A 115,343-nucleotide genomic window follows, 5' to 3' on the forward strand; every position below is an offset into this window, starting at 1 on the left:
AAGCGTCGCTTTTTCTCGCTTCGCTTCCGGCACTTATTCAATATAGCGAACCTCCTTCAACTTGTCAACTATTTATCCAAAAATATTTTGGGCCGTTTTTCAGTCCCCTGAAACTGCCCACAGTGCCGGGTTGTAGGCAACAATAGTTTATGCACTGTGCTGAGTAAGGAAGGGTGAAGCGTGAATTTTCAGTCGGTAATAGGTTTATTGCATGAGTTTTGGGGCGATCGCGGTTGCTTGATTGCCCAACCCTACGACATTGAGAAGGGGGCGGGTACTAAGAATCCCCAGACATTTTTAAGAGCATTGGGGCCGGAACCGTGGGCTGTTGCGTATGTTGAACCGTGTCGTCGCCCGACGGATGGGCGGTACGGCGAAAACCCCAATCGGTTCCAACAGTATTATCAGTACCAAGTTCTGATTAAGCCGTCGCCAGATAATATCCAGGAGATTTATCTTGATTCATTAAGGGTTTTAGGTATTCGTCCTGAAGACCACGATATTCGGTTTGTAGAGGATAATTGGGAAGATGCGACGGTGGGAGCTTGGGGCACTGGGTGGGAAGTATGGTTAGATGGGATGGAAATTACTCAATTTACCTACTTCCAACAGTGTGGGGGAATAGATTGCCGTCCTGTGTCGATTGAGATTACATACGGGTTAGAGCGATTGGTGATGTACCTCCAGGAAGTAGAGGCAATTACTAAGATTCATTGGACAGACAACATTACTTATGGTGATGTTTACCTCCAGGGAGAGATTGAACAGTGTGTTTACAACTTTGAAGCGTCAAATCCTGAGTTGCTACTGACACTATTTAATTTGTATGAGCAGGAAGCTACCCAATTGACGGAGCGAGGATTGGTCTTGCCTAGCTTAGATTATGTAATGAAGTGTTCGCACACGTTCAATCTGCTGGATGCTAGAGGTATGATTTCGGTGACGGAGAGAACTCGCTATATTGCCAGGATTCGCCATTTGGCTAGGAAGGTAGCTCATTTATATGTTGAGCAAAGGGAGAAGTTGGGTTTTCCGTTGCTCAAAGATACTGTGAGTTCAACAGGAAGCCCGACATCCTAAAGGGTGCGGCTACATAACTAAGTCCGCTAGGAGCAATTGCATATTCGGTCAGCGTAGCACTTTGTCTTCTGTTTCTCCACGCTGCGCTGGAGTTTAGGCTAGGTATATCTTTATGATGTCACTATTGCTAAAAGTCAGAAATACCGTTAAATCTTGAGTCTAGAACATTGAGGCTACAAGGATAAGGCCCGCCTATGCGGGCTTTGTTTGTATAAACTTGATGGACTATACTTCACCACAAGCATAAAAATTTTTCGCAGTTGCTGATTAAAGAGATGAAAAGCTCACGCAGAGAGAAGTTTGAGTGGCTTTCGCCGCTCAAAACTTCGGTAGGCGCTCCAGGCGCAGATAATAAGAGTTTGGAATATTTTATTTTTGAATTTCATAGCCAAATTCAGCAACACCGATTTTTCTCTATAGCTACCCTAGCTATTTTTAAGTTAGCTGCAAATTCGAGTTGTCAGATGCTTTTACAAAAAATCTTATGATTCAAACCAGTGGTGTAATTATTTGTCTTGGCTACATTTTTGGGTTGTTGTTTACAGCAATTCCTTGGGGTGGTGTGTGGATTTTGGTTTTGGGGATAGTGGGAGCAATTTTTTTTAGAAGACGCGCCATTTCACGGCAACTTGCTCAGAAATCAGAAAATGCTGGAAGCAAAAATAAGGCAGTGCCTAACAGTTGGCAAACTAGTCCCCATCCTCGAATATGGCTAGCTGCTGGCTTAGTGGGATTATTGGCAACTCTATATTTTCAATGGCGAGTGCCGCAACCAGGTGCAAAAGATATTAGTCAGTTCGTCCCGTCTGGAAACAGCAGTAATCAAGAACAACTTGTGATTGTTCGTGGCGAAGTAGCGAGTAATCCACGCTTGACTCGCAGTCAGCGAGGACAATTTTGGCTGGAAGCAACTCAGTTAGATGAAGTCAAAAATGAAAAAGGTTCAGCAGGTGTGCCAAAAGGGGTTACGGGTAAATTGTATGTGACGGTGCCTATACTTCAAGCTACTGGGTTATACCCTAGTCAACAAATTGCTGTGACTGGGATTTTGTACAAACCAAAGGCGGCTTCCAATCCTGGTGGTTTCGATTTTCAGAAGTTTCTCAAGCAAGAAGGAACCTTTGCTGGTTTGATTGGAAGACAAATAAATGTTTTGGATCAGGAACGTAAATGGGGATGGTGGCAAATTCGGGAGCGAATTGTGCGATCGCAAGTTCGTTGGTTAGGTATCCCGGAAGGGCCTCTTGTGAGTGCAATGGTTTTAGGTAGCAAAGCTGTAGATTTACCCTACGATATCCGCGACTTGTTTGTACAAGCAGGATTAGCTCATGCTTTAGCAGCCTCCGGGTTCCAAACTTCCTTGATTTTGAGTGTGATATTACAGTTAACTAAGCGGACAAAAAAAGCAACACAATTTACCCTTGGCTTTTTGGCTTTAATCATTTTTCTGAGTTTAACAGGTTTTCAACCTGCGGTACTCAGAGCCGTAATTATGGGTTTTGCGGCATTAATTGGTCTGCTATTAAAAAGAAAGGTAAAACAGTTGGGATCATTACTATTAGCAGCAACTCTGTTATTAGTGTTTAATCCTCTATGGATTTGGGATTTAGGCTTTCAATTGAGTTTTTTAGCAACACTAGGATTAGTCGTAACAGTACCTGCATTAGTCAACCGTCTAGCATGGCTACCACCTGCGAGCGCTGTTTTGATTGCCGTTCCCCTAGCTGCAACTCTTTGGACTTTACCTATACAACTTTTTGTATTTGGAGTTGTACCATCTTATAGTTTGTTACTGAATGTAGTTAGTACTCCATTAATTTCGATCATTAGTATAGGTGGAATCATCAGTGCCTTAGTAGCTTTAATTTGGATTGAGGCAGGAAGCTTCCTGGCTGGGGTGTTGCATTATCCTACTGATTGGCTAATTAAACTAGTGGAATTTTTTAGCAAGTTGCCAGGAAATTCTGTTGCTGTAGGCAGCATATCTACTTGGCAGCTTCTAACAATTTATGTACTGATTATACTGGTTTGGTTAGTCCCTTGGTGGCAGCGGCGGTGGTGGTTTGCTAATGTGATTGCGATTGCTTTAGTATTTATCCCCCTTTGGCATTTTACAAATACATTATTTCGGATAACGGTATTAGAATCTGGTACAGAACCAATTATAGTTGTTCAAGATAGAGGTACTGTAACTGTAATTAATAGTGGCGATGAAGGGACTGGACGTTTCACAATTATACCGTTTTTACAACAACAGGGTGTAAATCAAATCAATTGGGCGATCGCAACTGATTTTCAAGGCAATGAAAGTAATGCTTGGTTGGAATTACTACAACGTTTACCAATCAAAAATTTTTATGAATATTCCCCGAAGCCAGAAAATTTTCTTGCAACTCAGGCAATTCAACAAGGATTACAAAAATATCAGGGAGCTTACCAACCGCTGGCAGTTGGTCAAACTGTGGAAGCTGGTTCAATAGTGGCACAATTAATCAACGAGCAATTACCCATATTACGATTGCAAATTTTAGATCAGAATTGGTTATTAGTAGGTAATATCAAGTCTAAAGAAATACAAAAACTAGTTAAAAATGGAAGTTTCCCTCATCCACAAGTGCTGTGGTGTGCCCCTCAGTCATTAAAAGATTTAGTTATTGCTCTGAAACCAGAAGTAGCGATCGCTACTTCTGGTAACTTTGATATAAAAGCTTTATCTGAACTTAACCAAACCCAAACTAAACTATTTTTTACAGGACGAGATGGGGCTATTCAATGGACACCTAATGGTCAGTTTGAGGGATTTATTGAAGCGACAGAAAATAAGTCTTCTATCTTATAAAAAATTCACAGTTAAGTAAATTTAAAAGGACAATATTTATTTTTAAGTAAGACTAACTAAAAATAGATTTATGGTCATTTGCAAGGAAGTAAAATCTCGAAATGTCTCAGGAAGCGAGGAAATTTTTATTATACCTGGTGACACGACCATTTACAGGAAGATATATTTAAAAAAGGCAAATGGGAAGTTTAATTGAATTTACGTTGTTTGCTCCTCGTAACAAAGGAGCAGTTTTAATTGGGTCTTTTTGTGAGTGGAAATAAATCCCAGTTTTCTAATATTGCTGAACATATTCCCGATCTAAAAACTGTAGTCAAGCCAGATGGTTCATTAAATGGTTGTTGGCATGACAGTTTTCGATACTTTATATTTGTGGAGAAACATTTGAAATAGAACAACTAAAGCAAATTTTAGACCCCAAGCAGCAGGGTTATGCGATCGCTACCAATGTGATAAATTATTTGGCAACCCAAGATCGCGAACGTCTATTAGGAGAATTAGGCGATCGCTAATCGGCAGTATCCAAACATCGAAATTCTGTAGTTTGGCACTTCTGAGTGTAGAAAATGGAATATTCCATACAATAACTCCGTTAAAGAGTCTTTTATACTCGTTGGCTAGTCTTTGAACTGCGTTAACAAGTCTTTTAGACTCGTTGGCGAGTCTTATTAATTGCTGATTGGAAATATTCTCCGCATTATTGCGGTTTGGATAGAGAATAGGATCATTTTAATAGAATTAATTGCAAAGGGTGCGTTCGCTCTCCTGCTGACTCTGCTTGCAACACTCGTTGGTAAAAACTTAGTAATGTTCCGGCTCGGTGTTTGTTAAAAGGTAGGCGATCGCTTCTTATATCAACTCTTGTAATCACGCCCATAAATTCCTGTGAAAATCGCAATAGTAGGATTGCCCCAGGTATTGCATTGTGAAGCGATCGCATCTGCAAATACAATTAGTTACAGATTATACTCACCGCCTCGACTATCATCTGACTTACTTAGTATTTTACAGTGCAAGGCGTAGCAGCAAAGATGATTCTACATCCAGCTTGAGGGCTGTGATATTATGGGAGACTGCTACATACATTTAGAAAAATTAGAAATTGAATCGATCATGGCTCTGACGCAACTGCGGAAACAAGAAATAATTTCCAATTACCAAGTTCACGAAACCGACACTGGTTCGGCCGATGTCCAAGTTGCCATGCTAACTGAGCGCATCAACCGCCTCAGCGAACATCTCCAGGCAAATAAAAAAGACCATTCTTCCCGGCGGGGACTATTGAAGCTAATTGGTCAGCGCAAGCGTCTTCTAGCTTATATATCGCAGGAAAGCCGGGAAAAGTATCAAGCTTTGATTGCTCGCCTCGGTATTCGTGGATAGGGACTACCGCTTATGTCTGCTGAAGAATCTGAACGCAGCCGCTTGCCCTTTGAACCAAACAAAAAGCGCCAAAAACCCGCAAAAACTCAAAGTAAATCGGCAGTGCAGCCAGAGGAATCTGGCAAACAAGCTGATAAAAAACAGTCTTACACCAAACAAGAGATGGCTATTCCCCAAATAGTCAGCCAGCGGATGATCCGCCGGGTAGCTGCGTTCTGTGGTGTACCAACAGCTTTGGGCATTACCACCTTGGTTGTCAGCTATCTGCTTGCTATCTACTCCCACATCCAACTAGCTCCCATCGCCGTGTTATTGGTAAATATGGGATTATTTGGTTTGGGAGTCTTAGGGATAACTTATGGCGTTCTCTCTGCCTCTTGGGATGAAGAAAGAGTCGGAAGTCTGCTAGGTTTGGGTGAGTTCAACACCAATTGGGGACGAATGGTGGCAGCTTGGCGCGAAACTCGGCAAAAAAACTCATAATGAACGACGCTCAGGGATTAAATAACTACGGTATCGGGTAAATAAAAAAGTGAATGTTGAAGTTGAAATTTATAACTTCAACATTACTAATTAAAATTATATAATAATTTTTATACTCAATATTCAGTTGTTTAACAGTAAAATCACTGACTGAGCGTCAACCTACTGAATGAGCGGTATATTTTGTAAATAAATTTTCTTTTTAACTATTCGTAATTAGCCCAATAGGCAACAATAAAGTTAGTCCATTTACAGAAAAATTTACTCAATTAATTAGGAAGTTTTACATGATTATAGTAATGAAAAGTGGTTCCCCAGAGGCGGAAATAAACCGCATTGATCAGGAACTAACTAGCTGGGGGCTAACTCCAGAAAAAATTGTTGGTCAACACAAAGTAGTTATTGGTTTAGTAGGTGAAACCGCCAACTTAGATCCACTACAAATTCAAGAAGTTAGCCCTTGGATTGAGCAGGTGTTGCGAGTAGAGCAGCCTTACAAACGAGCAAGTCGCCAGTACCGTCACGACGAAGCTTCAGAAGTGGTAGTCAATACTCCTAATGGAGCAGTGGTATTTGGTGAACACCACCCCTTGGTAGTCGTTGCCGGCCCCTGCTCCGTAGAAAATGAAGAAATGATTGTGGAGACAGCGCGGCGCGTCAAAACGGCTGGAGCCAAGTTTTTGCGCGGCGGGGCATACAAACCCCGGACTTCACCCTATGCCTTCCAAGGACATGGTGAGAGTGCTTTGGATTTGTTGGCGAAAGCGCGGGAAGTCAGTGGACTAGGTATTATTACAGAAGTGATGGATGCGGTTGATCTGGATAAAATTGTCGAAGTTGCTGATGTGATTCAGGTGGGAGCAAGAAATATGCAGAATTTCTCCTTGCTCAAAAAAGTGGGAGCGCAGCCGAAACCAGTTTTATTAAAGCGGGGAATGGCGGCTACTATTGAAGATTGGTTGATGGCAGCCGAGTATGTTTTGGCATCTGGCAATCCGAATGTAATCTTGTGTGAAAGGGGAATACGCACCTTTGACCGCCAGTATACGCGAAATACGCTGGATTTATCGGTAGTGCCAGTGTTGCGAAAGCTGACTCACCTGCCCATTATGATTGACCCCAGTCACGGCGTAGGTTGGTCTGAGTTTGTGCCTTCAATGGCAATGGCTGCGATCGCAGCTGGCACCGATTCCCTGATGATAGAGGTTCACCCCAACCCTGCCAAAGCCTTATCTGATGGGCCCCAATCTCTGACACCAGACCGTTTCGATAACTTGATGCAAGAATTATCAGTGATTGGTAAGGCGGTGGGACGCTGGCAGCAACCAGCAGTGGTTCTGGCTTAAAATTTTGAAAATGCTAACTAGCTAGGTGTAAAGAAATTAAAGTTTATAGTTAGGATTTTAGTCTTGATAAACTTCAAGCGCTGCATTTTGCTAACTAAAGATTTGATCGCGGGCGATCGCTTAGGTTCGTTAAACACGCCGATCACGTTTTATGTCACCAACAACTTTTTCCAAAATCCAGTTCTCTAATTTATCTGGGTTTAATTGTTGCTGATGTCTAATCAACCGATTGGCAATTTCTTCATTGCCACTGATTAAATTAAGAAGTTCTTTGTACAATGGATTATTCTTGGATACTCCTTTTGGTTTACTAGGCTGCCTCTTCATTTTTTTGAGGTCTGGTAATGGTGTATCTGACGGTGGAGATAGAGTAACTTCTGTTTGTGTTTGTGGTGTTTTTGAACGTAGTTGTTCCTGTGGTTTTTTGAGCTTCAAGTCACTAATAACTTGTTTTAAAAGCCAGTTCTCAGATTTACCTGGGTACAATTGGCGCTGTTTTACCAGTAATTGATTAGCTGTATTTACGTTGTTGGTTAGAGCAATTAATTCACTATGCAGATATTTGTTGTTAATGTCTATTTCCTCCTGAGTTACTTTGAATTGCAAAGGTGGTGGCGATATTGATTGCTGAGGAACCTTAGCTTTTGGTTTTGATGTATCTATCCCATGTTCCTTAAGTAGGAATTCATACTCATTTATAGCTTGTCTGAAAAGCTCTACAGATTCTTGGTAGCCATTTACAGACTGTTTAAATAGTTCTGTGGATTTTCGGTACTGTTCCAAAGCTTTCCTCTGAAGCCAAATCTTGATAATGCATATAACCAGCAAGAGGAATGCAACAAATAAAGCAATTTGTAGTTGAAGGATGAGGGTAAGCTGCATAATGAATTTTGAGTTGGTGGTACAACTCTACAAATACGGGGAATCTCTAGGTGAAGACATCAGAAGAATCCCCGTATTTATTTCACGCTCATCTATGACAACAGTAATTTATCCTGAGCAAAAAGCACATGTGATTAATTGTGATGCTGAAGCGATCGCTAAAAAACTGGCAGCTGAATTTGTCAAAGAAGATTTAGAACGTGACCAGCAGCGGCGACCCGATGAAAAGGTGAAAAAATTCTCTGCTAATGCGTTATGGGGAATCACTGTACCCAAGGAATATGGAGGGGCGTTTGTTTGCAATGCCACCCTCACAAAAGTGATCAACCTGAGAGATTAAACTTCCAACTGCCGATAAAAAAGACCTAACCCCCGAAGCGGGAAGGGGGAAAATTCAATGCCTCTCTCCTTTTAGAAGAGAGGTTTGGAGAGAGGTCAAAATTGTACCTCACTGGGTCGAGAACCGCTATATTAATGGCAATGCGCTTTTTTAGTCAGGTTAGCCAGTAAATTAGATGTAGGGCGGAAAAAAATAATACTGAATCAAAGCGATGTCTAACGACAAGCCGCAAGGCGTCTACGCTTCTTATTTTGCATCTATCGTCGGCGAAGAAAATGCTGTTTGCCTTTGGGAAAACATCGAACTAGGTCAGCAAAAACGTATCCAACAGGCGATCGCTTCTGGAAATCCTCCCAGTTGTATCGTCTATCCCCGCAGCCAACAACAGCTAGCAGCAGTCATTGCCACAGCTCACAGTAACAATTGGCGCGTCCTCCCCTGCGGTAATAGTAGTAAACTCAACTGGGGTGGTTTAGCCAAGGGCATTGATGTTGTAGTCAGTACACAGCGGATCAACCAACTGATTGAACACGCTGTTGGTGATTTGACAATCACGGTAGAAGCTGGGATGAAATTCTCTGAACTCCAAGCACTTTTGGCAAAGTCGCGGCAATTTCTTGCCCTTGACCCCACAGCATCAGAGTTAGCAACCATTGGCGGTATTGTTGCTACAGGTGATACAGGTTCTCTGCGACAACGTTATGGTAGTGTGCGCGACCAGTTACTAGGTATTACCTTTGTCCGTGCTGATGGACAAGTCGCCAAAGCTGGGGGAAGAGTAGTTAAAAATGTTGCCGGATATGACTTGATGAAATTGCTTACTGGATCGTATGGCACATTAGGCTTTATTAGTCAACTAACTTTTCGCCTGTATCCGCTAGCTGAGGCATCGGGGACGGTGGTACTAACTGGTACGGCGGAGGCTGTATCCCAAGCAGCTGAAATCCTTCGAGGTTCAGCGTTAACACCAGTCCAAGCTGATTTGCTATCAACTAAATTGGTGTCCAGCTTAGATTTGGGTGAAGGACTGGGATTAATTGCTCGGTTTCAAAATATTAGTGAGAGTGTAAAGGAACAGTCAAACCGAGTTTTGGAAGTAGGGCAAAAGTTAGGGTTAGATGGGGCTATTTATGTAGATGGTGATGAGGCTAGTCTATGGCAGAGATTGCAAGAACGAATACATTATACTGCCACAGAATCTGTAATTACCTGCAAAATAGGAGTGTTACCTACTGCTGCTGTGGAGATTTTGACTCAGGTAGAGTTAGGTTTAATTCACATTGGTAGTGGTTTAGGTTTGTTACAATTAGAGGGTAAAAATCAGGTTTTGAAAGTGCGCGATGAGCTACTCTCCGCTGGAAGCGATCGCACTCAAGCTCATAGAGGTTTTTTAACAATTCTGGAAGCACCAGTGGCGGTTAAAGAACAAGTAGATGTTTGGGGCTATACGGGGAATGCTTTGTCGTTGATGCGCCAGATTAAAGAACAGTTTGATAGTAAGAATATTTTAAGTCCTGGTCGGTTTGTGGGTGGGATTTAAGAAACTAACCGCAGAGACGCTGAGGGCGCTGAGATAGAGAGGGGAGAAAAATAATTATGCAAGTTTCAGAAAATTCTGTTAATAATACGGCTAGTTTAAAGAATTTGAAGGGGTTTGATGAGAACCATCCGCCTGACCCAAAGTTGATTGATAGTTGTGTACATTGTGGGTTTTGTCTGTCAACTTGTCCCAGTTATCGGGTACTTGGGAAGGAGATGGATTCTCCTAGAGGACGCATCTATTTAATGGATGCAATTAATGAGGGTGAGATTGCTTTAAATACGGCAACTGTAGAACATTTTGATTCTTGTTTGGGATGTCTTGCTTGTGTGAGTACTTGTCCTTCTGGTGTGCAGTATGACAAGTTGATTTCTGCAACTCGTCACCAAGTTGAACGGAATTATCCCCGCAGTTTACCAGATCAATTTTTTCGTCAACTGATATTTTCTCTGTTTCCCTATCCCAACCTTTTACGGATTTTATTAGTTCCGTTGTTGGTTTATCAAAAGTTGGGTTTTGCTAAGTTCTTTCGCGCTACAGGTTTACTCAATAAAATATCGCCCCGTTTGGCAGCAATGGAATCTATTCTGCCAGAAATTACTCTCAAATCTTTTCAAGATAATTTGCCTACTGTCATCCGCGCCCAAGGTGAAAAGCGCTACCGAGTTGGGGTGATTTTAGGTTGCGTGCAACGGCTGTTTTTCTCCCCAGTGAACGAAGCAACGGTGCGCGTTTTAACAGCGAATGGTTGTGAAGTTGTGATTCCAAAATCTCAAGGTTGTTGTGCAGCGCTTCCCGAACACCAAGGACAAACAGAACAGGCGAAAGCTTTAGCAAGGCAGATGATTGATAGTTTTGCCAATACTGATGTAGATTTCGTAATTATTAATGCTGCTGGTTGCGGTCATACTTTAAAGGAATACGGTCACATTTTAGAAGATGACCCAGAATATCGGGAAAAGGCGAAGGATTTTGCGGCTAAGGTTAAAGATGCTCAAGAGTTTTTGGCAACTGTTGGGTTAACAGCGAAACTTTCGCCGTTGACTGATAAACCCTTGAATTTAGTCTATCAAGATGCTTGTCATTTATTGCATGGACAAAAAATTAGCGTGCAACCACGTCAGGTATTGCGGCAAATTCCAGGGGTGAAGTTGAAAGAACCAATAGACGCGGCTTTGTGTTGTGGCAGCGCTGGCGTTTATAATATGCTGCAACCGGAAGTTTCTGAAGAATTGGGTCGGCAAAAAGTGCAGAATTTATTGAATACTGGTGCTGAGTTAATTGCTTCTGCTAATCCGGGGTGTACTTTGCAGATTACAAAGCATTTGCAGTTGCAGGGTAAGAAGATTTCAGTTATTCACCCGATGGAGTTGTTGGATTATTCGATTCGGGGTGAAAAGTTGGAATTGTAAACTTAAGCTAAAACCTCGTTGAAACCTCGTTTCTAGCCTCTGGCTGGAAATGCTCATCATTGCGGCTCTGCCGCTAATAAACGAGGCGGAGCCTCTCATTAGGCATTCCCAGTCAGAGACTGTGAACGAGACAAACCTCTCCCTGCCTTAAACTAAAGTTCAAGTCTGTCCCTCTCCCTGGTTTTACGTAGTAAAACCAGGGAGAGGTCTTTAAAACCTCGTTTCTAGCCTCTGGCTGGAAATGCTCCTCATTGGGCTGTTGCAGCAAGTCAAGAGGCAGAGCCTCTTATGGTAAAAAAGGACTGGTCGTAATTATAGATAATCTCGACCGAGTGGATAATTCTTTGAAGCCTTCCGGTTATTACCAGCCAGAATATCTCTTTGTTGAACGCGGTGAACAGTTAAACCAGCTAAATTGTCATGTTGTTTATACAATTCCGTTAGTGTTGATTTTTTCCAACGCTTTAGGAAGGTTAACAAATCGCTTTGGCGTAGACCCCAAGGTTTTGCCAATGGTTCCTGTGCAACTACAGGATGGTTTGCAATTTTCACAGGGGATTACGCTGCTGCAACAGATGGTTATGGCGAGGGCTTTTCCTGATGTGAGTTGGGAACAAAGTCGGAATTTAATTACTGAGGTTTTTGATAGTCCTGATACTTTAGAGCGACTTTGCCGAGTTAGCGGCGGTCATTTGCGTAATTTGCTAAAGCGAAGGAATTTAGGTTATGAATCGGCTGTAGGGGCGTATTGTATCCAGTCCGTAGGGTGTGTTATGCCGTAGGCTAACGCACCTTAAATTATTGACGGTGCGTTGCGCCTGGCGACAACACACCCTACATTTAAATTTCTTAATATAGTTTGAAATATTTGCGCCAACTTAGTTATCAGGTATTTTGTGAAATAGTATAACGTTAACCATCTCAAGGATGACGGGAGCGATATCAAGGATGACGGGAGCGATATCAAGGATAACGGGAGCGATATCAAGGATGACGGGAGCGATATCAAGGATAACGGGAGCGATATCAAGGATAACGGGAGCGATATCAAGGATAACGGGAGCGACATCAGGGATGATGGGAGCGATATCAGGGATGACGGAAGCGATATCAGTCGTAATTTTCACAATTACAGCTTTTTAAAATTAGCAGAAATCATTCTTCTGCCCACTGCCCCTACTTGCATGATGTAATCATACAAACAGCTAGTATAAGGTAAATCATTTATGTTATGAGTAATCAGCAAGAGCCAGAAAATTTAGCCTTTGACAATGAGAGTTCATTGCAAACTCTGGTGCGAACAATTACCCTTTCTCAGGGAGAATTTTCGCTGATTTTGCTGCGCTGTAACTATGCTGCTTTACGTCAGCGCATGGTGCAACGCCTGCACCAATTATCTCCTCTATACATTCACAAAATTACTTTACGTGTATACACAAGTCTGAAATAGTTTACTCACCTGGTTTTTCGCGTCAGTTTTACCCCACCCTAACCCTCCCCGATGGATTGGGGAGGGAACTAGATTCCTGTTTCCCCCCAATCTTCGGGGGAATTAAGGGGGTAATTTGACTTGTGTATATACCGTAGGCCAAGGGGAGGGGAGCAAAAGCGCAGCTTTGGCGGGGTGGGGTAATACGGATATTATGATTACTCCAATGGACATGATATAAATGGTTAGCAAAAGGCCGGCGATTCTCCAGAGGAGACGCTACCCGATCGCACTTTCTCAAATCATCTCATGCGATCGCTGAAAAAGTTTCTCAATTTTGCCCAAGCGATCGCACTTTTGCAAATTCTCTCATGCGATGCCTACGGCGGTAAACTACGCTATATTTTTAACTTTTGCAAAAGTGGTGCGTTAGCCTTTGGCGTAACGCACCCTACAAAACTAGACAGTAAAAAAATTAGCCATTAAAAACGCGACTGCGCCACTTATTCAACCGGGCTTTTCCAATTGTGGCATACCGTCGAGCATCAGCAATTTGCTCTTGCAAACCTGCAATCTGTTTTGCTTGCGCGTCAGCTTGCTGTTGCAAAGATGTATATTCCTTAGTGCTGGTCACGGAACTGGAAGACTGCGAACTACTAGTAAATTGTGTTGCACCGATGCTAGCAAAGGGTTGTAAGTCTGCTAGTTGTTGTTGCAAAGTTGCAATCTGGCTTTCTTGCTCTTTAATCTTTTGCTGCAAGGCTTGTTCAGCTGCTGCCTGAGCTGCAATAAACGGATTAACTGGAGGAGCAGTTTCTGGCTTTCGCTTGAATACTTCAGCAAGTAAAGCACTAATATCCGTGGGTTTCTGCCTACCATAAGGAGTATTGGTAATTAGCGATCGCACCAGCTGAGGTTCATTATTCGTTACTAGGTTCTTGTCACTGCTAGAATTGCTCCGCACGAGTTGCAGCATATTGGTAAATTCCAATATCTTTTTGCCCGTTTGAGTTTTATAACCCCGGTAATATGGCACTATGTTATCCCCAAAGGCATCTAGATACTCGTCGCTATCAAGATAAGAATCAATATCCGCCTCAAAACCCTTCTCATCTAGAATGTTGCTGTGATGTTTCGTCTCGGAGTAGTCATCGGGAGCGCGACCCAGCAGGTGTTTAAAGTTCAGTTCAATCGCCCGGTAGCGGTAAACTTTATCAAAAAATCTGGAGCGATACAACTCTGATTTGGCAACCTGACGCACAAACTCACGGACATCGATTATACCTTGCTTGAGTTGGGATTCGGGAACGATGAGCCGCTCACTTTCCATAATGTAGGCATTACCCAACACTTGCCGATAAACTGCCCGAATTACAATTTCAATGTCTTCAACTGAAGCAGTAGTCCACAGTTCAAGGGGTTCTGTTTGGGGAAATGCTTGATATTGGCGGCGTCTGGTTTCTTCGTCTAAGAATATTTGCATACTTGGTTAGTGTGGGTAGGAGTGACTAATGGCTTTGAGGACGTTTGCTAAAAATCTATATTTTAAAGGTAATGGGAGCTAAGTATTTGTTAGTGGTTACGTGGTACAACTAATACCAATTCTTTATGGAACTGCACAAAACCAAGCTTGGTAAAACTTGGGGCTTGAGCAAATTGTTTTGGAGCAACCTCATAGGTAATCCATAGAAGCACTAACAAATTTTAATTCCCTTTACAGTCAGGATTAATTTATCAAGTTTTGGGGAGTGTTTTAGTTACATTTTCTAACAAACTTAGACGGCTAACTGTTAATAAGTAATAGCTAATCATAGTAACCAATTAGCAATTAAACATTAACAATTAGCCGTCAACCCCCTTAGGGAGTATTTAAAATTCAAAGCTTAATTTTGAATTGGAGTGTAGACACCTGTGAAAAAAATTTCCGCAGGATAGTAACTCTCAAACACGCTCATCAAATCTAGTGTAGAAACCACCGTATTTTATCCAGTATTGTTTCAAAGTATGATGAGGCGTATGTAAACTGGCTTTTGCCTGATATAAGATGACTTGGCGATGATCGCCCATCCAAATTTTATTAATCGGGTCAACGGATATTACTGTTCCTCCTAAAGAAGCTACACATTCAGAAAATCTCTCAATGGTCGTATATTCTAATGTCTCGAATATAAAAAAGTTACCCGAACAAATCAAGTGGCGACTGCGAATCCAGCAGCGCATTTTTTTTTCAGCTGGTGGAGGTAACATGTTGGTTTTAACAGACTCAAGCTGAATCAACATAATGCGCTCACCGCATGTAATTCATCAGCAAAACTTTCCCGTTTTTCAAATTGCAAAGGGCCAGCAGTTGATCCCCATATTTGCTCGTGGGTTTCAATATCCATACCTTTATCTAGACTTAACCAAGTACGCTCAGTTACTTCTACTTCGCTGACAAGATATGTCTGGCATCCATTGCGCTTAATTAGACATTGATTACCCGGTTCCACACTGCCTCGAAACATTTCACCTTTTCGCTGGAAAACCATTGAACAGTGATGACGCCGTTCGATGTTCTCTGGGGTGATGGTTTTGAGGATATCTAATTCACGAGCAGCACCTGCATAAAGCATAGGGTCTTTCAAGCTGTAATTTTCGATATAGATGCGATCGCCCCAATCCACTAATTTATGTACTCCCTGGCGATAGGGTGTCCATAAATCGTGGTCATATACTTGTTCTGAATAAAAACCGATTGCAGAAAAAAATTCAATCGGTAAAGGACGAAAAAAAATGCGAATGTGGGCGTAAAGTTGCGGATTTGCAAAAGATTGCTTGTAGTTGCTAAAATCTCCTGCCATCCAACAAGCTAAAGTGAGCAAATCGCTAGCGTTGCTGCTAGATTCACTGGGCGCTATCGTCACGTCGCTTTGCTCCGAATTCAAAATTCAAAATTCAAAATTAACAATGCCCATAAATAAATTTAGGAGCTTGTATCCTTTTATGTTTTAACCTGATTTTTGCTAATTGGTTGAACTTGACAAAGAGCGAATCTCTGAAGAAAAGGAAGCTGTTGTCACACCTTTACCATCACTGGTTTTAATCGTCGCTACCCGAAATCGGAGATTTGGGTTAGCAAACCAAATTCGCTCCTCAGCAGCAGCGAGGTCATACTCTGTCAGTAGGGTAAAAATACCATCTTCACTCAAGTGATATTTAGCCACTGCTGGGATTGTTTCGGCATATCCCTGATCCCGCAAAAGTTTGCCTCTAGAAGGATTTTCAACATTGGGAATTGGCACCAGCACAGTACTACCAGAGATTATTTTATCGTCCCAGTCTGACTCACCCTCCCAAGTCATCCGAAAGGGGTGGGTGATACTGGCGGGATCAATCTTATACAATTCACAGATTGCTACCACCGCCGGATCATTGAAGGATAGAGACTCAATGTCAATGGTAGACAGCACTTGTTCAAAGTGGGCGAATGCTAAATGATGACCGCTCCGCTGCGATCGCCATCGTCCAATTGAAAGTTCAAAGAATTCAGTAATTTCCATTAAAAAAGTGATTTTAAAAGTAGCTTACAATCCAAGAGATATCTTGGTTAAGTAGTTATTTTCTCAGTTTATATGCTAGCCTCCTTAACCACAACCGCCTGAAGGGGTTCTGAGTGCTGAGTTAGGAGTTATTCCCCCCAATCCTCAGCATCCAGCCCCTTTTTCATCTCTACTTAGACAAATCTAAGCAACTTCAGTGATACTGATGATTTTGCCGCCCGTTCTATGAATGTTTTGCACTTGCCCAGACAGTTGGTTGTAGTTAACTACATATTCGAGCTTGCCTAGACGGTTAGGAATCTTAGCTGCACCTTTGACTGCTTTAATCAAGAAGCGTTTGCTAGTGCTGCTTACACTATAACTAGCAACGGGAGCCTTGATGGATGTGGGTAGATTTGAACCGACATCGCTAATCAGTTTGGCTTTGCGATCGCTATCGCTGCTAGCTACTCCTCTTAATAAGGTAAATGTGCGAAAGGTAACATTTTTAATCCCTATTTGGGAGCTAGTGCTGCAAGGATAAGGAACAATATTCTCGCCAAAATTTTGCTGATACTCCTCGCTATCGATATAGGATTCGATTTCAGCATCGTAGCCCTGTTCGTTGTAGATGCGGACGTGTTCGGAAATTTCTGCCTGATCAGCTGGAGCACGTCCTAGCAAGTGTTTGAAGTTCAGTTCAATGAACCGATTTTGGGAAGAAGAATTGAAAAACAGCGATTGATAAAGTTCTGATTTTGCAACGCTGTTGACGAATTCGCGGACGCTGATATTGCGATCGCGCAATTGCGATTCTATAGTGGCTAGTCGCTCACTTTCCAACAAGTGAGCATTGCCCAAAACCTGTTTGTAAACGGCCCGAATCAGTATTTGTAATTCACTTTCGCTTGTGTTTGGACGCAGTTCAACCTTAGGTGAATCAATAGCCCAAAGTGACATTTAAGTATCTCCTTAAAAACGTGATTTAAATGAAATTTCCGAGCATCCTACCCCTTATAGAGGTGGAATTTCGCATCAGTTATCAGTTATTTTTGCTACTGACTAGCTTTTGTAAAACTTTAGTTTGTGAAAGTGTGTTAAATATCGTTCGTATATGACAACTGACGGCGCAATTGATCAAACTCCAGATCAGCGATCGCTTTAGCTAACTTTTGATGAATGATCAACACTGAGGATTAGTGACTGAAGACGTTCAATGAATCGATAGAAAGCAGTGGTTTCAAAAAACCGCACTCGGTAAATCTAAGATTTAGCAACGACTCGCACAAAGTTGCGAACGCTGATTTTCACCCCGTTTAAATTGTGATTCAGGAACGGCTTGCCGCTCACTGTCTATTAAAACGTTGCCTAGAACTTGCTTGTATACAGTTCTAATTACGGTTTTAACTTCCTCATTAGAGCGACTTCACTACAGATAAATAGGAGCGACATCTTCAAACAGAGCGACCCCTAATCGTGATGCTGGTTCAAAAGCGATTCAAACTATCTCCCAGTTAACAACTAAATTTTATTTATCAGAAGGATATTCAGCAGATGTTAAAAAAGTTTACATCGTTGTAATCAAGGAGAGTCGATAGAGACTTTAAATCCTTATTACTTTTGATGATTTAAGTTTTAACATCATTGTGCCCTTACACATTCTGATACGATGTTGAAGCCATATTTATTAAAATTTGTTAAGTTAAATAATAGGAACCTTTGAGAAATTTTAGCTTTTTTTTAGTATCTGATTGGCTGGCGTACAGGTGATGGTATTGTAGTAATCTTCTGACTGGGAGTATTAATAGTGCTGAGTCATTAGTTCATTCGTTGCATCCGCATAATTTGCAAAGGCTTGGTTTGAGGCAGCACCAAACTGCGAGCTGGCTCAGAACTTTTTACTTAGGACTACTAAATTTGGAAAGTAGCCAGTTGGGTAATTAAATGATCAAAATAGGGAGCAATTTCTTGCTGATTGGCTTGACACCGCTTTAAACTAGCAACTTTAATACTTTTTAAGCCTAATACCATTGCATCTTTTGGAACTTGTAATTCCTGATAGAGCAAATTCATATAGTGCAATCCTGTAGGACTGGTATACTCAGTGTGACCGCCTGCTATGCCATAGGTAATACAGCGAAGAAAATGCCAAAAATCTCGCCAGCAAGCTTGGGCGCGTTCCGGCGGATAAAGACCTCCTCCAGGCTGGATAACTTCGGGATAAGTCGTCAAAACCTGCTCTCTAGCTTCATCAACAATTTCGGCGGCGCGATCGCGTAACAACACAGCAACAGGAATCAAGGCCGAATTATCAGGTGACAAGGTTTTAATCTGCAAGAAATCTTCGTCGCTCAGATACCGAAAAGCATCGTCCGCAGCTTGGAATATAATAATCGCTGCTTTTGGATGGGATTCCCACTCAGCAAAGCTGATAATTCTAGCTTTGGCTATTAATTCTTTAACGGTTTCGCTTAATTGAGTCATTCGTGGGGAGTGGGGAGTGGGGAGTGGGGGACAAGGAGAATAACCTATCTCCCATACCCTTGATTTAATCTTGTGATCATGCGATCGCCATTTGGTGACATCTGTAAAATAAAGTAAAGAATAGCTCTACCAAATGCACCTATGGAAATCGATAAAATTCAAGCTGAACTGAAGAACCCAGATTTTCATTATCGTCTGAAGGCGATCGCTGCCCTGAATAATTATGAATCAGAAGTTGCTGTTCCTCTGTTAACCAGTAAACTTCATGACTCAGAATTTTTGGTGCGTACTTTTGTGGCAAGGGGTTTGGGTAATCAACAATCAGCGGAATCTTTTGCTGCTTTGATGCAAATTATGAAATTCGACGATACCCCCAATGTGCGAGCTGAGGCGGCAAATTCTTTATCACTATTTGGCAGAATCGCAGTTTCTCATCTAGTTATGGCATTTTATCAGGATGACCACTGGCTAGTTAAGCGGAGCATTTTGGCGGCGATCGCCGAAATGGATTGCCCTGAAGAACTATTTGATATCTGCGTTCAGGGTTTAAAAGATGAAGATTTCACAGTTCAGGAATCCTCTGTTGATGGACTCGGCTTACTAGCTGATTCTAGCCAACAGACTGCGGCATTATCCCAAATACTAACGTTGGTGAATGATCAATCTTGGCGGATGCGCGTGCGAGTTTGTTATGCCCTGAAACGATTTGACCAGCCACAAGCAAAAGCAACCCTGAACCAACTCAGACAGGATGAGGATCACCGAGTTGTCGGAGCTGCTTTAGAAGACTTGTTGCCACACTAGCAATATAGTTTTGTTCGCAATCTGGTCAGAAAACTTAATAGTAAATATCTTGATTATACCTTAAATTTGCCCAAAATATCCGGTTAATCTGCCAAAATCTGGAATAAAAAATTAACTTTTTCGAGATGAGGAGACATTTGTGACTGATATCCCAACTGGTCAAATGACTTGGCGATTACCAGGTTCCTCAGAATCTGCCTTACATTTGCGGCATAATGCTTCAGAACCTTGGCGATCGTATAAAGAATTTCCACAATATGTTCTACCTGATCCGCCCGGTTTTTCCGAAGGATATGCTACATTTTTAGCGCTCCTGAAAAAGAACTGGCAGCCGTTGTAAACTCCCTATAGAACAACTGGTCAAACAATTTTGGATTTATTTTGCTCACAAGGAGCGCGGCTTGCACCTAAAATCTAAAATTGGCACAGTCAAGCATTCAAACTCTCACGAGTTGTTGTGCGGGTGTAAGCGTTCCAAGCGTCGAGTTCTGAATGTGGACGGCTGCAAAGCATGGCTTTAGTTGCTTCTGTGAGTCCTTGGACAAGAGTAAAATCTGCTCCAGCGATACTTTGAAGATGCTCCATCTCTGCATCACTGAGGTCAGTTGCTCGCAGGTCTGTATCCTGCAAATTAGCTCCAGTCAATCGAGCATTCCGCAAGCAAGCCCCTGTTAAATAAGCTTTCGTCAGGTCAGCGCCACTTAAAGCTGCACCTTGCAAATTAGCTCCTGTCAAGTCAGCACCACTCAGGTAGGCTCCACGCAGATTAGCGCCTTGTAAATCTGCGTTTCGTAAAGAAGCTGTATTCAGAAAAGCACCATTAAGATTAGCACCTGGCCCCACCGCTCCAGAAGCTTTGTAGTTATATTCTTGGGGCCATTTCGTTTGTGTATCATAACGCGCTACTTGGAGTTTGGCTCCCTCCAAATTTGCGCCACTAAGATTCGCTTGCTGGAGATCAGCACGGTTTAAATAGGCTCCCTGCAAATTAGCTCTACTCAAATCGGCTCCTCGCAGATTAGCGCCTCGCAAATCTGCCCCACTCAGATTTGCATCACTCAAGATTACCTCACCCAGATCAGCTCCTAATAGCTTGGCTTTACTCAAGTTAGCTTGTTGTAAATCGACTTCCTTTAAATTGAATTGGTACAAATCTACCCCATCTAGAGCGATTCCAGCTTTCAGGGCTGTTAAGATTTCAGGAGTTGGACTGGGGCGTTCGCTAGTAATAAGTTGAATTTCACTATTTGTCATCAGCTGATTAAAATATGACTTTTGGAGTTATTCTACACTTTAGCTATATCGGGACTTCATCTTCTCACTCAGTATTCAGTAACGCCAAAATTTGATTCCTAGTTCCTCACTGGAGCAATGGAAACGTCTCCGGCTTTGCTCAAAACTCCTAACTTTTAAAAAACGAGGTTTCAAAACACATGCATTTAATACCACCCTTGACTATGATCGACTTCTTCCGTAAAAGTGAGGGAACATGGTTTACGGAACGCTCCGTTCATCATTTTGACTCGGCGGCGGATGAGTCGGGGGAATCAAATTTGATTATTAAAGTCATGAAAAAGGATGATCCTAAAGTCCAAGAAGTCTGTACAGCCCAAGGGATAGACCCTACTAAAGCTACAAGCGGTGCTAGCTTTGCATGGCAGGCTAACCTAGACACCAGGCTACCTAATATCGATAATGCCGCCATTTTAGTTGATGTACCCGACGAAACGAGGCGGTCTGGAAAACTGATCCGCAACCAAGGCTATGTCGAGAGTATTCCAGTTGTGAGTCGGTATCAGTTTGCTGATGATGGAGTCTTGACGATTGATACTGACTATGACAATAACCAAGGTCAAGAACGTTGTTGGTTTGTTACGGATGATTTTCGCGTCAGGGTGAGTACGGTGCGAATGATGAACGGAGTCAACTTGATGACTTATTGTTCTGAGCGTCGCTGTGTTTCCCAAGATGTCTTGGAAAAAATGATCAGTTGGAATCATGCTAGGTAGGGAGTAGGGAGTAGGGAATAGGGAATAGAAAAGAGTTTTTCAATGCCCAATGCCCAATCCCCAATGCCCATTAAGGAATGTTGCTTTGTTTCTCATAAATGAGACGTGCATGATTGCCATCACTTATTTTCATGCAAGGGTTAACAAATCATGCTCCATGTATAAGCCTTTCCTGGAATTTTTAGAAAAAGAGCTATTTCAGCGGTTTGATTTACAAAGTAGGGTTATTCCCCCTGGTTTGGAATTCAAAGTTAGCGATCGCGGCAGAAACCCAGCAACTATCCGCAGTAGGTGTCACCAATGTCAAGAGTTGCGGAAGATTCGCTATACCTACATTGATGCTGGGGAAAGCGCCCAAATTTTTAACAGCGTAATTTATCCTAGTCATCACTACGATCTACCTCTGTTAGGAATTGACTTTTTATCTTTTGGTAAAGTAAAAAACTTGATTGTGCTTGACTTTCAGCCTTTATTTCAGGATGAAGATTATCAAAAAAAATATATAGTTCCGTTAAAATCTCTCCATGATAAATATCCGGATTTGGCGCAAAATTTAGAAATGAAGTTTTACGATGCTAACCAGTATTTTTCTAAATATCTATTGTTTGCCAAAACAGATCCCCAAACTGTGGCAACACGAGTATTTGAAGCTTTTCAGGATTATTTAGACTTGTATTGGCAAATGCTAGCAGATGCCCAACCGCTCCAAGAAGAGGAAGATATCAAGCGGATTGTCAAAGCCCAAAAAGACTATGACCAATATAGTGCAGACCGCGATCCAGCATCTGGTTTGTTTAGCAGTTACTTTGGTCATGAATGGGCAGAGCGTTTTCTCCATGAATTCTTATTTGAAGATGCTGTTCCCCTAGCAGTTAGTGGCAGCAAAAGATGACCAAATGAAAATGGGCATTGGGGATTAAAAATGTTTGAATTTTGAATTTTGAATTTTGAATTCGGAGCGAAGCGACGTGACACTATATCAACCATTTCTCGATTATGCGATCGCCTACATGCGATCGCGCTTGGATTTACAACCTTATCCTATCCCCACTGGGTTTGAGTCTAAGAGCGCTGTTGTGGGCAAGGGAAAGAATCAGGAAGAGGTTGTCACCACCAGTTATGCTTTTCAAACGGTAAAATTGCGCCAAATTCGTGCAGCTCATGTACAAGGTGGTAATTCGCTGCAAGTGCTGAATTTTGTGATCTTCCCCCAACTCAACTACGATTTACCCTTTTTTGGAGCGGATCTGGTGACATTGCCAGGAGGACATTTAATTGCTTTGGATATGCAGCCCCTATTTCGCGATGATCCAGCATATCAGGCAAAATATACCGAACCAATTCTGCCGATTTTTCACGGCCATCAACAGCATCTATCTTGGGGAGGAGATTTTCCAGAAGAAGCACGGCCCTTTTTCTCTCCTGCTTTCCTGTGGACTCGTCCCCAAGAAACGGCTGTAGTAGAAACTCAGGTGTTTGCCGCTTTCAAAGACTATTTGAAAGCTTATCTGGATTTTGTAGAGCAGGCAGAAGCTGTAACAGATTCCCAAAATTTAGCAGCCATTGAGCAAGCCCAACTGCGATACCTGCGATATCGGGCTGAAAAAGACCCAGCACGAGGGATGTTCAAACGCTTCTATGGTGCCGAATGGACTGAGGAATATATCCACGGCTTCTTATTTGATTTAGAGAGAAAATTAACACCCATCAAATAGAGGCTCTTGTGCAGGAAGTCATTGCTATATCTTGATTCTTTATTTTGAATTTTGAATTGGTATTAGTTGTGTTCTAGCAGGTTTAGAATCTTCCTGACTAACTCCTCTGCTTCTAATGGCTTGGTAATGTGAGCTTGAAACCCAGCAGTCAGTGCTTTTTGTTGGTCAATATCTGCGGCATAAGCGGTAAGCGCGATCGCCGGAATCGTTCCTCCTTGATTGGGTGGGCGTGAACGAATCTGCCCAATCAGCATATAGCCATCCATATCAGCCATGCCGATATCACTCACAATTACATCAGGAATGAAACTATCAAGTACTTGCAATGCTTCTAGCCCAGATGCTACGGCTGTCACCTTTGCGCCATTTTGTTCTAGCAAAAATGCTTCAAACTTGCGCGTATCACTATCATCATCCACGAGCAAAATTTGCAGATTGCTTAAGGGAGTTTCTACGCTTGATGTTTCAGCGTCGGCTGAGTCAAGTACAATTAGTGCTGACTGAGCCAAGATAGGTATTTGAACTATAAAGGTTGCACCCTGATTCTCACCCAAGCTTTCTGCCTTGACTGTGCCACCGTGCAGTTCTACAATTTGGCGGACGATCGCCAATCCCAAACCCAAGCCACCAAATCTGCGTGTCGTCGAGCTATCCTCTTGCCGGAAATACTCAAACACATGTGGTATAAATTCCGGTTGAATGCCAATGCCTGTATCGATCACCCGGATCTGAGCCTGCCCTGCAATTTGCCTTAATTCAATGATTACTTGTCCATTATCTGGTGTAAATTTGACGGCATTGGTAAGCAAGTTCCACACCACTTGCTGCAAGCGGGCAGCGTCACCAGAGATAGGTGCAGTCGGATCAAGATCAATCCGTAAGTCAATATTCTTTGCTTCTGCTGCTAAACGCACCGTTTCCAGGGCAGCAGAAATCACAGAGATTAAATTAAGGGGAGCCACTGTTAAGGACAGCTTACCCCGCATAATCCGCGAAATGTCGAGTAAGTCTTCAATTAATTGTGATTGCAGTTTGGCGTTGCGCTCGATCGTTATTAGTGCTTCGCGTTGACGGGCGGCATTGAGCTTGCCTTTTTGCAACAGTTGTGTCCAGCCTAAGATGGGGTTGAGGGGCGATCGCAACTCATGAGACAGCACTGCTAAAAACTCGTCTTTAATCTGGTTCGCTCGTTGCAACTGTTCTGCGTGTTGCTGAATCGAGACAATTAGGTTGGCTCGGTCAAGGGCGATCGCTATCTGCTCAGACATCAATTGCAGCAAATCAATTTCTTCTGAGGTAAAGCGAGTGCGGGTACAGCTAGCAAAGCAGATGGTTCCCAATAACCGTTCTTGGACAATTAACGGTTGACCGACATAAACGGTGGCACCCAGGTCGCGGTGGGTTTGGGCATGAGGATGAGTGGCAATTTGGGCGCGATCGAAAACGAGTTGCTGTCGTTCTTGAGCTACCCATCCACAAAGGTCTTCACCGAACTCAAGCCACTTGATCGTCTCTATGATCTCTTGACTAATGCCCTCATAGTTTTGCAAATGCAGTCTGGGGCGGTTGTCTTTTGACTCGACGATGTAGTTGTAGTAATAGTCCAACCCTAGCTGGGGTGCGAGTTTGCCAAATAGGTTGTGCATCAATGTCATCGGTTGCTCGACCTCTAGGAGATCGCTGGTGATGTCATAGAGCAACCGCAAGCGTTCATCAGCTTGCCTCTGTAAGGTGACATCGCGCATGATTTTGATAAATCCTTGCACGTCGTCGGCTTCCTCACGTATGGGCATCACAAAGCCACTACCCCAAAAGCGGCTACCGTCCTTTCGCATATGCCAGCACTCATTTTCTGCCTGTCCTTGAGTTTGGGCGGTCTGCAATTCCCTTCCAGCGCGGTCTTGGGCGTTGTCTTCGGGGGTGTAAAGGCAACGACTGTCACAGCCAATTATTTCTGCTTCTGAATATCCTAACAAGCGTTCAGCACCGGCACTCCAGCTTGTAATCACAGCCTTGGGATCAACGGTGAAAATCGCATATTCTTTTGCACTTGCCACCATTAACCGAAGGCGAGTTTCACTTTGTTTGAGGGCGATTTCGGTTTGTTTGCGATTGGTAATGTCGTAAGATATTGCCAGCACACCATCAACTTCACCGCGATCATTGCGTAAGGGTGTGCCATGAGAGATATAGTAGCGATCGTGGCTGTAATGCTCTAAGCTAAACGATTCGCCATTGAAAGCTTGACGCAAGTAGGGTTCGTAGCTGGCTGCCAGCGTTGGGCCGAGGGCTTCCCAGAGTGTTTTGCCGACAAAGTTTTCAGGACTCATACCGACCCACTCCAGCGCTTCACCTTCTGCCAGCTGGTAGCGCAAATCTCGATCCACAATGAACACAGCGCCATGAGGCAGTTTGGCCGCGACTTGATGTAAGCGGGCTTCGCTTCGGCGCAGTGCTTTTTCGGCTCTTTGGCGATTGCGCTTTTCTTCGGCTTCCCGCAACGCTCGTTCGACACAAGGCACCAACCGCTGTAAGTTGCGCTTCAGCACATAGTCGGTGGCTCCCAGTTTCAGCGCTTCAATCACCAATTCTTCGCCCATACTGCCAGAGACGAAAATAAAGGGCGTGTCAGGACAAAGCTTCTGGGCAATTTTCAAAGCGGAAATCCCATCAAAACCGGGCAAGGTATAGTCTGCCAAAATTAAATTAAATGCATTGGTTTCTAATACCTTCACAAATTCAGCGCTAGTTTCTACCCGGAGCAGTTCACATTCAACGCCGCCATCGGTCAGGGTGAGATGTATTACCTCTGCGTCAAGGGGATTGTCTTCGAGCAAAAGAAACCGCAGTCCTCTCATAAATACACCTTACGTTTTGGCAGAGAAAAGTAGAACGTTGCGCCCTGGTCGATTGCGCCTTCTGCCCAGATGCGTCCGCCATGTCGATGAATGATCCGCCTTACAGTGGCAAGCCCGACTCCGGTGCCAGGAAACTGTTCCTGGGGATGCAACCGTTGAAATATGCTAAATAGTCGATCGCAGTATTTCATGTCGAACCCTGCACCATTATCTTTAACAAAGAAAATCACTTCTTGCTCCTGTTCAATACTACCAATCGTGATTGCGGCTTCGGTGTTATTGCGGCTGTACTTAACGGCATTTGATAGCAAATTTTGCAGTACTGATCGTAACAGCGCCGGATCGCCTTCTACCGTTACCAATGGCTCGATTTCCCAGTGGAGCGATCGCCCGATTAGTTCTGGCTGCAATTGTTCTCGCACCTGCTGCACCAATTTAGTGATATTAACAGTAGTCAAATGCATTTCTGTCTTCCCCAAGTGGGAAAATTCCAGCAGGTCGTCTACCATTTTTTCGGTCTCAAGAGCAGATTTGGTGATAATGTTGAGAGTCTGCAAACTGGATGCATCGACAAGAGTTGCATTGAGCTTGCCTTGCAATTGTTCGGCAAAGCTGCTGATGTAGCGTAGCGGCGTTCGCAAGTCATGGGATATTGAGGAAGAAAATGCCTCCAGTTCTTGGTTGATTGCTTCTAGTTGAGCCGTCCGCGCTTTCACCTGTTGCTCCAAGCGCTCATTGAGTGTTTGTACCGCCTGCATCACCTGTTCGCGGTAGACTGCTTCGCGTCGCAGTTGTGCTAATTGGAGGTTGGCATTGACTCGCGCTAACAATTCTCGTGCCGAGAAGGGTTTAATTAAGTAGTCATCTGCGCCAGTTTCTAAACCTTGCACCCGTGATTCTTCGCCAGCACGAGCAGAGAGCAAAATAATCGGGATTGTCTGGGTATTTGGTGAAGTCCGTAGCGATCGCAATAACTCAAATCCATCCATTCTCGGCATCATCACATCTGCTAACACCAAGTCATAGATGGCACTTCCACCACGCCGGATCGCAGTCAGTGCAGCTAACCCGTCATTTACAGTTTCTACCTCATAGTACTGGCTTAACAACCGCTTAAGATAGCCGCGCATATCGGCGTTGTCATCTACTAGGAGAATACGCGCCCTCTTGGAGCTTTGAACTTGAACCTCTGAACTTTGAGCCTTAATCTCTGGGCTTTGAGCCTTAACCTCTGAACTTTGAGCCTTAATCTCTGAGCTTTGAGCCTTAATCTCTGAACTTTGAGCCTTAACCTCTGAGCTTTGAGCCTTAATCTCTGAACTTTGAGCCTTAATCTCTGAGCTTTGAGCCTTAATCTCCAAGCTCTGAGCTTGAAATTCTGTGCTTTCTTCAGGTAGCCAACGCAAAGCTTCTTCAACAAAAGCATTCGCCGTTACAGCCGTCGATATCAGTGTAGAGGCAACCCAAATTTGGTCGGCGGGTAGATGGGCGATTCCGGTGGGGATGGTGACGGTGAAGGTTGTGCCTTGGTCTACTGCGCTCGTAACCGCGATCGCGCCGCCGTGCCGCTTGACGAGTTCCTGCACCAGAGACAAGCCAATGCCTGAGCCTTCAGAGCTGCGCCCCCTCGCGCCTTTGACTTGATAGAACCTCTCAAACAGGTGAGGCAGTTCGGAAGCGGAAATACCTACGCCCGTGTCGCTGACCATCAATTCAACTGTGTTTGCGTTGAATTTGAGCGAGACAGAAATCATACCCTCGAAGGTAAATTTTAAGGCATTGGAAAGCAGATTCAACACAATCTTTTCCCACATCTCGCGATCAACGTAAATGGGATCGGGTAAGGGGGGACAATCGACAACTAACTGCAAATTGGCATTCTCAATCGCCGAGCGGAAAACACTTGCCAGTTCTGCCGTGTAGGTGGATAAGTCGGTGGGTTCGTAGTTTGCCTTCAGGCGATCGGCTTCGATGCGGGAAAAGTCGAGCAGGGTATTGACCAGTTTCAGCAAACGCAAGCTGTTGTGATGTACTAGTTCTAGCCGTTCCCGTTGTGAAGAAGTTAGGGGATTTACCGAATCGCTCAAGGCATCTTGCACCGAAGCGAGTATCAACGTTAACGGCGTGCGGAATTCGTGGCTGACGTTGCTAAAGAAGAGGGTTTTGGCGCGATCGAGTTCTGCTAAATCTGCACTTCGTGCCGCTTCGCGAACGGCGCGTTGGCGTTCTTGTTCACGGGCAGATTGTTCTCGAACTCGCTGAATTTCCGATTCGCGCAGGGCTGCTTCGGCTTCTACTTGATCGGTGATGTCGCTCGCCGCACCAAACCATTTGACGATTTCACCTGCCTCATTGATCAGCGGAATGGCGCGGGAAAACGTCCAGCCCACAGTGCCGTCCAACCGAATAACGCGGTGTTCCAATTCAAAATTGCTGCGGGTTGCGATCGCGCGGTTGATCGCCGCCCTAACTCGCGGCTTGTCGGTTTCGGGAATGTAGGCCTCTGTCCAATCGCGGCGCGGATCTTCAGTCGTGGCGATAAACTCTTTGCCTTCAAGAGAACGCATTTCCCGCCAATCTGCGCTCATTTCATAAATGATGTCCGAAGCCGCACTGAGAAAAGCGCGGAATTTTTCTTCCGATTCGCGCAACGTAACTTCTGCGCGGGCGCGTTCGATGCGTAGCGAAACACGCATCGCCAATTCCTGCAAAAATTCGATTTCATCCTGACGCCACAAGCGCGGCTCGCGGTCTTGTGCGCTCAAGGCAAATTTCCAGCGTCCATCTCTGAGGTATGGCGCGGTGACGAGAGAGCGATTGCCCAACGCCTCGAAACGCGCGGCGTTTTCCTGTGAGTGCTGTTCGCTCAGAGCGTCGTTGATCACCAACGGTTGTCCGGCGGCGAGTTGCTCGACTTCCGCCTCGGTATGAAAATCCTGGATGAGGTAATTGCCGAGTTTAGTCGGCAAATCTGCCGCTTTGTGGTCGTGGAAAACTGTCGCCACAGTTGTCTGATCATCAATTTCGACCAGCAGACAATGCGAAAGATTGAAGTATTCGACGATGCGATCGCCCGCGACGTTCGCAATTTCTGACGACGACGTGAAACGTGCGAATTCAGTCTCAATGCTGGCTAAAAAAGCGAGATTCGCTTCGCGGCGTTTGCGATCGGTGATGTCGCGGAACAAAAGCGAGATGCGGTTGTCGCCCACCGCGCCGACGCGCAGAGCGTAAACGTCATACCACCTGTCCATCGCTTCCGTCCGGTCGATGAAGCGCAGCGGCTCGCCCGTTCGCGCAATCCGGGCGAACTGCTCGAACCACGAACGTTCCATGTCTGGCTGCAACTCGCTGATGCGCTTGCCGACCGCGTTCACGAAGCCTGTCTGCCCCTCGAACGCCCGATTCGTTTCCAGATAAATCCAATTAACCGCGTTGCCTTCGTCATCAAACAGCAATTCCAAAATGCAAAAGCCTTCGTCAATCGAATCGAACAGCGATCGATATTTTGCTTCCGATTGGCGCAACGCTGATAAAGCTTGTTTTCGTTCGGTGATGTCGCTCGCCGCACCGAACCATTTGACGATTTCGCCCGTTTCGTTGATCAGCGGAATGGCGCGTGATAATGTCCAGCCCACTGTGCCGTCCAGCCGAATAACGCGGTGTTCCAATTCAAAATTGCTGCGGGTTGCGATCGCTCGGTTTACCGCCGCCCAAACTTGCGGCTTGTCGGTTTCGGGAATGTATGCTTCTGTCCAATCGCGACGCGGATTTTCAGTTGTGGTGATAAACTCTTTGCCTTTAAGGAAATGCATCTGGCGCCAATCTGCGCTCATTTCATAAATGATGTCTGAAGCCGCACTGACAAAAGTGCGGAATTTTTCTTCAGATTCGCGCAAGGCTTCTTCTGCGCGTTTGCGATCAATGGTATCTTTGTCAAGTTCCGGCGCTGACTGCAATGCCCGTTGTACCGATGACACTAACCGCCCTAAGCGTTGCTTGAGTACATAATCTGTCGCGCCCTGTTTGATCGCTTCAATCGCCAATTCTTCGCCCAAACTGCCAGAGATGAAAATAAACGGTATCTCAGGACGTAGGCGACGGGCGATCGTTAGTGCCGCAATTTCATCCAAATTAGACAAGGCATAGTCTGCCAAAATCAAGTCTATGGCGTTGGTTTCCAGTATTCTAATAAAATCAGCACGAATCTCTACCCGCAGTAGTTCACAGTCAATCCCGCCCTCTCTCAGCGTGGCTTGCACGACTTCTGCATCCGTTAGATTGGCTTCGAGCAAGAGAAACTGAAATGCGGACATTATTTTCCTTTTGGTGTTTTGGTAATACCCAGTGACAAGTACGTGCGATCGGCGGTTTCTTCGACAGGTGGAGAGCGGATTTACGCCAGCGCCTTCATTCTTGATGCCAACCAACAACCTTTGTACCCAGTACGTATCAGCCGCGCTAGGCTGCTGTTGTCATAAGGTAATGCTAGTGTATTTCAGCGATATCCTTTCACCATAATATTAAAAGAAGACCTTTCCCACCCAAAGCTTGAGCAACTTGGCGTCATGCATTAGTCACATCTTTCTTATACAAAAGAGTGAGAGTCTATAATATTAATTTACATTGAAGCTGCATAGAAAAGAGCTTCGAGAATAAAGTCATAATAAGTTAAAGAAATAACGCCTTCCGATTATGATTTTTGTTGATTAATTTATTTCTTGGAAGTCCCTCGTAAGAAAATGTGACATCGCACCAACTTAATAGGATACAGCCACATTCTTGAGGATGGTCATCGGTCCTTGGGCTTTGAGAATCTCCATTTCTGCTGGATTCCGTACTAGCAAAGCACCAGCGAATCCTAATGAATTTACAGAGATAGATTGGAAATGCTCCTGCGATCGCGGTACGATTAACATCCATTCTCGTGTCGTTAGCAGATTATAAGCACCAGATTGCCTTGCATCAAAACCCACAGCATGTAGCAAAGTGCGATAAACTTCCAATGTTGCTTGGCCCCCTGCGAATGGGGATTGCACCCAATTGGAATTTAGGGGTGCGAAAGCGTGGACAAAAGGAAGTTTTGGTATTGTGTTCGAGTTCTGAAATTGTGCTGCTGTTAATAGAGGTTCAATAGGTATCTGTGGGCCTGAAGGTGCAAGTGGTAGCGGCACTAATTGCAAGTGCTTATGTCGCTGACTGGCACCTGCGATTTTACCACTATTGTAAAATGCTAAACCATCGAAATCAGCCAAACACGCCCACATGGCCGCAAAATCTTCCAGGGTGAGTAAGCTTTCCTGTTCCTCGAAAGCACGGGTGATAATTAGCAGGTGATAATCAACAACATTGAATTTATTTAAAATACATACATGGGTATCGGAGATATCCGCTACAAATAAATCCTTTTCGTAGGGCAAAAAAGGATTAAACTCTTGACCAGACGTAGCAGATTGTTTTTCCTGTTTCTCCTTAGCTGCTTTTTTGCGATTCAGGTTAGACAAAATCCGCACTAAAAAGCGCACGTTATCCTGTTCGATAAATTCAAATTCCGTCGGTATCGACAGCAACGCCCCACATTGTAAAGCATATTCAGTCTGTTCTTTCACACTTGTCCATAAAGTTCCAGGCTTAAGTAAGATTTTACCCTGTGCCATTTTATTCCTTCAGATATGGAGGTAACACGCAATCGGGACACACATCTGTGCGCCCTTACAAATGACTATATTTCAATAAAGTTGAGTTAAAATGCGATAAGTAAAATACCAAACCTTTCACAACAACGCAATATCCCTGCAACAAAACTGTCACAAATCATATCTACATTAGTAATACATTTAAATATCCTTCCAGACAGCAATGCAAAACGAATCTCGCGACAGAGAACACCCATTAAATAGCATTTCACATAACACTGCTGATGCCAAATACCATAATCGAGCGCCCTGGAAAAAGGCTGCTGCCTCTCTATCGTTGGTGCTGCTGGGATCAGGTATGACATTAGCAGGCGGCTATATGGCTGGACATCCTCAGCAGGTGTCTGAAAGTGCATCTAATTTGGCAGTGAGTCGAGTAAATGCTGCTCCTCCATTACCAGCCGCCACAGATCCTAACTTTGTTATAGAGGTGGTAAAAAAGGTCGGGCCAGCTGTAGTACGAATTGACTCTTCCCGAACCGTAAAAACCCAGATACCAGATGAATTTAACGATCCATTTTTCCAACGCTTCTTTGGTTCTCAACTACCACAACAACAGAATCGGGTAGAACGGGGTACTGGTTCAGGTTTTATTATTAGTGCCGATGGTCGTATTCTCACCAACGCCCACGTAGTCGATGGTGCTGATACAGTAACAGTAACACTCAAGGATGGACGTAGCTTTAAAGGTAAGGTGTTAGGAAAAGACGAGTTGACCGATGTTGCTGTTGTCAAGATTCAAGCAGACAATCTACCATTAGTAGCATTGGGTAACTCAGATCAACTGCAACCGGGAGAATGGGCGATCGCGATCGGCAACCCCCTTGGCCTAGATAATACAGTAACTACCGGAATCATCAGCGCTACCGGACGCAGTAGCAATCTAATCGGTGCTCCCGATAAGCGAGTAGAGTATATTCAAACCGACGCAGCGATTAATCCCGGTAACTCCGGCGGACCCCTGCTAAATTCCCGTGGCCAGGTGATTGCGATGAATACAGCCATTATCCAGGGGGCACAAGGATTAGGTTTTGCTATTCCCATCAACACAGCACAACACGTTTCCAGTCAACTAATAGCTACAGGCAAAGTAGAACATCCTTACCTGGGAATTCAGATGGTAGGGTTAACGCCTCAGCTAAAACAAAATATCAACTCAGATCCCAATAGCGGTTTGAGTGTGAATGAAGATAAAGGTGTATTAGTTGTAAAAGTTGTGCCAAATTCGCCAGCTGCTAAAGCAGGAATACGTGCTGGTGATGTGATCCAAAAACTTGGCGGACAACCAGTCACAGATGCCAGCAGTGTCCAAAAGGCAGTAGAAAATAGCCAAGTCGGGGGCGATTTACGGATGGAATTACGTCGGAATGGGCAGAATCTTAACGTAGCTGTACAACCTGGTGCTTTTCCCATACAACAAGTACAATAATCGCTTTCGTAAAGGGTTTTGAGCGATTTTTGAGTAGCAAATGAGTAGTCTTAAAAATCTGGGGCTTCTGACTTGGTAACATCTGGGTGACAGTAGTACATAAGCACTGTCTGAACAGTATCCCCAAGTCAGTAAGCCACTTTCTTTGGTGAAGCACCATAAGTGATCGCCGAAATAGTAAATGCGATCGCCGAAGTAGCAAATGCGATCGCCGAAGTAGCAAATGCGATCGCCGAAGTAACAAATGCGATCGCCGAAATAGCAAATGCGATCGCCGAAATAGCAAATGCTGTCGCCGAAATAGCAAATGCGATCGCCTTGTAGAAAACCTTAAAAACAAAGCGATCATTTGTTCTGGAAGAGCGATCGCCTTTCAGAAAACTTTAAAAACAAAGCATAGACGCATAGCGGCTTTTGTCTGTCCACTGGATTGCAGTGTTAGGTTCGCGTTTGCCACGATTTTGGATCTCTGCGACCATGAAAAATTGCTGTGACAATCACTCGACTTGAAACAATTCGATAGTACACAGCATAAGGAAATCGTCGTACTATTGCTCGTCGAATATCACGGTAGGCAACTGCATAAGATTCTGGCATCTGGCAAATTAGATTCACCGTCTCGTTTACACAGTCTAAAAACTCGTCGCCCAGACCAGGTTTCTGGCTCTCGTACCAACTGTACGCTTCATTGAGTTCTTCTTGAACTTCTGGGCGAAATACTAGGACATAATTCATTGCTGTCCTTTAATTGACGCTTTGATTTCCTCCCAAGTCAGCACATTGTCTGGATTTGAATCATAATCAGCTATTCGACGATCAAGTTCTTGCTTCTGTGCATCGGTTAAACCAGGGTAAACTTGCTCGGCTGCGATGCTATCCCAAATTACCTGCACAATACGGATTCTATCTTCAAGACTCAGAGTTGCAATCTCATTCAAAGTAGCTGTGATGTCCATACTGATTAATTTGGAGGAAAAGTAAGCGACTGATATATCTCAAATGATATATCTCAAATATAACGGAGAAGATTTTATCCATCAAATTGAACGCTGCCATTGACAATTTGACAGTCTCAAAGCTTCATAACAAATCTGTGAGCGAGATCGCGTGTTGTAAAAGATTAGAGTGATGTCTACGACGGGTTACGCCTAAGAACTTCGCACATTCTTAAAAGCGTAGGCGTACCTTTGCGGGGAAGCAAGCTACGCGTAGCGTTCCGCAGGAAAGCCCGCCGTTCGCGTAGCGTCTCGTAGAGAAGGCATCGCTTTACCAAAAAACCTCAAAAACAAAGCGTAGACGTGTAGCAGCTTGTCGTTAAACATCGCACTTTGTATTTTAATCAATTCACCAGATATCTTTAAGATTAAGCACAAATTCTGGTAGCACATCTTCTCCTAATAAACTAGCATGAGATTGCAGCACTTCAACATTTCTACCAGAGCGATAAATTTCTACTTGCCGAATCTCTAAATCAATTAACCAACCTAATCTAGTACCGTTGTCTTGGTACTCTTGCATTTTATTTTGTCGCCTTATTAAACAATCAGTATCAGAACGCAATTCCACGACAAAATCAGGACATATAGGCGGAAATCTCTCTTTTTGCTCCTGTGTGAGAGAATCCCATCTGTCACGTTTTAACCAAGATGCATTAGGAGAACGAACTGCCCCATTTGGTAAAATAAACCCAACCGAAGAACCAAAAGCTATGCCTAGTAACTCATCACGATTCCACACTCCAAGTTGAGCAGTTAAATTAGCATTGCGGTTGCTAGTTAAACCTCCGACTAGAGGCATTAGTAGCAATGTGCCATCAGCATTACGCTCAAATCTGATTAATTCATTTATCTGACATAAGTGGAAAAATTGCTCATCTGTTATTTGGAGAACAGGAGCAAAGCTGATAATTAAGGCATCCATAGAAAAATTTAAACTTGAATATTCATTTAGAGTAGCTTCGCATAGACATCATCCTCAGCATTATCCCAAACTGTATGCAGCGATCGCTTTGCAGAAAACCTCAAAAACAAAGCGTAGATGCTTCTTCGGCTTGTCGTTAGACATCGCTTGTTGTCCAAGAGTGAGCGATGCCTACGGTAAGCTACGCTAACGCACCTCACACTGTCAAAATCCCACTCCGCAAACTACCCAAAGCTATCGTACTTTCGCAAAAAAGATATTTAGAATCGTTGACTCTAGGTATTGATTACTTTATCCGCAGCAACAGTTAAGATTTCATCCATCCAAGCATTTATGCTTTTGCCAGCCTTTTTAGCAGCAATAAATATTTTGCGGTGGTGTTCTGGAGTTGTGCGGAATGGAAGTTTACCAGAGAATGGTTTATCAGGCTCCTCTCCTAGTTCTTTGCAAAAAGCAAGATAATCATCAACAGAATTTTGGAATTCTTGACGCGCTTCATCTACAGTTTTTGCCTTAAAGGTAATCACGTCATTAATATCTAGGACTTGACCAAAAAGTATTCCCGCCTCTACATCTACTTCTACACTAGCTGTGTATCCGTTATAAGTCATCATATTTCAATTCCTGCCTTAATCAAAAATTCTCTAACAGATTTGACTGCTCCTTTATCTGTCTCATTTTGAGGATGCGGTTCGTGAAAAACAGCTTTCACATCATTTAATTTCACTCGAACCCGCGAACCTTTACCTTGAGTAATATCAGCGCCTAGAGCTATGAATAAACTTTCAATATCTTTCCAAAGAATATTAGATGGTATAGGATTTGTAAAAATTAATTCTAAAATCTGACTTTGCTTGTTATTAAGAGCCATTTAATCAATACAATTACAGGCATCTTACAGTTAAGTTAAGTATAGTCATTAATTTAATGATATCATATTCTGATATCATTGGAAATATAGAAGCGATCGCTTATCCCTATATTTCCAATAAAGCTCACCGTAAGTATCGCCTTACAGAAAACCTCAAAAACAAAGCGTAGACGCGCAGCGGCTTGTCGAGTGACATCGCCTGTTGTGGAAAAGTGAGTGCGATCGCCTTGCAGAAACCTTCAAAAACAAGGCTTAGACGCTTCTTCGGCTTCTTGTTAGATATCGCCTGTTGTCCAAGAGTGAGCGTTAGCGTAGCTTACCGTAAGTATCGCTGTGTATATTTGACTTAAAGACAAAAAAGTATAATAGTGAGCATCAAACCCCTATTTGTTAGAATATATTTATCATTAAATAAAAATAACTTATCTTGTGGACTCTACATTTAACTGGAAACCGGAACAGACTTTACTAGAAAAAGTCACAAATCTGGCTAGTCAACGAGGACAATCTCCTGAATCAATTGTCAGTGAAGCTGTTAAGGTATATCTCGAAACCCAATTGCTAGAACCAGTTGATAATGCTGTGTCTGACCCATTAATTGGCTTATTTGCAGAAACACCTGATTTGGCTACAAATTCTGAAGATATTCTCCAACAGGAAATTACTGAAAAATCTGGTTGGACGTGGAAATAATCTCAGTGGTGGCTGATACGGGTTTTGTTGTAGCATTGTTGAACCGTTCGGATGCAATGCACAGTATTGTTGCAACAGTATATATACAACAAAAACAAATTCTGTTACCACAAACAGTATTGGCAGAATTAGCTTATTTAGTAGGACGTAATGCAGGTGTAGCGACAGTTATAGCTTTTTTGCAAGGACTATCTGCGAGTCGATTTAGATTGGTAGCTTTGACAGACCAAGATATAATTCGTGTGGCAGAAATCTTGGATGAGTATACAGATAGTCGGATTGATTTTGTAGATGCAAGTGTTATGGCTATAGCTGAACGCTATGGTATTAAAAAAATACTTACCTTAGATCAGCGAGATTTTAGATTATTTCGACCTAAGCATTGCAATAGCTTTTAGATTTTGCCATGAAGAAAATTATAGTTCACAAAAGAGTGATACCTACGGTGAGCTATGCTAATACCAATTCTTTATAAGCTTGCACTAAATAATTATCTTTCTCTTCCTTGGCGTTCTTGGCGTTCTTGGCGGTTCGTTTTTCAAGATTAAGTGCATCTTCATGGAGAATTGGTATAACGCACTTCGTAGACGCAAAGCAGCTTGTCGGGAGACATCGCCTGTTGTGGAAGAGTGAGCTATCACCTTATGTAGACATTTAATTTCTCAAACTAACTTTTTTACGTAGAATCTCTAGCTGCTGCAAGTTCCCTTGCATACTCATATTCTCTGTAAAAATCTAAGGAACTTGTAGTGATGCTACGAGTTCTCCAAAGCTCACGCTTTAAATCATCACTAGAATTTACATTATCGAGGAGTATAAGTAGTTGGGGTACACTTAAGAACCAACAGTTATAGAAAGGATTCTTTGCTCTTGTTGGATCTAGTTGAACAAGTTCATTAAACTGAAGTTTAAAATCATTGAGTTTCTTATTCAATTTTTCAACTTTGTTTACATCATCACTTGCCTCGACTTTTCCCAACAACATATTTTCTAGAAGCTGGAATACAACAGTTCTATCTTGGAAGCTTCCAAAATCGAGAAGTGTAATTGAAACTTGTGCGATATCTCTATCATTTAGCTCAAAAATAGAACCATTTTTCAGAGAGATAGAGCCATTTTTTCTAATATAAATCTCATGTTTATTTATTTGAATCTGTGATGTAAGTAAAGAGTCAGACAAATCAAACAAGAGATTCAAATCACTACCACATCTTGATCTTCTTGTAAGTGGTTTTGCCTTTACCTCAAAGAAAATTAATGTGTTGGATGCTTCTACTACGATATCGATTTCATCAACTTTACCTTTTTGAGTTCCACTGTACTTACCAAAATTAAACCTGATTCCTCGTCTTAAAAACTCGCCTTTAATAAAATCTTCTATTTTATCTCCTAGCTTATCGTTAATTTTTGATTCCACTTTTGCTCGAAGTTCGGATACAATAGCTTTATAAAAAGCAGGTGAACAAATTGAAGAGCTAGTTAATAAATACTCATCTTTACTCAGTCGAATTAAAGGTTTATGCTGAAAATAATTTTCGGGAGATATCTGGCTTAGATCCTGTGGTATATGGAAATTTGAATTAACAGAACTTAGTTCATGAGAATAAACGGTCAGTATTTTCTCTATTTTATCCTTCCCTATATTTAATTTTCGACTATATATTTGTCTAGCTTGAAAAGTTACTGGATATAGTTTACCCTCGGCTAGTTTAAGTATTCTCTCTGCTATTATTGTTGCTTGCTCAGGAGTCCATCCTAAATTCTGTTGGATAGTTTCAGAAAACCCAGAAAACAGTCCTTGGATCATTTTAGGAACATCGGAGGGACGCAGTTGAACGAAACAAAATAAGTTATCATATACTGCTAGTTCTTGTAAGAATGGAATTATTGTATCAGTACTGTGAAACAATAAAGCAAATTGATTGTCTGTTTGTACATCTATTCTAGATGTAAACGCAATAGAGATTTTTAGTATTCTTTTCCAAATTTTGTCAGGACTTTCAACAGCTACCAGTATCTGTCTTCTTGGATGTTTAACACACAGATTCAGCAGATATGCAACAGGAATTGATGGAAAATCATTTTGGATTAGACTATTAAACGGTTCTACCTAAATGATATCTCCCTTGCTTCTCGTTATAACAAGGCTTAATTACTTCAAATAATTTTCTTAAAGCCTCAATTCCGCCTAACAATCTAATGTCAGCTTCTATACGGTTAGCTATCCTCCTTGCTTGAGATTCATCTATTACAACCCTTCCATCTTCAATGTCAACTTCGTAACCTTCCCTCTGCAAAATCTTTGCAGAGTTGCTTACTACAAATTGTCTTCTATACCGTCTCTTTAAATCCTGTAAATTATACTCAAGCTTTTGTGGGCTAATAACTGTTAAATCCCAAGCTGATTGGAGTGCAATATGCCATTTATCCTCATCCTCAAGACTTACTACTTGGCGAATTGACTGATCTGGTGTATCATCCTTGCTCCTGATAGCATCAATAACAATTTCTATAATTCCGAGGTATGGTTGCAATTTTTTTGATTTGATAAAGTGAGTTAGAAGTAGTTGCTCTTTAAGAATAAAAAGCTGCGCTTTGTACAACTGATTACCTATAAGATTATCTTGAATATTTTCATATAGATGCTTCTCAACCTGAGAAAGCATCAGGCTATTTTCACACTGAATTCCGTAGTGTTCATACAAACTTGTCAAGTCTTTTACTAAACTTATGTCAAGGCTTGGCTTTGTAGAATCTACTAATTGTTTAAAGAGTATGTCCATATCAATTTTTATTATAGAAATAAATCTACTTACTACTAAAGTCTACAGAATATTTAGAGTCACTATCCTACAGATAACCTTAAAAACTTATATTTACTAGCTTCAGCGCTGTATCTTTTTTTATAATCAACAATACCCTAAAAAATAGGTAAACAGTTCGCCAATAGCTTCCGCTAACCTGTCTTCTTTTTATACATCCAGTGAAAATTCAGATAAATGAAAAAGGCACGGTGATACGATGCCTCCTATCTTATTGGTTATGCGTGAGATTTAAAAATTTGGTTCCCTTATCTAAAAATTACTGTAAACTTCAATTATTCAAAAAATAATTCTTCACAATTTCTTCTAAACTAATGTCATCACTTGCTCATATTCTTCTTTATGGCTTTGCAAAGCATCCCAAAGCTCAACTTTTTGCTGAAGATTAAGCCAAAGTCTTGGCCCATTTCCTAAAGCTTTACCAAGACGTATTGCTATATCTACTGTAATTGATCTGTTACCATTAATAATTTCCTGAATTCTTTGATTAGATACTCCTAAAATCTCTGCAAAATTTGCGGTATTAATATCTAGATCATCTAAAATATCTGCAATTACTTCGCCAGGATGTATTGGTCTTACTAATCTATCATCAGTAATATCTTGCCAATTATCCATAATTGTAAATCTTACCAAATCATGCCCAAATTTAAGACAAAACCCTTTAGAACATCTTCTCCTGCTAACGTAGCAGGAGAATCCAACACCTCAACCTTTTGGCCTTGTCTATAAATCTCAACTTGTCGAGATTTACGATTAATTAAAAAACCTAAACGCACACCATTATCTAAATATTCCCTCATCTTGTCCTGTGCAACCTTCAAACTATCACTTGGGGAAAGTAACTCAATGACAAAATCAGGACAAATAGGGGGAAACTTTTCTTTTTGCTCAGCAGTTAAAGCATCCCATCTTTCTAATTTTATCCAAGCAGCATCAGGGGAACGATCTGCACCATTAGGCAATTTAAAACAAGTAGAAGAATCAAAAGCGATGCCAGTACCATCAATATCAGTCCAATTAAATAATTGTTGATTTAGTCTCCCATTCCGATTTCCCGTTTCTCCCCCCGTAGGTGGCATGATAATTAATTCTCCCGTTGCAGTACGTTCAAATTTTAAGTCACGGTTTGCCTGACATATCTGAAAAAATTGCTCATCTGTCAGTTCCAATGCTGGTTTAAGATTGACGGTTAAAGCATTCATAGTGGTATCCCGGATTTGAAATATTAAGGCAGGCATCACGCCTGCCCCTTTAGTTCTATTCTATCCCTTCAATCCGGTCTTCAACTTCTTGGTACAACTCGCGCAGACGATCTAAATTCTCCTCGCTAGTCTCCCAATAACCGCGTCCATTCACTTCCAATAAAGTTGATACAACCTTGCGGAAAGAATGGGGATTAAGGTTCATCAACCGTTTCTGCATTTCTTCATCTTTGATGAATGTTTCGTTAGTATCCTCGTAAATCCAGTTATCCACAGCCCCAGCTGTCGCACTCCAACCCATTGTATTTACCAATCGCTTGGAGAGTTCGCGCACACCTTCGTAACCATGATTGAGCATCCCCTCGTACCATTTCGGATTTAACAATTTGGTACGCGCATCCAAGCGCACGGTTTCTGATAATGTCCGCACTTGGGCGTTAGCTGTAGTTGTATCTGCAATATAAGATGCTGGTTTTTTCCCATCACCCCGCAGACTTGCCACAAGCTTAGTGGGATCTGAATCAAAGTAATGGGAAACGTCCGTCAAGCTAATCTCGGAAGAATCCAGATTTTGGAAAGTTGCATCAGCAGTTTTCAATGTACTTTCAAAAATCTGTCGAGATTCGTCCATTATTCCGGGGTTATCGGAATTGAAGGAGAAGGATTTCCGGTTGAGATACATGTCCTGCAACTCGGCTTCACTATCCCAAGTACTGTTTTCTACCGCCAAGTTGATATTTGACGAGTAGGAACCAGAAGCGTTGGAGAAGACGCGAGTTGCTGCTTGACGCAGATTAATCCCCATATCCTCAGCTTGTTGCAAAGCGTGTTTGCGAACAAAGTTCATTTCTAAGGGTTCATCTGCCTCAGCCGCCATCTTCACGCCTTGATCTAGCAGGTTCATTTGGTTGATGAACAAATCGCGGAATACACCAGAACAGTTGATTACCACATCAATTCTGGGGCGTCCCAACTCTTCTAGAGATATCAATTCCAATTTGTTCACCCGTCCCAAGGCATCCGGAACCGGACGCACGCCCACCATCCACATAATTTGCGCTAGGGATTCGCCGTAAGTTTTGATGTTATCGGTTCCCCAGAGGACGCAGGCGATGGTTTCTGGCCATTTACCTTCGTTTTCTGCCTTGTTACGTGCCAAAAGCCGATCTACGACAATTTTGGCTGATTGGACTGCTGCTGTTGTTGGGATGGATTGCGGATCTAGTGCATGGATATTCTTACCCGTGGGTAATACATCCGGGTTGCGGATGGGATCACCACCAGGGCCAGGTAGGATGTACTGGCCTTCTAAGCCTCTGAGTAATGCTCCTAGTTCGTTGTCGGCACAAACTTGCTGGAGGCAGAATTCCAAATACTCAAACAGGGGTTTTAGGGCTGCGCTATCGACTTTGGAATAACCTGCTTTATGCAATGCTTCTACCCAAGGTTCTTTTTTGCCCATGTTGAAGAAATTCAACCGGGAAACTAAAGAAACTCGCCCTTCAGCGTCGGTTTGCTCTTGGACAAGTGCCCCAACTGCTGCACGGGTTGCTAAAGTGATATCTTGCAGTAATTGGACATCCTCTAAAATGCCTCTGTCGTTACTTTGGTAAATATCGTCAATATTACGCCCAATGCTGTTAGCGATAATTCCCGGTAAACCTTGAAGTCCTTCTTCCTGACGATCTAGACTAGCAATGTTGACAAGAGTTGCGATCGCTTCTTCTGCACTTGGCGGTTTCCCAATGACGTGCAAACCACAAGGCAACAACCTAGACTCGATTTCCATCAACCGGCGGTAGACGTTGCCAACAATATTATCCCGCTCATCGGCACTCATTTCTTTGGAATCGGTTTCTGGCAGGTTGATATCCTTATCCAGATTCACGATCCGGCATTTATCCATGATGCTGTTAACAATGGAAATGCCGCGTCCACTATCTTTCAAGGTTTGATAGGAAGCAATTAATTCGCTGAGTTCCTTTAAACCTTTATACAAACCAGCATTCTCTGCTGGAGGTGTCAAGTAGGAAATTGTTTCGGCATAACTCCGACGTTTGGCAATTGTCGCTTCACTCGGATTATTGGCTGCGTAGTAATACAAATTCGGAATTGAGCCAATCAAGTTATCTGGATAACAATCACCAGACATCCCCATCTGTTTACCTGGCATGAATTCCAAGGAACCGTGTGTACCAAAGTGGAGTACAGCATCAGCTTTCCAAACTTGCTCTAGGTAAGTGTAGTAGGCAGCAAAACCGTGGTGAGGACTAGCTGAACGGGAGAACAACAGCCGCATCGGATCGCCTTCGTAACCAAATGTAGGTTGGACACCAATGAAGACATTACCGAATTGCTTACCATAAATCAGCAGGTTTTGCCCATCACTGTTGAGATGTCCCGGAGGTGGCCCCCAGTTTTCCTCTAGGCGTTGAGAGTAGGGGGTGAGTGCCTCATACTCAGGAACCGACATTTTGTAAGCAATGTTAAGTTCAGGGCTGTTGTACTGCGCTTGAGCGTCATGGATGACTTCTTGCATCAACGCTTCGGCTGATTCTGGTAATTCGGGTAAGTCGTAGCCGTTATTTTTGAGGGCTTTCATCACCTCATAGATGGAACCGAATACATCCAAGTAAGCGGCGGTTCCGACGTTACCTTTATCTGGTGGGAAGCTGAAAACGGTGATCGCGACTTTTTTATCAAGCTTCGGCTTCCGGCGGAGGCTAGCCCATTTTAAGGCGCGTTCAGCTACCGCTTCAACCCGATCGCGCAGGGCGATCGCTTTTCCTGTAGTCCCATCCCTACCCGATAAGATAATCGGTTCAATTGCCCCATCTAATTCCGGAATCGCAATTTGTAAAGCTACTTGAATCGGATGCAAGCCTAAATCGCTATCCATCCACTCTTCTGTGGTTTGGAAGACTAAAGGTAACGCCACCATGTAAGGACGGTTTAAGCGTTTGAGTGACTCAATTGCTTTGGGATGGTCTTGTCTGGCTGGACCACCCACTAAAGCAAAACCAGTCAGCGATATCACTGCATCTACTAACTGTATGTTGGTATTTGGTTCGTAGAAGTAGGCATCCACAGGCTTGGAGAAATCCAAACCACCAGCAAAAACAGGTAGTACCCGTGCGCCTAGTGCTTCCAACTCCTGTACCATAGCTACATAATGGGCATCATCCCCTGTAACTAGGTGAGTGCGTTGCAATACCAAGCCGACACAAGGAGCTAAGGGATCTTTGAGATCACTAGAAATATCTTTACGAACTGTATACCAATTGAGGTACTCTCTGACATCTTCAAACATACTGGGAGCCAAAGGATGCCAAATCCCTAAATCGGGATAAACCACCGGTTGTTGATATGTAGAAGCTGCAATTTGTTTCTCTAAACCTTTAAATACGTATTTATCAGCTAGCATCAGCAAGAAGTTTTCCAGATTTTCTGGAGAACCACCTAGCCAATACTGAAAACTGAGCATGAAATTTCGGGCATCCTGTGCCTTGTCCATCGGTAAAAACTTCAGCACTTGCGGTAGGGTTCGCAAAAGCTTCAGCATCCCATCTTGGAATCCCGCACCGGATTTTTCTTTGCGTTTCCGCATGAATTGAGCGATCGCACTTTTTGACTGACCCAACTGTGCCAAGGAAAAAGTGCCCATTTTATTTAGGCGCATTACTTCTGGCATGGAGGGAAAGACAACGGCAACATCTAGGCGATCGCGGTGTGGTTCTACTGCTGCTACTACTTTCTGTGCTAAGTCTTCGATGAAAATGAGGGAAGCGATGAAGATATTCGCACTCTCAATTTCTCGTTTGAACTCCTGGTAGTTCTCTGGGTCGCGGAGTTCCTCAATCAAGTACCCGCTGATTTCAATCGCCAAGTTAGGATTGCTCGCGTTAATCGTGCGAACCGCTTGCGACAATGCACTCTGGTACTGGGACTCAAGCACGACATAGACCACCTTGATTAAATTACGTCCGCGTAAGTTATCAGGCGCAATGTGTCTAATGGTGGACTTGACGTGGGTGAACATGCTTCTTCGGCTCCTTTGATGCGTGTTCTCTACTGGAAGTTACTAGCGGCATCAGCAGCCACAGGTAACTATTTATCTTCGGCAATATGTGTTTTTTATCAGAAAACACTTACCCACTGGGCATTTTATCGTCTATCTGACACAAATCGATATAAAAAACGAAATATATTTTCACAAAAAGTGGTAAATCGGTAAGTATCTACTTTCCTTTTTGTAAATATTTTGTTACGTATTTTTAATCGTTAAATAGTTATTTAATAATATTGGGTTGGATAGTTAATAATAAACCCACAGTTTATGATCAGTAAGAGACTTACTTGTGAGCAGCTGCTGCGATTGCCTCCGGCACGCTACGTGATCGCAGTTCAACCTCAAACCTGACAAAAGTGCAATCTATCTATTAGCAGATTTACAGCAGATGAAATAGTCTCAGAAAACAGTTTGTATATTTTAATTGATTTAAACCTCATCTACGTTGAGAACCGTAGTTTTTGCCCTCACCCTAAATCCCTCTCCCAGTAAGGAGAGGGACTTTTTTCCGGCTCCGCTTCTGGCAATATTGGGAGAAGGGGCTGGGGGATGAGGGTTTTCCTTTTCATATGGAAAGAACTAGAGTTTTCAAGGTGGACGCGGTTTATTCTCTTTTTTCTAAAGTATTTTGTAAATGTTTTCCTCTAATCTAAAATATAGTTATTGTATGTAAAAATCAAAGTAAAATTCATTTGAAACCATCGGAATTAAGGATTGTATTGAGTGATATAGCCATAGAAGATAGTGACCAAGAAAAGCCAGGGGTAATTTTAGATCGTGATGAAGACAGAAATATTATTGAGTTAGAAATATTAGACGCTTCCAAAAGAATTCATAATCCACGTTCTCTAGAGGATTCAATTTTTACATAATAGAGGTTTGAGAGTGTTAGCGTACATTCCTTACCTTTGAAGCGTTCCTGTTTTAACCAGAGACACTAAGACACAAAGATAAAAATATTTAACATTACCGCACCATCAAAACTAACATTCACAATAGTATTACCACTGACAAAACGGTATAATCGTTTAAATCAATACTCAGTGTTTGCCTTTCTAATTTCAAAAGTCGCCAAGCTGTACCACTGCTGACGCTGCCATAAATTGTCTTAATTGCTATATTATTAATTTCATTGAATTTTTGTGCGGCAATCATTTCTGCTGCACATTGTGTAATTGGTTCACCAAGTAGCCATGTTGCAAAGTCGGCTGAAAATGACTCTGCCAGAAACTTGCAGACGTTATCGAACATAGCCTGCAATTATATCAGTAATGTTGTGCCTCTAGAAATTAGGAACGAATTAGGTAATATTTCCCTCTTGACTAATGGTCCCCAACTCCTGACCATTAACTAATGACTCAAGTAGATATTCTCATCCTATCAAATGGCCCAGGTGAGGTAACAACCTGGGTGCGTCCAGTAGTGAAGGCGTTGCGGCAAGAACTAGGTGATGACCGTTCTGTGGTGAGGATTTCTGTGGTATTATCGCCTTGCTCAAATGCTAGTGGAAAAGAAGCTGCGATCGCTCTTTCTTACCCAGAAGTAGACAGAGTTCAGGGACCAGAGCATTTTTGGCAATTTTTGCTTCGGGGCAAAACATTTGAAAATTGGGACTGGAGAAGTCGCGGTGTAGTTGTTTTCCTTGGTGGCGATCAAATTTTCCCCGTAGTCATAGGCAAAAAGCTCGGATATCGCACAGTGATTTACGCCGAATGGGAAGCCCGTTGGCATAACTGGATTGATCGCTTTGGCGTGATGAAACCTGAAGTTGCTAAGGGTATCCCCCAGAAATATGCTCACAAATTCACCGTTGTCGGTGATTTGATGCTAGAAGCAGCAGGTGAAGCCGGGGAAAGCCTAGATTCAAATTCCCTTCTGCCGATCACTTCATCATTTAAAACTGAATTGATTGGTTTACTGCCAGGGTCAAAAGCGGCAAAATTAGCCCAAGGAGTGCCATTAACTTTAGGCATTGCCGAATACGTTCACGCAAAAAGGCCCCAAACTAAGTTTGTGATTCCTGTAGCCCCGACTTTGGATTTACAAACGTTAGGTAGTTTTGCTGATCCCCAAAAGAACTCTATTGCTGAAACCTTTAGCTTTAGTGGTGCTGACTTAATTGTCCCAGAGGACGCTAAAGGCAAGGCATTGTTCAAAACAACAACGGGCTTAACTGTAGAACTGTGGCAAGAAAACCCTGCCTATGACTTATTATCCCAGTGCTGCATCTGCTTGACTACAGTGGGGGCAAACACTGCTGAACTCGGTGCTTTAGGAGTCCCAATGCTTGTTTTGCTACCAACGCAGCAACTTGACGCTATGCGTTCTTGGGATGGTTTACCTGGGTTGTTGGCAAATCTGCCGGGGGTAGGTACCACCTTTGCCAAGGTGATTAATTGGCTATTCCTAAGACTTGTGAGAAATAAGGGTTTATTAGCGTGGCCAAATATCTGGGCACAGGAAGAGATAGTGCCTGAACTTATGGGTAAACTCGAACCGCAAGAAGTTGGGGAAATGGTACTAGACTTATTAGCCCATCCAGAAAAATTGGATGAGATGCGAAGCAAGCTACATAGCGTTCGTGGCGAAAACGGCGCAGCACAGAGGATAGCACAGATTGTTTGTGAGGAAATTGGCAAGTAGGGGTTTGGACACAACCAAAGGGTGCAGAGGCACTAAGGGCTTCATAGGTGTGCTTTTTAATAGACCTATTGCATAAATCTGATTATCCCCTGAGATTCAAAGTCACTGGCTCACATATTTAGCCTACGTAGGTAGGCTAAATATGTGATTTAACTTGAAAAATCGGGTTTATCCAGTCACAAATTTAATTCATTAAATATTTGTGCAATTAGAGCCTATACTATTAAAATATTTGTCAGTAAGTGAATTTGAACACATTAATAATGTGATCCAGGTCACTTACATGGAAACAAGTACAATCATACCATCTTCTGGAATTGAGAATGCAGTAACAGGGCATAGGAAACTTGATACCCCCTCTGGGGTTAAAGGGCGATGGGGCATTAGGTGTGTTACCAATGCCTTATACCCTATGCCACAAGCCGTCATGAAAAGTTTTTGAAGTATAGATAGGGAAGTATTAGATTTACTATGATATCAAGTTTACGAAGGAAATTTAATTATTTCACAAATCATAGGGCTTTTAAAGAGTCCCCTCTGAAAGTTACTTTCCGTTTAATATATTGGTGGATAGTTTGTCAGCTTTCTATTCCACAAACGATTTTAGTTAAAAAGTGGAATGTTCGCTTTTTTTTACCGCCTGCTTTTTATAGAACAGGGAATACTAGTCTCTTTGTTTTCCGTGATACTTATGAGCCTGAATTAGGTTATATTGAGCGCACCCTCTCATCAGGTGAAGTGTTCATAGATGCAGGAGCCAACTGTGGTATTTATACCTTGTTGGCTAGCAAATTAGTCGGAGATTCTGGACTAGTTCTTTCCTTTGAACCAGGAGTAGAATCTTTAAAAAGTATTGAGCATAATCTAGAAATCAACAGCGTGACTAACGTCAAGTTGTTCAAATCGGCACTTTCTGAAGAAGAAGGTACAGCTAAGTTGTATCATATTGAAAATGCTCCTACGAGTTATTCTTTGGGATCAGATAAAAGTGAAGAGATAAGTTTTGAAGAGGTTCCGATCACTACTCTAGATCATGTGTTGGCTCATGAAGAGATTGAGCGAGTGGATTTTATCAAGATGGATGTAGAGGGAGCAGAGGAACTTGTCTTTCGGGGTGCAACTTCATTATTTAGTCGGATGAAACCGAAAGTAATATTTGAGATCAGCTCTCAGACAAGCGCAAGACTTAATTTGTCAGCGGATGGAGCCTTCAATTTTCTTAAGGAACTTGGTTACCAGTTTTTCAAAGTTAAAAATACAGGCGAACTGTTCAGCTTTGAATCTCCTGAAGGCCAGAGAGGAAATATTCTAGCAATTCATAAGGATGATTTAGTGGCAGGTTAATATAATTGCATATTTGTCAATAGGTAATCGGAAAAAAGGGATAAATTTAGCTGAGGTCAAGGTTTGCTGATGGCTTTGACCACACCTAAACCCTAGTTTCTAGACGCGACAGCTTACTTCACCGCAGCTGTCGCTTTGTATTACTGTTGCTAATCGGAAGACTGTCCATCTCTTCGCCCTAGTTCATAAATGCCGCAACCAATACAGGCTAGTATGCCTGTGCTAATTGCCCAACCGCGACCTAAACTGATTTCCACACCCCAGTTAAATAAAGCGCCAATGACCAGAAAAGGCACAATGCTAAACAGTGAGGCGTAAAAAGCGTTTTGGGATTCTCTGGCTTTACGAGTCCTTTCAAATTCTGACTGGCTGGTATAAAGCGATCGCTCCGCAAAGTTAAACCAGCGGTTAAGTTGCTCGATTACCCATTCACTGACTGGGTTGAAACCTAGATATAGCGCTAATGACCACAAACTCGCTCCAGCGATCGCGATCGTATCTAATTCAAAACGGAAAGGCAAAATTTCAGTCAGCATGGCTTAGGGGAGTCCTGCAAAGGGTCAACTTTAGCTGTCAGTAGATGCTAAATAAACCTCTTGTGCAATTTTAAGCATAAAGGTTGACAAGATTTCAACTACTTGGCAATTATCCTGCTCCTTTAAACTAGGATATCAACATATAAGTAGGTCGGCGTAAATAATTCTTGTTGGGATAAAGCAGGGGGCTTTTTAGCAGAGCGAAAAAAGGGTTTGAGCCTTGTTTACTTTTCTTCACACAGTTTGATTTTATTGTGCCAACTTACTTACCTCTGTCCAACCATCTACATCGGCAAACTGAAGATGCTGCTGATGAAACTCAGTTGGTAGCCTAAACACTGCACTGTTACCAATTTTGGTAAGACAAATGCTGTAGGAGTTGCTCATCTTCAAGCCTATCTACATGACGTACTTACATGATAGTAATTTATTACGCAATGCATTGGTCTGCATTAGTTAATGCGTCGGCTTGCAATGTTAATGTGTTGGCTGCATTAGTTAATGCGTCGGCTTGCAATGTTAATGTGTTGGCTGCATTAGTTAATGCGTCGGCTTACAATGTTAATGCATCGGTCGCATTGTTAATGCGTCGGCTTACAATGTTAATGTGTTGGCTGCATTGTTAATGCGTCGGCTTACAATATTAATGCATCGGTCGCATTGTTAATGCGTCGGCTTACAATGTTAATGCATCGGTCGCATTGTTAATGCGTCGGCTTACAATGTTAAGGAAATACGGTAAGACATCAATCCAGATTTTGCAGCCCCATCGCAATCTTACTGTGTTTCTCAATTTGTCCCATAACTTGTTTTGCTCGTTGAATCACCACCGCTGGTAAACCCGCCAATCTTCCCGCTTCAATCCCATAAGACTTATCAGCGCCTCCCGGTTGGACTTGATGCAAGAAGATAATTTGGTCGGGTAATTCTTTCACCGTGACTTGATAATTAGCCACATTCGGCAAAATACTTGCCAGTTCATTTAACTCATGATAATGAGTCGCAAAAATCGTTCGCGCCTGAATATCCACTGCTATATATTCCGCCACCGCCCAAGCAATGGAAAGACCATCAAAAGTTGCCGTTCCCCGACCAATTTCATCTAACAGCACCAGTGACCTAGATGTGGCATGGTTGAGAATATTTGCGGTTTCATTCATCTCCACCATGAACGTAGATTGACCAGTTGCAAGGTCATCCACTGCACCTACACGAGTGAAAATGCGATCGCATATTCCCAATCTGGCAAACTTAGCTGGCACAAAACTACCAATCTGAGCCATTAACTGAATTAATCCTACCTGACGCAAATAACAACTTTTGCCACTAGCGTTTGGCCCGGTGAGGATAATTAAATCAGGGAGTGGAGAGTGGGGAGTGGGGAGTGGGGAAATTTCTTCTTCACTACTCCCTACTCCCGATTCCCTACTCCCCAATTGAGTCGAATTCGGCACAAAGAAACCAGGAGGTAAAGACTGTTCCACTACTGGATGACGGCCATCAACAATGTTTATCTCCCTTCCTGGCAACATTTCTGGACGACAGTAACCTTGATGCACCGCCAACTCAGCCAAACCGCACAACACATCTGCCGCAGCCACTGCCCGAGAGAGATTGCGAATTACCTCCGCTTCTTGTGCTACCTCTTCCCGCAACGCCGTAAAAATCTCATATTCCAACTGATTTAAATCATCCCGCGCCGTGAGAATCCGGGCTTCTCGTTCTTTCAAATCTGGGGTGATGTAACGTTCTTCATTCGTCAGGGTTTGCTTGCGGATGTAATTAGTGGGTACTTGGTCGGCTTTGGTGCGGGAAATACTGATATAATAACCAAAAGTTTTGTTAAATCCTACCTTTAGTGTCGAAATTCCCGTCTTAGCCCTCTCATCAACTTCTAAATTGGCAATCCATTGCTGGTCTGCTTCTACAGTCGTTTTCCTTTCATCTAATAGGGAATTCACGCTAGGACGAATCAATCCGCCTTCTTTGATTAGTATGGGTGGCGACTCCACAAGATGCGCGTGTAACTTTTGTGCTAATTCTTCCAATACACTTGGGACTTTCTGCAAAGCTTTGAGGAAAGGAGAACGCGCCTCAGTTACTAAGTGGGATAATTCCGGTAAGCGGGAGAGAGAATCTGCCAAAGCTACTAAATCTCTAGCATTAGCTGTACCAGAACCCGCCCTTCCTGTGAGTCGTTCCAGATCATAAATTTGGCGTAACAATTGCCGCAAATCTTGACGCAGGGGCGTATTTTCCATCAATTCTTGGATAGTATCAAGACGTGCTCGAATGCCTTTAATATCGAGTAGTGGCTGCAATAACCACCGCCGTAAAGCACGCCCACCCATCGCTGTACTAGTTCTATCTAGTGCCCAGAGTAGAGAACCGTGAAAAGTGCCATCCCGGACAGTTTGGGTAATTTCCAGGTTACGGCGGGTTTGATTGTCAACAATTAGATAATCTTTGTCTGTGTAAGTACGAAGTTTCTGGAGGGAAACTGGGTTTTCCTTTTGGGTATCTTCCAGATATTCCAGAAGACCACCAGCTGCCCGAACGGCGAGGGGAAGATGATCACAACCGAGTCCTTCAAGCGATCGCACCTTAAATTTCTGCAATAATCTAGGTCTAGCTTCGGCTTGGGAAAAGGGAACTTGCGATCGCAAACTATAGCAAAATGATGGTGGCAAACACTGTGGGAGATGCGGCGAAGTTTCTCCTGGACGCAGCAAACTACCCAAATCAGGCGCATTTGTCGGAACTAACACCTCTGAAGGTTGCAAGCGCATTAATTCTTGTGTCAAATGTTCTAAATCACTACCTTGAGTCGTGAGAAATTCCCCTGTAGAGATATCTGCATAGGCTAAACCCCAATGATTTGCGGCAATTACTACTGCTGCTAAGTAGTTATTGCGACTTGATTTGAGCATTCCCTCTTCCAGCAAAGTCCCAGGAGTCAGGATGCGCGTTACTTCTCGCCGCACCAATCTACCAGCAGCTTCAGAAGCATCTTCTACTTGGTCGCAAATTACCACTGCATAGCCTTTTTCTACCAGCATCGTCGTGTAGCGTTCCCAAGCGTGGTGTGGAACACCAGACATCGCCACTCGTCCCTGTTCCCCAGCTTGCTTGCTAGTCAGGACTAATTCCAATTCTTGGGCTAGTTTTACAGCATCTTGGAAATAGCATTCAAAGAAATCTCCTACCCGATACAGCAATACTGCGTGAGGATATTTATCCTTCGTCTCGACATAGTGCAGATACATTTGACTTAGCTTACTGCGGTCTACCTGTCGATGGTCAGAAATAAAAGTACTTGCGTCGGGCTTGTTAGATGGAGTTTCAGAGTGAGAAGCGGTCATAGATGCTATTGAGTTACGCACGGAAATCCCACAATATTCGATGATAGCGTGATGTGAAAGTTGAGGGGCGATCGCTCAAGGATTTTTTACCCTTCGTTATATTAGCTTGCTGAGGTACCCATTGTTTCAGCTAGTCTAGTAAAGAGGCGAACGCAGTATGGCGAAGCTTGGCGAATCTTAGTTACATTCAACAACGCTAAAAGCTTTGGAGCGTGTGTCCTTCTAGTTCTTTTTCATACTTACCATTTTTTGAATGACGGGTAGCTGTCTTTAACTGGATATACAAGATTTCTTTATAAATTTGCTCTATATTCTGATATTGTGCCATCAAACGCTCAATTCCATCTTCTCTAGATTCTTCCCCATAAAATTCTCTTAAAGCATTAATATCAGCAATCAACTATGCTTCTATTTTTTGCACCATCAAGTGGCACAGCTCATCTTCAAAATTCACGGCATCTAAAATCCAAGGATGATCTTCTGTTCTATTTCTCAGATGTTCCCAAGGTCTAGCAGTGGAATCAACTGGAGATAGCGTGGTGTAGAATTCGAGAAAAGCGCTCAATTTACTATAAGACAGATAGGTTTTTTTGTGGTTGTTTTAGTAGACAATTGGTGGGAAAGCGCCTTTAAGAAAAGCTTAATTCGGATAGTTGAATGAGTATAGTAATCTTTTCCTTAAATCTGTCAGCGAGTAAGTGTGGAAGAAAGAACACAAAGAACCAAACTAGTAAGTCCCTCATCCTGAATTGCTGGAAGTGGTTGGGAGTTGGATTTTTAGTGTTGGTGCTAATGCCGAGTCAGGTGTCAGCCCAGAAACCAACGAAACCTCTACGCGTGGCGACGGGATTAGCCACACCCTTTGTCTTTGAGAAAAACGGTCAAATTACTGGATTCAGTATTGATCTTTGGCGTAGCATCACTGAGGAGATGAATGTTAAGTCCGAGATATTTGTCAATCCAACTACTCAGGACTTGCTGTCTACTATTAAATCTGGTAAGGCAGACGTGGGAATTGGCAATATATCTATCACTGCCGAGCGAGATAAAGACTTTGATTTCTCTCAACCAATGTTTGAATCAGGACTTCAGATTTTAGTACTAAATCATGAGAATGGTGTCAGATCAGTACCAAGTTTATTAGCAGTGATTTTCTCACCTGCCCTAATACAGCTTGTTGGCATCATTTTGGTAATTATTCTTGTGCCAGCCCATATTATCTGGTTTTTTGAGCGTCAGCAGACTGAAGGAATGATCCCAACTTTGTCCTATTTTCCTGGTATTTTCAAAGCTTGCTGGTGGGCAGCTGCAACCCTGGCTACCCAAGCTGACGAAATGCCTAAGAGTGTAATCGGACGGGTAGTAGCCGTAGTCTGGATGTTTACCAGTGTTGTTTTTGTTGCATACTTTACGGCTACAGTCACTACTTCGCTAACGGTGGATCAACTACAGGGAAATATTAAAGGTCCAGATGACCTAGTATCCAAGCGTGTTGCCACTGTTATCAATAGTACATCGGCAACCTACCTGCATGAACAAAATATTCAGGTTCTAGAGTTCAATAAGGTTGCTCAAGCTTATGATGCACTCTCACAAGAAAAGGCAGATGCAGTTGTTTTTGACGCGCCTGTTCTGCTTTACTACGCGTCTGGTGAAGGCAAAGGAAAAGTAAAAGTTATTGGCAGTGTTTTTCGCAAGGAGAACTATGGCATTGTCTTTGGGGCAAATAGTCCCTATCGAAAGCCTGTTAATAAAGCCCTGCTAACACTACAAGAAAACGGCACTTATCAAAAGCTTTATCAAAAGTGGTTCAGCACCAATTGAAGAACAGGTTCAGTTTTGCTTTATGGTGCGATCGCATTCTGTAGAGTGACTTTAATTTGTCGCTGTGCCAAATTAAAGTCTTTAGTCCATTGCTGTCAAGCTAACTTGATAACGTAAATTTTGGGATCTTTGAGGGTAATCTAAAAAGGATATTTACCCTTCGTTATATTAGCTTGCTCTCAATTGCTTTAAGTAGGTCAGCACTTCGTATATCAGGACACACCAATTATAAATCCTTGAGATGCACCACACTCAATTTTAAGGTTTGTGAACAATGCTTAATTTACATAGTTTTCAGCCTTACCTGAACCGTATTGGCATATGCATGGAATTTTTTATTAGACTAAGCTAACTGGTATCTTTATGACAAATTCTGCACCCTTTCCTGGTGTAGAAAAACACCTAAGTTCTCCCTTATGTTTTTCAACTATAATCTGATAGCTTATAGATAGCCCTAGTCCAGTACCTTTGCCCACAGCTTTAGTGGTGAAAAACGGATCAAATAGCTTTGAGCGAACTTGTTCATTTATCCCCAAACCATTATCAGCAATACTAACTGCTATCCATTTTTCATCGATTAACTCAGTTTTAATTTGAATTTGGGGATTATTTTTTGTCAGTTTTTGATTTTCAGTTGTTTGGGGATTTACTACTGACCACTGACTATTGTTCGCTGATGCCTCCAGAGCATCGATTGCATTAACAATAATATTCATAAATACTTGGTTGAGTTGACCAGCATAGCAAGTTACATTCGGCAGTTGACCATATTTTTTAATGACTTTGATTTCTGGGTACTTATCATGCCTAGCTTGCAGGCGATGCTCTAAAATCATTAAAGTATTATCGATTCCTTCATGAATATTAACTTGCTTAAGTTCTGCTTCGTCAAGTCTGGAAAAGTTACGTAGAGATTTAACAATTTCCTGAATTCGTTCTGTTCCTACTTTCATTGACTGGAAGAGTTTAGTTATATCTTGAATCAGAAAATCTAAATCTATTTCTTCTATTTCATCTTGGATTTCTGGGGGAGTAATGGGACAAAGTTGTTGATAAATTTGCACCAATTTTAATAAATCCTGGGTATATTCATAGGCGTGGTGAAGGTTCCCATAAATAAAACTCACGGGGTTATTAATTTCATGGGCAATACCAGCGATCATCTGTCCTAAACTAGACATTTTCTCAGCTTGAACAAGTTGAGTTTGAGTAAGTTGTAGTTCGTTTAGGGTTTCTTGTAAAGCAGTTGTACGTTCCTCAACCCGAATTTCTAGCTCTTGATTTGCTTTTTTGAGTGCTTCTTCTGCTTCTTTACGTCTGTGAACTTCTTTTGCTAACTGATCGATTTTCTGATTCAGAAGAACGAAATTACTGCTGGCTAAAGTTCTCTTTTCCAAACGCAGAAGAATTAAAGCTGAAGATTCAGGAGACCAAGGTTGAATAACGGCTCCTTGACTACGATATATTAACGTTTGTCCATCATTCTTTCGTAAAGTCAAGGAGCCAATAACCATTGCTCTGCTACTTGAACAGGCTTGCAGGTACTTTACAACATCGTTAGTAGACTCAGTTACAAATTCAAAGAGCATTCTCCCCCGCACTTCTTGACGGCGTAACCCCAGTATATCTGCTACTGGTTGATTGGTAGCTAACAGCAGACCCTCTCCACTCACCAGAAGTAAAGGCTCTGGTAAAACTCTGGCAAATTCAAGAAATTGTTCAGGAGTCATGGGGGTTTTCGGGGTTCAACTTTACTTTACATATCTGCACTTAAGTTTTTATCCTGGGGTTAGTTTAGTGCTGAAGGCTTTACACAGATTCTAATCCTCTAAAGTATTCTCGACCTTCTGCATCTTCTGCCTCCTCTGTAAGTTTTAAGTAAACAATAACTCTACATCCAGAAGCACCCTGTGCTATGGTCTCTTGCAATTCTACTTTCGCATATCCTAGATTATTAGCTGCGATCGTCCCAAAGACGTTTGAAGTCATCATGCACATGGCAGGACGATTCAGCACTTTTTCGGCAAATGGGCAGACGCGATTGCCAAAGACAATTTTTTCATCATTCTGCTCAATTACATAAAAATCGCCCTGGATTCGTCTTTTTAAATCAATCAAGACATCAGCTACCTGCTTACGAGAAAGGTTGGAGACTTCCAGGGCAGATTTGTAATCTTGGTTAATCTGCCTACCCATCCTTTCACCAACTACGCTAATAAATCCAGAGGCTTCTTCTAAGCCAACTACGTCCTGCAATGTGCCAGATAATTCTCTGATTAATGTACGTAAAAATATATCGCGTTCTAAAGAAAGATTAAGTGTAGCTATTGAGTGGTTAAGTGCATTGGTCATAAATTTTGAAGACACAATCTTGGAACTACAGTTATAGAGTTCCCCTAAATGCCTCTCAAGTAACTTTTTATGTTTTTCATCCTTCAATATCTCAGCAAAAAACAGCAAAGCCAGCAGATACAGTAAAAAATTGCATAATTACTCTATCTAACTGGCTATATTTCGCTAGGTTTTTGACGATTTATTTTTCTGGTGGCAAATCTACACTGTAAAGAGTTTCACCTACTAAGTTACGCAATGTTACAGTCATCACCTTTGTATAAGCATCAATTTTCACTCCTCCAAAGAATTGGAAACCTTCACTTGGGGGTCGATTTGCTTTCGTCCCTGGAGGAAGGCTTTGAAATATCAATTGCGGGCCAAAGGTATTTTCCAATTGGTTAGGCCCAAATGTACCAGAGTTCAAAGGCCCGGCGACAAACTCCCAAAAAGGCTTAAAGTCGGTAAACTGCGCTTTAGCGGGGTTGTAATAATGGGCTGCTGCGTAATGTACATCAGCAGTTAACCAAACAATATTCTGGATTTTCTTGTTTTTGATAAATCGTAGTAAATCGGCAAGTTCTAGTTCTCTTCCTAAAGCCGGACCGTCTCCGTTAGCCCAAGCTTCAAAGTCTGTGCTACCGTCTCTAACTATTAGTCCCAAAGGCATATCACTAGCAATCACTTTCCATGTTGCTTTTGATGAGAGCAATTGCCTTTTTAACCATTGTATTTGTGTTCTGCCCGCAAATGCTGTGCCTTTACCTGCTACTGGCTGATTATTAGGGCTATTTGGGCCCCGATAGGTGCGCTCATCCAGCATGAAAATGTCTAATAATGGGCCATGCTTGAAGGAGCGATAAATTCTCGCTTTGTCTGGCTCATTGGTTGTATACCCAATAGGCAGATATTCCAAAAATGCTTGCCTTGCTCTTTGGGATAGCAAGTTAACATCCTTAACTGTATAACGGTCATCGTTGAGGATAATTTGCTCAGGATACCAATTGTTCCTTGTTTCGTGGTCGTCCCACTGTGCCAATATCGGAACTTCAGCGTTGAAACGCTTGATATTTTCATCCAGCAAATTGTAAATATAGTTGCCACGATATTCTGTGAGAGTCTCTGCTACTTTGGATTTTTCTGGTGTAGTGATGTTTTTCCAAATAGTGCCGTCGTCTAAAGTTACTTCTGATTGAATCGGGCCATCAGCATAAATATTATCGCCAGAATGAATGAAAAAGTCGGGATTAAGTTGGCGCATAGCTTCATAAATTTTCATCCCACCGAAATCAGGATTAATCCCCCATCCCTGACCGGCAGTGTCGCCACCCCAAACAAAGAATATATCTCGCCCAGATTTGGGGGGAGTTCGGAAAGTGCCTTTGACAGGAGCGCTGTAGGTGCCTTTATAATCTAAATCTTGGAAGATTACCCGATAAAATAATTGTTGGTCTGGTGGCAGGTTCCTCAGATAAAGTCGTGCTGTAAAGTCGCTATTTTTTAAAGCATTGGGTCCAACAACTCGCTGCACATTACGAAAAGATTCGCTGGTAGAGTATTCTACGATCATTTTGGCGGGGCGATCGCTGCGACTCCAAATAACAATACTATCGTTGCATATATCTCCGCTAGCTATCCCATAAGGTATAGCAGGACGCATTTTATCTGAGGTGATAATGGCAGGTGCTTGGGCAAAAACTTGAGATTTTGATAAAAAATTTGTGGCAATAATTCCACCTGCTGTGATAGTTGAACGGAGCAAAAACTGGCGGCGGTTTAGCTTCAATGAGTGATTAGATTCCATGCTAAATAATGGCAAGCTTAAGAAGTATTACACGATATGTATTTAGCACATTCTGTTATCGCAACAAGTAAAGATTGAGTTATCTAAGGGTTAATAAAATCTCTGAAATTATTTTGTAAAATTACTTAATATTAATTTTTATCTGAGCTTTACCTCAGATTAAACTCTGCTTAAACTCATGACCTAAAAATAATTTAGCTACAAGTATTTGGTAACTTATTTCCTTTCTGGGAACAGGGTTAATAAATAATAATTCCTGTTTTCATCAGTGAGGAAACCTTTGTAAATAAGCAAGGAGATTAGAAAGTTAGAGTCAGCTTATTTCTCCACTTTGCAGTCTGCATTACTTGCAGAAATTTATCATGAGGAAAACTGAGATGAAATTGCTTCCACAATTAGTGTTTGCTGCTAGTATTGCTCTGAGTTTGACTACTATAGATGCCAAATCTACATCTGCTGCACTTATTAACTACGCTTTTACTGTTGATAGTCCTATAAATACAGGAAAAGGCTTTTTTAGCTTTGATGACTCAACTTTCAGTAATGATTACATTCCAGAAGCGCTAGTTAAGTCGCTTTCTTTCCAATTCGATGGAGATTCCACCGTTTATACCGAACAAGATGATTTAAACTACCCAGACTTTCCCATAGTATTTTCAACGACATACTTAACAGGACAGACATCTTCTGTGGGATTAGATTATACATTTGATCATAAAGCTAATCCTTCCAGTTCTAGAAGTTACGAAATTGTTGGTGAGGATTTTACAATTTTTTCCAGCACTTCTCCAAATACTGAAATATTCTCTGGTAAAGTTTCTTATAAAAAAGTACCTGAGCCTACAACTTTAGGCGGTACTCTCTTTGCTTGTGGTCTTGGTTGGATATTGAAGAGAAAGGCAATATCAATGAAAAAGGTTAAAGTTTTACTTTTGTTTTGGGGACAGCTAATATAGTTTGTAGCAACCCATTAAAAACAATAAATAATTGATTCAAAATCAAGTAATGAAGTATGGGCAATTCATACTTCATTCTTGCTTTGCCGCTCGCTCAGAGTTTTTTTATTTTATGTTGGAAACATGATTGTGAAGAAACGATGTCTAGCGACAAGGCCGGAGGCGGAGCGTCTCTGGCTCCGCGCTAAACGTCTACGCAGTCAGAAAAGTATTGAATTCGCTGAAGTACTCTATACAGCGGTTCCTGCATTTTTATAAATAGTCAATATTGTCAATTTTCCTTCACTTACAGATTGAATTTTAACTATAAGTTCCTGCTCTCTCAGTAATGATTTTTACAGGTTCTGACACGATATCATTTAGCTTATTAAACTCTCCAGCCCGCCAACTGTCTGTTATATCCTTGATAAAACTGGCAATCGGGATCGCAATTAACAAACCTAACACTCCTCCCAACTTTGCCCCCAACAACAAAGAAATCACCACCCAGACGGGATTTAAGCCAGTCAAATTACCAAGAATTCGAGGTGCAACAAAATTAGAATTAACTTGGTCGATTGCAACAGCTACACCTAAGACTTCAACTCCTAGCCAAAAGTTTTGCAACGCCACCAACAAACTTACTATGGCGATACCTACTCCTGTACCAAAGGGGAAAAGAGAAAACAAACCAATACCGATACCAAAAAGTAAAGCCAAGGGAACTTGCAGCGCCAAAAACACCAGTGTAATTGTCACCCCTAACACAGCTCCCAATGTTGCTTGACCAATGAAGTAATTGTGGAAATCCTCTCGCAGTAATTCCCGCACTTTTAACCCCATGCTACGGGGAAACCACTGAAAAACTCCGTCCCAAAGGGGTTCGCCATTCAATATTAAGTAGATAGTCAGCACTACTGCCAGCAACACGTTGAGAACAATACCAATGGTATCGACGGCAAAACCAAGAATTCTCCCAGTGAAGGACTGAAGTTGGTTAGATAATCGGTCGAGAACTTGGGTAAATAAACCACTTAAATTAATCGGAAGCTGTTGTTGACTTAACGCCCAATCCTGGAAAGCTTGCAGTTGTTCAGTACCAGAATCAATCCAACTGGGCAAGATATTAGCTAGCTCGTTGAGCTGTTGGATAATCAGGGGAACTAAAGTGATGCCTAAACCCACTAAAACCACCACAGTCAAAAGCAACACTCCTGCGATCGCCAGGTTGCGTTTTACCCCTTGTTCCTGAAGAAACTGGATTGGATAGTTCAATACAAAAGCCAGTAGGATGGCGGCAGCAATAATACTAATCAAGGGTTGAAAATACTGTACAACCTGGAGTAATAGCCAGCCGTTGAGAATAATAATCGGAAATGCCAATCCTATAGTTAACCATCGCGGTAGTTTGTTTACTGATTGCATTAGTGATGACTCCACAAGAGTTATAACTTTATTTTGGCTTTTGGGGATTCGGACTGGGGACTAGAAAAAAGTTTTCTTATATACCCATACCCTATGCCCAATTAAGTCTGTTGATTTGTCTCGATAAAATCCAATATAATTCGCTGATGCACATTCCCCAAAGGTCGCACTTCGCCAGCGTTTTGCGAATAACAGTTACCTTGGTTAATATCTTCTAGGGTCAATAACCCCATATCCCAACCTTCATTCAGAACCAGTTGATTTAATTCCACTAAAAGTGGTGCATGAAAGACATGACGGACTACTCTTTCGTTAAAATAACAGCCAAATTCAACAAAGGATGGTAAATTATAGCCGATTTCTTCTAAAATTTCTCGCTTCACTGCTATATTCGGCGTTTCATCAGGTTCGATATGACCGCCAAAGAGTCCCCAGTAACCAGGGTAGAGAATACCGGGGATATTGTCCCGCAGTTGCATGAGGAATTTATTTTTTTGGTAAAGAATTGCGATCGCCACATGTATCGGCTGATTATTCATATGTTCATTTTTAATTTTTAATTGCTGATTACTCTTCTTCTAGATAAACTTCCCCCAATTCTTTACTAGCTAAGGGGATACTTCGGTAGCGAACTTTACCCTTAATCACCACTTGTGCTCCCTTGGCCAGATTCTTTTGATTGGTAATAACCCAAATTTTGCCAGTCGAATCATTAATTTGATAAGCCCACTGCTTGATCAGAGGAGCTTGCTTTTCCACCTGACCTTGAATGTAAACTGTAGCCTGATTGTCTTGTTCTGGTTTAATTTCTCGAATTGGGGTGACATTGCTACCAATTTTAAAATTAGTCCCATTCAACCCAGACGAGGTTAAACTACCACAACTACAAAGTCCCACCACTAATAAAAAAATCACCCCCAGGCGGTAGGAACCAATACTCTGCCCATACAAGAATGAAAGGGATAAATTTCTCCTTTGTTGCATGAAAGCCACCGATTGAGCAAATTTTTGCTTCACTGCTTGCTTTGTCGCCAGTTTCATCAGGTCAGTTCCCATTTATACTATTTTCTGCGGTTTGAAAAACATCTTCTCAACTGAGCAAAAAAATGTTCTGAATTTTATCCTTAATTCTTTATTCTTCAGATAACGTCGTTGATCTGAGAAAATAAACATTATGGATTTACTGTGAGAAAAACGCTACGACATCAAACAGGAACATAATAATAGTCAAAAGTCAAGAGTCAAAAATCAATATTTTCACTCTGGATTTTGGACTGTTGACTCCGCCTAGACCAGAAGCGGCTGAGTTTTGACCAAAAGGCAATATAGCTGAGAATTCTCATGGAAACAAAAACGGCCAAACTCCTTGATGGTAAAGCAATAGCTGCAAAAATTCAGCAAGAACTTTCTGTTGGCATTAGACAATTACAACCAAAAATTGTCCGACCGCCTGGTTTAGCAGTGCTAATGGTTGGCGATAATCCAGCGTCAGCAGCTTATGTACGTAATAAAGAAAAAGCCTGCGCTAAAGTTGGTATGGCCTCTTTTGGTAAGCATTTTCCCGCTCAAACTACCCTTGGGGAGTTAGAAGAGGTAATAGCTGCACTAAACCACGATGAACGGGTGGATGGCATTCTTGTGCAGCTGCCCTTACCTAACCACTTGGATGCTGTAACTCTGCTACATCAAATTGATCCCGATAAAGATGCTGATGGACTACACCCAGTTAACTTGGGGCGACTAGTCCGGGGAGAAAGCGGTTTACGCAGCTGCACTCCAGCAGGTGTTATGCGCCTATTACAAGAATATGAGATCCCTTTGCAGGGAAAACAGGCAGTAGTGGTAGGACGCAGTATTTTGGTGGGTAAGCCGATGGCGCTGATGCTACTAGAAGCTGATGCCACAGTCACGATCGCTCACTCGCGATCGCATGACCTCAAAACCATCACCCAAAATGCTGATATTCTAATTGCAGCAGTAGGTCGTCCCGGACTGATCACTGGTGATATGGTGAAACCGGGCGCTGTTGTGGTAGATGTGGGGATGAATCGCGTCACCGATGTTAGTGGCAACAGTCGCTTAATTGGCGATGTCCACTTTGAATCAACATCTGCTGTAGCAGGATTTATTACTCCTGTTCCTGGTGGTGTTGGCCCTATGACTGTAGCCATATTGTTGCAAAATACATTTGCCAGCTATTCTAGGGCGGTAAAAGAAGAAAGTGAGGAGTGATGAGTGATGAGTGATGAGCTAAAAGTTAAGAATTCTTATTGGTAACTCCTAACTCCTAATTCCTAACTCTTAATTCCTAATTCTTCATTTTTTCAGCGCCACAGCACCTTAAAATTGTGACTTATAAGACAAAAATCCCAAAATGTCAGGAATTTAAGAATGGTAGCAACTGATAACGTTCAAAAGACACCACCAGAGGAAGCCACGTTTAACTTAGCAGCTTATCTAAAAGAGCGACAAAAGCTTTGTGATACTGCTTTGGATCAGGCTATCCCCATCATTTATCCAGAAAAGATTTATGAGGCGATGCGCTACTCGTTATTAGCTGGAGGCAAGCGTGTACGTCCCATTCTTTGCCTTGCTACCTGTGAAATGATGGGTGGAACCATTGAAATGGCCATGCCAACGGCTTGTGCTGTGGAGATGATCCATACAATGTCGTTGATTCATGACGACCTGCCGGCGATGGATAATGACGATTACCGTCGCGGGAAGCTGACGAATCATAAAGTCTATGGTGAAGATGTGGCAATTTTGGCTGGGGATGGCTTGTTGGCTCTGGCTTTTGAGTTTGTTGCCATGCAAACCCCCCAAAGCGTTAAGAGAGAGCTAGTCTTGCAGGTAATTGCCCGTCTTGGTCGGGCGCTGGGGGCAGGTGGTTTGGTCGGCGGTCAAGTTGTCGATTTAGAGTCAGAAGGTAAATCAGATATTTCCCTAGAAACCCTAAATTTTATTCATAAACACAAAACAGCTGCCCTTTTGGAAGCTTGTGTAGTTTGTGGCGGGATCATAACTGAGCCGTCACCTGAAGATGTGCAGCGATTGACCCGTTATGCTCAAAATATTGGGCTAGCATTCCAAATCATAGATGATATTCTGGATATCACTGCTACTCAAGAGCAATTAGGCAAAACAGCTGGTAAAGACCAAAAAGCGAAGAAAGTGACCTATCCCAGTATTTGGGGACTTGAGGAATCGCGCTCAAAAGCCCAAGAGCTAGTTAAAGCAGCTTGTGCAGAATTAGAACCATTTGGGGAGAGAGCTAAGTCACTCCAAGCGATCGCTCATTTTATTACCAGCCGCAATAACTAGTACCGCTTTGCGGAATTCGGAATGATGCTGATGACGCTCGATAGCGACTGTGCATAATGTCTGACTCGCTCTAAGCGAACGCAAGAGCGTCTCTAAGAGTTGCCATGCCGCAGGCTTTACACTGCGCTATTGCCCTTGGCGTGCCGTAGGCAAGACTTGATAATACTACGCTAACGGAATTCCTTTACCGCAAGCGTTTCATTGATTTGGAATGGCTGGTTTATTTACACTATGGTGTACTACTAGTGTCCAGCGGAATTCAAAATTAAAAAAGCTTATCAAATAAGCTTTTAAACTATTTTGAATAATTGGTCTGTTTCCGCCGTGATGTACTAAGTTAATTTTGGATTTTAGGTTGAATCTAAATGTTTCCTCAACCAACAACTGCTGCTAATATTTACTAACCTAACCAAAATACCATGCAGGACATAGGCAACATTTTAGACAACCGGGTGCTGCTGGTTGCTCTGGTAGCTTGTTTAATTGCTCAAGCACTAAAGCTCGTAATCGAGATCATTAAACATCGCAAACTGAATGTGCGTGTTTTGGTGACAACCGGAGGTATGCCTAGTGCCCATTCAGCTTTAGTTACAGCTCTAGCTGCTGGTGTAGGGCAAACACTTGGTTGGGCATCTCCTGATTTTGCCGTTGCTACGATTTTTGCCATCATCGTCATGTATGATGCAGCCGGAGTTCGCCAAGCGGCTGGTAAACAAGCTCGCATCCTTAATCAAATGATTGATGAACTATTTGATGAAAAACCAGACTTTAGCCAAGACCGTCTGAAGGAATTACTCGGACATACACCTGTTCAGGTAATAGCTGGGTCGGCTTTGGGTATAACCATCTATTGGTTAGCTAGGTCTGCTTATTAAGCTCGGTCAATGAATCTTTGCTTGAGCAGCTATTTGTGATTGGTAACTGGTAATTTGTCAACCGATTTTGGAGTTTGAATTTTAGATTTTAGATTTACGCGATGAATAAATTTAATAACTTGAGGATTTTGAATTTGTTCCACAAATAAATACGTTTACTTAAAACCTTTTTAAATTTTGAATTTAAAATCCAAAATTCGGTCAGTTGACAAATTACCACCCTGATAGTACACATCAGTATTCCAGAAAACTTAATTTTATTTAAATGCCAGAGCAATGCTTAAAAATTACGACCTACAAACGCGAACGCTGATGTTGTACTCGCAGACTATCTAATTGCGGTAGATTTAACTTAGCTGACACAAAATGCAAAGTTTTTAAACTATATGGTTTAGTTAAGACTTCATGTCAACTGATCCCTAATAAAATCCATCATTTTTGTAATGTTTCCCATAATAAACCAAATTAAGTTTAAAAATTTGAAAATCGATTTATTAGCTCTTTCTTTTGCGTTATTTGGTTACTAGTACAGGTGTTCCAATCTTCACCAATTCATAGAGTTTACGTACATCATGATTATACATCCGAACGCAACCATGAGAAACTGCTTGCCCAACAGATTTTACACTTGGAGTACCATGAAATCCAATTTCATCCTTTCCATCTGTCCAAAATCCAATCCAACGTTCTCCTAGAGGATTATTTGAGCTTTTTGGAGGAATAATTTCTCTATTAGGAACGAAAGGGTTTTCCCAAGCTGGGTTTTGCACCATGTGAATAATTTTAAATTTGCCTGTAGGTGTTTCCCATCCAGGTTTACCAATAGCTACGGGGTAGCTGGCTTGTAAACTGTCACCCCGATAAACGTAAAGTTTTCGTTCATTAAGTTTAAGTAGCAAATGGATTTCTTGCTCAAAAGTATTGGGAATTATTCGCTGTATGGGATGCTGGAGTTTGAGTAATAATCGCCGCTTTCGCTCAGAGTAGTTAAAAATATTTGACCGTAATGGTAGAGGGTTTGATTTAAGAGGAGAAACTTGATAAAAGTTTGGTTGATTACTATTAGTAACCTGAGCAGTGGCGTATGATTGAAGCGAGAACAGTACTGCTATTGTTGTCAAACTAAACTTGAAAGTTCTACAAAAATACATACTACAAATCATTTTCTGTTGGATTAATTATTAATATTATAATTACTTTTAGTCACCAGTAAGAATTCAGAATTCAGATATCAACTAGCTTGAAGTCTAAATTCTGAATTCTGAATTCTGAATTTCCAAATTACTAAATATCGCAAATCAAAAAAGTTCTATCCTCGTGCTCTTACAGGAGATGAAGGTGCTGGTTGGGAGTTTGGAGTTGAGCCTGGGTCTTGTGTTGGAGTTGGGGCTTTTTGTCTTGGTTTTCGTCTTCCACCTGAGTCTTGTGTTGGAGTTGGGGCTTCTTGTCTTGGTCTTGGTCTTGTACCTGGATTTGAATTAGGATTTGAAGGTTGGTCTGGTTTTGCAGGGGGTTGGTTTGGAGTTGCAGCGGGAGGTTGGTCTGGAGTGGCAGCAGGAGGTTGCTGTGGAGTTGCCGGAGGTTGGTCTGGAGTTACGGGGATTTCGTCCGGTTTTGCGGCGGGAGGTTGCTGTGGAGTTGCCGGAGGTTGGTCTGGAGTTGCCGGAGTTGGCTGTGGAGTTGCTGGAGGTTGGTCTGGAGTTGTCGGAGATGGCTGTGGAGTTGCCGGAGGTTGGTCTGGAGTTGCGGCGGGAGATTGCTGTGGAGTTGCCGGAGGTTGGTCTGGAGTTGCCGGAGTTTGGCTTGGTTGTTCCTGCTGTGCTAGAGTTACCTGTGGCAGAATAACTATACCAAAGCTGGCGAATAAAAGTAACCAAGCAGTAGAAACAATGAATTTCGATTTTTGTTTCATTTTTCGTTAATAAAGCGGATTTACATTCAATATTAATATTTATCATTCTTAAGTCATATTACACATACTACATAAATTTTTTTATTTATTACATGACAAATTGCTTCCTGGCAATCTTCCATTCTGCCAAATTCCACTCTTAAAAGAGCCATGTGCAAATTGATATATTCCTTGTCCTTCACAGTTTCCAGCTTTAAAATTGCCTCGATACTCATTACCATCTTTCCATCTAATTTTTCCTAGCCCCTCAAATTTATCGTTGACAAATTGACCTACATAATTATATTTATAAGAACTGCTGTTTGGGGGATATAAAAATATGCCACAACCATTGCGCTGATTATTTTTGAATTCTCCATCATATCGACTACCATTCTTAAATATCATTACTCCTTTACCAGATGGGTTGCTATTTTTATCTTTAGCCCCATAATATTTAGTACCATCTGGAAACTTTATATCAGGTTTTGTAGTTGAGGGAGATGAAGTTGGTTCCGAACTGCAAGGTAGTGAAGTAAATTGTTCAGTTTTTTCTGTTATTTTGGGAGATTGCTGTTTGGGAAAATCAGTTTTTTCTATTATTTTGGGAGATTGCTGTTTGGGAAAATAAGCTAATGCAAGCATCGCCACTACTCCTGCTCCTATTATAGTTCCAGCTAAAACTGTCCGATTAAATCCAAATATCCGCCTGTTTGTTGATTTTGGCTTTACAGGAGAAACTAAATAAGTTGGAGCTACGATGCGAGTCGGAGATGTTGAGGACATCAGTGCTTCTAACGCCTCTGCTGCTGACTGGTAGCGTTGGCTAAAGTTGTAACACAGCATTTTTGTTAAGATATCAGCTAGGCGATCGCTGACATTTGTCCAATGACGCCAGATAATTTCCCCATTTGCATCTTCTGAGAATTCTTGAGGTATTCTACCTGTCAAAGCTTGAATAGCAACAATCCCCACTGCAAAGATATCGCTAGACAACCTTGGCTTAGAACTAGCTTGTTCATTAGGCATATAACCATTGGAGCCGATGATTATAGTCGAAGTCACTTGACCTTGAGTATTTTGTGCCAAACCTTCAATTTCTTTAACTGCTCCAAAGTCAATCAGCATAATCTTGCCATCCTTGCGCCGGCGCATCAAGTTTTGCGGCTTGATATCTCGGTGGATAATATTCTGCTGATGTACCACTACTAAAACTTCAAGAATTTCCTGCAACAGTTGAACTACTTGAGCTTCACCCCACGGCTGGTCAGGAATTATCTCTGTAGACAAGTCACGTCCATCCACAAATTCTTGTACTAAATAAAATTCCCCATTTTCTTCAAAATGAGCGAATAATTTGGGTATTTGCTTGCTCAGGTTACCTAAGCGATATAATACTTCTGCCTCTTTTTCAAATAATCGTCTAGCGATTGGTAAAACTGCTGTATCGGAGGTTTTTGGTTTTAAGTGTTTAACAACACACCTGGGCTTATTAGGCAAATCTAAATCTTCAGCTAAATAGGTATCACCGAACCCACCGCTTCCTAAAAGCCCTACGATTTTATAGTGGTTGCGGAGAACTGTATTTATCGGCATCCATCTTACTCCGTAGGATGTTGTTGGCTTGATTGTATCACTTTGGCTGCCCATTGCTATTTGGCAAGAAAATGAAACAAAGGAAAAAATATTTGCGAGTTATCATTGCGAATTAAGCGGACTATACGGATGGTGGTGATAACTGAGAAAGTTAATGGCGGTCAGAGAGAATGGTTAAAACAAATATTGGTACTACAATTTATAAATACATCAGCCGTATTTTCAATGCGCGATATGATCAAAACTAAGTACAGTTTTGCATAAAAGCGTAGCGTTTTTAATGCAGGGGGATGCATTGGCATTGCAGAGGGACACATTAACATTGTATCGGGATGCATTGGCATTGCAGAGGGACACATTAACATTGTATCGGGATGCATTGGCATTGCAAGGTATTGCCAAATTTAGTTCGCTACGAATTAATGAAATGTTGTACTAAGTAAATACAAGCATTTAGGCAAAGCTGGGACGGCAGAACATATTAATGTAGTCATGTCTATTTTCAGACGTTCTATTTGGAATCAGATACAGAAAATAATTCATACCCTTGATGATTGCCTGTTAGACATTAGTTCTGGGTCTGAGCAAGAAGAGGAACCAAAAGATTGAATTCCTATATTATTCGCGATAAATACTCGCGAATAACATGGGTTCTTTTATTTTTGCCAAATAGGGATGTTCCCGCTACTGGCGTGATTGAGGATGCAATTCGTTACTTAATTAAAGACAGAATGGACATTGCTGGCGCTCGATGGAGTCTTGAAGGTGCTGAAGCTGTTTTACGTCTTCGTTCTCTCCATGTTAGTAGTGATTGGAATGAATATTGGCGCTTTCATTTACTGCAAGAACGTCAATGTCATCATCTGGCTTTACATCAAGGTGGCATTCCTTTGCTCAAAGATGTCATTCAAGCTCGTTATTCTACTCCACTACCAATAGTGTTGGTTGCTTGACTACATCTTCTTAAAAGAGTCGCACCCCAAACTTAATATCACTACAACCGCACAGTTGAGCGCAGCAGAATCACCTTACGACTATCTACTATACTTGCAACAAAACCGCCATTGTTCAGCTTTTGCAGTGTGTTGTATGCTTCAGTTTGGTTAGTGGTATAAACTGCTAACAGGTAAGGGCGTTGTCCATAAGAAACAAAACCTACGTTACCTCTCACTACTTGCTGCACACTATTTACTAATTCTGGACGGTTGTAATAATCTACCAGCACTGCGTAACCCTCTCCTAAGGCTTGAGGATTATAGTTAACTGTTTGCTGAGGTGGCTGTTGCTGTGCCTGAACATTTGGCGTTGTTGGTCGAGTGGTAATTATGGCAGACAAGCCAACAATATTGCTGACATATCTCGCCCAACGATTGGCATCGTCAATTTTGTTAAAGCCCCCTACTCGCGTCACAGTTTCGTTGAGATATTTACAAGTAATGGTCTTCAGTTGAGGTGGTAAGGCACTACGTAACTGCTTTTGATTATTTGCTGTGGGACTGACTACTAATAAAAGATACTCACCCGCATTTGGTGGTTGACAAAGGGGAATGGCTTGTTGGGCAAAGACAGAACTCATGCAACCAATCAAACCTGCGTAAGCGAAGGTCGTCGTAGACATCGCTAATCTTAAAACACTTGGTAAAGTCTGAAATCTATGCACAAAAGTTAGATTATGTAAATCAAGGTGTCCTAGAAGATTTTATAAGAAAAAAGCTGAAAACCCAGTTACTTCAGTATGGGGATGAAAGTAGTGTAAAAAAATATATTTTGTTATGTGCAAATAAAATAGGGAGTGGGAGATGAGGGGGACGAGGGGGATAAAGGAGAATTTACTCCCCCTTCTCTCTTGTGTCTTTTCAATACCCGATGCTCAATGACACCAGTTGCTTCTTTTGTTCAAAGACGCTTTTCTACCAGAGGCTTTGCCAACGCTAACAACGGATAGCTCCCTTGCGCGTCTCTAAAAGTTGCGGTTGCGAGTCCTCTCCCAAAAGCAGACGATGCCTCCCAAAGAGAAAGCCAATCGCCTTCGGCGGCAAACCCGCCAGAGAGCGCTGGACTCACCGCAACGCACTGGCTCCCCAATGCCCAGATTAGGAAACAGTAGCAAGCGATGCCAAGGCATCGGCTATTGTTTCAGAAGGAGCCTGAAATTCTCCAGTGATGACGTACTCTAAACGCAGTTTTAACCAAGTAATAAACTGGGGATTAGTGGAAATAATTGCTACTGCTGGTTGGGGACATTTCGCCTTTAGCTCTGTAAACTGCGGTGTTTCCAAGAAAGCTGGTTGCTGAACCAACCAAAAATCTATTTGTTTTTCTTGTTCGTGGTAATGACGGGTGCGCTCTTTGATAACTTCGTGTATCGGTTCTTCTTGGAGAAGAAAGCGTTGACTGGCCAAAACGTAATAGTATGTTTGCATTTTCATCCTTTAGTTACTATGTAAATAATTTAAGGGTACAGAGTGTAGCACTGTACCCTTACAAACTAACTTTTTTGGAATTTCTTGAACCAAGAACTGAACGGACAAGCACTTCGCTGGTTTTCAGCATTTGTTTGTTCGCTACCAGATGTTAGTTTTTCCAAGAACAGACTATTGTCAAAGTAGTGTTCTAAGGAAACAATCTTCAAGTCATCGCTAACTTTTGCAATGCTCATGCCGATAATTTCTATTGTCTCTCCAGTCGGTGCATGGTCTTTGTATTCTCCGTTAAAATGTCCCCAATGCCGCCACTTGAATGTCACATTTGGTGGCCCTGAGAACACTTCCACCACTTCCCAAGGAAATCCTTGGGGAAATGTTGTGTGGAAGAGTTTTCCGGATGATTCAAAGGTTTCTTCTGAAGCCTTGTAATGTTCTGAATCAGCCATAAACAAATTGTAAGTACCTTGGGCTGATACATCTGCTGCTGTGTACTCTACTCCACCATTGGTACTCACACGAAACTTGTCATTCACAATAGACAACCATTGTTGCGGGTTAGCTTTGAAGGATACCTCCATCTCGAAGGTTCGTACTAAGTTTTGCACGATCGCTTCCAGTGTACCTTCAAGGTGATTGTAGTTACTTTCTTGGGCGAGATTCTCGTTTGAACGAGAATAATCAGGCGGTGTCTGATTGCGCCACTCGACATCAGTGCTTTCTGCTATTACCTTATCTCTATCCTGTACCCAAAGCGGCAGGTTGTTAGACTGTGTTGCGCTCATAGAAGTTTTTGCTGAAGATTTGATCCCAATTTCTAGATTTCGCAGTGACAACCCCTCTTTTAAGACAGGTTATAGGGGAGCAGGCAGTGGGGAAATTGTAGTAAATGTTTCCCCTCTGCCCTATGCCCTATGCCCCATCCCCTCGGATAGCTTGTTTCATCTCGCGGACTGCCCTTTCCATACCTACTAATGCTGCCCGACTGATAATGGTATGACCAATGTTCAGTTCTTCCATACCTGGAAGCGCAGCCACCGGATAGACGTTCCAGTAGGTGAGTCCATGTCCAGCGTTGACTCGCAATCCAGCTTGAATCGCTTGTTCACATCCTTTAGCTAATACGGCTAATTCTCGCTGGCGATTTGTTTCATCCTTAGCCTCAGCATATTGTCCAGTGTGCAATTCAATAAACCGCGCCTGTAGCTTGACAGATGCTTCAATTTGTGCAGATTCTGCATCGATAAATAAACTAACTGGAATGTTAGCGCTTTGCAATTTATCAACTATCTCACCTATTCTAGCAAGTTGCCCGCCGATATTTAGTCCGCCTTCTGTTGTAACTTCTTCTCGCTTTTCCGGGACTAAAGTCACGTAATCTGGTTTGATATCGAGAGCGATCGCTAGCATTTCATATGTAGCGGCCATTTCTAAATTAAGATGCGATCGCACTGTTTGCCGCAACAGTAGCACATCTCGATCTTGGATATGCCGCCGATCTTCGCGCAGATGCACCGTAATTCCATCTGCACCCGCTAATTCTGCCAGCACCGCCGCCGCCACGGGGTCTGGTTCCACCGTCCGCCGTGCTTGCCGAATGGTGGCGATGTGGTCAATGTTAACGCCAAGTGTAGCCACCCCAAATTTCTCCCAAATCCACAGTCCTCAGAACTTGATTTTACCGGAAATAGCGGCAGTTTCGCTTGAAAATTAGAGACATATCACACATCTTATACCAATTCTTTGTGAAACTGGACAAAATCAAGCTTGGCGAAACTTGAAGCTTAAGCCTCAGACTCTTTCCAGTGAAATCAAACTGGATAAATTACTCACGAAGCTGTTGCAAGTGGTGATTGAAAATGCTGGAGCAGATAAGTGTGCCTTACTACTGCTCAAAGAAGGTAGATTGGCGTTTGGTAATTTAGTAGCAGGTGTTGCCCATGAAATCAACAATCCTATCGGCTTCGTTGCCGACAACATTGAACCAGCTAAGAGTTTATGTCAATGATTTTTATTGACTAATTAACCTTTATCAATAAATTTTTCCTAATCCCGGCTTATAAATTAAAGATGAAATTAAATTTATCATTTAGATTGCTTTAACAAGTAAAAAGAAAAAATTTATGACAATATTGAAAAAGCTAAATATTATGCCAATGATTTTTTGGCTAAGTTCTACACTCATGCTCAGAGGCGATATACTTTAAGAAAGATTATTTATAAATTACATCTGCTACATCCAATCACTACTACAAATCTCTGAGGTGATATGCTTTTAAAATTGCAACAAATTATTGTAAAACCTGGTCAACAAATGTTGCTCCAAGATATTAGTTGGCAGCAGTTAGAAAATATTTTGGAAGAAATGGGAGAAAAGAGTGCTGTACGTATTTCTTATAGTGATGGTTGGTTAGAAATTATGGTTCCCCTACCAGAACACGAAAAAGATAAAGAATTTATTGGTGATTTAGTCAAAGTCTTGTTAGAAATACTCCAAATTGATTTTGAGCCTTTTGGTTCCACAACACTTAAAAATGAGCGATCGCGGCAAGCAGTAGAACCAGATACCAGTTTTTATATTCAAAATCAAGCTGCTATAATTGGCAAAAATCGTATTGATTTAAATATAGACCCACCACCAGATTTAGCAATCGAAATTGATATTACTTCTCGGACTCGATTTCAGAATTATGAAATTTTGGCAGTTCCTGAAGTTTGGCGACATACACAACAAGGTTTAGAAATTTTCTTGCTACAAGAAGGAAAATATATAAAATCCGAATCTAGTCCTAATTTTCCTGATATCCCAATTATTGAATTAGTTAATGAATATGTTCAGCAGTGTTTAACTATTGGTAGAAGTCAAGCTATGCGTAATTTTAGAAATTGGGTCAAGAATAATTTATAACCATTTGTAATCTGTACGTCTTAATTTAGGAAGCTCTCGGCAGATTATGATAGAAATCTAAGGCTTTCTGAGAAAGGCGATCGCTCATGACTACTGAGAACAATCCAGCAGCCGTTGTGGACTGGGAACCCCTCATGCCACCTACAGATTTAATTTTTGATGATGGTGAACCCTTGGAATCAAATCGCCACCGGATTGCGATGAATGTCTTGATTCGGTCATTGCAACAAGCTTGGGCTGACCGTAATGATTTCTTCGCTGAGGGCAATATGTTTATTTACTACAGTAGCACCCAGGTGCGTAACCGTGATTTCCGAGGCCCCGATTTCTTTGCGGTGCTGAATGTTGACGGCAATAACTCAAGACAAGGTTGGGTAGCCTGGGAAGAAAATGGTCGTTATCCTGATGTAATTGTAGAATTAATGTCACCGTCTACGGCAGCAATAGACAAAGGTATTAAGAAAAACCTTTATGAACAAACTTTTCGTACCTCAGATTATTTTGTCTATGACCCCTTTGACCCTAATTCTTTGCAGGGGTGGCATTTAGATGATAATCAGCAGTATCAGCCTTTGACACCAAATGAGCGTGGATGGCTATGGTGTAAGCGTTTAGGTTTTTGGTTGGGGACGAATGAGGGAACAGTAGATAGAGAAACGGCGATATGGTTGCGGTTTTACGATGTGGCTGGCAATTTGGTTTTGTTACCAGAAGAGGCAGCAGTTGCACAAGCACAAGCCGCAGTCACGCAGGCGGCAATTGCTGTTGCACAAGCACAAGCCGCAGTTGCAGAAGCAGAAGCTGCTGCTGTACGAGAAGAAGGGGCTGCTGCACAGGTGACTCGTTTAGCGGCTAGATTAAGAGAACTAGGGGAAAATACAGATATGTTGTGAATTTTGGCTTTTTTGATTTGTTTGGACTATAGTTTTGATTTGTAGGAGTAATAGATGAAGAGACAAGTTATTATCTATCCAGGAGAAGATGGTTATTGGGTGGCTGAATGTCCTAGCTTACCTGCTTGTATCAGCCAAGGAAAGACGAAAACAGAAGCTATTGCCAATATCAAGGAAGCTATTGAATTATATATTGAAGTTTTACAAGAAGAAGGTCGTCCTATTCCAGAAGATCATCTGGAAACTGTTTTAGTTGATGTATGAGCAAGTTACCTATCCTTTCTGGTCAACAGTGCATCAAAGCTTTGGGGAAGGCTGGTTTTTATGTTTTGCGACAACGGGGAAGCCACATTATTTTACGTCGGGATGAGCAATTTGCTGAAGTGGTTGTCCCGAATCATCAAGAATTAGACAAAGGAACTTTACGAGCAATTATTAGACAGGTTGGGCTGAGTGTTGATGGGTTTATCGAGTTGCTGTAAGTAAAAGACTGGATGCGATCGCTATTTTGAAATATCAGAATGAGCAAGTGCGATCGCTATTTTGAAATGTCAGAATGAGTAAGTGCGATCACTATTAAGTAAAGCTTCAAAACTAAGATTTAATCGGCACAAATACATATTCATTAGTACCAGGCTTTTGTTGAAGTTTGACTAAGAAGATGGGATTGTCTTTGCGATCGCCTGATGCTAAAAACTGAATCTTTCCTGTTGCACCATCGACTGAAAAATCTGGACTGTGCAGCACTTTTTGCAATTGATCGCGTTTGTTGGTTCGTTGTAAACCTGCGATGAGCGCCAAAGTTGCATCATAAGCCGTAGCTGTTCGCCAATTGACAGTTGCACCCCAAAGTTTTTGGGCTTTTTCGGGAAAGATGCTATTAGGAAATGCTGCGGGATACCAAGGTGCAGAAATTATCAGTCCGTTGATACCTCTGCCCTGTTTTAAGGTTTCGTCAGTGAAAAGTGTAGGACTACCAAATACAGTCAACTGCCCTTGATTAGATTGTACCACCGCTAGACCTTGCTTTATTTTGTCTACATAAAGACCTAACACCAAGGCATTAGCACCGCTACGTACAGCTTGAGAAATGACAGCACTAGGGTTAAAGTCACGGGCAGAAATATCGCACTCTGTAGAATTAATCTCACCACCAGCAGCCTTTATCGCTTTAACAAACTCATTGTTAAACGATTTATTATCCATCCCTTGGTAATCAACACAGATAAGAAAATTGGTTTTGCCCGCTCTTGTAATAGCGTAATTAGAGACGCTATCTGCTATGGATTTAACATTAGGAGCAGTGCGGAAGATATAATTACCAATACTGGTAAGATTTTGGGCATCTCTTGGAATCATATCCCGAGCAATTGCCCCGCTAAAGCAGCAATCCAAAATCACCACTTGTCTTTCAGATTTGCTTTCATTCATATTTTCGTTCAGAACACTAGCTGCTAGCGCTGAGGGCTTAACTAGCCTCCCATTCTCTTTGCGAGTATTACAGTTTGATAAATAAAGTTTGCCGTTTTCATCTTTTATTCCATGACCAGAGAAGTAAAATAGCAACAGGTCTTCTCTTTGGCGATTGGCAAAAAGTCTGTATATGGCATCTTCTACTTCCTGCCGATCGGGATTTTTTAGTGTTATAATATCGATCTCGGCAAATCCTCCCATTTCTGGGTTTAGTAAAACTCGCTGCATTGCCTCCACATCTTTTGTAGCCGCAAGCAATGAGGTGATGTCTGCTCCATATTCGCTTACACCAATTAGCAGCGCTATCTTCGTCATATCGCTATTCTCCTTTATTTATGGAATTTATCGGCTAACTACCAGCGATAAAGTTTTGAGCTTGTTCAATGGCGGCATTTAACTCTTCCCGACTACTAGCTTTCACCTTCAGCTTTTTACCGTTAGCCTCAACTTCCAACTCAATAGTTTTGTTACCCAAGCGATCGCCCACAAATCCCAATACTTTCTTAAAATTGGCAACACTCACCTCTGTTTGCAACACTCCCAGCAGAAAACCTCCAAACGCCTTTGATCCTAGAGGAGTTTCTGTAACTGCTACAAGTTCAGCTCTTTCTACATCTAAGTCTTTAATTTCTCGCAAAAGATTTCGCGTTTCCCGCTCTTGCTCCTCTGTATCTAAATCTGGATTATCAAGAGCGATCGTCAGTTTGACGTTAGATTGAGAACTCATTTTATATCCTTTTCGATTTTTTAGCAGTTGAGTGTCAACTATATTTGCGTGATTTCTCTATTGACATCATAACTGCTATGTAAATTTCCTGAAACTTCTCAATATTTTTACAAAAATTCATAAAATTTAGCAGGACTTACGCAGTGAAAACCTGAAACCTCGTTCACGTAGGCATCCCAGGACCGCCTTTAGGCCCTTCGTAGCGGATGACGAGAATATCACCAGGTTGAATTTTACCCGCCAAAATTGCATTTAAAGAGGCTTCTTCCGATTCAAACACCCTTGCCAGACCGGTAATTACTGGCTTTTTCACTCCGGTAATTTTAGCAACAGTCCCTTATATTGCTAGATTACCTCTAAGAATAGCTAAATGTCCTTGGGAATACATTAGGTTATTCCAAGGACGAATAACATCTTGGTGGGTGGATGGTTCTTCTGGTATATCTGCTAATATCTCTGCAATTGTTTGACCACTGATGGTCAGGCTATCACTATGTAACAAGTCATGCACAAGTAGCATCTTCATTACTTGCGGAATGCCACCAGCTTTGTGCAAATCTGTAGCTACATATTTACCACTTGGTTTCAAATCACATAAAACGGGAACACGGGCGCGGATAGTTTCAAAGTCATCTAGGGTTAACTCTACATCAGCGGCGCGGGCGATCGCTAATAAATGCAACACATTTTTCCGTACTATCAGCTTTTTCAGTATCTTCCGCCGCCATAGTCGAGGAATAGGGCAAACTCATCCCCAGCGCTTCAAATGCTGAAGACATGGTGTTAGCTGTGAACATTGCTCCACAGGAACCAGCGCCAGGACAAGCCCGACTTTCAACTTCTAATAACTCCTTTTCGTCAATTTTTCCAGCACTGTATTGACCTGATTTTAACATGTTATTATCCTCAAGTTTGAAGATTTGAGAAGCACTGCATATATCAATGATGTTGGCATCAAAAATTGTGCAAGCAATCATGTTTTATCCTTGCGCCTGATGTCTTCGCTGATTCAAAGACCAGGCTGCTGCCAAGAAGCAGATTTTATCAGATGCAGATGTAACTGTAGGTGTCTTGAGACGTTTTTAATCTATATCGAAATCACAAAGTCGTGATAGTACCCCCAGGGTACTTTTTTATTTATCAGAAAAAGTTACTATACCAAAAACTTTTGCGATCGCCATAACCTCAATATTTTTGTTCACTAAGTATATTAATATACTCTATGATTGATGATTGCATATACATGGTGTTTCACAGTGGTCGTTACCACCTGGTGTGTAAAATGTCCAATAGCTAAACTGAGATACTTACCAGAAAAAAGCAATTATTGCGGGGACAACCTCCTGAGTCCATTGCTATTGATGTAACAGAAATTCCAATTGAACATCCTCGGCAGGCACAGCGTTCATTAGACCTCTTGCAAAAATTCCTTTCGGGATCCGATGAGAACTGGTAAAAAGTGATCGCACACTTAGATACAGGCGATCGCTACCGGATACTTATAAGGTAAGCTTATAATGCACTCAAAAGTGAAACATCTCAAACCAGCAAAATTTCAACGCTTCTGGGGTGTAAAACCTGAAACATTTGAGTACATGGTTGAAGTAGTCCGCCACCACAGCCAACAAAAACACAAACCAGGGCGACCAGGAAAAATCAGTTTGTCAGATCAAGTATTGATGACTATCAAAAGAATGGAGAAATAATTTGTACAGCACACTATTTCTGATTGTTTAAAGAAAGCAAACTCTTTTTAAATCAAAACATTAGACCTTTTGCATAAATCAAAAACAAGAACCCCACTCCTAAGAGCTTGCTTTTAGGATTGGGGTGTAAAAGACTTTTGTAAAAGTCTATTAAATTAAAGGATAAAGTCCTGTGGCACTATTAGTGGTGCATTTATAAGCCGAACCTCAAACTCAGGCGACCGATCCGCATCAGTGCTACCTTGGAGAGTACCTCCTGAATAACGGAGCTGACCAGGTGCGGAGAATGCGGCAGCCCCAATGAAAGTGAAAGCTTGATTGCCCAGTTTAGTGGAGTCGGCGTCGATGGCAGATAGATCGATTTGGTCACCTGGCAACTTACCGTTTCCTACAAAGTCAGCGATCAGATCCCGTCCAACAACACCACTATCTGAAACTGAGCTGAACTTGAAAACATCGTTACCTGCTCCTCCAGTGAGAATATCAGTCCCAGTACCGCCAGCGAGTGTGTCGTTGCCAGCACCACCACTAAGGATATCGTTGCCAGCACCACCACTAAGGATATCGTTGTCATTTTCGCCAAAGAGGGTATCTTTGCCACTACCAGCGTTAAGGATATCGTTGCCATTACCACCTTTAATGGTATTGTTGCCATTGCCGGCGTTAATGATATCGTTGCCATTACCGCCAGTGAGGATATCGTTGCCATTGCCGGCGTTAATGACATCGTTGCCATTAGTGCCGTTAATGTTTTGGTTACCACTAGTAGCGTTAATGATTTTGCTACCATTAGTGGTGACCTGGATGTTGCCGCCACTGGTGGTCAATATCTTGTTCAAGTCAACAGGGGTTATCTTGATTAAATCATTTAAATCTAAACTGCTGATGTCGATAGATGCCATAATGAGCTTCTCCTAAGCTTAGAGGGTAAAGAAATTACCTCGTCACTTCCCCATGAGAAAACGGCATTGCTGATTAAGAGTATGAATTTCCTTTCCCCCAAAGGCGCAAAGGAAACAGTTTCAAACATTAAATTTTTGAATTTCACACTTCTATTCAGCAACGCCGATAAAACAAGGTGGACAAATAACGAGTGGGAAGATATAACTGAACTACACCTGATTGGAACAGGTCTTTGCTGTTAAGTCTGAAGACTTGAGAAGATTTCAGAAGGACTGGATGGTATTGACGATGTTGGCATCAAAATTGTGCCAAGAGTCATGTTATATCCTTGTGCCTTATGTATTCAATGGTTTCAGTAGTAGGCTGCTAGGGAACAAGCAGATTTTCTGCTACGGAATTACATGTGTTTTCGGACGTTTTTACTGTAAATCATGAGTCACAAGACTATGATATAACCCTCAAGCGTACTTTTTTCTATCTATAAGAAAGAATAATTAACTTTAATATTTTACTCTGATGAGAGTAAAATATTAAATCCTTAGATTTAGATCGGGTTTTTTAATCTATATCTGAATAACAAGGTCGTGATAGTAAGTAGGTTGGTGGAAAAAACTAAACCATCTAAAGGTATGTAAACGAGCAACTAAGCTTAGTTTAAGCATATTTTAGAATATTTACAAAACTTTACATAGTCACTTTTAATAGCACCAACCTACTTACTCTAGGGGGTAGTTTGTTTTATTTATAAAAAAAAGTGGCATTCATTTGTAAAGACTGAATGCCACTTTGTATTTGATCAAAATTCCTGATGATAGAGATATTTTACCCAGGTAGAGTTATGCCAGTGACTGCGATCGCACCAGCGATCGCACTGGCTGCAAGGGAAGTCAATGCTGTCCCAAATAACCACCAAGCAGCATTTGCAACGGTTTTTTTGGTTTCTTCAGCTTGCTTTTTAGCTTGCTTTTGGATCGCTTTCAGGCGTTTTTGTGTTTCTTGCTGGATACGTTCGGCTCGTTGCAATACGCCATCGCGTGCCGTTTCTATTTGGTCGATAATGCGATTAGCATCCGCCTCAGAAATATCCTCACGAGAACTGATGACAGCAACTAAGGTGTCACGATCAAATTCACTGAGGCGATCGCGCAACGCTTCAAATCCAGCTTGTGGATCGTCGAACACTTTAGCAAAGTCTTGCTTAATCCCTTCATAGTTGAGTTCCGAACGATCCAGGGAGTTGAGATAGTTGCGAACTTTGGCAAAAATCCCATCCAGCACTGATTGCACTTTTTCTTGAATCTGCTGGAATTGTTCAACAATCGAACTGCGAACAGACTCAATTTGATCCACAATTCGGTTAGCTTCCTCTTCTGAGATATCTTCTCGCCCAGATAGCAGCGCCACAATTGTCGAACGGTCAAATTTGGAGGCGCGATCGCTTAAATTCCCAATTCCAGCGCGGGGAGAAGACAGTAGCAATTGCAAATCGCGTTTAATTGCTTCTGGGTTAAGTTCTTCTTTGTTGGTATTACGCAGGTATTCTTCGAGATTGGCTTCAAAATCTAGAGCTACTTGAGTAGTACGTTTTGCTAAACGTCGTGGCGCTCTAACTATGTCACCAATTGCATCTTGGGCGCGATCAATGATCTGATTAACTTGCTCTTGGCTCAAGTCTCCTCGCTGACTCACAAGTTTAACCAAGGTTTCTCGATCAACTTGAGACAAGCGATCGCGCAATGCTAATGCACCGGCTTTGGGATCATTGAGTAATTTTTCCAAATCGCTCCTGATACCTTCTGGATCAAGTTCTTCCAAGTTGGTATTGCGGAGATATTCTGCGATCGCTTTTGTAGTTTTTTCGTACTGTTCTTTCGCCTGCTGCGGTACTTGCAAAATACTATCTCGGACTGCTTCTAGCTGATCGAGAGTTTGGTTTACCTGTTCTTCGCTCAAATCTTGACGCTGACTGAGCAATTGTACCAGTGTATCGCGGTCAAATTGCGATAAGCGTGACTGCAAAAGGCTAATTCCGGCTTGCGGATCGTCTAGTAAAACTTTAAACTCACGTTTAATAGCTTCGGGATTGAGTTCATCTTTGTTAGTATTTTGCAGATAGTCTTCAACTCTTTGGCGTAGTTCATCAGCTTTCGCTTTTGCTTGTTCTTGTACTTCTCTGGCACTATTCAAGATATTATCGCGACTGCTTTCAAGTTGACTAACAATATTATTAGCTTCCTCTTCGCTGATATCTTGACGCTGCTGGAGCAATTGTACAAAAGTGTCGCGGTCGAATTCCCCGAAGCGTTCGCTTAAATCTTCAAACCCAGCTTTGGGATCTTCTATCAACTTTGTAAAGTCTCGTTTAATACCTTCAGGGTTGAGTTCTTCTTTCCCCGTGGAACGCAAATAATCTTCGATGCGGCTGCGGAAATCTTGCCCTTTTTCTAGCCCTTGAGCCTGTTTTACAGTTTCTAAAACTTCCAGGCGATCGCTTTCCATTTGTTCGGCAATTTCTTTCACCCTGGCTTCATTAATATCATCCCGCTGCTTCAACAAGTTGGTGAAATATTCTTGATTGAGTTCTTCTAACTCCCGTCTCACAGTTGTCGGATCTGCATTTGCGTCATAGATGACTTCTTTAAATTCATCTACTAGCGTAATTCGGTTAAAGTGCCAAGGAAATGAATTCAATATGTACTCTTCTATATCTGCCTTAATTGTGTTTTCCGGTGATGGCAATTTCGCAGTTACTTGCTCAGTTGCTTGCTCTCTAAACTTTTGTAGTTGTTCTATAATTTGAGCAACATCTACATCTTGAACTTTCTCTTTCAATTTTTGCAGCTGAGTTGTAATTTTGTTGACATCTATATTGGGAAGGTTCGTGCCATCCAGTACTGCTGGTACAGCAGCGCTCAAGCCATATCGAACCGCTTGTTTGATCACACCCTTACTTAGCTTGCCATTACCACCTCCAATTGTAACCAGTTGCTGAAGCTGTTCACCTAATTGTTCAGAATTCAGTTCTTCGGGAGTGGCAGATTTGAGAAAGTTAATTACTTCTTCCGTTGGATTTTTGCGATTCAAAGCTTGTTGCCAAGCACCTTCAAATTGGTCAGTAATTCGATTGATATCTTCTTTAGATAAATCAGCACGACTGCTGATTAAATCTACAAAGGTTTGGCGGTTAATATTTTGCAATAGGTCACTATTACCGACAGATTGCAAATCTGTATCTTTAAGAAGCTGCTCAAATTGAGTCCGAATTTCTTTAATATCTAGCTTTGGTATTTCTAGAGAACCTAAAGAACTTTGGAGCGTATTTTTAATACCTTCAGCGTCAAAACCTGAAGTTAATTCCTGCCGGACTGCGGCTGTAATATCTTCAACAGTAGAAACTAACTGTTTTTTTGCAGTATTAGCACCGATACCAGCAGTTGCTGTACCTATCAAACCTTGAAAACCAGAGGTGACAGTACTAGCGAAAGAACCAATTAAAGAACCTACGGCGGATGAACCTAACCAAATTACTAGTGCGAAATAGGTAGACCAGATAACTACACCAATAATTGCTCCTAGAAATGCACTTTCGATTAAGCTAAGTTTTACCGCTAGAAAACAAGCAATAAATAATGCAATGCTAACGGTTATCAACGCCCAAGCACCAACTTTAGCCTGAACTTTACGAATTGTTTTACCCAAACTTTCAGAATCATCGTCAGAATCTGAGTCAATTCCCCAAGATGAAATTCCGACAGCGACTGAAAAGTTTGTGAATAACAATTGAAAGGCAAATGTCATTAAAACGCCAGCCAGCAATGCTACCAAGATTTTAGGACCAGAAAAAAGAACTGATGCTTCTTCTGGAGTTAGTACTTCCTGAGCTAAAGTTATCGGCGCTAATCCAAAAGGCAGCGAGTTCCATCCCCAAATAGTTAAAACATCTTGAAACATAGTTTTTTCTCACTTGCACTCAATTAAATACCCATTTAGAAAATGGCTTACTCATTAGTTTAATTATCAATTAGATAACTTGACACTTTCTTAAGTAATAAATTCTTTTACCAAAAGTCGTATTTTAATCAAAATAAATATTTTTATTACTCTTTTGGTAAAAAAATAATGTGATATTTGGTGATTTTTTCACATACAGGAATCCAATTTGATTGTGTTAAAAAATCTAAGTATATGTAAGGTACGTTGTTGAAAACCAACTTGGGTGCGCTGGTTCACCAGTTGCTACAACTTTGGAAAAGTTCACAATGCACTGGCTTCCCTACATGTATTTCAAAAATCAAATATGAGTCGTATATATTCAATATTTAAGAAAATAAAATATTCTTAACAAAAGTAAATTTTATAAAAATGCATCTACAAATATAGCAGGTTTGAAATGGGTCTGTTACAGTACCAGATGATAAAAGCACAACAATGTTATTGGTGTCAACTTAATGTAAAAGTTAATGCTAACAAGCGTTGTTCAGTTGCTTTCATCCCCTAACCCCGAATCCTTAGTTAGAATTCGGGGAACTTATCGGGTAAGCTTTTCTTGTAGCAAACCCTCACCCATTGAAAATATTGGGGAGGTGTAAGGGCAAAACCTTAAAACAAAGCAGATTTTTCCTTAAGCTGTCACCGATGCATAGCTGTGTTTTCTTACCGCGTATTTCATCTAATCAATAGTTTTGTAACGTAAATGTAGTTAATTTTACAAATAAAGTTGTTATCTAAAAAATAAAAAGTTTTTGATAAATAAAATCTTTTAATATTTTTTATAAAAAAAATATATTTTATCCAAGAAATTTTTACTTATCTTTAGTCTTTAGATAAAATCACCTATGTCTGATGATAGAGAGAAAAATTCTTCCAAGCGATTGATGAAAAGGAAACATAAACATGTATTAATAAGGGTTATTGTCCAATGGTACTAAAAAAAGCGTAAATCCTTAAATATTGTTGAGTTTTGGCTGTAAGGGTGTAAAAGAATAAGGGTTGCACGGTCAAGAATTAGTACGTGAAATCAAAGATCCGAGCGAGTCAGTGGGTGGTAGCCTCTCGCTTACACCCAGCCTTAACAAGGGTTTGATCTTTTCTTAGTGACATTCGGGTTATTACCAGCTATAAATTTGTTTGTAAGTAAATAATTGATTTTTGCTGAGGAGAAAAAATAATGGTTGTAGGTGTACATAAACGTGGTGTAGGTGTATTTTCTAATCGTCGAGATGTTGAACATGCCCTACATGAATTGAAAAACACTGGCTTTGACATGGATAGAGTCTCTGTTATTACGCAAGATGGAGACAAAGATGATATTGCTGGCGCTGAAGTGAGCGATCGCGTCGGTGACAAATCTGACGAAGGTGCTAAAGTCGGAGCAGTTACAGGCACTGCTTTAGGCGGATTGACTGGCTTATTAGTTGGTCTTGGTACTTTGGCAATTCCTGGAGTCGGGCCAATTATGCTAGCTGGAGCTGCTGCAACCACCCTAGCTACTACGCTGACTGGAGCTGGTATTGGTGCAATAGCTGGCAGTTTGCTTGGTGCATTGGTTGGTTTAGGAATTCCCGAAGAACGAGCTAAAGTTTACGACGAACGCGTTAGACGAGGACACTATTTAGTCATCATAGATGGCACAGATACAGAAATTCTTAGAGCAGAAGCAATTTTACGTCAGCAGGGTGTGGAAGAGTTTGGCATTTATGACAACCCAGATGCTACAAAAAATGCAAGCACTGGTTATGTAGCTCCAACTTCCACTTCCACTGATTATGTAACTCCAACTCCGACTGCGGCTCGTAGTGGTGTAGAGAGACGCGCAATTGGAGTATTTTCTCATCGTCGAGATGCAGAAGCAGCACTTACAGATTTGCGAGATGCTGGTTTCCCCATGAGTAGAGTCTCGATCATTGCTAAGGATGCAAACGGTCAGGGGATCGCAGGTGTAGATGTAGATAGAACCGCAGGTGCAGGTAATAAAGCAGACGACGGCGCAAAAACTGGAGCAGCTACAGGCGGAGTACTAGGCGGTTTGACTGGTTTATTAGTAGGTCTTGGGACTTTAGCAATTCCTGGAATTGGACCTGTAATTTTGGGTGGGGCAGCAGCGACAGCTTTGGCGACAACAGTAGCAGGCGGTGCTATAGGTGCAGCAGCTGGGGGTATTGTTGGGGCACTGGTTGGCTTGGGAATTCCTGAAGATAAGGCGCGAGTTTATGGCGATCGCTTCCAAAGAGGCGACTACTTAATAATTATCGATGCTAATGAAGCTGAAATCCACCAAGCTGAAGTTATTCTTAAACGTCGAGGGATTGAAGAATTTGCGATTTATGATGGCACTGATCCCGGTGAACATCGCCCAAGTTTAGATCGAGCAACCGATTACGGCACACCAGTTGTTAATAGCGATCGCACCAATTACTCAACAGGGTCTTATACAGATGATCCTGCCGTAGTCATTGTTGACCGCCGTGATGAAACACTCTAAGCTAAAGTAGTTGTCACTCACACTAGTTCCCCAAAATTGCCGGAGTAAGAAGTTGAAAACTTTGCTCCGGATTTAAGTAAACTTGCTCCTCACTTCTGCCGTGAAAATCAATAAACTCAACAACTTTCATTTTGCGATTCCGAATTCAACATATGCAAAAGCTAACTCCTTTTTTAATTAGTGGCCTTTTAGTTTTTGGTGTTGCTGCTTGTGATAACGCTTCTAAAACAAGTGAATCTGCACCCAATAATCCTAACGAAGCTCCCCAAACGCCGACTGCACAAACAACACAAGCTTCTCAACAAGACGCACAAAGTGATGTCCGCAGAAGACAGCTAAATGAGGATATTCGCGCCCGCGAACAGCGCAGTAATATCACTGGTGGTGATACACAACGAGCCAAAGGTGACCTAAAAAGTGAAGTTCGCTCTAAGTTAGAGGCTAATATACCTAAGAGTCAACTAACAGTTGATGCCGCAGAGAATGGAACTGTCACTGTCGCCGGAACTGTGAGCAATCAGCAGGAGTTAGGTAAAATTGAACCTTTAGCTAAACAAATTAAAGGTGTCAAAAGTGTAGTTGTTAAAGCAACTGTTCTCGCACCGAAAAAATAAGGTAGATAACAACAAATCTGTGTGAGTAGGTAGGCATAAATAAATTTAAATGCTCCTACTCATTATTGGTGGTCAGTTATACTCAATACTGACCATTAATAATTGACAACTGACGACCTTAATAATTATATTTATTGACGCTCAGTCAGTTATAGAAACTCTTGTACTTCCCAAAAATAAAAACTATGGAAACTGAACAACAACGTGAATCCATCAATGCCTCCTTATCACAAGGTACGCTAGCACTTGAAGGTGTAGATACAGCAAACTTGCCAAAGTTACCACCAGCAGCTGAACCGGAATCTCAATTGCAGCAAATTAGCAGACAAGTTTCTGAATTTTTGGAGCAATTACCCGAATACTTAAGTAGCTTTTTTAAGGACTACAAGCAGCCTCTAATAACTGTGGCTTTAATTGTGGCGGCGATTGTTACAGTCAAGATAGTACTAGCAGTCCTGAATGCAATCAATGGAACTCCACTACTATCACCACTCTTTGAGTTAGTTGGAATTAGTTACGCCACATGGTTCATTTTTCGTTATTTCCTCAAGGCTTCAACTCGGCAAGAATTAGGGGATGAAATTCAATCATTGAAAAGCCAGTTTTTAGGCGGATAAATTTCCAAACCATTAAAGTAGTACACTATGGCGCAAGTTGATCTATATTTAACAAGGGGCTTAAGCCCCTTGTCTTGTTAATTGAGATGGTAACTAGGATTTACACGAAGCTGTACTAGCCTCAGCGCAGTAGTGGGTATGGTTCGCTAATTAAATATATCCAATCCAAAGGTTCACATTCCCGACTTGTCTAAAAAGTAGAGAATTTTGTAACATATCCTATTTACATGCAAAAGGCAGTAGGGGCAAAATAATGTTCATTGGTGTCAGTGTCAACTTCAGCCAAAACCCTTGTTCTACGCAATTAATGTAAATTATCAGTATTTAACCTGACTTAATATTAGTTTTTTTGGATACATCCAAAGATAGAGAATATAACATTATTTTTAAATTTAAATCACTTCTAAAGATAGTAGATTTGAGATGAAAAACAGCCTAATCTGGTTTTTGAAGTTATTTAATACATTCTTTAAGAGGACATAATTTATGGCTAATGAAGGAGTTAACAAAGGTATAGATTCATCTGATAGAGCCGAAGTAAATACATACGATCGCGGCATTATCCCAGCTGAAGTAGCTGCTCGAATGGAAAGAGAAGGAGATGAGTACAAAACACTCCCCACAGAAGAAAAGGAGGCAGATGCATCTACCGATGATCAAACTGATTCAGAAAGTATACGCACCACTGACGGCTATACCGTAGACCAAGAAGGTTTGTCTAACAACTATGCAATTGAACCGGAAATGTACTACGAAGAACCGGGTGATGCACGCCAACAAGCAGCAGAAGAAAAGGCAGCACGTATTCAAGAACTTGCAGAAGTTAGTCAAGACGACGAGGAAGGTAAGTTGACCGAAAAGGGTGACAAACGCGGTAGAGGTCCAGGAGTAATTTAATTAACACCATCCTTTTTGCTGTGTGTAATTACACGTAATAAGGCTAAATAGGCGGTTATTAGAGACGCAATCATTGCGTCTCTACTCATATGGGCTAATATTTCCAGAATTATGTTACTAGATGATCAACGGCTCAAGTTCCCGATTATGCCATTGCCGCTGATGCCATTCAGCAACTAAGGGACGGACAATGAACTTGGGATGATGTTCGCCTTTAACGTCAATGCGTAAACCTGAGTAAGGTCGTCGCTTCTGAAAACCTTGACCGTTGCGACCAATGAAGAGATGCGATCGCGCCACTAATCTATTTTCATTGCCAAAAGTCTCCATCAAATCTGCTCCCTCAATCCGCTGGCGCCGCAAACTAAACCCGCTACCACCACAAATAATCCAGTGGATATGAGAATCAGCATGTCCCGTATCCATTGTTTCCAGGTGTTCCAAGCAGTGCGCGTGACCGTTTAATACCAAATCAACCAAAGGACGCCCCTGAGTTAGGGAACCTATTTTTTTAGCTACCGCATCCAGCACACTACGGAGGCGATCGCGAATTATCAGAGTTTGCGCTTGTTGCCACTTTGTCGCCTCAGTTACATAGGGAGGATGATGGAAATAAATCACCCTTCCCCGAACTTCAGCAGTATTCCAAGATTCAATTAATCTTTGCTTCAGCCACTCCAGTTGTTCAGTATCAGTCAGCGTTGTTTTATCAGCAGCTAATTGCTTATCGATATCAACAATAATTTCTTCAATTTGTGACAGCTTGGCGTGGAAGTCGTCTAATTGGTCGGCTTCTGTAGGGTTTTCTGGATGAAGCTTGGCTGAGGTTTCAACGATTTGCAGCTTTTCTTGCTCTAAATCTTCACGGCGCTTTTCTAAAAGTTTGCGATCGGCATCGCCTTGTTTGGTTTTAGGTAGCGGTGGTGGATCGTTAAATGTATTAGAATCCAAGGCAAAGAAATCTATACCGCCATAGCGAAAAGTATAGTAGCGATTGGGAAGGCGGGTGAAGTGCCCAGGTTCATAGCTAAGACAACGACCTGTATCTGTCTTGGCTGTGTAGTACTGATCTAAATGATGATTTAACTCTCCTGGAAGTTGAAACGCCTTAAGATAGTCCAGAAATGCCCGTGCGTAAGCGTCACCCGTTCCTGAGCCATGCAAGCCCACATCTAGGTCTAAGCGCGATCGCAACAGCCCACGAAGGGGTAATGTTGTTAGAGATGCCAAGCTCAATAAAATCGGCAAGTTATAGTAATCGTGATTTCCCGGTACAGGTAAAATGGGCAGCTTGAAAATCATCTGGTCATAGGCAATCCGTCTGGGATGCTCTCCGCCCAAGATAAACTCTCGGTAAGGCTGGATGAAATTCTGGTGGTAGTATTCACTTGACCCCACTAAATAGATCACATCCCCCATGTGCAGCATAAAACGGGATTCGTTGTGATGGGGCAGCATCAGTTCAGCCACCTGTCGCTGGGGATTGTGTCCCCGGTGCTGGCCGGAACCACTATCACCTACAACTAAAAATGAAAACTCAGAATTGTCTGTTTGACCATCTTCCAACACCAGCCGAGTTTGGTCGATGTTCCGTTCCACAATTAACGGATCTTGCCACCGTACCCGCTGATTCATTTTACTAATTTTGTTAGCGATCGCTGGATCAGATACAAGTTTCAATGCAACCTACTCCTGAATCTTCTATTAAAGGGGACAGGGGAGCAAGATTGTAGCAAGTCTTTCCCCATGCCCTACACCCTTATTTTCCTACTGTGTCTTTCATCTCAATAATCAAGTTGGGCAGTCCCTCTAGTTTTTCAGTAGGCTCAACTTCTTCTACTAATGGCACAAAAATTCTTAAGCCTGCTGGAACACACTTAATTTCTACTGGAGTTGTGCCCACTATTTCACCATCTAGAACAACCTTTTGTGGTGGATTAGTCGTAATTTTAAATTGTTTGGCTCGCAGGAAGCCAATATCATCCCGATCTACGGCGTTACCTGTAGAAGCCGTTTGAAATAGATGAAATGTAGCAGCGATCGCTCCTGCCTTATTAACTGAAGCTACAATCGTTAAATCTAGTAACCCATCATCATAAACCAGACCTGCTGGGCCCTGAGCTAAGACAGAAGTGGCAGGTGCAGCATTTGCTACTGTTACTGCACAGGCGCTAGTTTTAATTATTTTGTCCTCAGTTTCAATTTCAACATCAAAGTTTTTTAAGTTTCTTAGTTGCTGAATTCCAGCTAAGACGTAGGCCATCATCCCAAAGCGATTCTTGGCGTCTCGGTCTGCCAATTCTACAGTTTCAGCTTCAAAGCCAATACCTGCCAAGAGTACCATTGGTTGATCGTTGCAATAGGCTACGTCTACACTGCGGGTTCCTCCCTGTAAAATTGTGTGACACGCAGCTGCGATCGTGTCAGGAATTCCTAAAGCTGTGGCAAAAGCGTTTGCTGTTCCTCTAGAAATGATCCCAAATGGAATCTCAGTACTTACTAAAGCCGCTGCCGCCGCTGAGAGGGTGCCATCTCCCCCCGAAGCAATGATTGCATCTACACCCCTCGCTACCGCTGCATAGGCCAGTTCGTCAGCGTCGATTTCTTCAGTTGTGAGATAAATATCTAGGTCAATCTCTGGCTCTAATATTGTCCGAATTTCTGCTAGTTCTAAATCTGGGTCACCCTGACCCGCAACTGGATTGAAAATGAGGCAGGCGGAACGATTCATAAAATATAAAAGCTAAACTTAGATCACTAAAATACCAAATCCTTTTTAGCATTGTTGTGAAATTTCGACTTCCATCTGACGGCTGGTTTACCTTTTGTAAAAAGTTCAGAAGTATTCTGCGTCGGAATACACCAATGCTGACGCGTATTTTGGTATCTTTTGTTTATACTTAAACAATAAAAATTTTGCTATGCGTCAATTATTACTAGTTTTGGCAAGTATGCTAACTCTCAGCAGTCTAGATAGCCCCACCATGACAATAGCAGGCACAACGCCTGATTTCCCAATGCGCTTAGTTCAAAAGTTAAACTGCAATAATGCTCAAACTCAAGCAGCAATTAATGAATGCACGGGGTTATCTTATCAGAATGCAGATAAAAAACTGAATCAAGTTTATCAACAATTGCTAGCTACCTTAGAAAGCTCTAGGAAACAGAAATTGATTGCTGCACAAATAGCATGGATCAAGTTTCGAGATACCAATTGTGAGTTTGAGAGAAGCAGATATGAGGGAGGAAGTATTGCCCCAACCATTTATTTTGGTTGTTTAGAAAATTCCACCAAATTGCGTACTCAACAATTACAGGAATATCTCAAAGCCGACCCTTAATGGCTTTCATCTTTAACCAGCCAAATACCTCTTCTACTGTCAGTTCTAAATCAATACCATCTAGAACAGCCAACCTATCTGCTTTATGACAAAATTCTGGTTGTTGATGTGGTTGAAAAACGAGAACTGAGCGGTCATCGGGATCAATCAACCATCCAAGCTGACAACCATATTTTAGGCAGTGCAAGATATTGCTTGTAATGCGATTGGAACTCTGATCTGGAGAGAGAATTTCAATTGTCCAGTTTGGAGCAATTAGCACATCACCTACAGGTTCTCCGTTATCGTCAAACTCAATTTGTTGCCAACAAATAACCGCCACATCTGGAACAATTGACCGACCACCAAAAGTACAACGTAACTCTGGAAAAGCATAAGCGATTTGCCTCTCCTCTGTGACTTCATTAATCCCATTAATCAACTTAGCCTGAAGTCGGGAGTGGCGGGTTTTCGGCATTGGTTTCTGGCTAATTTCACCATCAATATAAATACTTGCAGGCTTTGTTTCTGGTAACTTTAGAAACTCTTCTAGGGTTAGGGATGCGGATTTTGCAACACTCATGACTTCTGCTATTCCGAAAGTCCTATATCCAGTTTATCAACATTCGTCACTAGCTGAATGCAACAAGGCGATCGCCATCCAACACTCAGAACTTTACAAATAGCTACAAACACTCAACGCTGAATTAGAACACCGCATTTAACAGCGGACTCAAGAGTTCGTTTTTAATGTTAGCTGATGCATTGGCATTGTCAACGGACGCATTGGCATTGTCAGCGGACGCATTGGCATTGTCAGCAGACGCGTTGGCATTGTCAGCAGACGCGTTGGCATTGTCAGCAGACGCATTAGTATTGTCAGTAGACGCATTAGTATTGTCAGTAGACGCATTGGCATTGTTAGTAGACGCATTGGCATTGGAGGGTATTGCCAAATTTAATTTGCTACAAATTTAACGAAATGCTGTACCAAGTAGTAGTGTTGGAGATTCCTCAAACCAGCCTTTGGTAAAGAATTGTAATCCAAAATCCAAAATCTAAAACCCAAAATTAGTATGAGTCCCTGACTACGGTAGTCTAGATGAGAGTGAATTTATCGCCAGCGATATTATATTGTTTTATGACTTCAGTAGTTTATAGTCCCCCACGCACTATTCGGATTGGTTCACGTAAAAGCCAACTTGCTCTGGTTCAGACCTACTGGGTACAAGAGCAACTAAAGAAAAGCTTTCCTGAGATCACTTTTGAAGTCCACACCATGTCTACCCAAGGCGACAAAATCTTGGATGTAGCATTAGCTAAGATTGGCGATAAAGGACTTTTTACTAAAGAACTTGAAGTCGGAATGCTCAATCAGGAGATTGACTTTGCCGTTCATTCCCTCAAGGATCTGCCAACTCACTTACCAGAAGGGTTAACACTAGCAGCAATTACTGAACGGGAAAACCCAGCAGATGCATTAGTGGTGCATGAAAAGCACAAAGATAAACAAATCGATACTTTACCACAAGGTGCTGTAATCGGTACATCTTCTCTACGGCGGTTAGCACAGTTACGTCACCACTTCCCCCACTTTACATTTAAAGATGTGCGGGGAAACTTGATTACACGGTTGGCAAAACTGGATGCAGGCGAATACGATGCTTTGATTTTGGCAGCAGCAGGGTTAGAGAGATTGGGAATGGGCGATCGCGTTCATCAAATTCTCCCCGCAAATATCTCTCTCCACGCTGTTGGCCAAGGAGCCTTGGGTATAGAATGCCGGGCTGATGATAGTGAATTGCTATCTCTACTCAAAGTGATCGAACATCCCCAAACACGCGATCGCTGTCTCGCCGAACGCTCTTTTTTACGTTCTCTAGAGGGCGGATGTCAAGTACCTATTGGTGTAAATACAGAAATATCTGGTGAAAATTTGACCTTAACAGGGATAGTCGCCAGTGTAGATGGTCAAAAGTTCGTAAAAGATACCGTCACTCGGAAAGCCAACAATGCCGAAGGGCTAGGCATAGAACTAGCAGAACTGTTGCGGCAACAGGGAGCGCAAGAAATTTTGTCAGAAATTTTTGCGGTGATTCAGCGCGGTTCCTAAGCAATTGGGCAAGCCGATGTGATTAGATAAGAATTGATCGCCGTTGCACTCTCATACGTGCCTAATGCAACATATCGCGTTGGTCGGGATCATAGAGTTAATTTGACAATCTCAGGGAAGCAAAAATTACCATGCGGATTCTATTTGTTGCAGCAGAGGCAGCACCCATTGCGAAAGTAGGAGGAATGGGTGATGTTGTCGGGGCATTACCCAAAGTCCTGAGAGAAATGGGGCATGATGTGCGGATATTCTTGCCTTACTACGGCTTCCTGCCAGACAAAATGGAAATTCCCTATGAACCCATCTGGTGGGGAGATGCTATGTTCCAGCACTTTGCAGTATACGAAAGTGTTCTGCCTGGTACTGATGTTCCCTTGTACTTATTTGGACATCCCGCATTCATGCCCCGCCGTATTTATTCTGGAGATGATGAAGATTGGCGGTTCACTTTGTTTGCAAATGGTGCAGCCGAGTTTGCCTGGAATTACTGGAAGCCAGAAATTATCCATTGCCACGATTGGCACACGGGTATGATTCCCGTGTGGATGCACCAAGATCCTGATATCAGCACAGTGTTTACCATTCATAATCTGGCTTATCAAGGGCCGTGGCGTTGGTATTTAGAGAGAATTACTTGGTGTCCCTGGTATATGCAAGGACACAACACAATGGCAGCGGCGGTGCAATTTGCCAATAAAGTAAATACAGTTTCGCCTACCTATGCCGAACAAATCAAGACACCTACTTACGGTGAAACATTAGAAGGTTTGCTGTCCTTTATTAGCGGGAATTTATCTGGGATTATCAACGGTATTGATACTGAAGTTTATAACCCAGAAAGTGACAAATATATTACCCAAACCTTTACTGCTGATACTTTAAATAAACGCAAGGCTAACAAAATTGCTTTGCAAGAAGAACTAGGGTTAGAAGTCAACTCCAAAGCCTTTTTCATTGGGATTGTGACCCGATTAGTGGAACAAAAAGGCATTGATTTGATATTACAAATCCTCGATCGCTTCCTATCTTATACAGATGCACAGTTTGTACTGTTAGGAACAGGCGATCGCTACTATGAAACTCAGATGTGGCAATTAGCATCCCGCTTTCCCGGACGCATGGCAACTTATTTACTGTATAACGATGCCCTGTCTCGCCGGATCTACGCTGGTACTGATGCCTTCTTAATGCCTAGTCGTTTTGAACCTTGCGGTATTAGCCAAATGATGTCTTTGCGCTACGGTTCTGTGCCCATTGTCCGCCGCACAGGTGGATTAGTTGACACTGTAACCCATCATGACCCCGAAAATGCCGCAGGCACAGGTTATTGCTTTGACCGTTATGAACCACTAGACCTTTTTACCTGTATGATCCGGGCTTGGGAAGGCTTCCGTTTCAAACCGCAATGGCAAGAACTCCAAAAACGGGGCATGAGTCAAAATTTTAGTTGGAATCAATCTGCCAAAGAGTACGTGAAGTTGTACAGGTCAATTTACGGTTTGCCAGAAGAAGAAGAGACACCAGAACCAGAGTTAGTGTTAAACCAAGCAGTCACCACTAGCAAGCCCTGAACCGTTTAAATAACTACTTTTGTGACTCGTGAGAGCATTGTTCAGATTAGTCTGAAGATGCTACTCATGAGTTTTTTTATTTCATAAACTTGCCAATTTGACAAATTTAATTTCCTGATATTTTCCGAGTCAGCTTGAAATAGCAAATAATCAGAAAGTGTCTGAATTCTTGTCAGGACTTACGCAAAAATTGCTAAAAGGCTTAATTTCTCTAACTCTTTTCTACGAAAAGCTACGCAGAGCCTTTGGTAGAGAAGAGTTCGTATGTACGTAAGTCCTAATTGTTTTAACAGGCTTGAACTTATAAAAAAGTTAGCGTTTATCGATACCGTAGTTATAGACTAATTGGGTTAATATCCTTAATTACCCTATTAATTACAACTACATCTGCTCTAACACAGTTAGCAGACGGTTCCTCAATTGGGCAAACTCTTATCGCTGCTTCTAACTTGATCTGCCCGACTCAAGGGTTTATTTCTCAGGGCTATATTCGCTTACTGAGTCCCTAATTATCTATCATTAACTGTATATTCCCTGACGCGGCAGCTCATTTACATGGTAGTATATTTATACCTCAGTCAAGTAATTAAAACCAAAGTGAATCGACTCAGCAAAGATGATGTAAAACAATATTACCTCCTCCTATTTCTGCTACTTGTGAAGTTACTGCTTGAGGGGAAAAGTGAACAATCAGACTACCTTTGCCATTTACTGATTTAAATGATTTATTCAGTTACTACAACTAACCCTGGAAATGCTATGAACAAAAAATTAAATTTGCTACAAGTATATCGTGGTGTCGCTGCTATACTGGTCGTTCTAACCCACGCGAATAGAATGCTTTTTCGTGAAATGCACCAAGATGATTTATTGCAAATATTTCATTTTGGTTGGATAGGCGTGGATTTTTTTTTCGTACTCAGTGGATTCATTATATTTTATATTCATCAATTTGATATAGGAAAACCGAATAAGTTTAAGTCTTTCTTTTTTAAAAGATTTATTCGCGTATATCCATTATATTGGAGCATTTTAGCCATCAAAATTTTAGTTTATCTATTTAATACTAATCAAAATAGCATTTATCAGCGAAGTGCAGACGAAATTATCAAGGCTATCTTTTTGCTACCCCAAGACCGTTCTATTCTAGAGATTACTTTTATTGGTGTCAGTTGGACGCTTAGTTATGAAGTTTTTTTCTACTGTATATTCGGTCTACTAATATTGAAAAATACAAAAATCAGCCAGTCGATAATTTATGCTTGGATCATTGGCATAATTCTCAATTTTTTCGATTTATTACCAATTGGCGAAAATTTTATAGCGAGGTTTATATTTGACGAACATAATCTAGAGTTTGTACTGGGTTGTTTAGCTGCCTATACTATATCTAAATACGAATTTAAATTTGCAGCATCATTAATTTACGCTTCAATTTTTATGTTGGTTTTATCAGTTATAAATACAAAATATGGGGAATTTAATGTTTCCGGTACCTCCTCATTAGTAGCTTACGGTATTCCGTTTATGATCCTTATTATAGGATCTGTTTATTTAGAAGTATCAAAGACAATCAATATACCACCAATTCTAATTTATATAGGAAATGCGTCTTATTCTATATATTTAACGCATAATTTTTTCTTAAGTAATATAAGCAAAATTTTCACTACACTTACAGAAAAACTAAATATTTTATACATTATCCAAAATCCCAGCATATATTACAATGTTGGTGCATTTATAATTGTTGTAATAGCAGTAGTAATGGGATGCGTAATCCATTCTTATTTTGAAAAGCCATTAATTACAAATCTAAGGAAAAAAGTCTTTGCAAAAATGAACTGATACCGATTATCTGTGAGGTTGCTCCCGAACAAGGAGCTTAAACCCCTTGTCTCACCAAGATTGATTTTGTGCAGCTTCACAAAGAATTGGTATGAGATGCTAATTGAAGGCCAAATCTTGACAAGGTTAGATAAGCAGAAATCAATTAGGTTTCTGCTTATTCTATAGGAATCATATTTGATTTCTGAAATTATTTACATAGACGGGGAGTGGGGAGTAGGGAATAGGGAATAGGGAATCAGGCTTTTCGAGTTGTACGGAGTTTTTTCACGCAATCAAATCATAGTCCTATAGATGATTTAAAATATCAATAACTTATAACTCCTAACTATTGAGTACTCGTCGCTTTTGCTCTAATTAACCAGTCACCATCGTGAGCGCAAATTTCCCGACCGGACGAGTCTCCTAAGCGGTTTAGCGCTAATAAACAAGCATATTTCAAGTCCCAAATTGGCGTATTTAGGCAAGTTTTGAGTTCAATAATTGCTCGTGAATCACCTAATTCACTAAGAGCGATCGCACAAGCAGCACGGGATTTCTGAAACTGAGGTTCGCGATTGTACAGGTTTTCTACTAACAAATCGTAGGCGGGAGCATATTTCAGCCAGCCGAAAAGTTTCATCACATGATAATGAGCGCCATAATCGTTATATGCCTTGTCAGAATAAGTTGCTAGAAGTGCTGCTGGTGCTTCTTGTGCATAGATATCCAGTAAGGTTTTTGTCGCTAAATAACACCGTCCAAAATCGGTTTCGTAAAGTTCGTTAATGACAAAATCTAGTACAGGAGTAGCGTCATACTCATGTACTAAATCAAGGTCGTTGGGATGATCGTAGAGTACTTGCTCTAGATAAGGTTGAATTTCTGTAAAGGTAATTTCACCACTAGGAACGCCTGCATCCAAAAGCATCCGCAATCCTCGCAACCGAAACACCAGAGATACAGGACAACGGGCAATTTCTGGGATGGCTTTGTAGTAGTGTGAATCAATCAGGTCTTGAATGCAACCGCGCCGGGCATTGACGCTAGAACTTTGCAGCAGCGCCATCACCTCAGTGATTTGGGAATAGTCACCTGTGAAACGACAAACTGTAGCGATCGCTGCACTACGGGTAGGTTCATCCTCAGCTTGGGTAAATTTCCGAACACGTTCTAGAGATGCCTGATAGTTAGCGTTAGCTAGGGTGTGAATAATCACTCGATAGATTTGACCTGGTTTATCGAGCAGTTGTGCCACTTCTTCAAGAATTTCTGGATCTTTAGTCCCGATTTCCCCGATCGCCCACACGGTATTTTCAACAGTATAAATATCATCATCTTTAAGACACTGCCGAATTACAGGTAAAGCTGATTCGGCCTGCAATCGCCCCAGACTTTCCACAGCCTTGCGTCGAACAATCCGGTGGTCTAACTCCTTGGGGTTACTGGTTTCAATCGCCCGTACCAAAGCCGCGATCGATTGCTCAGTGGGATAATTAATCAGATGGGAAACAGCAATATACTTATCAGAAGCGTCTTCGAGTTGTTCTAATGGTGTATCGATAATTGCGATCGCTTGTTCTTCTGTTAGCCCAAACATTTTAAAAAAACGTTTATCCATTGATTTGTAAATAGCTTTTGAATAATTGCTCAGAGGTCACGTTTACTATCGTACTAGGGACTGGGGACTGGGCATTGGGCATTGGATTAGCAAAAATGTAAGTTGCTAGTTTGAGTTGGAGTTGATGTCAAAATAAAATAAAATTCGCTTACTGAGCTACTGGGTGAGAGTTGCGATATCTAACGACAAGCCGAAGAAGCGTGCTACCCAGCTATTTGAAGATGATAGGAGTCCTATATGAATGATTATTTAGATGACTACGAATTTAATAACCTCGATTTTTACAGAAAAAATCATGGGTTACAGCTTTATTACAACTGGTCTGGGGAAATTTGGTGGCAACAAGCACCAGACTTGCCTAAGGAAAAATTGTTCTCTATTATTGGGATGAATGCTACCAAAGTATTTCTCAAACCTGATCCTGAACACGGTGCAGTTGGGTATCGCATCAATAGAGAGTTAGGTTTATTTTGTGACCCGGATACCCAAGAGATTCTCCATTTTTGGAAATCACCAACAGCAAGTCAAGCAGTACCAGTAGTCCACATTGCTAACCGCATTGTCCAAGGCTCAGTTAAACCAAAAAAATTTGTCATACCCAAAGGCAGCGGATATATTACATCTGTGATGGAAATTCCTTTAGAATACCCCCATCCCTTAGCAGGAGATATTAAATATTTAGACTATTGCCCTGGAGAAAAGTTTAAGGGAGTTGAGTACTTTATATCAAATACTTGCCGACCCGATGCAACTGAAGTCCCTCCTGCTAAGTGGGCGAGGGACTGTCCTTGGTTACCCTGGATGAAGTTAGGATATGCTCATCCAGCTAAATTAAGATTTGAAACCACAATATTTAGAGTAGATTCTTTTGAGCAGCTTCATCCTAGCTTGGTCAAGCTGGTGAGAGAAAAAGTACCAATTTATGAATTCACCCCAACGGAAAGCGATGAACCGAATGTCACAAGCATTCAATACTTTAAGAAAAACTTTGAGTCCTACTTGCAGGGGGATATTTTTCCACTAGAGGAAACCTCTTGAGCAGTTTTTGCACGATGCTAGACCATGCTAGCGCGATGTCTACGACGGGCGTAGCTGCGGCACTTTCAATCAAAAAAGCCAAAAAGACTTATCAGAACTTGGATCGAAGACTGTAGTTTCGTTCGACTTTTGAAGATTTGCGTCAAAAGCTTTACCAGTGGTTACGCGATCTGAGAATATCGGAATATATGCATTTGTTAGCTATTAGTCAGTTGCCTCTTGCCAATTGCTCAATTGTATGTAACAGCTAAGTGCTGGTTTTTAGCGAGTAATCAAATATAAACGATAGTCGAACGCTGACTACACATCATTATATAAACACGCATTTAGGAAACAAAAGTTATGGATGAAGCTTCAGAACTCACAACAACCTATAACATAGACGCTCAAGAAGTAGCAGAAGTTATTGCAGAACTTGAGCAGTATCGGGAACGTCTAGTTCAAGAAACTATGGAAACAGCAAAACGGGCTAAGTTGATGAGAGTAAATGTTATGGCAAAATTAGAGCCTGAGCTTGTCAAGATTGATTCTGCCCTCCAGGAACTCCGTAATCAGCAAGCTGCCTTGAACCTCAGCAACTAGTAATCCATCTTGATAATTTAGCTATAAGTCATATGCTCAACTCCAAAACTCAATCCGGGGAGGATTCGTTAAATCTGTCTCAGGCAGAAACTGATGCTTTATTTGCAGCGGTGAGTGAGCAATTAGGCTTAAACACCTTCAACCCTGATGACCAAAACCTACTCAAGCAAATGATTGAGAGTATGGGAGACTCACGGGGGATGGTTAGGTTAAGTTTTGCAGAGGCATTGGGTAAAATCGGTAAACCAGCGACCCCTTTATTGATGGAAGCTGTGGCAAATCACCCAAACCCAGTTGTGCGGCGAGCCAGCACCAAAACCCTGACACTCATCGCTGACCCGATCGCAATTCCAACCTTGCTCAAGGCTCTGTTAAATGATGAAGATACGGTGGTCAAAGCCTCGTCAGTGGGAGCGCTGGCCAAGATAGGTAAGCCCGCTGTGCCAGCATTACTAAAAATCTTAGCGTCAAGCGAGTATCCAGAAAGTGCCAAAGGATATGCAGTATGGGCGTTGGGATTTATTGGAGCAGAGGCGAAGGAATATTTATATCAAGAGATTAACTCTGACTCGCCTGAAGTTCGTGCTGCGGTGGTGGGTGCGATCGCTAAAATAGCTGAAGAAGGTACTGAAGAAGGAGCATTTAATATTTTAGTTAATGCCCTCACCGATCCATCTGAAATTGTGCGGTGTGAAGCAGCAGCAGCTTTGGGCAGCCTGACCTATCGACCAGCGATTCCTAACCTCGTCGAGTTACTGCATCATGCCGATTGGGAAACTCGAAAAGCGGCAGCCCTGGCATTGATGAAAATTGGCGATCGCACTTCCTTAGAACCCCTGCAAGCCGTATTGACCAAGGAAGGGGATGCAGGGGTTCAGGCAGTGATCAAGTTGGCGATTTCTCAAATTGAGAGACAGTTAGAGGAAGATGCTTGGTAATAGAGCGATACACATTTACTATCACTAATTATTGAAGCAAATATTAAATATCTGTTTGGTTGTACCTTCGATTTTTCCTCCCCTAACTTCAACCAAAGGGTGCAAGCTCCCCAGCAGCATTTACTTGCAATAGACCATTACCGCTGTACTCTACAGTACATCGGTTTGATTTGGTGAAATTGAGCGATCGCGTTGCTCCCGTCAAAGCGCAACCTATAATGTTTGACTCAACTAAAGTTGATCAGAGCAATTATGGCTGGAGTAAATCGAAAATAAATATCATTAATAGTTTGAGACTTAGAAGATAGGTTTCAATTAAGTTAGTCCATAAATTGACTGAAATCGCTGTATTTTAATTAAAAACCTATAATCTCTCAATTCCCCTCGTTAAGAAAATCTGACAATTATTTGCAATTTATTACTCATCCCCTGTAATATTTATTCTCAAGTAGCTGATTATTAATCTCAGAAACTAACAGCTATTTGCTGCAATGTTTAGAGAAAGTGGTAAGTGGAGAGTAAGTGTAGGGGTGGCAAATGGTATTAAAGCAGATATTGAAAATCGTTTTGCTCACAAGCTCTGTTTGATTGTACGTTCCGACAAGCGTAACTGCTACTGAAGTAAATAAATAAGTACAAGCTAAATTTGTTGTATCGATTTCTTGGCAGTTCTGACCCCACTCTCCACGGCTGTTTTCCCTCTGGCTTGGCAAACAAAAATATTTCACCGTACCTGCTATGAACTCTAAAAAACTAGGTGACTTGGTATTTACCCTACACCGTTACATTGGTTTAGCGGTGGGACTGATTACAATTATTGTCGGTTTAACCGGTACTTTATTAGTCTTCCACTCCGAAATTAGCACCTTCGATCAGCAGCGCCGAATTGGCACAATCACTCCTCAAGGTGAACCGCTGCCAGTTGAGGTTGTTCTTAACACTGTCAAAAAAACCTATGCGGATCAACCAGAGGCACCAGTGCAAAGGATTTACCTGCCCTCAAAGCCAAATGAGCCGATGAATGTTATTCTAAAAACCAAACAAAAGGAATGGACAGAAAACTACGTTAACCCTTACACAGGAAAGATTCTCGGCAATAACTTAAAGCCAACCTTCATCCAAAAGTTTTTTGATATCGTCTACCCACTCCACTATGCTCTTTTAGGCGGTGATTTAGGATACAAGTTTGTGGGCATTATTGGTTTACTAATGTCGTTTATGAGTATTACGGGTATTATCCTTTGGCCTGGTTGGCGCAAGTTGATTTCTGGGTTCAAAATCAAGTGGAATGCCCATATCAAGCGAGTGAACTTTGATGTTCACAAAGTTGCTGGTGTTATTACAGCAGTATTTCTGATATTTACATTTTTCACGGGATTTTGCTGGAGTTTTTCTGAAGTCGTCAACCCGATGATCTACGCACTCACCTTCTCCAAGCAGCAAGCAGATCCTGTTTCTGTTGTCGTTGCTGGTAAGTCTCCACTCGGACTAAAAGAACAATTAAAAACGGCTCAAGCTACTTTACCAGATGGAACACTCAGGAGAATTTATTTTCCAACTAAGCCAGAAGAAGCTTTAAATGTTGCCTTTAAACTTCCTCAAGAAACTGAAGACTATGGTCAAAGCAGTGTTTATCTTGACCAATACAGTGGTAAAGTTTTGCGAGTAGATAATTTTTTGAAGCAGTCATTGGGCGATCGCATCCTCAATTCTTTTAGTCCTCTACACTATGGTACATTTGGTGGCTGGCCTACTCGTATTTTCTACCTATTTGTTGGACTTGCACCGTTAATCTTATCTGTTACTGGCTTTGTAATGTGGTGGTATCGCTACAAGGGAAAAAATCGCTCCTCGCAGACTAGAGGAACGATTCAGTTGACAGCAAAAAATTGATTGTAAATCTGTATTTGACTTATTGACAAAGCAACCTTTATCAAAACCTTTTTACTCTGCTGAACTGGAAGCAGGAAGCTTTGGTCTTGTTCGACCGAGCATTAATTTTTCTGGTTCGTTGAACAGTAAGCGAACTTTGCTGTATCGATTGAATGCCGTTAATGAAACGGGTGGGAACTTTCGCGACTTTGACCAAGCAAGGCGTTTATCGGTTTTTTGTCTCGCCTGTGGTGACTTGGAAGATTAGCGATCGCACCGATTTGACCTTTGAATTTTCCTATTTAGATGATACGCAACCATTCGACATCACAGGAATCCCACCTATTGGTAGAAAAATTGCAGACATTCTGTATGATTGCGTTCTAGGTGAGCCAGATGATTTCGTTTTCAGGAATGAGTTGAGTGCGAGTTATCGACTAAAGGCTTTCCGCTTCTCTTCGGCCGATCAGAGGTATGTTGCAGCAGAGTCTGACACTTTTGATGAAACGACTGGTAACCTGAGCAGAGATTGAGGTTTTTCTGATATTGGAAGCCCCAACTTCAGCGAAGCAAGTTAGGGTACTTCACTGTATCTGCCCTACTGGGATTAATCAAGATAGTTGTATTTAAAAGCGATCGCTAGCGTCTCTTATAATTAATCACCTGATCTAATCGGGGCAAGGCACTCACTGCTGACTCTCGAACATATGGATCGGCAGATTCATCATTAGTCAATGCCGTCAGCACTTCCACTCCCCGGATATCACCCATTGAACCGAGTGCATTGACGATCGCCACAGCTACCGCAACATTATCCGTTGTTTTGAGAGCCTCAGTTAAAATTTCAAAGGCAGGGGAACCAATTTCACCCAAAGCCATCACAGATGCAATATAAACAACACCATTTGGGTCATTAAGCGCTGTTTTTAATCCCTGTAAGCCCTCAGTTGGGAAGGGTACGTCTGGATGGTTGGCGGCGACCTGTGCCAAAGACTTAGCACAACTGCCCCGAATGGTGGCATTATCGCTGTTCACTAATGACTCTACTAGTGATGGTACAGCATCTATACCAATTGCACCTAGCGCCTTTACCGCAGCTCGACGGTAGGTTACATCTTCTTCATCCAAAATACTCATCAGCCGAGGAATAGTATTTTCATCACGGACATCAGCCAGTTCCCACATGGCTCGTTCCCGCAGATTGGGGTTGGGGTGTTTCAACTGTTCAAATAGAGAATCTATTGTCATAAAATAAAATTTTCCTGTTTAAATCCCCCAAGTTCAATCCTTGTCATTACTCACATTTTTATAACAGTAAAATACTCACCAACCATAGTTTGCCTGCAATTCAAATCTGGGAATGCATAACAAACATCAGTTAAAACTTACTCCAATTAGTCCGTTGAAACGGACTTGAGCTATTAGCTTTGGAATTATATTACCCAAGCGGGATAGCAATCAAGCCAGAGATTGAAAAGATGTGGGTAATGACAATGAGTTCAATACATGGGAATTAACTGAAATAAATGTTAATTGATAACTGTTCACTGTTAATCACAACTGAGGGACTCCAAGTCCATTACTCAACCTAATTTAGGCAAAGCAACAGACTGAGAGTCCCTAGTTCTAGAGTATGACAATTGCTCGTCTAAGTCTAGTCAATCCGTGTCACTATGACAGGGAGTTGATTACGTAGTCGAGGAGATTGCGGAACTCAACCAACGCTTGAGGAGACAAATCACGAGGAGCGCAAGCGCGATCGCGGGTGTAAGTCATTGCGGTTACATAGGGAGCAGTAGGCAGATTCAAAGAGCGATATGTTTCACGAGCACCTGCAATACCCCACTCATCCAAAGGTCCAGTACCACCCACAACTAAGCTGTAGTTGATTAGGCGCAGGTAGTGCTTGATGTCGCGGAGACACTTATCTTTCTTACCTTGGGTGTCGCCAGCTTCACCGTCTTGGTTCAAGTAAGGATACTTCTTGAAAGCAGCATCATAACCTTCTTTAGCTACAGCATCGATCCCAGAAGCCAGCTTTTCAGCAGCTTCTAGACGAGCGTTAGCACGTTGAATACTACCTTGGACAGATTCTAGGTCAGAGGTGGATGGGAAACGACCTGCTGCATCAGCAGATGTAATAACCGTGGTGATAACTGATTTCATTATTTTTTATACTCCAAATAGGATTTGATCGGGTTTGAATTTCAGTTCGTTTGGCTAATAGCCGTTAGCCATGAGCTATTAGCTCAGAGCAGAAATAATGCGATCAAAGTAGCTAGCAGCTTCAGCAGCTAGAGCAGAGCAGTCGCCTTGAATTACTTCTTGCTTGCGGAACCTTTTACCAGCGTTAGCTTCAGTGTTGGTGTTGGTGATGTGAGCGACGCTGATAGCCTTCAGGAGTTCTACAGCACGTACAGAAGATCCGGTGGGGACGCCCAAAGCTGTGTAGGTTTCTTTTAGCCCATTCAAAGCACGATCATCCAAAACAGAAGAATCACCAGCCAATAGCGCATAGGTCACGTAGCGCAGCATGATTTCGGCATCACGTAGACAAGCAGCATGACGACGAGTTGGGTACAGGTTACCACCAGCTTGAATTAAACCTTGGTTTTCACAGGCAATCCCAGCAATGGCATCAGAAACTGCACAGCTAGAGTTGCTGGCGATCGCGTTTACAGCATCAAGGCGCTTGTTGCCATCAGCAATGAAAGACTTGAGGGCTGCTAAATCAGCACCACCGATAGGAGCAGTTTTGGCGTCTGCTGTAATTACAGCTTTAGAAAAAGCATCAAGAACCATGAGTTCTCCTTAATATTCACAAATGGCGGATATTATTTCTGGCCTGTCCTCGATCAGATTAACTGCGAGTAGCCAATGAAAAACATAGGGGATCAATAGTACCCTAGTCTTTACTATGAGAGACAAAGTAATAATCTGTAATATTTATCTGTAATTCGGCTAGTCTGACAAAAAAATCAAATTTAGCCTAAATGGGCATTGGGGAGCCAGCGTCGCGGTAGCGGCGATAGCGAGTCATCTCCCTACAGCCCTTCTCAAGACAGGAGACGCTCTTGTGTTCGGGCATCCTACGGCAGGCGCTAGCCTCTCACGAATGGGAGAAGGGGAGACGCCAAGGGCAGTGGGGTTTCCCACGCCACATGCTTCAACCGGGGGAACCCCGGCAACGCAGTGGCTCTCCAAGAGAAACTACCGTGCATAGTTTTCCGATTTGAGGCGACTGGCGTCATTGGGCAAAAAAATAAGACTTACACATTTTAATAGAACTCTACCACTGCGTAAGTCTTAAGGAAAAAATCTTGTTTTTTACTTGATCAAGCTTGTTTTAGCAGATGTTTGACCAAATTATCTTTCACCATCATCTGCCGTAAAACTTCTAACAAAAATTCCTGAGCCTCTTCTTGATTCAAATTCTTTACCTGGTCTTTCAAATTTTGTAAGCGAAACTGTTGCTCTAAGGTTAATTCGACTGGGAAGTCCATGAGCCATTCCTCTGATTAACTGAATCGAAGGGTATTTGTTGTTACTGCTAGTGTGAACGCGTGGGCGGTCGTAAACATCGCTATCCACTATTTTAGCACTGAGATATTAAATTTTACATATTGTCAAGCTATAAAAAATCAAACTCATAAAAATTTACAATTAGATAACAATACGTCTCCCTCTCCTTTTGTAGGGAGTTTATTGAAGCTGACCACTAATCGCTGTAAAGTTTAGAATGTTTATATACCAACAACTTTAAAAAGAAAGAAGCTGTAGAACATCATCCGCAGGAGTAATAAGTAGGAGTCAGAAGATTGATAGACGCAATGGAATTTTTTCAGCTAAGTGCTGGTAAGTGGCGATCGCAACGGGCAACTCATCACCTAGCCTTCAAGCGTTCAGAGACGGGAGAATCGGATATACAGGTAGAAACTCTGGATGCCAATCATCCAGAAATCATTGAACTCTGCCAGTATCATCAGATTGACCCCAGCCTATCAGTAGGGGGGTCACGGGTGCGTTGGCTAGGCACAATGGCTTGGGATAGAGAGGGTGAGGAGAACCATCAGGGGAAAACCATATTTGCGATCGTGCCAGATGGCGATAACCCAAGGATTGGCAAATTACTCCGCGAAAGAGGCTACGCTGAAATTATGCCTGTAGTCGGTCTTTTTCACATGGATGATGAAGATGGACTAGTGTTGACAACCGAATACGAAACAATGAGTTCCATTGAGAGATTCTGGTTCGCCAGCCCAAATATGCGGATGCGAACCAGTACAGTAAAACGGTTTGGCGGCTTCAGCACTGCATCGTTTTGTACTGAAACCCGCATTGAAACTTCTGTTGAGGTTTCCAACACAGAACAGGTAATAGAAAGACTTGGGGAGGATGTTCTGGAAAAAAGAGAGTTTTATTCAGTTTTGGGCTGGTGAATGATTCTTAAGGGAACTGATGCTTTTACTCGTGGGCGAGATTATCTCCATCGGGTACAGGGATTTGCTCTAGAACCGGGTATGGTGGATGTGTTTGATAACCTGCGCGATCGCATCCCCATTTGCACTTGGATCGGTGAGAATATTAACACCGTTAACGCTCAGATCAACACTTACTTAGAAGTTTGTCATGAGTGCTTTCATCCTCAACAGCGTCGCCATATCCAAATTTTTGCAGTCCCCATAGCTCAATCCTTCGGCATAGACGGGCTGTGCAACATTTTCACAAACCCAATCACTATTCTGGTAGATGTCGGTCGAGTTGCACCTAGAGACTGGTTTGGTGTAGTCGTCCATGAGTACGCCCATGCCCATCTCGGAGACTTTGGTCATAATCAGCAGTTTGCTAGCATCCTATCTCATCTATGTTTAGGGCTGGGATTGGAACCACCCTATTGGGAGGCAGGGATGGAAGCAACTTTGCGTAGCTGGCCTCACTGTAAGTCAACCATAGATCCCTTGGAATTTTGGATAGGTCACCGAAGGAGGCAGGGGGCATAGATCAGGGAGAATAACTAATGCGATGCTCCATACCCGATTAATTTCTTTTGCTAAATGTTAAAAATTATTGCTTGAGTTCAAAAAGGTGAAACTGAATCTCCTAATCTGAAATATGTGCATAAAATTTTTTAGTCATTTACGTAGTCATTAAGCCGCAAGTCCCACTCCTTTTATTAATTAGCTATGGCTTGAATCCACCAGGCTAATCGTCTTTCCTACGAATACTGAAATCACCCTTAGTTAAGTTTCGTGAAATTTTATCAGAATCTCAAGTTCTGATCCAACTACTCCCTTAATATATGATTTAAAGTTGTTAACTTTAATTAAGAACATGGAGGCCTAAGAGTGGCAATTCCTCTATTAACATATGACCCTTCAAGCCAAAATCAGCGTGTAGCGGCATATGAAGTACCGGGTGATGAACAGCCCAGGATTTTTACTACAGACAATATACTGTCCCCGTCAGATTTAGGTGATCTGATCGAAGCAGCATATCGTCAACTTTTCTTTTATGCCTTTTCTGCCGATCGCGAAACATATTTAGAATCCCAACTCCGTAATGGACAAATTACAGTGCGGGACTTTGTTCGTGGGTTGGTGCTTTCCAATACCTTTAAGAAAAGCTTCTACGACCTCAACAATAATTATCGCTTTGTTGAGCAAGTAATTCAGCGGGTTCTAGGACGCGACCCATACAACGAGCGCGAAAAAATCGCTTGGTCAATTGTAGTTGCTACCAAGGGTATTGTAGGCTTCATTGATCAAGTTCTGAATACTGAAGAGTACCTGAGCAATTTTGGATATTCTACAGTGCCCTATCAGCGGCGTCGGATACTGCCATCCCAATCTGAGGGTGAGTTGCCATTCAACATCAAGTCTCCGCGATACGAAGATTACCACCGTGCTAAACTGGGCTTCCCCCAAATCATTTGGCAGGTAGAAGTACGCAGATACACCCCACAAGAGCAAAAACCCAAGGCTGGAGATCCATCTCTCTTCTTAAATATGGCACAAAGTATCAATGCAACTGGCAATGCTCCACAACGGATCTCGCCATACAACATCGATATCGAAAAGTCTGTACCTTATCGGCAACTGTCAGGAATTAAATAACGATTTTTGGTCGGTGGCTGGCTAATACATCCATTTGATAATTTTATAGCGTGCATAAGCCTTGGGTTACGTAGGAGTTTCATTTAGGTATTACTAGTGAAACAGACTCTATCCCATGTCTGATGCACGCTAGTCGTTTTTTTAGATGCACATCTTAAAGGTTGTTTGAAAAGTGTTTCGCTGTGACTTTAGGCACTTTGCCCAACTACCTTGCCCGGTCGTCGCTTAGTAGATTTCAAACTAGATAAAGTCAGATTTGAGTAGAATCAAATAGCCCAAGGGTTTCTCATGCTGCGGCTGAATGGGGAAAATGGCTAAGGATCGTATACAAATTAGAAGGAAGAGGTACTTTAAGCTCAGTTCACAAATCGCTCAGTTGGATAATGCACAATTGTATTCTCTGTTTGACAATAGTGAATCGAATGAGTCAAGCACGGGTTGGGGGATGAATTACGCCATCGTCATTGGGGAATCCAAGGTCTTTGTGAAACGTGTTCCGGTTACAAACATCGAATTTGACAACCTGTTCTCCACCAGAAACTTTTATGACCTGCCGACTTACTGTAATTACGGCTTCGGTTCCACTGGTTTTGGGGTCTTTCGGGAACTCGTGACCCATATCAAGACGACCAACTGGGTATTGTCCGGGGCAATTGCCAGCTTCCCACTGATGTACCATTATCGGATTATTCCCTTGGACAGGCGGCGTGCGGATGTGGATCGGTCGCGTATAAAAGCTTATGTGGAGTACTGGGGCAATAGTACGAACGCCGGCAATTATGTGTTAGATAGAGCGAACGCCAAGTATGAGTTAGTTCTGTTTTTAGAGTACATACCGCATGTTTTAGAAACATGGCTGCTTTTAAACCCCAACAAACTTCAGAAACCCCTAAATGATTTACGCACGACGATTACCTTTTTGAGGACGAAGGGAATCATCCACTTCGACGCACATTTTCGCAACATCCTCACCGACGGCAAGCAAATATATTTGACCGATTTTGGTTTAGTACTTGACAAGAGTTTTACGTTGACCAAAGATGAAGAGTCTTTCTTTAAGCAGAACACATTTTACGACTATGGTGAAGTCCTGCGGAATCTTAGTCACCTTATTCGATTGCCGTATGATTTATGTTCAAAGAACGATAAACGCAGGATAATGGACAAATATGGCATAAAAGAAGGCTTAAAACCTTATGAACTGAGGTCTATATTACTTGACAACATCGAGCAGATACATTTTGATGGGGTCATGAAGTTAGATGAGTTCTATGTTGCCAGCATCGTCAAATACCGCAGTATCATTGCGCTGATGCAAGACTTCTTCTCTGATATGTGGGAAAATAAGAAGAAGGACACGAAACTTCGTCATGCACAACTACGGCTGCTGCTCAAACAGACGGGGTTTCTTCCTGGTGATGGAATCCACAGTGGATATGAGTGAGACATTAAGATAATTGCACTTTTGTCAAGAGGATGGTATGCGTCTTATAGGTACGACCAGGCAAGACAAAAAGCAAGCCGCAGCTTTAGACCCGATCGCCTTTCCTCTAAGAAATATTGTTAGTTAAGTCCTTGAGCACATACCTATGGTGAGCTACGCTAACCCACTCCACCACCAAAAACCCCGGCGTTAAGTACCGAGGTGAGGGCAGGGGCGATCGCCTTTGAATAAAAGAACGTTAAGATGCAATTCGCCTTTTTAGCATCTCCAAAAGTTTTGTAAAATGGGTGGGAGGGGTAGCTGTCACCTCAATCATCTCGCCAGATAGGGGATGCTGTAATTTTAGTCGCCAAGCGTGCAGTGCTTGACCGGGCAAATTTACGCCCACTGAATGACCAGAACTATAAACTGGGTCGCCGACAATGGGATGACCCATTTTGGCGCTATGGACACGAATTTGATGGGTGCGTCCGGTTTCCAGTTGGAAGTGAATTAATGTATAGTTACCGAGGCGTTCTAGTACTTGCCAATGAGTGACGGCGGATCGTCCACCTTGTTCAACAGACATAATAGCCATTTTCTTGCGGTCTTGGGGATGGCGACCAATGGGTAAGTCAATTGTGCCACTTTCAGTTTTTGGCGCACCGTAAACTACGCCCAAGTATTCTCGCCGTGCTGTTTTTGCTTTGAGTTGCGCTTGTAGGTGATGATGGGCAATTTCTGTTTTAGCGATCACGATCGCTCCTGTTGTATCCTTATCCAATCGATGGACAATTCCTGGACGTTGGACTCCGCCAATTCCTGGTAAATTGGGACAGTGTGCCAACAGGGCATTTACTAAGGTGCCATCTGGATGACCGGGCGCAGGATGGACAACTAAGCCTGCGGGTTTGTTGAGAATAAGTAACTGGTCGTCTTCGTAGAGGATATCTAGGGGGATATTTTCTGCTTGCAGTTCTAAAGGTTGCGCTTCTGGTATTTGAAGAGTGATGCGATCGCCTACCTTGACATTGATCTTCTTGGATGTACAAACTTTATCGTTAAGTTGGACGTTACCCTGTTCAATTAACTGTTGGATGCGGGAACGGGATAAGTCTGGTAATTCTTGGCAAAGGTAACGGTCAAGGCGATCGCCTTTGGTGTTGACGCAGTGGATGGTATTTCTGGAGGGAAGTAAGCTAGGTGCATCATTCTCCAGTGGAGTTGACAAGCGATCGCTATTTTCTTGGATTTGTAAATTAAATTCGGTCACAATTGCTCTAGATTAATTCCCATTCTTTAAGTAAAGCGCGGAATGCTTATAGTTGGGCGATTATAAACCGTGTCTACACGAGGCTTTATTCACCTCCGGAGATTTCAAAATCTTGATTTGCCCTTAGTTCGCAGAGGCGGACGAGAGTTTATGTCGCCATTTCATCAATATACACACCCACATCAAACCCCTGACTTCTCATCTCTCCTCCTTTGTGTCCTCTGCGGTAACCTGCGGCAAGCCGAAGCGTCTACGTTATTCTAAATTTATAGCTTCTTGCGGCAACTCAAATAAACCATCTTCCCCAGCTTCAAAATCAATCACCTGATACACAGCATCAATATTTAACTCACCATAAACATGAGGAAATAATTCGCCTATTTCAGCAGGTTCATAACGAATTTCAGCTTGCACTTTTTCAGAATCAATAAAAAGTAGCACCAATTCTTGTTGATTATTAAAAAATCTCTTTGTAACTTTGAGTATTTGCGTTGATTTTGAACAGTGGATAAAGCCTTCACTCTCTAGCGAATCAGCGCGATAGCTACCGATATTTTTTGCTTGTTCCCATTGTTGGTATTTGGTAATGTGGAAAATGGTGTTCATGTTGCTTATATCATTTTGCAAATATCATCTAAAGGTGATTCGGGTTCATTAGGATTATCAGGATAAAATTCTAACATTTGCAGCATTGATACTTCTATAGCAGTTCTAAATGATCCGTAAAAATGAATCAAGACTGTAATGTTTGTCAAATAAAGATTTTCACATTGATTTTACAAATAGTTGAATGACAGGCGATGCCTACGGTGGTCACTGAGCCTGTCGTACCCCTACGGGAATCTTGCTAGCAAGAGCGTCTCCAAGAGTTGTGCGGTAAACTACGCTCTGACGATGAGCAAGCCGCAGCAGTAGCCAGACTTGACTTTATGTGAACTGCTGGAGAGCTTTACGCCTGGGATGTATGAAATCAGAATAGCTACGCCCGGATTTCTCTTGTAAGAAATCCGGGCTAATTGGCTACATTTCCGTAATATTACTAGTTTCAATTGGGATGTTTGGCGTATAAATTGCTGTTGTATTACCGTAAATACTTTTATATAAGGAATATTTTGATGGATAAAATACAAAAAATTATCAATGGTAGTAATACTTATCAAATTATTAGTATTAACTATGCTAACTGGAACTTAGGGACAATCTTGATAACTTTTATTCTACTGTTGACAGCTATTTTTACCAGTTCGGCAGTTGGAGCAGATAATGTTGTTTCTGAAAATCAAGAGGCTCAATTGAGGGTGTCTCAAAATCTCAAAGTATCTTCTATAGTATTGGAACCTAATTCACAACACAAAAAGATCAGATCGCGGCAAAGGTTGTTAGCATCTAAAAAAAGTAATCCTGTGACTAAATTAGAGACTGTAAGCATTAGTAATCGTTTTACTGGTAACCTTAAGTCTAAAATATTCACCAATTCTTTTTCTGGAAAAAATTTTTGGCTTAAATCCCAAAACAAGATAAAAATTAATGATAATTTAGCAAAACAGTTATTTGCTTCTCCAATTAGCAATACTGATTTGCATTTAAAACAGAGTAATGTATTGAAGCAGAAACAACCTCAAATTTTCGTACAAATAGACTCTTCAGAATTTTCTGGTGATACTTTTGGTGAGACTAATAAATTACGCCAACAACTTTTAATTGATCCCATCGTGAGGCTAGGTAAATCACCAAAAGCTGCCCCTGGTTCAACAGCTGGTACTCCTTCTGCCTATGGTGCAAGTTTTGGCCAAGCCTATATTGGCGGTGGTTTACTTTTCCCTCTAGATGAGGATAAAGATAGGGTAGATGGTTCTTTGTCTGTTGGTTTTGGTTTGGGAGATGCAGTTAAATCTGTAGGATTGGAAGTTAATGTCAATATTACTAGTGTAGGTGGTGGTGAGAGTTTTGATTTTGGTGATAGTGGCGGTGTAGGTTTTAAGCTACACAAATATTTAGGTGATGGTACAGCTGTAGCTATTGGTTGGTCAAATCCTATTAAATGGGGAGATGTTAACAATGCTAAAGATACTATCTATGGTGTAGTTACTAAGTCATTTCCACTGCAATCAAATAATCTTAATAACAAATTACCTTTGACTGTTTCTGTAGGACTTGGCAGTGGTGCTTTTCGTTCTAAAGGTGCAATAGCAGCAGATGAAAATCCTGTGAATCTTTTTGCTAGTTTAGGTTTGAGAGTCATTCCTGAAGTATCTTTAGTAAGTAGTTGGACTGGAAATCGTCTCAATATGGGTGCATCTTTTGCTCCTTTCAAGAAGACACCTGTAGTTATCAATACTATTTTCACGGATGTTACTAGCAATCTTGATAGTGGTCTAGGTTTTTCCCTGAGTGCAGGGTACAGTTTTCAGTTTTAACTGCTGAGTTATCTTGGAATTTCATCAATAATCAAAACAATGAAGAAACAAAAATTATCTCTCATTCTTACTTTAACGTTAATCTTATTCACTTATCTAGTGGGTTGGTCTACTAGAGTAAATGCTGGTACTGCTGGCATCACGGGAACTAGTGAAGATTCTACTTCCTCATCGGGAGATAATTTTAACCCAGGATCTTCAGAGTCATCTGTTGAACCTGCACCTGGGGTTGAAGTTGAATTTAGTGGTGATGGTAGGATTAGCGTAGCAACAGAAGTTCAGAATAATTTGAATGAAACTGTCATTAATATACTCAGTCAAAATCCGGATGAAAATAGCCCGGCTGCTATCATTCTTGTTATCTTACTGGGTGGTGTGAATGCGGAAGCAGCAGCTAATCAGTTACAGGTTTCTATAGTTAGTTTAGGAGTATCATCACCATCAGTAGCATCATTGGTAAATGCTTTATTGGCTCTAGCCAGAAATAAATCAGCATCTGTATTAGGCGTTCCTGTAGGACAATTACAATCAGTGCAGCTAGTTGCCAGCACTAAAAGATTAATGGCAGATTCAGTGATAGCCCAGAAGGGAGAAACACCAAATGTGGATATAAAAAAGCTAAATGATGCTATTACTGCTTACAACAAGATTGTGATGCAAAGCAGTCCTAAAGTTATCCAAAAACTTGCAAAAGATCCACAATTTTTAGAAGTTGGTAAGCTGCTTAAGCAATTAAGGGCTGCCCTGAATAAAAGTTAAAACTTAGATGTGATGAGACTAAAGTTATTAGTGGTGCAATTGACAATCCTCTGGTTTAAATCAGAGGATTGTTGTTTTCAGAATCGAGTTATCAACATCAATTTAGTGAAAATACTG

112 protein-coding genes and 4 pseudogenes are annotated in these 115,343 nt (G+C 41.9%); 56 read left to right on the top strand and 60 right to left on the bottom strand.

Translation table 11 applies throughout. From position 1 onward, the window contains the following. Positions 1-180: 180 nt before the first annotated feature. Together glyQ and V7K46_RS04125 are read left to right on the top strand one after the other, a co-directional pair. Positions 181-1,080: a glycine--tRNA ligase subunit alpha gene (glyQ, locus tag V7K46_RS04120; RefSeq protein ID WP_335111328.1), complete on the top strand. Its 900-nt coding sequence runs from the start codon at positions 181-183 to the stop codon at positions 1,078-1,080. Between the two features lie 484 nt (positions 1,081-1,564). After that, a complete protein-coding gene (locus V7K46_RS04125; protein WP_335111330.1) occupies positions 1,565-3,919 on the top strand; it encodes a ComEC/Rec2 family competence protein in 2,355 nt (784 codons plus the stop codon). A gap of 724 nt (positions 3,920-4,643) precedes the next feature. Here V7K46_RS04125 and V7K46_RS04130 read toward each other — a convergent pair. Continuing rightward, positions 4,644-4,790, bottom strand: coding sequence for a hypothetical protein (locus tag V7K46_RS04130; RefSeq protein ID WP_335111332.1), 147 nt, complete (start codon positions 4,788-4,790; stop codon positions 4,644-4,646). A 242-nt stretch (positions 4,791-5,032) separates the two neighbouring features. On the opposite strand from V7K46_RS04130, the gene rpsO reads away from it, so the two are divergent. The 3 genes from rpsO (at position 5,033) to aroF (ending at position 7,131) form a co-directional block, all read left to right on the top strand. Further along, positions 5,033-5,302, top strand: a complete 270-nt coding sequence (rpsO, locus tag V7K46_RS04135; RefSeq protein ID WP_041565894.1) for a 30S ribosomal protein S15 — start codon at positions 5,033-5,035, stop codon at positions 5,300-5,302. Positions 5,303-5,314: 12 nt separating this feature from the next. Beyond that, a complete protein-coding gene (locus V7K46_RS04140; protein ID WP_335111334.1) occupies positions 5,315-5,785 on the top strand; it encodes a PAM68 family protein in 471 nt (156 codons plus the stop codon). 287 nt (positions 5,786-6,072) lie between these two features. After that, positions 6,073-7,131 (top strand): 3-deoxy-7-phosphoheptulonate synthase, encoded by a 1,059-nt coding sequence (gene aroF, locus V7K46_RS04145; protein WP_335111336.1) that lies wholly within the window; start codon positions 6,073-6,075, stop codon positions 7,129-7,131. Between the two features lie 129 nt (positions 7,132-7,260). Here aroF and V7K46_RS04150 read toward each other — a convergent pair whose 3' ends face one another. Then, a complete protein-coding gene (locus V7K46_RS04150) occupies positions 7,261-7,914 on the bottom strand; it encodes a hypothetical protein (protein ID WP_335111338.1) in 654 nt (217 codons plus the stop codon). Positions 7,915-8,014: 100 nt separating this feature from the next. On the opposite strand from V7K46_RS04150, the gene V7K46_RS04155 reads away from it, so the two are divergent. The 4 genes and pseudogenes from V7K46_RS04155 to V7K46_RS04170 form a co-directional block, all read left to right on the top strand. Then, positions 8,015-8,353, top strand: a complete 339-nt coding sequence (locus tag V7K46_RS04155) for a hypothetical protein (RefSeq protein WP_335111340.1) — start codon at positions 8,015-8,017, stop codon at positions 8,351-8,353. A gap of 211 nt (positions 8,354-8,564) precedes the next feature. After that, the gene (locus tag V7K46_RS04160; protein WP_335111342.1) at positions 8,565-9,893 is read left to right on the top strand and encodes an FAD-binding oxidoreductase; all 1,329 of its coding nucleotides are present in this window, start codon (positions 8,565-8,567) and stop codon (positions 9,891-9,893) included. A gap of 56 nt (positions 9,894-9,949) precedes the next feature. Then, the gene (locus V7K46_RS04165) at positions 9,950-11,305 is read left to right on the top strand and encodes a (Fe-S)-binding protein (RefSeq protein WP_335111344.1); all 1,356 of its coding nucleotides are present in this window, start codon (positions 9,950-9,952) and stop codon (positions 11,303-11,305) included. A 290-nt stretch (positions 11,306-11,595) separates the two neighbouring features. After that, positions 11,596-12,012, top strand: a pseudogene (locus V7K46_RS04170) (ATP-binding protein); the annotation flags it as partial. Positions 12,013-12,183: 171 nt separating this feature from the next. Here the strand turns inward: V7K46_RS04170 and V7K46_RS04175 are convergent. Beyond that, positions 12,184-12,432: a hypothetical protein gene (locus tag V7K46_RS04175; protein WP_335111346.1), complete on the bottom strand. Its 249-nt coding sequence runs from the start codon at positions 12,430-12,432 to the stop codon at positions 12,184-12,186. 104 nt (positions 12,433-12,536) lie between these two features. Here V7K46_RS04175 and V7K46_RS04180 point away from each other — a divergent pair, with 104 nt between their 5' ends. Continuing rightward, entirely contained in the window at positions 12,537-12,755 is a 219-nt protein-coding gene (locus tag V7K46_RS04180; protein ID WP_335111348.1) for a hypothetical protein, read from the top strand. A 288-nt stretch (positions 12,756-13,043) separates the two neighbouring features. Next, on the top strand, positions 13,044-13,220 hold the full coding sequence (locus tag V7K46_RS04185; RefSeq protein ID WP_335111350.1) for a hypothetical protein: 177 nt from the start codon (positions 13,044-13,046) through the stop codon (positions 13,218-13,220). On the opposite strand, the gene V7K46_RS04190 is transcribed toward V7K46_RS04185, so the two are convergent. From V7K46_RS04190 to V7K46_RS04220, 7 genes are all read right to left on the bottom strand, one after another. After that, positions 13,210-14,217 carry a phycobilisome rod-core linker polypeptide gene (locus V7K46_RS04190; RefSeq protein WP_335111352.1) on the bottom strand — a complete coding sequence of 336 codons (1,008 nt, stop codon included), beginning with the start codon at positions 14,215-14,217 and terminating at the stop codon, positions 13,210-13,212. The genes V7K46_RS04185 and V7K46_RS04190 overlap by 11 nt on opposite strands. Before the next feature lie 458 nt (positions 14,218-14,675). Further along, a complete protein-coding gene (locus tag V7K46_RS04195; protein ID WP_335111354.1) occupies positions 14,676-15,014 on the bottom strand; it encodes a CpeR family transcriptional regulator in 339 nt (112 codons plus the stop codon). Beyond that, the gene (locus V7K46_RS04200; protein ID WP_335111356.1) at positions 15,008-15,637 is read right to left on the bottom strand and encodes a chromophore lyase CpcT/CpeT; all 630 of its coding nucleotides are present in this window, start codon (positions 15,635-15,637) and stop codon (positions 15,008-15,010) included. The genes V7K46_RS04195 and V7K46_RS04200 overlap by 7 nt, the downstream gene beginning before the upstream one ends. 99 nt (positions 15,638-15,736) lie before the next feature. Next, complete coding sequence (locus V7K46_RS04205) at positions 15,737-16,273, bottom strand: phycobiliprotein lyase (RefSeq protein ID WP_335111358.1); 537 nt, start codon at positions 16,271-16,273, stop codon at positions 15,737-15,739. Between the two features lie 183 nt (positions 16,274-16,456). Next, positions 16,457-17,212 (bottom strand): phycobilisome rod-core linker polypeptide, encoded by a 756-nt coding sequence (locus V7K46_RS04210; protein ID WP_335111360.1) that lies wholly within the window; start codon positions 17,210-17,212, stop codon positions 16,457-16,459. A gap of 310 nt (positions 17,213-17,522) precedes the next feature. Then, positions 17,523-17,648: a hypothetical protein gene (locus V7K46_RS04215; RefSeq protein ID WP_335111556.1), complete on the bottom strand. Its 126-nt coding sequence runs from the start codon at positions 17,646-17,648 to the stop codon at positions 17,523-17,525. Between the two features lie 515 nt (positions 17,649-18,163). After that, the gene (locus tag V7K46_RS04220) at positions 18,164-18,736 is read right to left on the bottom strand and encodes a phycobilisome protein (RefSeq protein WP_335111362.1); all 573 of its coding nucleotides are present in this window, start codon (positions 18,734-18,736) and stop codon (positions 18,164-18,166) included. Between the two features lie 141 nt (positions 18,737-18,877). Here V7K46_RS04220 and V7K46_RS04225 point away from each other — a divergent pair, with 141 nt between their 5' ends. Together V7K46_RS04225 and V7K46_RS04230 are read left to right on the top strand one after the other, a co-directional pair. Continuing rightward, entirely contained in the window at positions 18,878-19,540 is a 663-nt protein-coding gene (locus tag V7K46_RS04225; protein ID WP_335111364.1) for a HEAT repeat domain-containing protein, read from the top strand. 139 nt (positions 19,541-19,679) lie between these two features. Further along, positions 19,680-19,880: a hypothetical protein gene (locus V7K46_RS04230; RefSeq protein WP_273764011.1), complete on the top strand. Its 201-nt coding sequence runs from the start codon at positions 19,680-19,682 to the stop codon at positions 19,878-19,880. An 89-nt stretch (positions 19,881-19,969) separates the two neighbouring features. Here V7K46_RS04230 and V7K46_RS04235 read toward each other — a convergent pair whose 3' ends face one another. Beyond that, entirely contained in the window at positions 19,970-20,794 is an 825-nt protein-coding gene (locus V7K46_RS04235) for a pentapeptide repeat-containing protein (protein WP_335111366.1), read from the bottom strand. Positions 20,795-20,973: 179 nt separating this feature from the next. Here V7K46_RS04235 and V7K46_RS04240 point away from each other — a divergent pair, with 179 nt between their 5' ends. From V7K46_RS04240 to V7K46_RS04250, 3 genes are all read left to right on the top strand, one after another. Continuing rightward, entirely contained in the window at positions 20,974-21,549 is a 576-nt protein-coding gene (locus V7K46_RS04240; protein ID WP_335111368.1) for a phycobiliprotein lyase, read from the top strand. A 157-nt stretch (positions 21,550-21,706) separates the two neighbouring features. Beyond that, on the top strand, positions 21,707-22,441 hold the full coding sequence (locus V7K46_RS04245) for a 15,16-dihydrobiliverdin:ferredoxin oxidoreductase (RefSeq protein ID WP_335111370.1): 735 nt from the start codon (positions 21,707-21,709) through the stop codon (positions 22,439-22,441). Between the two features lie 76 nt (positions 22,442-22,517). Beyond that, positions 22,518-23,264, top strand: a complete 747-nt coding sequence (locus V7K46_RS04250) for a phycoerythrobilin:ferredoxin oxidoreductase (RefSeq protein ID WP_335111372.1) — start codon at positions 22,518-22,520, stop codon at positions 23,262-23,264. A 62-nt stretch (positions 23,265-23,326) separates the two neighbouring features. Here V7K46_RS04250 and V7K46_RS04255 read toward each other — a convergent pair whose 3' ends face one another. The 3 genes and pseudogenes from V7K46_RS04255 to V7K46_RS31930 form a co-directional block, all read right to left on the bottom strand. Further along, complete coding sequence (locus V7K46_RS04255) at positions 23,327-26,122, bottom strand: response regulator (RefSeq protein ID WP_335111374.1); 2,796 nt, start codon at positions 26,120-26,122, stop codon at positions 23,327-23,329. Beyond that, complete coding sequence (locus V7K46_RS04260; RefSeq protein ID WP_442939803.1) at positions 26,119-29,649, bottom strand: ATP-binding protein; 3,531 nt, start codon at positions 29,647-29,649, stop codon at positions 26,119-26,121. The genes V7K46_RS04255 and V7K46_RS04260 overlap by 4 nt, the downstream gene beginning before the upstream one ends. Before the next feature lie 24 nt (positions 29,650-29,673). Further along, positions 29,674-30,438, bottom strand: a pseudogene (locus V7K46_RS31930) (response regulator); the annotation flags it as partial. 18 nt (positions 30,439-30,456) lie between these two features. Here V7K46_RS31930 and V7K46_RS04265 point away from each other — a divergent pair. After that, positions 30,457-30,603 carry a hypothetical protein gene (locus V7K46_RS04265; RefSeq protein ID WP_335111378.1) on the top strand — a complete coding sequence of 49 codons (147 nt, stop codon included), beginning with the start codon at positions 30,457-30,459 and terminating at the stop codon, positions 30,601-30,603. Positions 30,604-30,882: 279 nt separating this feature from the next. Here V7K46_RS04265 and V7K46_RS04270 read toward each other — a convergent pair whose 3' ends face one another. Next, the gene (locus V7K46_RS04270) at positions 30,883-31,779 is read right to left on the bottom strand and encodes an ATP adenylyltransferase family protein (RefSeq protein ID WP_335111380.1); all 897 of its coding nucleotides are present in this window, start codon (positions 31,777-31,779) and stop codon (positions 30,883-30,885) included. A gap of 202 nt (positions 31,780-31,981) precedes the next feature. Here V7K46_RS04270 and V7K46_RS04275 point away from each other — a divergent pair, with 202 nt between their 5' ends. After that, a complete protein-coding gene (locus tag V7K46_RS04275; protein ID WP_335111382.1) occupies positions 31,982-33,247 on the top strand; it encodes an HhoA/HhoB/HtrA family serine endopeptidase in 1,266 nt (421 codons plus the stop codon). A 162-nt stretch (positions 33,248-33,409) separates the two neighbouring features. Then, positions 33,410-33,571 (top strand): hypothetical protein, encoded by a 162-nt coding sequence (locus V7K46_RS04280; RefSeq protein ID WP_335111384.1) that lies wholly within the window; start codon positions 33,410-33,412, stop codon positions 33,569-33,571. 114 nt (positions 33,572-33,685) lie between these two features. On the opposite strand, the gene V7K46_RS04285 is transcribed toward V7K46_RS04280, so the two are convergent. From V7K46_RS04285 to V7K46_RS04305, 5 genes are all read right to left on the bottom strand, one after another. Then, positions 33,686-33,982, bottom strand: a complete 297-nt coding sequence (locus V7K46_RS04285; RefSeq protein WP_335111386.1) for a type II toxin-antitoxin system RelE/ParE family toxin — start codon at positions 33,980-33,982, stop codon at positions 33,686-33,688. Then, a complete protein-coding gene (locus tag V7K46_RS04290; RefSeq protein ID WP_335111388.1) occupies positions 33,979-34,203 on the bottom strand; it encodes an addiction module protein in 225 nt (74 codons plus the stop codon). Before V7K46_RS04290 ends, V7K46_RS04285 begins: the two co-directional genes overlap by 4 nt. 388 nt (positions 34,204-34,591) lie before the next feature. Next, positions 34,592-35,167, bottom strand: a complete 576-nt coding sequence (locus tag V7K46_RS04295) for a Uma2 family endonuclease (RefSeq protein ID WP_335111390.1) — start codon at positions 35,165-35,167, stop codon at positions 34,592-34,594. Between the two features lie 275 nt (positions 35,168-35,442). Further along, positions 35,443-35,778, bottom strand: a complete 336-nt coding sequence (locus V7K46_RS04300) for a type II toxin-antitoxin system HicB family antitoxin (RefSeq protein WP_334970612.1) — start codon at positions 35,776-35,778, stop codon at positions 35,443-35,445. Next, positions 35,778-36,038: a type II toxin-antitoxin system HicA family toxin gene (locus V7K46_RS04305; protein WP_335111392.1), complete on the bottom strand. Its 261-nt coding sequence runs from the start codon at positions 36,036-36,038 to the stop codon at positions 35,778-35,780. Before V7K46_RS04305 ends, V7K46_RS04300 begins: the two co-directional genes overlap by 1 nt. A 429-nt stretch (positions 36,039-36,467) precedes the next feature. On the opposite strand from V7K46_RS04305, the gene V7K46_RS04310 reads away from it, so the two are divergent. Both V7K46_RS04310 and V7K46_RS04315 read left to right on the top strand, forming a co-directional pair. Next, positions 36,468-36,731 (top strand): hypothetical protein, encoded by a 264-nt coding sequence (locus V7K46_RS04310; RefSeq protein WP_335111394.1) that lies wholly within the window; start codon positions 36,468-36,470, stop codon positions 36,729-36,731. A 5-nt stretch (positions 36,732-36,736) separates the two neighbouring features. Beyond that, entirely contained in the window at positions 36,737-37,129 is a 393-nt protein-coding gene (locus tag V7K46_RS04315) for a type II toxin-antitoxin system VapC family toxin (protein ID WP_335111396.1), read from the top strand. Positions 37,130-37,407: 278 nt separating this feature from the next. Here the strand turns inward: V7K46_RS04315 and V7K46_RS04320 are convergent, their stop codons facing one another. The 5 genes from V7K46_RS04320 to V7K46_RS04340 form a co-directional block, all read right to left on the bottom strand. Then, the gene (locus V7K46_RS04320) at positions 37,408-38,538 is read right to left on the bottom strand and encodes a hypothetical protein (RefSeq protein ID WP_335111398.1); all 1,131 of its coding nucleotides are present in this window, start codon (positions 38,536-38,538) and stop codon (positions 37,408-37,410) included. 289 nt (positions 38,539-38,827) lie between these two features. Continuing rightward, on the bottom strand, positions 38,828-39,514 hold the full coding sequence (locus V7K46_RS04325) for a hypothetical protein (protein WP_335111400.1): 687 nt from the start codon (positions 39,512-39,514) through the stop codon (positions 38,828-38,830). 345 nt (positions 39,515-39,859) lie between these two features. Further along, complete coding sequence (locus V7K46_RS04330) at positions 39,860-40,171, bottom strand: HigA family addiction module antitoxin (protein WP_335111402.1); 312 nt, start codon at positions 40,169-40,171, stop codon at positions 39,860-39,862. An 11-nt stretch (positions 40,172-40,182) separates the two neighbouring features. Beyond that, complete coding sequence (locus V7K46_RS04335; RefSeq protein WP_335111557.1) at positions 40,183-40,758, bottom strand: Uma2 family endonuclease; 576 nt, start codon at positions 40,756-40,758, stop codon at positions 40,183-40,185. 55 nt (positions 40,759-40,813) lie between these two features. Continuing rightward, a complete protein-coding gene (locus V7K46_RS04340) occupies positions 40,814-44,797 on the bottom strand; it encodes a magnesium chelatase subunit H (protein WP_335111404.1) in 3,984 nt (1,327 codons plus the stop codon). Between V7K46_RS04340 and V7K46_RS04345 the strand changes: the two genes are divergently transcribed. After that, positions 44,765-44,992, top strand: coding sequence for a hypothetical protein (locus tag V7K46_RS04345; RefSeq protein ID WP_335111566.1), 228 nt, complete (start codon positions 44,765-44,767; stop codon positions 44,990-44,992). The genes V7K46_RS04340 and V7K46_RS04345 overlap by 33 nt on opposite strands. 527 nt (positions 44,993-45,519) lie before the next feature. Further along, positions 45,520-45,699, top strand: a complete 180-nt coding sequence (locus V7K46_RS04350) for a DUF2283 domain-containing protein (RefSeq protein WP_335111406.1) — start codon at positions 45,520-45,522, stop codon at positions 45,697-45,699. A 118-nt stretch (positions 45,700-45,817) separates the two neighbouring features. Here the strand turns inward: V7K46_RS04350 and V7K46_RS04355 are convergent, their stop codons facing one another. Further along, positions 45,818-46,078 carry a hypothetical protein gene (locus tag V7K46_RS04355; RefSeq protein WP_335111408.1) on the bottom strand — a complete coding sequence of 87 codons (261 nt, stop codon included), beginning with the start codon at positions 46,076-46,078 and terminating at the stop codon, positions 45,818-45,820. Between the two features lie 102 nt (positions 46,079-46,180). Between V7K46_RS04355 and V7K46_RS04360 the strand changes: the two genes are divergently transcribed. Both V7K46_RS04360 and V7K46_RS04365 read left to right on the top strand, forming a co-directional pair. Next, entirely contained in the window at positions 46,181-47,470 is a 1,290-nt protein-coding gene (locus V7K46_RS04360) for a lipid-A-disaccharide synthase (protein ID WP_335111410.1), read from the top strand. A gap of 471 nt (positions 47,471-47,941) precedes the next feature. Continuing rightward, on the top strand, positions 47,942-48,814 hold the full coding sequence (locus tag V7K46_RS04365; RefSeq protein ID WP_335111412.1) for an FkbM family methyltransferase: 873 nt from the start codon (positions 47,942-47,944) through the stop codon (positions 48,812-48,814). A 149-nt stretch (positions 48,815-48,963) separates the two neighbouring features. Here V7K46_RS04365 and V7K46_RS04370 read toward each other — a convergent pair whose 3' ends face one another. From V7K46_RS04370 to V7K46_RS04385, 4 genes are all read right to left on the bottom strand, one after another. Further along, complete coding sequence (locus tag V7K46_RS04370; protein ID WP_335111414.1) at positions 48,964-49,350, bottom strand: hypothetical protein; 387 nt, start codon at positions 49,348-49,350, stop codon at positions 48,964-48,966. A gap of 249 nt (positions 49,351-49,599) precedes the next feature. Beyond that, the gene (locus V7K46_RS04375) at positions 49,600-49,737 is read right to left on the bottom strand and encodes a hypothetical protein (RefSeq protein ID WP_335111416.1); all 138 of its coding nucleotides are present in this window, start codon (positions 49,735-49,737) and stop codon (positions 49,600-49,602) included. A gap of 359 nt (positions 49,738-50,096) precedes the next feature. Next, complete coding sequence (mutS, locus tag V7K46_RS04380) at positions 50,097-52,712, bottom strand: DNA mismatch repair protein MutS (RefSeq protein WP_335111417.1); 2,616 nt, start codon at positions 52,710-52,712, stop codon at positions 50,097-50,099. Positions 52,713-52,908: 196 nt separating this feature from the next. Then, positions 52,909-53,112 carry a hypothetical protein gene (locus tag V7K46_RS04385; protein WP_335111418.1) on the bottom strand — a complete coding sequence of 68 codons (204 nt, stop codon included), beginning with the start codon at positions 53,110-53,112 and terminating at the stop codon, positions 52,909-52,911. Between the two features lie 362 nt (positions 53,113-53,474). On the opposite strand from V7K46_RS04385, the gene V7K46_RS04390 reads away from it, so the two are divergent. After that, positions 53,475-54,536: a transporter substrate-binding domain-containing protein gene (locus tag V7K46_RS04390; protein ID WP_335111419.1), complete on the top strand. Its 1,062-nt coding sequence runs from the start codon at positions 53,475-53,477 to the stop codon at positions 54,534-54,536. 338 nt (positions 54,537-54,874) lie between these two features. Here V7K46_RS04390 and V7K46_RS04395 read toward each other — a convergent pair whose 3' ends face one another. From V7K46_RS04395 to V7K46_RS04405, 3 genes are all read right to left on the bottom strand, one after another. Further along, on the bottom strand, positions 54,875-56,266 hold the full coding sequence (locus V7K46_RS04395) for an ATP-binding protein (RefSeq protein WP_335111420.1): 1,392 nt from the start codon (positions 56,264-56,266) through the stop codon (positions 54,875-54,877). Between the two features lie 79 nt (positions 56,267-56,345). Continuing rightward, positions 56,346-56,888: a methanogen output domain 1-containing protein gene (locus V7K46_RS04400; protein WP_335111421.1), complete on the bottom strand. Its 543-nt coding sequence runs from the start codon at positions 56,886-56,888 to the stop codon at positions 56,346-56,348. A gap of 181 nt (positions 56,889-57,069) precedes the next feature. After that, positions 57,070-58,671 carry an alkaline phosphatase D family protein gene (locus V7K46_RS04405; RefSeq protein ID WP_335111422.1) on the bottom strand — a complete coding sequence of 534 codons (1,602 nt, stop codon included), beginning with the start codon at positions 58,669-58,671 and terminating at the stop codon, positions 57,070-57,072. Positions 58,672-59,048: 377 nt separating this feature from the next. On the opposite strand from V7K46_RS04405, the gene V7K46_RS04410 reads away from it, so the two are divergent. Continuing rightward, positions 59,049-59,627: a PEP-CTERM sorting domain-containing protein gene (locus tag V7K46_RS04410; RefSeq protein WP_335111423.1), complete on the top strand. Its 579-nt coding sequence runs from the start codon at positions 59,049-59,051 to the stop codon at positions 59,625-59,627. 300 nt (positions 59,628-59,927) lie between these two features. Here V7K46_RS04410 and V7K46_RS04415 read toward each other — a convergent pair whose 3' ends face one another. The 3 genes from V7K46_RS04415 to V7K46_RS04425 all read right to left on the bottom strand — a co-directional run bounded on the left by V7K46_RS04415 (position 59,928) and on the right by V7K46_RS04425 (position 62,072). Beyond that, on the bottom strand, positions 59,928-61,031 hold the full coding sequence (locus tag V7K46_RS04415) for an AI-2E family transporter (RefSeq protein ID WP_335111424.1): 1,104 nt from the start codon (positions 61,029-61,031) through the stop codon (positions 59,928-59,930). A gap of 101 nt (positions 61,032-61,132) precedes the next feature. After that, entirely contained in the window at positions 61,133-61,570 is a 438-nt protein-coding gene (locus tag V7K46_RS04420; protein ID WP_335111425.1) for an NUDIX hydrolase, read from the bottom strand. Positions 61,571-61,598: 28 nt separating this feature from the next. Next, on the bottom strand, positions 61,599-62,072 hold the full coding sequence (locus V7K46_RS04425; RefSeq protein WP_335111426.1) for a hypothetical protein: 474 nt from the start codon (positions 62,070-62,072) through the stop codon (positions 61,599-61,601). Positions 62,073-62,372: 300 nt separating this feature from the next. On the opposite strand from V7K46_RS04425, the gene folD reads away from it, so the two are divergent. From folD to V7K46_RS04440, 3 genes are all read left to right on the top strand, one after another. Beyond that, entirely contained in the window at positions 62,373-63,263 is an 891-nt protein-coding gene (gene folD, locus V7K46_RS04430) for a bifunctional methylenetetrahydrofolate dehydrogenase/methenyltetrahydrofolate cyclohydrolase FolD (protein ID WP_335111427.1), read from the top strand. Positions 63,264-63,422: 159 nt separating this feature from the next. After that, on the top strand, positions 63,423-64,355 hold the full coding sequence (crtE, locus tag V7K46_RS04435; RefSeq protein ID WP_335111428.1) for a geranylgeranyl diphosphate synthase CrtE: 933 nt from the start codon (positions 63,423-63,425) through the stop codon (positions 64,353-64,355). 419 nt (positions 64,356-64,774) lie between these two features. After that, positions 64,775-65,230: a divergent PAP2 family protein gene (locus V7K46_RS04440; RefSeq protein WP_298919701.1), complete on the top strand. Its 456-nt coding sequence runs from the start codon at positions 64,775-64,777 to the stop codon at positions 65,228-65,230. 512 nt (positions 65,231-65,742) lie between these two features. Here the strand turns inward: V7K46_RS04440 and V7K46_RS04445 are convergent. From V7K46_RS04445 to V7K46_RS04455, 3 genes are all read right to left on the bottom strand, one after another. After that, positions 65,743-66,351: a L,D-transpeptidase gene (locus V7K46_RS04445; protein ID WP_335111429.1), complete on the bottom strand. Its 609-nt coding sequence runs from the start codon at positions 66,349-66,351 to the stop codon at positions 65,743-65,745. Positions 66,352-66,539: 188 nt separating this feature from the next. Continuing rightward, the gene (locus V7K46_RS04450) at positions 66,540-67,142 is read right to left on the bottom strand and encodes a hypothetical protein (RefSeq protein ID WP_335111430.1); all 603 of its coding nucleotides are present in this window, start codon (positions 67,140-67,142) and stop codon (positions 66,540-66,542) included. Positions 67,143-67,223: 81 nt separating this feature from the next. Beyond that, complete coding sequence (locus tag V7K46_RS04455; protein ID WP_335111431.1) at positions 67,224-68,717, bottom strand: protein kinase domain-containing protein; 1,494 nt, start codon at positions 68,715-68,717, stop codon at positions 67,224-67,226. Between the two features lie 683 nt (positions 68,718-69,400). Here V7K46_RS04455 and V7K46_RS04460 point away from each other — a divergent pair. Next, positions 69,401-69,670: pseudogene (locus tag V7K46_RS04460) on the top strand (ISKra4 family transposase); the annotation flags it as partial. Between the two features lie 41 nt (positions 69,671-69,711). On the opposite strand, the gene V7K46_RS04465 reads toward V7K46_RS04460, so the two are convergent. From V7K46_RS04465 to V7K46_RS04485, 5 genes are all read right to left on the bottom strand, one after another. Next, positions 69,712-70,335, bottom strand: a complete 624-nt coding sequence (locus V7K46_RS04465) for a hypothetical protein (RefSeq protein WP_335111432.1) — start codon at positions 70,333-70,335, stop codon at positions 69,712-69,714. 278 nt (positions 70,336-70,613) lie between these two features. Next, positions 70,614-70,781, bottom strand: coding sequence for a hypothetical protein (locus V7K46_RS04470; protein WP_335111433.1), 168 nt, complete (start codon positions 70,779-70,781; stop codon positions 70,614-70,616). Between the two features lie 29 nt (positions 70,782-70,810). Next, positions 70,811-71,140, bottom strand: coding sequence for an MgPME-cyclase complex family protein (locus V7K46_RS04475; RefSeq protein WP_334725059.1), 330 nt, complete (start codon positions 71,138-71,140; stop codon positions 70,811-70,813). Between the two features lie 65 nt (positions 71,141-71,205). Beyond that, positions 71,206-71,925: a SnoaL-like polyketide cyclase gene (locus V7K46_RS04480; protein WP_335111434.1), complete on the bottom strand. Its 720-nt coding sequence runs from the start codon at positions 71,923-71,925 to the stop codon at positions 71,206-71,208. 127 nt (positions 71,926-72,052) lie between these two features. Continuing rightward, positions 72,053-72,778, bottom strand: coding sequence for a pyridoxine 5'-phosphate synthase (locus tag V7K46_RS04485; protein ID WP_335111435.1), 726 nt, complete (start codon positions 72,776-72,778; stop codon positions 72,053-72,055). Positions 72,779-72,917: 139 nt separating this feature from the next. Between V7K46_RS04485 and V7K46_RS04490 the strand changes: the two genes are divergently transcribed. The 5 genes from V7K46_RS04490 to V7K46_RS04510 all read left to right on the top strand — a co-directional run bounded on the left by V7K46_RS04490 (position 72,918) and on the right by V7K46_RS04510 (position 75,423). Then, entirely contained in the window at positions 72,918-73,148 is a 231-nt protein-coding gene (locus V7K46_RS04490) for a hypothetical protein (RefSeq protein ID WP_335111436.1), read from the top strand. A gap of 261 nt (positions 73,149-73,409) precedes the next feature. After that, on the top strand, positions 73,410-74,048 hold the full coding sequence (locus tag V7K46_RS04495) for a Uma2 family endonuclease (protein WP_335111437.1): 639 nt from the start codon (positions 73,410-73,412) through the stop codon (positions 74,046-74,048). An 86-nt stretch (positions 74,049-74,134) separates the two neighbouring features. Further along, positions 74,135-74,941: a Uma2 family endonuclease gene (locus V7K46_RS04500; protein ID WP_335111438.1), complete on the top strand. Its 807-nt coding sequence runs from the start codon at positions 74,135-74,137 to the stop codon at positions 74,939-74,941. Between the two features lie 54 nt (positions 74,942-74,995). Further along, positions 74,996-75,205, top strand: a complete 210-nt coding sequence (locus V7K46_RS04505) for a type II toxin-antitoxin system HicB family antitoxin (protein WP_069067848.1) — start codon at positions 74,996-74,998, stop codon at positions 75,203-75,205. Next, complete coding sequence (locus V7K46_RS04510; RefSeq protein WP_335111439.1) at positions 75,202-75,423, top strand: type II toxin-antitoxin system HicA family toxin; 222 nt, start codon at positions 75,202-75,204, stop codon at positions 75,421-75,423. The genes V7K46_RS04505 and V7K46_RS04510 overlap by 4 nt, the downstream gene beginning before the upstream one ends. A gap of 112 nt (positions 75,424-75,535) precedes the next feature. On the opposite strand, the gene V7K46_RS04515 is transcribed toward V7K46_RS04510, so the two are convergent. From V7K46_RS04515 to V7K46_RS04525, 3 genes and pseudogenes are all read right to left on the bottom strand, one after another. Then, positions 75,536-76,729, bottom strand: a complete 1,194-nt coding sequence (locus V7K46_RS04515) for an ABC transporter substrate-binding protein (RefSeq protein ID WP_335111440.1) — start codon at positions 76,727-76,729, stop codon at positions 75,536-75,538. A 34-nt stretch (positions 76,730-76,763) separates the two neighbouring features. Continuing rightward, on the bottom strand, positions 76,764-77,141 hold the full coding sequence (locus V7K46_RS04520) for a hypothetical protein (RefSeq protein WP_335111441.1): 378 nt from the start codon (positions 77,139-77,141) through the stop codon (positions 76,764-76,766). Positions 77,142-77,313: 172 nt separating this feature from the next. Continuing rightward, positions 77,314-78,025 (bottom strand): annotated as a pseudogene (locus tag V7K46_RS04525) (dihydroxy-acid dehydratase domain-containing protein); the annotation flags it as partial. A gap of 633 nt (positions 78,026-78,658) precedes the next feature. Here V7K46_RS04525 and V7K46_RS04530 point away from each other — a divergent pair. Continuing rightward, the gene (locus V7K46_RS04530) at positions 78,659-78,847 is read left to right on the top strand and encodes a hypothetical protein (RefSeq protein ID WP_335111442.1); all 189 of its coding nucleotides are present in this window, start codon (positions 78,659-78,661) and stop codon (positions 78,845-78,847) included. 155 nt (positions 78,848-79,002) lie between these two features. Here V7K46_RS04530 and V7K46_RS04535 read toward each other — a convergent pair whose 3' ends face one another. After that, positions 79,003-79,749, bottom strand: coding sequence for a calcium-binding protein (locus V7K46_RS04535; RefSeq protein WP_335111443.1), 747 nt, complete (start codon positions 79,747-79,749; stop codon positions 79,003-79,005). Positions 79,750-80,572: 823 nt separating this feature from the next. Next, positions 80,573-83,701, bottom strand: coding sequence for an MFS transporter (locus V7K46_RS04540; RefSeq protein WP_335111444.1), 3,129 nt, complete (start codon positions 83,699-83,701; stop codon positions 80,573-80,575). 1,216 nt (positions 83,702-84,917) lie between these two features. Here V7K46_RS04540 and V7K46_RS04545 point away from each other — a divergent pair. The 4 genes from V7K46_RS04545 to V7K46_RS04560 all read left to right on the top strand — a co-directional run bounded on the left by V7K46_RS04545 (position 84,918) and on the right by V7K46_RS04560 (position 88,359). Next, positions 84,918-86,231 carry a histidine kinase gene (locus V7K46_RS04545; RefSeq protein WP_335111445.1) on the top strand — a complete coding sequence of 438 codons (1,314 nt, stop codon included), beginning with the start codon at positions 84,918-84,920 and terminating at the stop codon, positions 86,229-86,231. A gap of 152 nt (positions 86,232-86,383) precedes the next feature. After that, on the top strand, positions 86,384-86,845 hold the full coding sequence (locus V7K46_RS04550; protein ID WP_335111446.1) for a BON domain-containing protein: 462 nt from the start codon (positions 86,384-86,386) through the stop codon (positions 86,843-86,845). Between the two features lie 185 nt (positions 86,846-87,030). Then, positions 87,031-87,462 (top strand): CAAD domain-containing protein, encoded by a 432-nt coding sequence (locus V7K46_RS04555; protein WP_335111447.1) that lies wholly within the window; start codon positions 87,031-87,033, stop codon positions 87,460-87,462. 486 nt (positions 87,463-87,948) lie between these two features. After that, positions 87,949-88,359: a hypothetical protein gene (locus V7K46_RS04560; protein ID WP_335111448.1), complete on the top strand. Its 411-nt coding sequence runs from the start codon at positions 87,949-87,951 to the stop codon at positions 88,357-88,359. 117 nt (positions 88,360-88,476) lie between these two features. On the opposite strand, the gene V7K46_RS04565 is transcribed toward V7K46_RS04560, so the two are convergent. Beyond that, positions 88,477-90,039: a metallophosphoesterase family protein gene (locus V7K46_RS04565; protein ID WP_335111449.1), complete on the bottom strand. Its 1,563-nt coding sequence runs from the start codon at positions 90,037-90,039 to the stop codon at positions 88,477-88,479. Positions 90,040-90,118: 79 nt separating this feature from the next. Then, positions 90,119-91,090 carry a YegS/Rv2252/BmrU family lipid kinase gene (locus tag V7K46_RS04570; RefSeq protein ID WP_335111450.1) on the bottom strand — a complete coding sequence of 324 codons (972 nt, stop codon included), beginning with the start codon at positions 91,088-91,090 and terminating at the stop codon, positions 90,119-90,121. Between the two features lie 190 nt (positions 91,091-91,280). On the opposite strand from V7K46_RS04570, the gene V7K46_RS04575 reads away from it, so the two are divergent. Beyond that, entirely contained in the window at positions 91,281-91,700 is a 420-nt protein-coding gene (locus V7K46_RS04575; protein WP_335111451.1) for a lysozyme inhibitor LprI family protein, read from the top strand. Here the strand turns inward: V7K46_RS04575 and V7K46_RS04580 are convergent. Both V7K46_RS04580 and V7K46_RS04585 read right to left on the bottom strand, forming a co-directional pair. Next, complete coding sequence (locus V7K46_RS04580) at positions 91,684-92,262, bottom strand: Uma2 family endonuclease (RefSeq protein WP_335111452.1); 579 nt, start codon at positions 92,260-92,262, stop codon at positions 91,684-91,686. The genes V7K46_RS04575 and V7K46_RS04580 overlap by 17 nt on opposite strands. A gap of 124 nt (positions 92,263-92,386) precedes the next feature. Next, entirely contained in the window at positions 92,387-92,635 is a 249-nt protein-coding gene (locus tag V7K46_RS04585) for a hypothetical protein (protein ID WP_335111453.1), read from the bottom strand. Positions 92,636-92,820: 185 nt separating this feature from the next. On the opposite strand from V7K46_RS04585, the gene hemC reads away from it, so the two are divergent. From hemC to V7K46_RS04600, 3 genes are all read left to right on the top strand, one after another. After that, complete coding sequence (gene hemC, locus V7K46_RS04590; RefSeq protein ID WP_335111454.1) at positions 92,821-93,792, top strand: hydroxymethylbilane synthase; 972 nt, start codon at positions 92,821-92,823, stop codon at positions 93,790-93,792. 131 nt (positions 93,793-93,923) lie between these two features. Next, the gene (gene glgA, locus V7K46_RS04595) at positions 93,924-95,363 is read left to right on the top strand and encodes a glycogen synthase GlgA (protein ID WP_335111455.1); all 1,440 of its coding nucleotides are present in this window, start codon (positions 93,924-93,926) and stop codon (positions 95,361-95,363) included. 759 nt (positions 95,364-96,122) lie between these two features. After that, entirely contained in the window at positions 96,123-97,211 is a 1,089-nt protein-coding gene (locus V7K46_RS04600) for an acyltransferase family protein (RefSeq protein ID WP_335111456.1), read from the top strand. A gap of 328 nt (positions 97,212-97,539) precedes the next feature. Here V7K46_RS04600 and V7K46_RS04605 read toward each other — a convergent pair whose 3' ends face one another. Then, the gene (locus tag V7K46_RS04605; RefSeq protein WP_335111457.1) at positions 97,540-98,811 is read right to left on the bottom strand and encodes a HEAT repeat domain-containing protein; all 1,272 of its coding nucleotides are present in this window, start codon (positions 98,809-98,811) and stop codon (positions 97,540-97,542) included. Between the two features lie 237 nt (positions 98,812-99,048). On the opposite strand from V7K46_RS04605, the gene V7K46_RS04610 reads away from it, so the two are divergent. The 5 genes from V7K46_RS04610 to V7K46_RS04630 all read left to right on the top strand — a co-directional run bounded on the left by V7K46_RS04610 (position 99,049) and on the right by V7K46_RS04630 (position 103,774). Next, a complete protein-coding gene (locus V7K46_RS04610; protein WP_335111458.1) occupies positions 99,049-99,849 on the top strand; it encodes a DUF1838 family protein in 801 nt (266 codons plus the stop codon). Positions 99,850-100,191: 342 nt separating this feature from the next. After that, the gene (locus V7K46_RS04615; protein WP_335111459.1) at positions 100,192-100,431 is read left to right on the top strand and encodes a hypothetical protein; all 240 of its coding nucleotides are present in this window, start codon (positions 100,192-100,194) and stop codon (positions 100,429-100,431) included. Positions 100,432-100,463: 32 nt separating this feature from the next. After that, on the top strand, positions 100,464-101,369 hold the full coding sequence (locus tag V7K46_RS04620) for a HEAT repeat domain-containing protein (RefSeq protein WP_335111460.1): 906 nt from the start codon (positions 100,464-100,466) through the stop codon (positions 101,367-101,369). A gap of 738 nt (positions 101,370-102,107) precedes the next feature. After that, positions 102,108-103,262 carry a PepSY-associated TM helix domain-containing protein gene (locus tag V7K46_RS04625; RefSeq protein WP_335111461.1) on the top strand — a complete coding sequence of 385 codons (1,155 nt, stop codon included), beginning with the start codon at positions 102,108-102,110 and terminating at the stop codon, positions 103,260-103,262. Positions 103,263-103,423: 161 nt separating this feature from the next. Next, positions 103,424-103,774, top strand: coding sequence for a hypothetical protein (locus V7K46_RS04630; protein ID WP_335111462.1), 351 nt, complete (start codon positions 103,424-103,426; stop codon positions 103,772-103,774). 106 nt (positions 103,775-103,880) lie between these two features. On the opposite strand, the gene V7K46_RS04635 is transcribed toward V7K46_RS04630, so the two are convergent. From V7K46_RS04635 to V7K46_RS04650, 4 genes are all read right to left on the bottom strand, one after another. Next, positions 103,881-104,489, bottom strand: coding sequence for a HEAT repeat domain-containing protein (locus V7K46_RS04635; RefSeq protein ID WP_335111463.1), 609 nt, complete (start codon positions 104,487-104,489; stop codon positions 103,881-103,883). A gap of 423 nt (positions 104,490-104,912) precedes the next feature. Beyond that, positions 104,913-105,407, bottom strand: a complete 495-nt coding sequence (locus V7K46_RS04640) for a bleomycin hydrolase (protein ID WP_335069921.1) — start codon at positions 105,405-105,407, stop codon at positions 104,913-104,915. Positions 105,408-105,485: 78 nt separating this feature from the next. After that, complete coding sequence (locus tag V7K46_RS04645) at positions 105,486-106,043, bottom strand: bleomycin hydrolase (RefSeq protein WP_298919629.1); 558 nt, start codon at positions 106,041-106,043, stop codon at positions 105,486-105,488. Between the two features lie 533 nt (positions 106,044-106,576). Continuing rightward, complete coding sequence (locus tag V7K46_RS04650) at positions 106,577-106,744, bottom strand: NblA/ycf18 family protein (protein ID WP_298919627.1); 168 nt, start codon at positions 106,742-106,744, stop codon at positions 106,577-106,579. A gap of 318 nt (positions 106,745-107,062) precedes the next feature. Between V7K46_RS04650 and V7K46_RS04655 the strand changes: the two genes are divergently transcribed. The 4 genes from V7K46_RS04655 (at position 107,063) to V7K46_RS04670 (ending at position 110,798) form a co-directional block, all read left to right on the top strand. Continuing rightward, the gene (locus V7K46_RS04655) at positions 107,063-107,680 is read left to right on the top strand and encodes a phycobiliprotein lyase (RefSeq protein ID WP_335111558.1); all 618 of its coding nucleotides are present in this window, start codon (positions 107,063-107,065) and stop codon (positions 107,678-107,680) included. Continuing rightward, the gene (locus V7K46_RS04660; protein ID WP_335111464.1) at positions 107,681-108,241 is read left to right on the top strand and encodes a hypothetical protein; all 561 of its coding nucleotides are present in this window, start codon (positions 107,681-107,683) and stop codon (positions 108,239-108,241) included. A gap of 345 nt (positions 108,242-108,586) precedes the next feature. After that, on the top strand, positions 108,587-109,354 hold the full coding sequence (locus V7K46_RS04665; RefSeq protein ID WP_335111465.1) for a phycobilisome rod-core linker polypeptide: 768 nt from the start codon (positions 108,587-108,589) through the stop codon (positions 109,352-109,354). A 310-nt stretch (positions 109,355-109,664) separates the two neighbouring features. Next, positions 109,665-110,798 (top strand): hypothetical protein, encoded by a 1,134-nt coding sequence (locus V7K46_RS04670; protein WP_335111466.1) that lies wholly within the window; start codon positions 109,665-109,667, stop codon positions 110,796-110,798. 238 nt (positions 110,799-111,036) lie between these two features. Here the strand turns inward: V7K46_RS04670 and V7K46_RS04675 are convergent, their stop codons facing one another. Next, entirely contained in the window at positions 111,037-111,954 is a 918-nt protein-coding gene (locus tag V7K46_RS04675; RefSeq protein ID WP_335111559.1) for an RluA family pseudouridine synthase, read from the bottom strand. 351 nt (positions 111,955-112,305) lie between these two features. Continuing rightward, entirely contained in the window at positions 112,306-112,656 is a 351-nt protein-coding gene (locus tag V7K46_RS04680) for a DUF952 domain-containing protein (protein WP_335111467.1), read from the bottom strand. 509 nt (positions 112,657-113,165) lie between these two features. Here V7K46_RS04680 and V7K46_RS04685 point away from each other — a divergent pair. Together V7K46_RS04685 and V7K46_RS04690 are read left to right on the top strand one after the other, a co-directional pair. Then, on the top strand, positions 113,166-114,467 hold the full coding sequence (locus tag V7K46_RS04685) for a hypothetical protein (protein WP_335111468.1): 1,302 nt from the start codon (positions 113,166-113,168) through the stop codon (positions 114,465-114,467). Between the two features lie 39 nt (positions 114,468-114,506). Beyond that, positions 114,507-115,226: a hypothetical protein gene (locus tag V7K46_RS04690; protein ID WP_335111469.1), complete on the top strand. Its 720-nt coding sequence runs from the start codon at positions 114,507-114,509 to the stop codon at positions 115,224-115,226. The last annotated feature ends 117 nt before the right edge of the window (positions 115,227-115,343 follow it).

Source organism: Nostoc sp. (genome assembly GCF_036917395.1).
Lineage (GTDB): Bacteria > Cyanobacteriota > Cyanobacteriia > Cyanobacteriales > Nostocaceae > Nostoc.

Excerpts from the sequence above, each read along its gene's own strand:
- V7K46_RS04125 (WP_335111330.1), top strand. The coding sequence starts at position 1,565 with ATGATTCAAACCAGTGGTGTAATTATTTGTCTTGGCTACATTTTTGGG.
- rpsO (WP_041565894.1), top strand. The coding sequence starts at position 5,033 with ATGGCTCTGACGCAACTGCGGAAACAAGAAATAATTTCCAATTACCAA.
- V7K46_RS04140 (WP_335111334.1), top strand. The coding sequence starts at position 5,315 with ATGTCTGCTGAAGAATCTGAACGCAGCCGCTTGCCCTTTGAACCAAAC.
- aroF (WP_335111336.1), top strand. The coding sequence starts at position 6,073 with ATGATTATAGTAATGAAAAGTGGTTCCCCAGAGGCGGAAATAAACCGC.
- V7K46_RS04155 (WP_335111340.1), top strand. The coding sequence starts at position 8,015 with ATGAATTTTGAGTTGGTGGTACAACTCTACAAATACGGGGAATCTCTA.
- V7K46_RS04160 (WP_335111342.1), top strand. The coding sequence starts at position 8,565 with ATGTCTAACGACAAGCCGCAAGGCGTCTACGCTTCTTATTTTGCATCT.
- V7K46_RS04165 (WP_335111344.1), top strand. The coding sequence starts at position 9,950 with ATGCAAGTTTCAGAAAATTCTGTTAATAATACGGCTAGTTTAAAGAAT.
- V7K46_RS04180 (WP_335111348.1), top strand. The coding sequence starts at position 12,537 with ATGAGTAATCAGCAAGAGCCAGAAAATTTAGCCTTTGACAATGAGAGT.
- V7K46_RS04185 (WP_335111350.1), top strand. The coding sequence starts at position 13,044 with ATGCGATCGCTGAAAAAGTTTCTCAATTTTGCCCAAGCGATCGCACTT.
- V7K46_RS04190 (WP_335111352.1), bottom strand. The coding sequence starts at position 14,217 with ATGCAAATATTCTTAGACGAAGAAACCAGACGCCGCCAATATCAAGCA.
- V7K46_RS04195 (WP_335111354.1), bottom strand. The coding sequence starts at position 15,014 with ATGTTGATTCAGCTTGAGTCTGTTAAAACCAACATGTTACCTCCACCA.
- V7K46_RS04205 (WP_335111358.1), bottom strand. The coding sequence starts at position 16,273 with ATGGAAATTACTGAATTCTTTGAACTTTCAATTGGACGATGGCGATCG.
- V7K46_RS04210 (WP_335111360.1), bottom strand. The coding sequence starts at position 17,212 with ATGTCACTTTGGGCTATTGATTCACCTAAGGTTGAACTGCGTCCAAAC.
- V7K46_RS04220 (WP_335111362.1), bottom strand. The coding sequence starts at position 18,736 with ATGACTCAATTAAGCGAAACCGTTAAAGAATTAATAGCCAAAGCTAGA.
- V7K46_RS04225 (WP_335111364.1), top strand. The coding sequence starts at position 18,878 with ATGGAAATCGATAAAATTCAAGCTGAACTGAAGAACCCAGATTTTCAT.
- V7K46_RS04235 (WP_335111366.1), bottom strand. The coding sequence starts at position 20,794 with ATGACAAATAGTGAAATTCAACTTATTACTAGCGAACGCCCCAGTCCA.
- V7K46_RS04240 (WP_335111368.1), top strand. The coding sequence starts at position 20,974 with ATGCATTTAATACCACCCTTGACTATGATCGACTTCTTCCGTAAAAGT.
- V7K46_RS04245 (WP_335111370.1), top strand. The coding sequence starts at position 21,707 with ATGTATAAGCCTTTCCTGGAATTTTTAGAAAAAGAGCTATTTCAGCGG.
- V7K46_RS04255 (WP_335111374.1), bottom strand. The coding sequence starts at position 26,122 with ATGAGAGGACTGCGGTTTCTTTTGCTCGAAGACAATCCCCTTGACGCA.
- V7K46_RS04270 (WP_335111380.1), bottom strand. The coding sequence starts at position 31,779 with ATGGCACAGGGTAAAATCTTACTTAAGCCTGGAACTTTATGGACAAGT.
- V7K46_RS04275 (WP_335111382.1), top strand. The coding sequence starts at position 31,982 with ATGCAAAACGAATCTCGCGACAGAGAACACCCATTAAATAGCATTTCA.
- V7K46_RS04285 (WP_335111386.1), bottom strand. The coding sequence starts at position 33,982 with ATGAATTATGTCCTAGTATTTCGCCCAGAAGTTCAAGAAGAACTCAAT.
- V7K46_RS04290 (WP_335111388.1), bottom strand. The coding sequence starts at position 34,203 with ATGGACATCACAGCTACTTTGAATGAGATTGCAACTCTGAGTCTTGAA.
- V7K46_RS04295 (WP_335111390.1), bottom strand. The coding sequence starts at position 35,167 with ATGGATGCCTTAATTATCAGCTTTGCTCCTGTTCTCCAAATAACAGAT.
- V7K46_RS04300 (WP_334970612.1), bottom strand. The coding sequence starts at position 35,778 with ATGACTTATAACGGATACACAGCTAGTGTAGAAGTAGATGTAGAGGCG.
- V7K46_RS04305 (WP_335111392.1), bottom strand. The coding sequence starts at position 36,038 with ATGGCTCTTAATAACAAGCAAAGTCAGATTTTAGAATTAATTTTTACA.
- V7K46_RS04320 (WP_335111398.1), bottom strand. The coding sequence starts at position 38,538 with ATGATCCAAGGACTGTTTTCTGGGTTTTCTGAAACTATCCAACAGAAT.
- V7K46_RS04325 (WP_335111400.1), bottom strand. The coding sequence starts at position 39,514 with ATGGACATACTCTTTAAACAATTAGTAGATTCTACAAAGCCAAGCCTT.
- V7K46_RS04330 (WP_335111402.1), bottom strand. The coding sequence starts at position 40,171 with ATGGATAATTGGCAAGATATTACTGATGATAGATTAGTAAGACCAATA.
- V7K46_RS04335 (WP_335111557.1), bottom strand. The coding sequence starts at position 40,758 with ATGAATGCTTTAACCGTCAATCTTAAACCAGCATTGGAACTGACAGAT.
- V7K46_RS04340 (WP_335111404.1), bottom strand. The coding sequence starts at position 44,797 with ATGTTCACCCACGTCAAGTCCACCATTAGACACATTGCGCCTGATAAC.
- V7K46_RS04355 (WP_335111408.1), bottom strand. The coding sequence starts at position 46,078 with ATGTTCGATAACGTCTGCAAGTTTCTGGCAGAGTCATTTTCAGCCGAC.
- V7K46_RS04360 (WP_335111410.1), top strand. The coding sequence starts at position 46,181 with ATGACTCAAGTAGATATTCTCATCCTATCAAATGGCCCAGGTGAGGTA.
- V7K46_RS04365 (WP_335111412.1), top strand. The coding sequence starts at position 47,942 with ATGATATCAAGTTTACGAAGGAAATTTAATTATTTCACAAATCATAGG.
- V7K46_RS04370 (WP_335111414.1), bottom strand. The coding sequence starts at position 49,350 with ATGCTGACTGAAATTTTGCCTTTCCGTTTTGAATTAGATACGATCGCG.
- V7K46_RS04375 (WP_335111416.1), bottom strand. The coding sequence starts at position 49,737 with ATGAGCAACTCCTACAGCATTTGTCTTACCAAAATTGGTAACAGTGCA.
- mutS (WP_335111417.1), bottom strand. The coding sequence starts at position 52,712 with ATGACCGCTTCTCACTCTGAAACTCCATCTAACAAGCCCGACGCAAGT.
- V7K46_RS04395 (WP_335111420.1), bottom strand. The coding sequence starts at position 56,266 with ATGACTCCTGAACAATTTCTTGAATTTGCCAGAGTTTTACCAGAGCCT.
- V7K46_RS04400 (WP_335111421.1), bottom strand. The coding sequence starts at position 56,888 with ATGACCAATGCACTTAACCACTCAATAGCTACACTTAATCTTTCTTTA.
- V7K46_RS04405 (WP_335111422.1), bottom strand. The coding sequence starts at position 58,671 with ATGGAATCTAATCACTCATTGAAGCTAAACCGCCGCCAGTTTTTGCTC.
- V7K46_RS04410 (WP_335111423.1), top strand. The coding sequence starts at position 59,049 with ATGAAATTGCTTCCACAATTAGTGTTTGCTGCTAGTATTGCTCTGAGT.
- V7K46_RS04415 (WP_335111424.1), bottom strand. The coding sequence starts at position 61,031 with ATGCAATCAGTAAACAAACTACCGCGATGGTTAACTATAGGATTGGCA.
- V7K46_RS04420 (WP_335111425.1), bottom strand. The coding sequence starts at position 61,570 with ATGAATAATCAGCCGATACATGTGGCGATCGCAATTCTTTACCAAAAA.
- V7K46_RS04425 (WP_335111426.1), bottom strand. The coding sequence starts at position 62,072 with ATGAAACTGGCGACAAAGCAAGCAGTGAAGCAAAAATTTGCTCAATCG.
- folD (WP_335111427.1), top strand. The coding sequence starts at position 62,373 with ATGGAAACAAAAACGGCCAAACTCCTTGATGGTAAAGCAATAGCTGCA.
- crtE (WP_335111428.1), top strand. The coding sequence starts at position 63,423 with ATGGTAGCAACTGATAACGTTCAAAAGACACCACCAGAGGAAGCCACG.
- V7K46_RS04440 (WP_298919701.1), top strand. The coding sequence starts at position 64,775 with ATGCAGGACATAGGCAACATTTTAGACAACCGGGTGCTGCTGGTTGCT.
- V7K46_RS04450 (WP_335111430.1), bottom strand. The coding sequence starts at position 67,142 with ATGAAACAAAAATCGAAATTCATTGTTTCTACTGCTTGGTTACTTTTA.
- V7K46_RS04455 (WP_335111431.1), bottom strand. The coding sequence starts at position 68,717 with ATGCCGATAAATACAGTTCTCCGCAACCACTATAAAATCGTAGGGCTT.
- V7K46_RS04465 (WP_335111432.1), bottom strand. The coding sequence starts at position 70,335 with ATGTCTACGACGACCTTCGCTTACGCAGGTTTGATTGGTTGCATGAGT.
- V7K46_RS04475 (WP_334725059.1), bottom strand. The coding sequence starts at position 71,140 with ATGCAAACATACTATTACGTTTTGGCCAGTCAACGCTTTCTTCTCCAA.
- V7K46_RS04480 (WP_335111434.1), bottom strand. The coding sequence starts at position 71,925 with ATGAGCGCAACACAGTCTAACAACCTGCCGCTTTGGGTACAGGATAGA.
- V7K46_RS04495 (WP_335111437.1), top strand. The coding sequence starts at position 73,410 with ATGCTTTTAAAATTGCAACAAATTATTGTAAAACCTGGTCAACAAATG.
- V7K46_RS04500 (WP_335111438.1), top strand. The coding sequence starts at position 74,135 with ATGACTACTGAGAACAATCCAGCAGCCGTTGTGGACTGGGAACCCCTC.
- V7K46_RS04505 (WP_069067848.1), top strand. The coding sequence starts at position 74,996 with ATGAAGAGACAAGTTATTATCTATCCAGGAGAAGATGGTTATTGGGTG.
- V7K46_RS04510 (WP_335111439.1), top strand. The coding sequence starts at position 75,202 with ATGAGCAAGTTACCTATCCTTTCTGGTCAACAGTGCATCAAAGCTTTG.
- V7K46_RS04515 (WP_335111440.1), bottom strand. The coding sequence starts at position 76,729 with ATGACGAAGATAGCGCTGCTAATTGGTGTAAGCGAATATGGAGCAGAC.
- V7K46_RS04520 (WP_335111441.1), bottom strand. The coding sequence starts at position 77,141 with ATGAGTTCTCAATCTAACGTCAAACTGACGATCGCTCTTGATAATCCA.
- V7K46_RS04530 (WP_335111442.1), top strand. The coding sequence starts at position 78,659 with ATGCACTCAAAAGTGAAACATCTCAAACCAGCAAAATTTCAACGCTTC.
- V7K46_RS04535 (WP_335111443.1), bottom strand. The coding sequence starts at position 79,749 with ATGGCATCTATCGACATCAGCAGTTTAGATTTAAATGATTTAATCAAG.
- V7K46_RS04540 (WP_335111444.1), bottom strand. The coding sequence starts at position 83,701 with ATGTTTCAAGATGTTTTAACTATTTGGGGATGGAACTCGCTGCCTTTT.
- V7K46_RS04545 (WP_335111445.1), top strand. The coding sequence starts at position 84,918 with ATGGTTGTAGGTGTACATAAACGTGGTGTAGGTGTATTTTCTAATCGT.
- V7K46_RS04550 (WP_335111446.1), top strand. The coding sequence starts at position 86,384 with ATGCAAAAGCTAACTCCTTTTTTAATTAGTGGCCTTTTAGTTTTTGGT.
- V7K46_RS04555 (WP_335111447.1), top strand. The coding sequence starts at position 87,031 with ATGGAAACTGAACAACAACGTGAATCCATCAATGCCTCCTTATCACAA.
- V7K46_RS04560 (WP_335111448.1), top strand. The coding sequence starts at position 87,949 with ATGGCTAATGAAGGAGTTAACAAAGGTATAGATTCATCTGATAGAGCC.
- V7K46_RS04570 (WP_335111450.1), bottom strand. The coding sequence starts at position 91,090 with ATGAATCGTTCCGCCTGCCTCATTTTCAATCCAGTTGCGGGTCAGGGT.
- V7K46_RS04575 (WP_335111451.1), top strand. The coding sequence starts at position 91,281 with ATGCGTCAATTATTACTAGTTTTGGCAAGTATGCTAACTCTCAGCAGT.
- V7K46_RS04580 (WP_335111452.1), bottom strand. The coding sequence starts at position 92,262 with ATGAGTGTTGCAAAATCCGCATCCCTAACCCTAGAAGAGTTTCTAAAG.
- hemC (WP_335111454.1), top strand. The coding sequence starts at position 92,821 with ATGACTTCAGTAGTTTATAGTCCCCCACGCACTATTCGGATTGGTTCA.
- glgA (WP_335111455.1), top strand. The coding sequence starts at position 93,924 with ATGCGGATTCTATTTGTTGCAGCAGAGGCAGCACCCATTGCGAAAGTA.
- V7K46_RS04600 (WP_335111456.1), top strand. The coding sequence starts at position 96,123 with ATGAACAAAAAATTAAATTTGCTACAAGTATATCGTGGTGTCGCTGCT.
- V7K46_RS04605 (WP_335111457.1), bottom strand. The coding sequence starts at position 98,811 with ATGGATAAACGTTTTTTTAAAATGTTTGGGCTAACAGAAGAACAAGCG.
- V7K46_RS04610 (WP_335111458.1), top strand. The coding sequence starts at position 99,049 with ATGAATGATTATTTAGATGACTACGAATTTAATAACCTCGATTTTTAC.
- V7K46_RS04615 (WP_335111459.1), top strand. The coding sequence starts at position 100,192 with ATGGATGAAGCTTCAGAACTCACAACAACCTATAACATAGACGCTCAA.
- V7K46_RS04620 (WP_335111460.1), top strand. The coding sequence starts at position 100,464 with ATGCTCAACTCCAAAACTCAATCCGGGGAGGATTCGTTAAATCTGTCT.
- V7K46_RS04625 (WP_335111461.1), top strand. The coding sequence starts at position 102,108 with ATGAACTCTAAAAAACTAGGTGACTTGGTATTTACCCTACACCGTTAC.
- V7K46_RS04630 (WP_335111462.1), top strand. The coding sequence starts at position 103,424 with ATGAAACGGGTGGGAACTTTCGCGACTTTGACCAAGCAAGGCGTTTAT.
- V7K46_RS04635 (WP_335111463.1), bottom strand. The coding sequence starts at position 104,489 with ATGACAATAGATTCTCTATTTGAACAGTTGAAACACCCCAACCCCAAT.
- V7K46_RS04640 (WP_335069921.1), bottom strand. The coding sequence starts at position 105,407 with ATGAAATCAGTTATCACCACGGTTATTACATCTGCTGATGCAGCAGGT.
- V7K46_RS04645 (WP_298919629.1), bottom strand. The coding sequence starts at position 106,043 with ATGGTTCTTGATGCTTTTTCTAAAGCTGTAATTACAGCAGACGCCAAA.
- V7K46_RS04650 (WP_298919627.1), bottom strand. The coding sequence starts at position 106,744 with ATGGACTTCCCAGTCGAATTAACCTTAGAGCAACAGTTTCGCTTACAA.
- V7K46_RS04660 (WP_335111464.1), top strand. The coding sequence starts at position 107,681 with ATGATTCTTAAGGGAACTGATGCTTTTACTCGTGGGCGAGATTATCTC.
- V7K46_RS04670 (WP_335111466.1), top strand. The coding sequence starts at position 109,665 with ATGGCTAAGGATCGTATACAAATTAGAAGGAAGAGGTACTTTAAGCTC.
- V7K46_RS04680 (WP_335111467.1), bottom strand. The coding sequence starts at position 112,656 with ATGAACACCATTTTCCACATTACCAAATACCAACAATGGGAACAAGCA.
- V7K46_RS04685 (WP_335111468.1), top strand. The coding sequence starts at position 113,166 with ATGGATAAAATACAAAAAATTATCAATGGTAGTAATACTTATCAAATT.
- V7K46_RS04690 (WP_335111469.1), top strand. The coding sequence starts at position 114,507 with ATGAAGAAACAAAAATTATCTCTCATTCTTACTTTAACGTTAATCTTA.